This is a genomic window from Paraburkholderia sp. BL18I3N2, assembly GCF_003001875.1.
Lineage (GTDB): Bacteria > Pseudomonadota > Gammaproteobacteria > Burkholderiales > Burkholderiaceae > Paraburkholderia > Paraburkholderia phytofirmans.
In genome coordinates this window covers 227961-343303 of the sequence record NZ_PVNC01000001.1, presented here as the reverse complement: position 1 = coordinate 343303, position 115343 = coordinate 227961, and the positions used below count along the sequence as shown (strand labels likewise).

Sequence of the window (115343 nt, the reverse complement as noted above, 5' to 3'; positions counted from 1 at the left end):
GGTGCCCTCGAGTTTTTCGACATCGGCGAGTTGAACTGCCATCCGCTGCCGGTGACGTTCGACGACCGAAGGTTTCGTCTCGCTCTCTTCGCTTTCGTAGATCGCGGTCGCGATGCCCGCCATCGACGGCAGGTAGTAGCTGCGATGTTTGCAAACGACGTTGGAAGACAGCGCACCCCGCATCGTCAGCCACATGATCACTTCCGCGCCTTCGAAGCCGCCCAGCTCCGCATATTCGGCAAGCGTCATCTCGGCCAGTTGCTCGGGATCGTTTTCGAAAAGATCGAGAAAACGCTGGTCCCATTCGGTATTGTTGAAACCCGCACGTTCTCCGTGCACCTGATGCGACAGGCCGCCCGTCGCGACGATCGCGACTTTGAGATCTTCGGGGTAGCTCTCGATTGCACGCCTCAATGCTTGCCCAAGCTTGTAGAAGCGCCGCGCGCTCGGGACCGGTAGTTGCAACACACCCATCTGCAGCGGCACGAGTTTCACCGGCCATTCGGGCTTGTGCGGGCAAAGCATCGACAGCGGCGAAAAGCAGCCGTGATCGAGCGCCTTGTTCTGAAAGAACGACATGTCGAATTCATCGGTCATCAACGAGGTACCGATGTGCGCGGCCAACGCTGGATGGCCTTTGATCGGCGGCAAATCGCGCGCGCCACCCCCTTCGTCGGCGACGTTCCACTCGGGCCCCACGCCTAGCGTGAACGCGGAATAGTGGTCGAAGAAAAACGAAGTGACGTGGTCGTTGTAGATGACCAGCAATACGTCGGGGCGCTTGTCGGCCAGCCAGCCGGCCAGCGGGGCGAAGTTTTCGAAGATGGGTGCCCACACGGGATCGTCACGCTTGTTCTTATCCAAAGCAAAACCGATGGTTGGTGTGTGTGAGGCAGCGATGCCTCCAATGATCCGTGCCATGCATGTACTCCTTCAAAACTCATTTGGACCGCCGGCGCAACCAACTCAGACAGCGGGCGTCTCGGGATACCAAGGTATGAATTCCATGACCTAGCAGAAAGCGCGGGTAAACCCTTGGCTAGGCACGTGGATGTGCCGTTAAGCTTTGTCTGGCGTGATCTGACGATACCGGCGGCCCGCGCTCCGTAAAGCGCTTTCGGGATCCCGCGTGTGCTCCAGTCGGAGAATCGCTTTTGATGGCGTTTCAGATTGCGATAAACAAAACAGATGGGTCTGGATTGAAATCGCAAACTGCCGGCCATACGGCGCGGGCGCCAAGAGAACACAGAGGCGGGAGTAAATGGGAAACGGGCGCGCGGAGGACTTGATAAAAAAACATGTCCAGCGCGATGGGATAAGCGGGCCGCTCCAAGGGAGTAAGCTTGCCGTCGATTTGCAAGTTTGAGCCGTGCAACGCGTGCGGGTTTTTCCTGGTCTCAACCTGCGTCGATACCGGCGTCACCGGATCGTCGTGGGAGTATGTCCAACTTCTGTAATGAAAGGAGCACACACAATGGCTACCGGAACGATCCACCTCCACCGCGTCTTGCGTGCCACGCCCGAACGCATCTATCGCGCCTTCCTTGAACCGGATGCGATAGTGCGGTGGCTTCCGCCGTACGGTTTCACCTGTCAGGTCCACCACATGGATGCCAAGGTCGGCGGCACCCACAAGATGTCCTTTCGTAACTTCGGCACCGGCCACAGCCACTCGTTCGGCGGCGAGTATCTCGAACTGGTGCCGTTCGAGAAGATCCGCTACTCGGACCGATTCGACGACCCCAATCTGCCGGGCGAGATGCAGGCCACCATTTCATTGCGGCAGGTTTCGTGCGGAACCGAACTCACTGTTTTGCAGGAGGGCGTGCCCGAGGTCATTCCTGTGGAGATGTGCTACCTCGGTTGGCAGGAATCGCTTGTTCAGTTGGCGAGGCTCGTCGAGCCAGTGATTCCTGATTGACGGCGCATACGCACCGGCGTGCACGCTGGCGTTCCAGATGCCTGCGAACGCGATCAGTCGAACTCGACCTCTGCCTCGCATTCCACAGGCACGTTGAGGGGGAGCGCCACGCCGACTGCCGACCGGGCATGCGTTCCGATGTCCGGCCCGAACAGCTCAAGGATCAAATCCGAGAAGCCATTGGCGATTCGTGGCATCTGGTCGAAAGTTGGTGCTGCGTTGATCATTGCAAAGACACGCACCCACGCCGTGATTCGATCGAGGTTGCCGAGCGCTTTCTGAAGACTAGCCAATTGTGCGAGCGCTACAAGGCGTGCTGCTGCGTAGCCTTCGTCCGGTGAAACTTCGGCGCCAACTTTGCCGACGGGTTGTGCGATCGTCCCGTCCGCATTGAGCGGCACATGGCCCGAGACAAATGCTCGCGTGCCGCTCACGCGCACCCAGGCGAAGGGCAACGACATGCACACGTTTGCCGGCATCTGCAATGGCTGTGGCAAGGTCAATCCCATTTCTGCCAGCTTTGCCTCGATTCTTGCCATCGCCGTCTCCTCGAAAGCTACGAAAAACGTTAGATGCCGGCAATCCACTTCTCAAGTCGTAACATGCGGATTGCCAATCAAGCGCCCCCTACCCGAGTTCGATCGGCTGTCCATGCGGCGTGCGGCGCGCCGCCGCGTCCCACGCGCTGCGGCGGCGGAGAAGCAAGTCGCCGGTCACGAGTCCCTTGATCGTGCTGATGCGCTCCAGTGCTGTCAGCCAATGCGCGTAGTAAGTGTCGCCGTGGTCCGCGTCTCCGGCGGCCTGCGCGTCGCGAATTGCCTCGTTCAGGCACGCAGCCCACTCGCTCCAGGTGAACATGCCGCGCTCGTGCAACGCCAACGTCATCGCAAACGCCTGCGCTTCCCACGGTGCGTTGAAAACCGGCCCTGCGTCGTCGCATGGCAGTGCTGGCAGCGCAGCGCGCAGTTCGGGCAGCTTCGTTTGAGCGTCAGTCATCGTGGGCAGACGATGGCTCGAGATAGGGTTCCCAACAGTCGACGCACACCGATGCCGCAGTCGTATCACCTCCCCACAGCTCCGCGCCGTCGAAGCGCACCGTATAGAGCCATCGCGGCTGCTCGCCCAGACCGATTGCGTTGGCGTCGGGAAAAACGTGCGCGCCGTGCACGGCAACAATGCGCCCGCGTTTGCCGCGACAATAACGCGGCAAACGAGTGTGCGAGGAAGGATTCATTTCCCGGGCCCGCACCCAATCGCCGATGGCAAACTTCGCTTCGGCGCCTGCGGGCCGATCGACGGGACTGCCCCGGAACAGCGCCGCCGATACGTCTTTGGCCATCAAGACGCGCGGAACCGGCGCCGCTTGTGTTCTCGACTCGCCTGACTCGATTTCGTCGGCCGTAGCGAGACCCGTGCTCAGGATGAGTTTCTTCAAACCCTCGAACCAGATCTGGTAGTAGCTGCTGGATAGATATTGCGCCGGCGGCAAACTCTCCCGCGCCGCACGCGACATGTCGATGTTCCACTTGCCGGTTGCGCCCATCGCGATCGTGGTCGCGTGCACCCGGCGTTCCCAGTCGGCGTGAAACGGCGAGACGTCATCGTCAGGGCATATCGGACCGAACGACTGCATGCCACCCATGTCCTGCGCGCCGTTCATGGTGTCCCCCGTGTCGATTGCGGAGTCTTCGGCAATCCCGTGCCGATCATCGAATCACGCGTGACCAGTTCGGCTAGCGCCTCTTCGGAGAAACCGTCAGTTCCTGGCGGCTGCATAGGCAACACGAGGTATCGAACTTCAGCGGTCGAATCCCACACACGAAACTCGACGTCAGCGCCTAATTCGAAGCCGAACTCCTTCAGTACACCACGGGGATCGATGACGGCACGCGAGCGATAAGGCGCCGATTTGTACCACACCGGCGGTAGTCCAAGCACGGGCCACGGGTAGCACGAGCACAATGTGCAGACCACCATGTTGTGCGTCGCGGGCGTGTTCTCCAGCACGATCATGTGCTCACCCTGCCGGCCCGCGTAGCCGAGTGACGCGATTGCCGCGGTGGCGTCGTCGAGCAGCCATTGCTTGTACGCCGGATCACGCCACGCCTTTGCAATCACACGGGCACCGTTGCGCGGCCCGACTTTGTGCTCATAGGTTTCGACGAGTACGTCTAGCGCCTGCGGATCGACATACCCTTTTTCGACCAGCAGGGACTCCAGAGCACGGACACGCAGATCCATTTCCGACAAAGCACTACCGTGATGGTCGTGCGTGTCGGTGTGCGAGTGCGCGTGGTGGTCGCCATCGGGATCGTTACCGTTCATCGCCGTTCACCGCGAGCAATAAAGGAGAAAACAAGTATGGTTCGCACAGAGCGCAAATGCAATCTCGGTTAAGTCGAGCGTGCATCGCAGGGTCATCCTGCGGGGATAAAACCGATCAGCGCCCGCAAAATCCCAATGGAAAGGAAAGCACCTTCATGATCTGCTTCAGTCGCGATGCTCCCGGCGTCATTTCAACAATACTTGAAATATGAAAGCGAAGGGCGTATCCGCGTTTGCAAAAGAGGACGGCGAACAGGTGGTAGATAGTGCGGGATGGAAGGTAAGTTGATGCCGGAGTGGCAGTTCCGGCATTACTGACCCGACGCGTGTGACCTGAGAAACGCCACATAGCCGTTCTGAGTCTTCAGGATCTTCTCGGCGCACTCGTCGTAGTCCGAACCCTTCGCATTCTCCGGCCCATACATACCGCGGCACTGCGCAAAGAGCGTCAAGGTCGCGCCCGAACCCTTTGCCGCGCGAGTCGCCGAAAAGGCGACCTTGCCTGAACCACTCGGCACATCGGTGTCGATTGCCACTGCGTCCGCGCGCGTTACGGCCGTATCGGAATGCTGCTCGATATAGCGTTTCGTCAGCGCCCAGGCGGCGTCGCAGTTCGCCGGTTGGCAGTCGACCGCCGCATTGCGTTGAGCGGCGGCAAGATTGGTTTCGTTGTGGAGGAATTTCTGCTCTTGCTGCTCCTGCTTTTCGGCAGACGAGCAAGCGGTCAAAACAAGCGCAACGAGCACGAATGCGGCGGTCTTTTTCACGAGTAACTTCCCCTGGCCATGTTCGAGCGCGATTATAGCTGCGCGCCGGAAGCGTTCGCAGATTCGCTCGAACGGCATGCACCCACGATTGCCGCTTCTCACTTTCGCCAAGTAGCCGCGGCGCAGCGATGATTTGTTCGTCCGCCAGGTTTCGCGACTACAACGATGAATCGCGAACCGCGTGACTCACTCGCCTTGCAGTTCCTTGGCCCGCTTCCGGTGAGCGGCCACTTTTGCGCGGTTCCCGCAAATTGCCATGCTGCACCAGCGGCGCGCGTGACCCCGAGTGTGATCCGCGAACATCAACGTGCAGCGCGGACCTTCACACGCCTTGACGTGCGTGAAGTCCTCGTCACACACCAGGTTCGCCAGCGCTTCGGCGATCGGCATCAACAATGACTCCGGCGACTTCCAACGCCGATTCGTCCGGAATTCAAAAGGCGACGCCTCGCCCGCCGCAGCGGCGACAATTTCTCCATATCTGTCGTCGCGTTCGAGCAGTTGATTCAGCGGCGCGAGTTCACGCAAATCTCTCGCGGTCAATGGCCGCCCCTTCCTCTTCTGCGCAAACACCCTGAACCGTTCGCGCAGCGCACGGGCCTGCGCCGCGACGGCGTCTAGTTCGGCCGGCGTGGACTGCGACCGCAGTGCCGCAAGCGCGGCGCGCGGGACCATTTCAGCCTGCTCGAGCCAGTCCAGCAATCCGCCTCCATCGCTGAGCCAGTCGACCTGTTCATCCACCGGCGTCGCGATCGAGTTCAGAAAATCGAGGCCCGGCGCGTCGGCGACGAATATCGCGGGAATCTGGCGGTAGTCCATCTTGTAATCAATCCGCAATGACGATGACAGCATCGTAACCGCTAAAAATGCACTTGACAAGTTACAGCCGAGATAAGTAACCTTTAAAACATCATCAAACAGGTTACGCATATATGACGAATCTGGCTGCATTTCGCAAGCAGCATTCACCATCTTCAAAGGAGCGGGACATGTCTTCTGGCAATGTGAGCGCGGTGCTGGTACACGGCGCATGGGCGGACGGATCGAGCTGGAGCAAGGTGATCGACGGTCTGAAGAAACAAGGAATTGATGCCGTCGCGGCTCCGCTGCCGCTCACCTCGCTGAGTGAAGACGTGGCCGCGCTCGACCGGGCGCTCGAACGGATCGAAGGCCCAGTGGTGCTCGCTGGCCATGCGTATGCCGGCGCTGTGATCGGATCGAGCCGGTCCGACAAAATCAGGGCATTGGTCTACGTCGCCGCACTGGCACCCGATGAAGGTGAAACGGTCGGCGACGTGTTCTATCGCGGCGAAATGCATCCACTGGCGCCGACGCTCGCGCCGGATCGACACGGATTGATATGGCTGCCGCTAGAGGCATTCGCCCAGGCATTTGCGCAAGACGCAACTCAACAAGAGTTGGCGGTGCTTGCCGCGGTGCAGCGTCCGATTTCCGTGTCGTGCATCGGCGAAGCAGTCGGGCGTCCACTGTGGAAAGACCGCCCAAGCTGGTTCCTGATCGCCGAACAGGACCGGATGATCAACCCTGAAACCCAGCATTTCATGGCAGTTCGCATGAATGCGCACGTGCGGTCGTATCAGGCCGACCACACGCCGATCGTGACTGCGCCCGAGGCCGTCACGCATGTCATCGTCGAAGCCGCCCAGGCGGTTTCTGCTCGCTAAGGTTATCCGAGAGTTTCGCGCGAGTTGCGATACCCAACATCGCACAGCGCCTTCGTGAGCCGTTCAACTTTGCTCCCCTCAGGAGAAAAATCATGACTTCAATCGCTTATCGTCACGCCGACGTCGACGGCTTCAAGGTCTTCTATCGCGAAGCTGGGCGCCAGGGCGCGCCAAAGCTGCTGCTCCTGCACGGCTTTCCGAGTTCGAGCCATATGTTTCGCGACCTGATTCCGAAGCTCGCCGACCGTTTCCATATCGTCGCGCCGGATCTGCCCGGCTTCGGTCAGTCCGACATGCCAAGCCGCGACGATTTTGCTTACACGTTCGACAATATCGCCAACGTCATCGAGCACTTCACCGAGGCGATCGGCTTCGACCGTTTTGCCGTCTACGTATTCGACTACGGCGCGCCGACCGGTTTCCGCCTTGCGATCCGACATCCCGAGCGGATCACCGCGATCATTTCGCAGAACGGCAACGCCTACGAAGAAGGATTGAGCGACGGGTGGAATCCTATCCGTGCCTACTGGCAAGACGCTTCGCCGTCGAATCGTGATGCGCTTCGCGCTCTGCTGACGCACGAGACGACCGTCTGGCAGTACACGCACGGTGTGTCCGATACGGCGTCCGTGTCGCCTGACGGTTACTCGCTCGACGACTTCTATCTGAGCCGGCCGGGTGCGCACGAGGTACAACTCGATCTGTTCCGCGACTATCAAAGCAACGTCGCGCTGTACCCGGCATTCCAGCAATACTTCCGCGCGCAACAGCCGCCGCTGCTCGCCGTGTGGGGAAAAAACGATCCCTTCTTTCTGCCCGCCGGTGCCGAAGCATTCAGGCGCGACGTTCCGGGCGCCGTGGTGCGCTTTTTCGATACCGGCCACTTCGCGCTGGAGACGCACGTCACGGAAATCGCCGCGGCCATTTCGGACTTCCTCGACCACTGACCGATCTCAAGCAAGGGAACGTCCTTCATTCAATCAATCAATCGGGAGAAGCAACATGTCCAGCAAAGTCGCCATCGTGACGGGAGCAAGCCAGGGTATCGGTCGTTCGACGGCCATCAGACTGGCGCGGGATTTTTATTCGATCGTGCTCGTGGCCCGCAACCGCGCGAACCTTGAAGAGACCGCCGTCGAGGTGAAGAAGGCCGGCGCCGAGACGCTCGTTATCGACGCCGATCTCTCCGAACCCGACGCCGCGCAGCAAGTCGTCGAGCGAACGCTGGCGACGTTCGGGCGGATCGACGCCTTGCTCAACATTGCCGGCGCGGTGCCGCAGATCGATGTGCTGGAGATGACCGATGAGCAATGGGACCACGGTCTCGCGCTCAAGCTGCACGGCGCGCGTCGATTGACGATCGCGGCGTGGCCGGCACTGAAGGAGAGCTCAGGATCGGTCGTGCTGATGTCCGGGAATTCAGCGCTGTTCCCCAAGGCGCCCTATGCCGCCGTGGGCACGATCAACGCGGCGATCGTGGCGCTCGCGAAAGCGTTCTCGGATCGCGGCATTGCCGATGGCGTGCAGGTCAACAGCGTGCTGCCAGGGCCCGTGATGACCGGCCGGCGACGCTCGTATCTGGAGCATTGGGCTCCGCTGCACAACATGTCCGTCGAAGAAGCGACGGCAAAGTTTCCGGTTGAAGCCGGTATCGCGCGTTACGGCACGCCGGAAGAGATTGCCTCGCTGATGGCGTTCGTCGTGTCACCCGAGGCGCGCTGGATGACAGGATCGAGCTTGCGGATGGACGGTGGCGAAGTAAAGTCGATTTGAGAGGCGGGCTGCGGTGCTCGCGTATCGCAGCTCTATGTCCAGGCAGGACGTACAACGTTGGGTGTGCGGTTCGCCCGTGTCATCACGACTTCTCGCCCGCCCGCCGATGTCCACTGACATGCGCGCCGGCATCGGGCGACAGCGAAATGACATCGACTATTGCGATCGCGCTCAATGCCGCCATTATCAGAAACGCGACGGTGAAATCGGCCGGCGCCAATGTTTGTCCATCATGTCCATGCCACCATGCGGCGATCCGTAACGCGATCGCGCCGGCCGCGACGCCCATGCCCATCGTCATCTGGCCCAAGGTGCTCGATAAGGTCGACGCGCCGCTCATCTGCTGCTTCGGAACATCCGCGAAACCGAGCGTATTGATCGCCGTGAATTGCAACGACCGCGCGACGCCGCTGACGAATAGTGCGAAGAGGATCCATCCATATGGCGTGGAAGCCGTGAGCAGACTCATGCTCGCCAGCGTCACCGCGGCGAACGCGCCGTTGTAGAGAAGCACGGAGCGAAAGCCGAAGCGCCGCAAGATCCGCGTCGTGACGAGCTTCGTCGACAGATTGCCGGCGAATACGCCAAGCGTCAGCAAGCCCGACTGAAACGGATTCATGCCGAAGCCGACCTGAAACATCAGCGGCAGTAGAAACGGCACCGAGCCGATCGCAATCCGGAACAGCGAGCCGCCGCCGATCGCCACCATGAACGTCTTGATGCGGAACGCCGACAGATCGACCATCGGGTGCGCGCAGCGCCGCAGATGGAACCACGCTCCCGCGCAAGCCGCGAGACCGATTGCCAGAAACACCAGCGCCGTACGCCACGACGAGCCCGAGCGGCCGATTGCTTCCATCGCGTACATCACCGAGGTACCCGCGACGCCGGTCAGCACAAAACCCAGCATGTCGAACGGACGACGATCCGTGTCGCGTTCCGCGCTGATGAAGCGCCACGCCAACACCACGCCCGCGAGTCCGAGCGGCACGTTCAGATAGAAGATCCAGCGCCACGACGAGTACGTCGTAATGAAGCCGCCGAGCGGCGGTCCGAGCACAGGTGCGACCAGCCCAGGCCACGTGATGATGGAGATCGCACGCATCAGGCCTTCTTTCGGCGTGGCGCGCAGCACGGCGAGCCGTCCGACCGGCACCATCATCGCGCCGCCAATGCCTTGCAGAATCCGCGCGCCGGTGAATTCGACGAGGTTGTCGGTCAATCCGCATAGCACCGATGCCACGGTGAAGATTGCAAGCGCCGCAGTGAACACCGTGCGCACGCCGACGCGGTCGGCGATCCAGCCGCTGATCGGGATGAATACCGCGAGAGTCAACAGATACGAGGTGATGCCGACGCTCAGCTCGACAGGTGTGACATGGAACGAATGCGCCATTTGCGGCAGCGCGGTTGCGATGATCGAGCCGTCGAGGTTTTCCATGAACAGCGCGGCAGCGACCAGCGAGGTGATCAGCGAGGACGCGCCGGCGTGTGCGGTGGCGGATGACGAAGCCGACATCGGCTGACACTCCTGAATGCGGGTGAGGCTGCGGGAAAGGCTCGCTGGGTTAGTCTTTGTACTCGGAGTACTTTCGCGAGTCGCCGCGGACTTTGTCGACGGGATATTTTTGCCGATTAAGCGCCATCTTTTCCATCACGGCCTGAAACAGGTCGACATCCATCTTGTCGGCGAGGCGAACGAGGTACACCAGAACGTCGGCCATTTCGTGCCGTATAGCGGTTTCCTTCGCTTCGTCGAGTTCGCTTTTGTCGCCGGAAACAAGCCATTGAAAAGGCTCGAGCAGCTCACTTGCCTCGACACTGAGCGCCGTTGCCAGATTCTTCGGAGTGTGGAATTTGTCCCAGTCGCGCTCGCTGACAAACTCGCGAACGAGTTCGCGCAATTCCAGAAAGTCGTTTCGCAACTCAGTCTTTTTCACGTTGCTCCCGTGGTGCTTGCGTGGATCGATTACCGAGTCCGATAGCATACTGGCCGGGACCGGTCTCCGCCATAATGATACGCAACACCGCCGGTACCAGGCCGCGGGTTCGAGGTCAATGTTCTTCGTGGTTTTCGTCGTCTTCGTGACGAGCCTCGGTTCGGTCTACGGCGTTCGCTAGTCGAGTCTCGGATGGATTCGCGCTTGCTTGCAATGGCGCTTTCGTGCGGGGAGCAAGGCCCGAGGTTGCGCGCAGGTTTGGCTCTATCATCCCTGCGTACCGTGCCGCGGAGGTCTGGGCTCGGGTCGCCAGCACCCCATCTATTGCGCGGCGATCAGTTGACCAGGCGCACCGGCGGCGGTGCCCACGAGCCGTCGATGATCGAGCTCTTCGGCCAATAAGCGCGCAGATAAAGCGTGAACACTGCCCCTGCCGGCGCAGGCAGCCAGTTCGACTCATTCGCGGCGCCGGGTGACTCGGCCTGCACGTAGAGGGTCAGTGAGCCATCGCTGTTGAATTTCAGGTCGCGATTCTTGGTGCCGAGCGAATAGCGCTTCAGGCGGTTCGGCACGAAGAAATGGTTGCTGTCATACAGGGTCAGCGACCAGAAGCCGTCGACCGGTGGCGTCTGGCCTTTCGGGAAGGTCACGGTGTACCGGTTCGCGCCTGAGAGTCGCTGCCCGGTCGCGTCGAGATCCTGGTAAAGGTATTTCGTTTCAGTCGGCGCATTGACCAGTATGTTCGATTTGGCTACGGCGGTTCGAGTGAAATAGTCCGTGCCGAACGCCGCGTTATTCTGTGTCGTGGTCCAGTGATTACCGACCGGCAGCCCCCAGTTGCGAAATTGCAGCAGCGGGTCGATCAGTTCCTTTTCCGTCTTCGTCGCTTCGTCGATCATCGCGCGCTTGAGCGCCGGGTCGTTGCTCGCGGCACTCAGCACGGCATTGATCTGCGCATATCGGGCTTCCTCTCCCGGCAACGGCGGTGCATCCTTCAACACCAGCGGCAGTTCATCGAAGAACTTCTCCGGAATGACCCATTTCGTCTCGCCGGCGCTACTATCGTCGGTGGGCGATGTGAGCGTGGGCAGACGGGACCAGTCGTGGCGCTTTGGCGTGCCATCGAACTCGGCCAACGGATAGACATCGATGCCGGCCAGTACGGGCTGAATGGCGGCGCGGTCCTGCGCCGTGTCGTCCATGAACACGCGCGGCACCACGAAGGCCGTGCCGGTCCCGGCGCGAAACACCCTGGTGATGCCCGCGGGGACTTTGCCGTTCCAGTTAGGACCGACCAGCAGATAGAAGCCGGGGCGCGTGCCGTACATGGCTCCCAGCTGCGCAAAGCTATCGGTACGCAGATCGACGATCTGATAAACCCAGAAGCGGCTGCCAAAGTCCGGCACCTGCACGACTACCGGAGTCTCATCAAGTGCCGCGATGCCCGCACCGTACGCGACATCCTGATTAGGGCAAGCAACCCAGCGTTGCTCCGGCTGGATGTAATCGTGCAACATGGCGAGCCGGTTCAGTGGCGCGTAAGGAAGCGTGCCGTTCATTAGCCCTACTTTGGGCGCCTGCTTGAATGCGAGTCGGCGATTGTAGATATTGACCATCGGCCACGCCCAGAAATATGCATCGCGCGCGACCATCCGAACATATGACTCCGTCATCGAAACGCGTGCATCGGGTCCGGGCGGCATCGCGCTGCTCCATCCGGGTGACGGCGATAGCGATTCCGCACGGCCGTTGCCTGTGGCGACCAGCATCGCCGTAATGGCTATTAGAGCCAATTTTTTATGCAAACTCACTGTGGCCTCTCATGGACAGCAATTAGCTCCGACATGCTTCTGCTTACTGGACTCTTGTCATTGGGGGCGGGTAGTACGTGCCATTGGCCACACCGTCAAGTGGACCGTAATACCGGAACGTCAGCCGGTATTGCGTACCGCGCGGCGTCGGCAGCCAGTTGCCCGCTGGCGCATCCACTGGTTTTTCTGCCGCAAAATACAGGGTCAGCGAGCCATCCGCACCGTACGTCAGACCCTGCGCGTCGTTGAGCAGATATTTCTGTTGCGGGTTATTCAGCACGCGGAACCGCTTGTCGTCGACCGCGATAACCGACCAGAAATATCGTGCGAAGCGCGTCGGCAAAGCGTCTTTCGGGAAGGTCAGTTTGTAGACGTGATCGCCGCTCAACGGTGCGCCGTTCGCATCGATGGAACAGCGGTAATAGAGCACCTCCGGCTTGATGTTTGCCCAGATGCCGCCATAGTCGACCAACGTTCGAGCGAGATAATCGAGTCCGTACTCACCGACCACGTCCGGGCGCGCCCAGCCGTCGTGTATCGTTCCGTGCCCGATGATCGCGCCCGCCTTGCCGAACTCCTCCATGGCGCGCGTGCGCACGACACGATCAATGCGCGCTCGCTCGGCGGGTTGAGTTGCCGCTTCGGCCACGCGACGGGTCAACTGCTGCATCGACTGGAAACCGGGATTCAGATCAGGCTCGCTCTCGAGCGCGGTCTTCGCTGAATCAAAAGCCTCAACGCCAGGAAGCTTCTCTGGCTCGAACATCAAAGTCTTCGGAACGACGGGCAGCTTTGGAGAACCGGTCGCTGCCAATCTGAATTCGTGCTGCAGCGCGACTGCACCATCCCTGTCAGTGCCCAGCGCCACGCGCGCCAACACCCGAGCGGACTTGACCGGCAGGTCGATCCGGAGGGCACCTTCCGGGATCGACACGTTGGCTCCACGCAGGCACACCGCAAAGTCGCCGTATGGCCTTTGCGGAAACACACGCTCATTAATGTTGGCCAGGGTTTCGCCCCAACCATTCAAAAACTGCACAGTGAAGTAGCGACCCTTGATCTGCGGCACGCTTACGATAGTGCAGCTATTCTCGTCGACAGCCACCCACGCTTCGGAGTACGCCACGTCCAGGTTGGGATTGGGCCAGTCCACTGCCCCGGGCTTACGGTGGACCAGTTCGTTCCATCGGAAGCCTTCCTTAAAGTCGAGTTGCTCCTGGCGCGTGACCAGCAGCCGGCTGAGCAGGTAGAGATAGGACTGACTGATGTCCTCATCGGAGATCGTGTTGGCAGTAATGGCTGGCGACTTGCTGTTTTGCTGAGCGAAGGTCGAAATGGGAAATACAGTGAGTGCCGCTATAGCGAGAACGAAGGCGTGGAGTCGTTTCACGAGACGGAATTTCCTTTGCTGCATGGACGCATCGCGACTGACTCTTGGCCAGTCGTAGCGGGATGCGAGGGTCCGCTGTTAGATATGAATAATGTAAATACAGTTCGCCAACAATGAATATTGACTATGGAACCGATCTGACCATAGCGCTGCGGTAATTTTCGACTCAGGCGCAGTGCCGCAGCGGGAGTCTCCACTGATTGCAAAAAATGCTCGATGGGGAGAGCCCTTGCTAAGCGCTCATGCTGGTATTCGCCCAGCACATGTATATCGGCTCGCGTCGAAAGCGAGTAGTCCGCAGCTACCGTCTCTTCAGGTATTTCAAAAATTTTTATTATTAGGCATCCTTATATGAACTGACGCCACTTTCGCAATAAAGCTCTTGAAAACACCCATGTGTGAATTGGTACCTGCTTAAGAACCTACAGGGAAGCGCCGCCACACATCACAATCTGCTGTCCTGTTATAGAACTGGCCCCTTCGCTCAACAAAAAACTCGTCAGGGCTGCTACTTCCTCGGGCGCGATAAATCGTCCAATCGGAGGGAGCTTCGGTGGTGTCGCAGCTCGCGCCGGGTCACGAAGAAACGGAGTATCCGTCGCCCCAGGCGCCACGACATTTACGGTGATGCCTCTCGGGGCCAACTCGGCTGCCCAGGACCTCGACAGTCCGACTAATGCCGACTTTGTGGCGGCATACTGGCTCCGAGTCGCCGCGCCATTGGCCGTCCGGCTACCGACCAGCACAATTCTCCCGCCCGCCCGCATCGCCGGTACGAGGCGGTCAGCGAGGAACGCCGCTGATTCAACGTGCAGGCGCCACATCGCGGCTCCGTCTTCGTGCGAAAGTTGACCGAGCGGCGCAGTCCGCATGAAGCCGGCCGCATGTATCACTGCATCCACTGGGTCGAGTTCATCACAGACATGTCCCAGCGCATCGAAGTCAGTAACATCAACTCGGACAACCTTAAGCAGATCGTTCGTCACTGTAAGATCTGAGCGGCACAGACCGGTGACCCGCCAGCCATCGGAGAGCAGGCGGTCGACAACTGCTCGTCCGATTCCTGAAGATGCGCCGGTGACCACTGCATGACGCAAGCCTGGCTTTGACTGCTCCCATGTATCCACGATGTCTCCGACTGCTATTGGACCTGCGAAGTCCCATTAGCTGTAGTGGCGGCCTCTACGCTTGCCGTCCGGACAGTAATCTTTTCCTGCGCATCAAAAGGCTCGAGTTGGTCCTGCTGGGCGCCATCGTCGGTGATAAGCGTCCAGGCGCGCTCGAGCGGAGCCCAGTGCTGCTGGCTGGCGTGTCCCAGCTTGTCCGCAGTGACAAGCACGAATACATGAGCTGCCTGACGCATCACGCACTCCTTGAGGTACGACTGGTCGGCGCTCGCTTCGCACAATCCAAGCTCGGCCACTACACCGTCAGCGCCCAGAAAGGCCTTGTCGACGCTCAGGCGATTCAGGGCAATTTGCGCGAGCGGGCCAAGTGTGCTCATGCTCGTCGACCTGACATCGCCGCCGAGAACCGTCACCTGAACTCCTGAAGATACGAGCCCGCTTACGACCAGCAGATTGTTGGTGACAACGTGCACCAATGTTCGCCCTGAGAGGAGCCGGGCGAGCGCCGCAGTGGTCGTCCCACCGTCCAAAAATATTGTGTCGCCGTCTTCGATGAACGTGTTTGCCAGGTGTGCTATGGCCTCTTTCTGCTCTCGTGAGCTGATTCGCCGTTCTTCAAGCGATGGCTCAGGCTCATGGGAACCCACCGCCGCGGCCCCGCCGTACGTCCGGAGTACCCGGTTGTCGCGCGCGAGGGCACGCAAGTCCCGGCGAACCGTTGCTTCCGACATGCCGAAGTGCTCGCACAGCGTCGCGACATCGGTCATCCCGCCGAGTACCGCCTGCAGCATCGCCTCACGGCGTCTGGTTACTTTCATGTGCGTAATTTCTTGGTCCAGTAGAGTTCGCGCCTTTTTCCGCGCGTCCAGGACACCAAGTTTATCCAATTGCCGCACTGACCGGCCATTTGTCGGGACCGGAGTCATCGCCCGCGCACCCAGGATTCGTCGACGCACACGTATTTGATTTTCTGGCGGAACCACGTGAAAGCGATATGCAACGTGCCATCCGCTGACTGCACGATAGACGGATAGGAATATTCCCGATTCCGTTGGTCGGCCGAGTTGTTCGTCATACAGTAGCCGTCGCCGATTTCCAGATTGCGACGCCGGTTCCATGTTTTCCCGTCGTCCTCGGAAATCGCCAGAGACATGGGTGAGCGCGGCGCGCCCCAGAACGCGGTGCCGCGCGGCGACGCCTTCTGGTCGCGTAGCTCGCCGCTGTCTTCCGAATCCTCGATGTCATCGTAAAGCGATGCGCGACGTTCCTTGCTATGCGAAGCGTCGCTTTCGTTGAACACCATCGCGAGATGTCCGTTCTTCAACACCGTGAACTGAATCGACGAATTGTTGTTCGGGACGTCGGTCGCCTGCGGCGCGCTCCACTCACGACCATCCCGCGAGCGACTCGAATACACGAAGTCGGCCCAGCGGCTGCGGTAGAGAGCGAGCAGTGAACCATCCTTGAGAACATGGACGTTCATATGCACACAGCCAACGCTATCCGGGACCTCGTGCTGCGTCCACGATGCGCCTTGGTCGTCAGACACCATGACCGCGCTGATGTCATTGTTGCCAACCCATCGCTCGCCCGCTTCGGTGCGGCACAGGAACACCGGGCAAATCCATGCTCCGCTTTGCAGAACGATAATCGGCTGGCGAACAAACGTCCCTGGCCGGTCGAATAGCGTCTCGACGGCTCCCCACGTCTTTCCGTTGTCCGTCGAAATCCGTCGACGAACGATCGCAGTGTTCTGGTGACCGGAAAGCTGTGCGGTGTAAATCAGCCAGAGCTGACCGTTCGGTGCCGTGAAAAGTACGGGATTTTGCTCTGAGCGTGTCGGGTCGTCCGAGAGTTTCTCTGGTGCGGACCATTCGCCGGTTCCTGCGGGGAGGCGTGACATGTAGATGGAAACGTCAGGAATGCCTTCCTGGGTTCCACCAAACCAGACGCACAAGAGGTCGCCGTTCTGAAGGACGTGAAGATTTGCGGCATGGTTCTGAACGCACGAGGTGGGAAGGAAGGCCTCCTTCCGTTCGGCATCTGCGTAGGCAGTGCGGACGCAGTTATCCAGGGTGGCGCCGGCCGCTTCAACGAAGTTCGTGTTCATGAAAATCTCTCTCTGATGGTCGGACAGGTCAGTGGGACTCGCGGTGAGTCAGCCCCTTGTCCTGAAGGTCCGAAGCCGTGCCATGGAACAGCAGCTTGCTGACGACGAGGACAATCGCCGGCGTGACGAGCGCAACGTACATGTTGTCGATACCGAACGGGTTGCCGAGCAGATACCACACCGTGGTTGCAAGTGTGGCGATAACCAGGCCCGAGACCGCCCCGCGCTTGCCACTGAAGAACGGGACATAGATGCCAATCAGCGCAATGACGGAAACGGAGAGGCGCAGCGCGCGGGTGAAGAAAGACAGAGCGAGAATCTGCGGTACGAACAGGACGAAAACAAGCGGAAGAAAGCCAACCACCAGAGAAATCCAACGCGTCATTCGCAGCTCGACCTCCGGCGTGGGGTGAAAGCGCGGCACATAAAAGTCTTTCACAACCAGCGAGGCGATAGCCAGAGCGACCGTGCAGACGCTTACAAAGATCGAGGCCACGAGCGATGTCGTCACAACGCCTGCAAGGATGGGGTTCATGTGCTGCAGGAACACCGGCAGTGCATACAGGCTTTTGATGCCCGGATAAAGGTACTTCGCGGATACCCCGATGAAGCCCAGCGCCAGGCCAATCGGTAGGCACAGGAATGCCGCAATCAACGACGAAGCGCGCGCAGCCTCAGCGCTCCTGGTGGCCGAGATAGCCTGGATGATGAACTGCGTCGAAAAAATCGCACCAGCCGTACCGATAATCCACGCGCCAATCGTACCGCCGGACAGGGCACCCGACCACGTGAAGAAATGCTGGGGCATGCTTGCCGCCATCGGCTTGATGCCGCCCGTGAGCTTCCAGGCCATCAAAACAAGGATGCCAATTCCGATGAGCTTAACGGCACTGTGAACAATGGTCAGATAGGCGACGCTTTTCAGACCACCCCAGACGAAGTAGACGGTGCTCACGATTGCGGTGATGACGGCTGCCGTCGGCAGGTCGATTCGCATCACCGTTGAGATGGCCGCGGCGCCACTCACGTAGTTGCCCACGTTCACGAGGAACAGCGCGTAAATCATGATGGCCGACACGACAAGCTTGGCACCCTTTCCGTATCTCTTGGCGATGAAGCCCGAGATGGTGAACTCGCCCGATGCATAGAGTCGTTTCGCCATGAAAAGGCCAAAGAAGAGAAATCCGATTGCTGCGGCCACTACTGACCATGCAGCGGCCATTCCCGCGGTAAACGCTTCTTGCGACGTACCAACGGTCGACTTTGCGCCGATAAACTCGGACATCAGCAGGATCGCGACTACGACGGCAGGCATCGAACGCCCAGCCACCATGAACTGTTCAGAATTTTTGCTGCGCAGGCGAATGCTGAGCAGACTGGTAACGATGATATAGGCTACGACCATCCCAATGATGATGGCAGTGTCCCAATAACTGAAGGTGGCCATAACGTTGTCTCCTGATGACCTTTGGTTGATGCGCGTCGAGCTGCATTAAGGTGCGTCGAGCCACCCGGCATGTACCTGCCGGTATCGCTCTTTACTCAGTTTGTTGCTGCCAGCCCGAATGCTTAAACGGCGTTGGTAGCGGGCGAGTGCTCGTTGCGGCGCGTCGCGAGCTCCAGTGCCTGCCGGAACGCCTCGAGCATGCTGCGTTCGTCAGCGATGCCTTTGCCCGCGATGTCGAAGGCCGTACCGTGGTCTACTGAAGTACGGATAACGGGCAAGCCGACGGTAACGTTCACTCCGGCTTCAAGACCCATGACCTTCACGGGACCGTGACCCTGGTCGTGATACATCGCGACCACCACGTCGAAGTCGCCTCGGCCTGCGCGGAAGAACAGCGTGTCCGCCGGCAGGGGACCTTCGACATCCCAACCCCGCTCCTGCAGAAGCTTGACGGCGGGAACAATTTTTTCTTCCTCTTCCCCATAACCGAAGAGTCCGTTCTCGCCGGCGTGCGGGTTGATTCCGCAGACGCCGATGCATGGATTGGCGATGCCGGCACGAACCAGTGTGTCATGGGCACGTTCGATGGTGCGCTGAACGAGTCCCGGTTCAATCTTGCGAATCGCGTCGATAATACCGATGTGGGTGGTGACGTGAATCACGCGCAGGTTGGGCGCTACCAGCATCATCGACACCTCTTCGATGCCCGTCAGATGCGCAAGCATTTCGGTGTGGCCCGGGAAGATATGGCCGCCGGCGTGCAATGCTTCCTTGTTGAGCGGCGCGGTGCAGATGGCGTCGAGTTCACCCGCGGTCGTCAACTCCACTGTGCGGGCGATGTACTGATACGCAGCATCTCCTGCAATAGCGGAAAGCTTTCCATAGGGCAGGTCTTCGGGAATCAGCTTGAGGTCGATGCAATCGACTACACCCTGACGAAACTCTCCGTCCGCAGGCTTGCCGATGGTGCGAACTTCGAGACTGACACCGGCTCTGCGGCCCGCATCGCGCAAACGCGCCGCGTCGCCAATGACAACCGGCCGGCACTGGTCGTAGACCGAGGCGTGCGCAAGGCTTTTCATGATGATTTCGGGGCCAACACCGGCGGCATCGCCCATGGTGATGCCAATAACGGGACGATAAGTCATAGCTTCCTCTTCGCTCGGTTGACGCGGCGCTTGCGCGTCCGCTGGCTGCATGGCGACAAGTCGTTGCCACGCGCGATACAGTGTTTCGGGCTGGCCAAAGCCGCCCGCCTTGGTTACGACTGGCAAAGTACGGCCGCCGTGTATGGCGGTAAGCAACGGCACACCACGTTCAATTTCTTCAACGACCTGGAGTGAGGCAATGCCCATCGTCGAAAGCAGCGCGCGGGCCGTCTCGCCTCCCGTTGCAATCAGGCCACCCGCATGTTCTGCCGCGGGCGCGAGTACTTCTGCGAGACGTCGCGCGAGCAACGCACTGTCGCTGACGGGAATGCGTTCAGACTGGTTAAGCGCGACGACTGCGTGACGCCCATTTCTCAGTGTCTCAGTCACGCCAGCCGCGAGCGCAAGCGCCGTAGAACTGACCGGGTTGAGCAATGATTGCGCGTTGGCTCCAAAAAAATCGACAGCGTCATGAGCATTCGACCGCAGTGTCGCGACCTGTTGATGCGAGACACTGGACATGCTCCCGACGACGGCGAGGACACCACCATGAATCGACAGTTCTTTCATCGAGGGACAGTCCGTTGCGGTCCGAGCGATGGAGGGCTGTGAGGCGGATTCAGCCAGTACCTTGACTAGCGGCGATGCGAGCCCGGCGGAGCCAACCCAGAACACGCCGCTCAGAGTGGCCGACGCAGCGGCCAGCGCGGCGAGGTCATCGTCCGTTTCGCTATCGCAAACCACAGCCTGGAACTGCTCTCGCTGGCAGTCGACGAGTTTCGGAAGCAGCGTGGCCGCGCCAGCGCGCACCGTTTCCAATGTCACATGAGCGACGCGCAGACCTGCCTGTGTCAGCATCGCGCACAGGTTGGCGGTACCTGTGATGTGTTCGTTCTTCCAGACCTCCGATGCTTCAACCCGTACGCCGAAAATGAGCTGTTGTCCGTTGCGCGTCGTCCGCCCGGCTTGAGGAAACGCCGGCGCAACTATGGCCATTCCCGCAACGGGCACGAGGGCGGCGACTTCGGCCGCGACGTTTCCGCGCAACGTCGAGTCAATCTTCTTGTAGACGCGACGTCCCGCCGCGAAGACACGCCATGCCTCTACGTTCGCCAGCATGGCTTCTGCAGGGGCGTGCCGACGCGTGTCGGTATCGACGGCCATCACATCCACGTCACCCGCTGCGTTGGCTGCCCCGGTGCCAAGCGTGACGACGCTGCGAAGTCCATGATGGGTGCAGGTGACGGCGCAGTCAGCGGTGCCTGACAGGTCGTCACCGATGATAAGAAGCCGCGCGTCGCCGCGGTTGGAGGCGTTCATGGCAGAAGACGGCTGTAAATCGCCTTGATGTCGTCGAGACTCAAAGGCTTGGGATTGTTGCCGAGCAAGCGCTTTACCTTGGAAGCTGCAACAGCGAGCGCGTCGAGATGATCTACCGATACGCCGAAGATGCGCAGGTCCTGAGGGATGGCGATGGCCGCCGTCCATTCGTGAATGCGTGCGAGCAACTTGTCCGCAGCCGACTCGTCGCTGTCGTCGTGCTGGGCAATATCGAGGGCGCGTGCGACATTGGCAAGGCGGTCGACAATTGCATCCAGGTTGAAGGCCATGACATGTGGCAACAGCATGGAATTCGCGACTCCGTGCGTGATGTTGAACATGCCACCGAGCGGATAGGCCAGGGCATGCACGGCGGCAGTACCCGCTGCCGTCAGGGCCAGGCCGCCATACATCGAGCCGAGCAGCATCGCTTCGCGGGCCTTGAGCGACTGTCCGTTCTCGTAAGCTTCAACGAGGTTTGCACCAATCAGCCGCATTGATTCCATCGCGAACATGTCGCTGATGGGATTTGCCTTGGTCGAGATGTACGACTCGAGCGAGTGGATAAAAGCATCCATACCTGTCGCCGCCGTAATCGACTTCGGCAGGTTGAGTGTCAGGGTCGCGTCCAGGATGATGAGTTGCGGCAGCAGGTGGCGACTTACGATGCCAACCTTCAACTCTTCGTCGGGGAGCGTAACGATGGCGTTCGGGGTGACTTCTGAACCCGTACCCGCCGTCGTCGGCACCAGAACGAGTGGAACGCCCGGTGCCGGAATAAGGTCAATGCCCAGCCATTCTCGCAACGGTTGCTGGTTAGTAAGCCGGACAGCGAAAAGCTTTGCGGCGTCGAGCACGCTGCCCCCGCCAATGGAGAGCACGGCGTCGGGCGCAAACGGCTCAATCTGGTCGCGATAGACCGACTCGACATTTTCGATGGTCGGCTCCGGTTGCACGTCCCGGACAATCAGCGCTTCGATGTCTTTAGCCTTCAGGGCTGCAACGACACGACCCACCACGCCGTTTTCCTCCATGACCGGCTGCGTGATGAATGCAATGCGGCGGACCGGACGGTCGAGCAGGGCAAGCTTTTCCGGCAACTGGTCCAGGCTGTTCGGCCCATGCACGATGTGCTTGACGCCCTGGAAGTGGTAAGTGGTGTTCATCTCAGCTCTCTATGTCTGTGAATCTGTGAATTGGTCAGTCAATTCAGTCTGGCGCTCAATCAATGCGTGGATAAATCGCGATGGCTTTCGTGAGCCGCTCGCGTGCCGCATCGTCCAGTGGCTGCGCCGGGGAGCGTGCAGGACCCGCGGGCATGCCGAGCATCATCGCGGCAGTTTTCAGAACGACGGGCATCGTACCGAGCGCGAATGCATCGCGCAGCGCGCGCAGCGATTCCTGCGCCCGACGCGCGGATTCAATATCGCCTGCTTGAAAGCTGTTCCAGATAGACATCACGACGCTCGGGACAGCGTTTGTCGTCGCCGCTACTGCACCGTCGCCGCCGGCAATCAGCGTCCAGAGAATCATCGAATCGGTGCCGGTAAATACGGCGAAGTCGGCGCGGCGCAGGTTAATCAGTTGCAGCAGGCGGTCGAAGTCGCCGCCACTGTCCTTGATGCCGCGGATATTCGGAATCTCCGAGAGCCGGCGCACTGTGTCGACGTTCAGCGTGATCCCCGCCTTGGCTGGAATCGTGTAAAGCATCACAGGCAGCGATGTGCCCCGTGCGATGCGCTCATAATGTGCGAACAGTTCCTGCTGCGTCGCGCCGTTGAAATACGGCGTGATGACGGACACGGCATCGATACCTGTGTCCTGCATCTTCGCGTTCAGTTCGATGACGTCGCGCGTCGCGTAAGCACCCGTCCCTGCGATAACGGGAACGCGGCCGCGCGCCTGGTCGACAGCAATGGTGGCGATGCGAAGCTTTTCCGCTTCGGACAGCCCGATGAACTCGCCGTTTGTGCCTAGAACAAAAAGGGCATGCACGCCTGCGCCAATCAGACGTTCGATGAGCGTACGCAGACCGGCTTCGTCGACCTCTTCAGCCGGGGTCATCGGAGTGATGAGGGCGGGAACGATTCCCTTGAAAGTGACTGACATGCTCGAAATCTCCACTCTGCTTCGGGCAGCGTTTGCTACCCGCATATCACCGGCCACGCAAGCTGCGCAGTCGTTTCGATTAGAACCTGTGGCGCAAGCCTAGCGCCCCAACAATCTGGTGCGAATTGCTCGATGCCGTGACCGGCCACAGTGCAGCGACAGCCTGCTTGCCCGTAGAGTCGACACCGCTCGCTTTCTGGTAGGCCACGGTCAGATAGACGTCGGTGCGCTTCGACAGGAAATAGTCGCCTCCGATGTTCCCTTGGTCGTAGTGCGCGTTGCCGGCGCCGCGCGTATGGGTGTAGTCGTAGGCTACGCCAAGCAGCAGAGCTGGCGTTACCTGATAGTTGAAGTTCGCTTCATAGTTGTCGAACACAACTGTTGCACCCTTGTACTTCGCAATGGGCGCGGACGCGGCTGCCGAACCAAGGTCGCTGAAGTTTGTGTTTGAATACGCCAGGCCAAACTTCGCGGGCCCGAGTGTGTAGTTCGCTGCGACGGAAGCGACGCTCAACGTGCGCGCTGACGCATATCCCGAGTAGATCGGCGTGTTGTTCGGAGAAATGGCTGCGGCGCCCGCCGTGCCGTCCCACAGAGCCGTGTTCGGTTGAGCAGTTTTGATGTAGGAAGCGCCAAGAGCGAGTGGTCCACGGTTGTAGCCAGCGGCGACACTCCAGATACGGTTATTGCTGAAGTTGCCTGCGGTACCGCCCAGGCTGAACAGGCCGCCGACGCGGAACCCACCAAAATCCTGACTGAGATATTTGATGCTGTTGCTCATCCGGGAGTTGACGTAGAGATTATCTGTGTCGCCTGGATGCGCACCGATACCTCCCGCCCACTGATTCGATGCAACGAGCGGTCCCACGAAATCGGCAGACGGCTCGTTTTGCCGGCCGGCCGTGAAACTTCCAAAGGTCTGGGAAGTGATTCCGACGAACGCTGCGCGTCCGAACATGCGGCCGTTCTGCCCAAGCGTGCCTACCGTGCTGCTAAAACCGTTCTCAAGCTGGAAAATAGCTTTCAAGCCGCCGCCCAGGTCTTCCGCGCCTTTCATGCCCCAGCGGCTTCCCGACTCGACGCCGCTTGACATCTGATAGTTCGTACCGCCTTTCTGGTTGTTCGTGTAGACCAGCGAGGTGTCTATCAAACCGTAGAGCGTTACGTTGCTTTGTGCATGCGCAGTCGCTGTGACGCCGAGGATGCCAAGTAGCGCGAAAGACCGTTTCATCGATTTGTCTCCAATTTTAGATTTTTTGACCGATTCGGTCACAAAGCGGTGTTGGGTGACTTTTAGTCCGTTGATGGCGCGCCGAAGTGACCGTTCTGCGCATTCTAGGTAATCGAATCGCTCAAAAACATGTGGGCAAACCCGATGTTTTGATTGACTCGGGCATTTCAAAAATGAATGGGAGGTGTGGAGGGCAACAAATTGATCGATTCGATCAAAATGCGTCGGCGGGCGCAGTGGGCGGCGGACCACACATGCGCGAAACCGAGGACGCGACAAAACCGGGCGGAGTGACACCCTGGGACGCGAGGTACATGCGTCATAGGTTCAAAGATGGAAAACGGCTGGCGACAAGAGAATTGGGCGAGAGCCCTCCCAAACTGCAGAAGAGACGTGATGCGCGCGTTTCACTCTGGGCGAGGTCACGCCTATCGATTCGCCCACATGCTTGTTCATCCGCGTGGCCGAAGAGCTACGAAACCGCTTGAACTCTCAAGTCAGCCGAAGCGGACAGCTAGCCCAGCAGTCGTAGCGCGCAGCCGGAGCGGTTAATCTGACTTGCTGACCGTCAGATCCTCCCTACCGTCTATATTTTTTTCGATCGACCGACTACATTTCCTCCGATCAATACGGCCGCGCCCACCAACCTCGCACACCCACATTTACTTGACATCTAAACTATCGAAGCCTAAATTACCCCCATCAGCAGCGTTCACACATGGGGAACAAGCATGCGCATCGTTTGCATCGGTGGCGGTCCGGCCGGCCTGTATTTCGGGCTCTTGATGAAAAGCCGGAACCCGGCCTACGATGTCACGGTCGTCGAGCGCAACCGTCCGTACGACACCTTCGGCTGGGGGGTCGTGTTCTCCGACCAGACGCTCGGCAATCTGCGCGCCGCCGACGCCCCCAGTGCCGACGCCATCCTCGACGCCTTCAACCACTGGGACGACATCGAGATCAATTTTCGCGGCCGGCAAATCCGTTCGTCGGGTCACGGCTTCTGCGGCATCGGCCGCAAGCGTCTGCTGAACATCCTGCAGGCGCGCTGCGAAGAACTCGGCGTCAAGCTGGTTTTCGAAACCCAGGTCACGGACGACAGCGTCTACGAAGCCGACCTGATCATCGCCTGCGACGGCGCGAACAGCGCGGTCCGTCAAAAGTACGCGGCCACCTATCGGCCCGACATCGACATGCGCGATTGCCGCTTCGTCTGGCTCGGCACTAAAAAACTCTTCGACGCCTTCACCTTCGCTTTCGAAGAAACCGAATTCGGCTGGTTCCAGGCGCACGCTTATCGGTTCGACGATCAGACCTCCACGTTTATCGTCGAGACGCCGGAGCGCGTATGGCGCGCCGCCGGTCTCGACGAAATGAGCAAGGAAGACAGCATCGCCTTCTGCGAAAAGCTGTTCGCGAAGTATCTGGATGGCAACGCTTTGTTGTCGAACGCGGCGCATTTGCGCGGCTCGTCGCAATGGATTCGTTTTCCGCGTGTCGTCAACGACGAATGGGTGCACTGGCGCAATAACGCCGACGGTACGCAGACGCCGATCGTCCTCATGGGCGACGCCGCGCATACCGCTCACTTCTCGATCGGCTCGGGCACCAAGCTCGCGCTCGAAGATTCGATCGAACTCGCCAACAGCATGGGCGCGCATCCGGGTGACCTTGCAGCCGCGCTGAAGCATTACACCGACGTGCGCAGCATCGACGTATTGCGCATTCAGAACGCGGCGCGTAATTCGACGGAATGGTTCGAGCATGTCGACCGCTATACGTCGTTCGAGCCGGAACAGTTCGCGTATTCGCTGCTCACGCGCTCGCAGCGCATCTCGCACGAAAATCTGCGTGAACGCGACGCGCAGTATCTGTCCGGTTTCGAAGACTGGCTCGCCCAGCGCTCCGGCATAAATCGCGCGCCCGAGAAGCACTCCGTGCCGCCCATGTTCACACCCTTCACGCTGCGAAGCGTCACGCTGAAAAACCGCGTAGTAGTGTCGCCGATGGCGCAATACTCCGCCGTCGACGGCATTGCGGGCGACTATCACCTGATGCATCTCGGCGCGCGCGCCATGGGCGGCGCAGGGCTGGTCATGACCGAAATGACCTGCGTCTCGCCCGAAGCGCGCATCACGCCCGCGTGTCCCGGCATGTATGCGCCGGAGCATCTCACTGCATGGAAGCGCATCGTCGACCTGGTGCATCGTCAGTCGGATGCGAAGATCGGCATTCAGCTCGGCCATTCCGGCGCAAAAGGCTCGACACGCGTCTCGTGGGAAGGCATCGATCAGCCGCTCGCGGAAGGCAACTGGCCGCTCCTCTCAGCGTCACCGCAACAATATCTGCGTGGCATCAGCCAGCATTCGCGCGAAGCCACACAAGACGAGTTACGCGAAATCGAAGCGCAGTTCGTCCGCGCCACGCAAATGTCGGCCGAAGCAGGTTTCGACTGGCTCGAATTGCATTGCGCGCACGGCTATTTCCTGTCGAGCTTTCTGTCGCCCCTCACCAATCATCGCACGGATGAATACGGCGGCTCGCTGGAAAATCGTCTGCGCTATCCGTTGCAGGTTTTCAAGGCGATCCGCGCGGTCTGGCCACAAGACAAGCCGATTTCCGTGCGCATCTCCGCGAACGATTGGGTCGAAGGCGGCACGACACCCGACGACGCAGTCAAGATCGCCCAAGCATTCAAAGCAGCCGGCGCCGATATGATCGACGTGTCGTCGGGCCAGGTCAGCAAAGAAGAAAAACCGGTATTCGGCCGCATGTTCCAGACACCCTTCGCCGACCGCGTGCGCAACGAAGCAGGCATCGCCACGATCGCGGTCGGCGCGATCTCCGAAGCGGATCACGTGAATAGCATCATCGCTGCGGGCCGCGCGGATCTGTGCGCGATTGCGCGCCCGCATCTGGCGAATCCTTCGTGGACATTGAACGAAGCGGCCAAGATTGGCTATTTCGACGTGATGTGGCCGAAGCCCTACATCGCGGCAAAGTCTCAACTCGAACGCAACCTCGAACGCGAGCGCGCTCAAGCCGCCGCGAACGCGGGGCTGTCGCCGCAAGAACGCGCACAACGCGCCAAAGGAACTGTGTGAACAGACTCAATTCGACACTCGCGGGACAGCACGCAGTCGTCACCGGCGGCGGCAGCGGCATCGGGGCCGCCGTCGCGGAAGCTCTGCTACGCGCCGGCGCCCGTGTCACGTTGATGGGCCGCAACGCGGAACGGCTCGACGTGCAGCGCGAGAAATGCCGGGCACTGGGCGACGTGGCTTGCATCAGCGTCGACGTCACGCAGGAAGACTCCGTCGCGAGTGCATTTACCGAGGCCGGCGCAATCGACATCCTCATCAACAACGCGGGCCAGGCGCAAGCCGCGCCGTTCACGCATACCGACATGGCGCTCTGGCAGCGCATGCTGGACGTGAACCTCACCGGCGTCTTTCTCGGCGCGCGCGCGGCGTTACCCGGCATGCTCGAACGCGGCCATGGACGCATCGTCAATGTGGCCAGCACGGCGGGGCAAATCGGCTACGCGTACGTCGCCGCCTATTGCGCCGCGAAACATGGCGTGATCGGTCTCACGCGATCGCTCGCATTGGAAGTCGCGACGAAAGGCGTCACCGTCAACGCCGTTTGCCCGGGCTACACCGAAACCGAACTGCTGCACGCATCGCTTGAACAGATCACCAGCAAGACCTCGCGCACCGAACAGCAGGCGCGCGAAACCTTGCTTCGCTCGAATCCGCAACATCGCTTCGTGAGTCCGGAACAGGTCGCCAACGCGGTGCTCTGGCTCTGCCAACCCGGCTCGGACGCCGTCACGGGGCAATCCATTTCCATCTCTGGTGGAGAAGTGATGTGACCAAGTCTTCGAACATCAAGAAGCCCGCGGCGGCGGCTGAAACGAAACCGCCGCGCAAGGGCGTCCCCAAACCCGCGGAGAACGTCGTGGACCTCGAAATGAGCACGGGCGCGGATAGCCACATGGGCCTGCGTCTGTGGCTGCGCATGCTGACGACGACCAACCTCGTGCAAGCCGAACTGCGCAAACGTCTGCGCAACGAATTCGACACGACGTTGCCGCGTTTCGATCTGATGGCGCAGCTGGAGCGTCATCCTGAAGGCCTGAAGATGACCGAACTGTCGCGCCGTTTGATGGTGACGGGCGGCAACATCACCGGCATTACGGATCAGCTCGAAAAAGAAGGCCTGGTGTCGCGCGACAACGATCCGAACGACCGACGCTCGATCAGCGTGTGCCTGACGCCGGCCGGACGCAAAACGTTCGACAAGATGGCGATCGCACACGAGCAATGGGTGGTCGAACTGTTCGGCGGTTTGAGCCTCGATGAAAAATCGCGCACTCATCAGCGCCTCGGCAAACTCAAGCAACATCTGCTCGACAGTCTCAAAGACTGATCGGCATCGAACCGCGGAGAGAGACTCATGACACGATCCAACGCCGACGCCCTGCTGGCCGGCAATCGCCTCACGCTGGCCGGCTACGAAGCGCGGCATTTCGGCTGGTCGGTCGCCGACAAGGTCGCGACGATCACGCTGAACCGCCCTGAGCGCAAGAACCCGCTGACCTTCGAGTCGTACGCGGAGTTGCGCGATCTGTTCCGGCAATTGTCCTATGCGACCGACGTCAAAGCAGTCGTAATACACGGCGCGGGCGACAACTTCTGCTCCGGCGGCGACGTGCACGACATCATCGCGCCGCTAATCGATCTGCCGATGCCGGAACTGCTGCTCTTCACGCGCATGACCGGCGATCTGGTGAAAGCCATGCGCCATTGCCCGCAGCCGGTGATTGCCGCGGTCGACGGCGTCTGCGCCGGCGCCGGCGCGATTCTCGCCATGTCGTCCGACATGCGGCTCGGCACCGCGCGCAGCAAGCTCGCTTTCCTGTTCTCGCGCGTCGGTCTCGCCGGTTGCGATATGGGCGCTTGTGCGATTTTGCCGCGCATCATCGGCCAGGGGCGCGCCGCCGAACTGCTCTTCACCGGACGCTCGGCAAGCGGCGAAGAAGGCCACGCATGGGGCTTCTACAACCGGCTATGCGAACCGGCAGCGCTGCTTGAAGAAGCGCACAAGCTCGCCGCCGATCTCGTCGCCGGCCCGACTTTCGCGCACGGCATCACCAAGAAGATGCTGCACCAGGAATGGAGCATGAGTATCGACGAAGCGATCGAGTCGGAGGCGCAAGCCCAGGCCATCTGCATGAGCACACGCGATTTCGAGCGCGCCTACAGCGCGTTTGCCGCGAAGTCGCGTCCCGTGTTCGAAGGAGATTGAGTTGAGCGCCAACACCGAACAGGATCTGCATAGCGCGCTGGCGTGGCCGTTCTTCGAGCCGCGTCATCGCGAACTGGCCGCAGGTATCGAAGCATGGTGTCGCGAGAAGCTGAAGCACGAAGACCACAAGGATGTCGATGCAACCTGCCGTCATCTTGTGCGTGAACTCGGCGCCGCGGGCTGGCTGAAATATGGCGTGGGCGGCGTCGCGTACGGCGGCCACGGCGACACGATCGACACGCGCGCCGTTTGCCTGCTGCGCGAAACGCTTGCCAAGCATTCCGGGCTCGCGGACTTCGCTTTAGCGATGCAGGGACTCGGTTCGGGCGCCATTTCGCTCGGCGGCACGCACGAACAGAAGACCCGCTATCTGCCGCGTGTCGCTAACGGCACGGCGCTCGCAGCGTTTGCGCTATCCGAACCCGAAGCCGGCTCCGATGTCGCCGCCATGGCGCTCTCCGCCCGCGAGGACGGCGACGCCTATGTGCTCGACGGCGACAAGACGTGGATCTCCAACGGCGGCATCGCCGATTTCTACGTGGTGTTCGCAAGAACCGGCGAAGCGCCGGGCGCACGCGGCATCAGCGCATTCATTGTCGATGCGGATACACCGGGACTGGAGATCGCTGAACGCATCGACGTGATCGCGCCGCATCCGCTCGCGCGTTTGCACTTTGCCGGCGCGCGCGTACCACGCAGCCAGATGCTCGGCGCGCCCGGCGAAGGTTTCAAGCTCGCCATGCGCACGCTGGATATTTTCCGCACGTCCGTGGCGGCCGCATCGCTCGGCTTCGCGCGTCACGCGATGGCCGAAGGTATCTCGCGCGCCGCATCGCGCAAGATGTTCGGGCAGACGCTCGGCGATTTTCAACTGACGCAAGCCAAACTCGCGCAAATGGCGTTGATCATCGACAGCAGCGCGTTGCTGGTCTATCGCGCCGCGTGGCTGCGCGATCAAGGCGAAAGCGTCACGCGCGAAGCCGCGATGGCAAAGTGGCACGCGAGCGAAGGCGCGCAACAGGTGATCGACGCCGCCGTGCAACTCTTCGGCGGCATGGGCGTGCAAAGCGGCATGGCTGTCGAGATGCTGTATCGCGAGATTCGCGCGCTGCGCATTTACGAAGGCGCGACCGAAGTGCAGCAACTGATTATCGGACGCGATCTGTTGAAAGCGCACGCTGCCGCGACTGCCGGAGACAACGCCCAATGAGCGCGTCTTTCGAACGGCCCGTACGCATCCGCTTCTCGCACTGCGATCCGGCGGGCATCGTGTTCTTTCCGCAATATCTCGTGATGACCAACGCGCTGGTCGAAGACTGGTTCAACGAAGGCCTGAATATCGACTATGCACACATGATCTCGCAACGCCGTGTCGGCTTGCCGATCGTCAAACTCGATTGCGAGTTTTCGCGGCCGAGCCAGATGGCCGAAACGATCACGCTGACGCTTAGCGTTGCGGCAATCGGCCGACGCTCGATCAGCATCGATATCGTCGGACATTGCAACGGCGAAACCCGGTTTCGCGCGAAACAGGTGCTCGTCACGACGTCGCTCGAGCGCGGCACCTCCATCGACATTCCCGCCGACATCGCGAGCGCGCTCGCGACGTTTGCCCCACAGCCGGACTCCACTGAGACGCATCGCTCATGAAAAAAGCTCTTCTCCCCGCCGGCTGGGTCAAGCCGCGTGGTTACGCTAACGGCGTCGCGGCAACGGGCACGCAGGTATTCATTGCCGGTCAGATCGGCTGGGACGACCAGGCGCGCTTCCACACGACGGACTTCGCCGCGCAAGCCATTCAGGCGCTAAAGAACGTGCTCGCCGTGTTGCATGAAGCGGGCGGCAAGCCTGGGCATCTGGTGCGATTGACGTGGTACGTCACCGACAAACGCGAGTATCTCGCGTCGTTGAAAGACATCGGCCGTGCGTTTCGCGAGTTGATCGGCGACTACGACATCGCGATGAGCGCGGTTCAAGTCGTCGCGCTGATCGAAGACGAAGCGAAAGTTGAAATTGAAGGCACCGCCGTGATTCCGCAGTAGCGCGGCACATTCAAAAAAGCCACCAAGCTAACCGAAGCGCATCTAGCCGGCTCAACGCCCGGGAGACCATGATGGAACCGTCAGCACACGTCGATACCTTCGCGCGCGACAATCTTCCGCCGCAGGATCAATGGCCTGTCTTTCTGCTCGACAACCCGGACGTCGCGTACCCGGCGCGCTTGAACTGCGCGACGGAGTTGCTCGACAGAACCATCGATGCGGGCCACCGTGATGATCCAGCGATCTGGTCCGATGTCGACGGGACACCGCGCGCTACCACTTACGGCGAGTTGCTGGCGCTCGTGAATCGCAGTGCGCACGTGCTGGTCGACGAAATGGGACTGCAGCCAGGCAACCGCGTTTTACTGCGCGGCCCGAACACGCTGCATATGGCCGTGACCGCACTCGCCGCGCTGAAGGTTGGGCTCGTCGTGGTGCCGACCATGCCGCTCCTGCGAGCCAAGGAACTGAAGCAGATCATCGAGAAAGCGCAAGTTGGCGCGGCGTTGTGCGACGCGCGCCTGACCGCCGAACTCGCGCGCTGCAACGATCCGGAAGACGAGTTTTATTGCGCGGGCCTGAAGCAAACCCGCCTCTTCCACGACGACGCCCCTGATTCCCTCGACACGCTCGCGATCAACAAGCCCGACCACTTCACCGCGTGCGACACCGCCGCCGACGACGTCTGCCTGATCGCCTTCACCAGCGGCACGACCGGCGCACCGAAAGGCTGCATGCACTTTCATCGGGATGTCGTGGCCATGTGCGATCTGTTTCCGCGGCACGTGCTCAAACCTACGTCGAGCGATATCTTTTGCGGCACGCCACCGCTCGCATTTACGTTCGGGCTTGGCGGCTTGCTGTGTTTTCCATTGCGAGTGGGCGCGTCCACCGTGCTGATCGAGAAGCTCACGCCCGAGACTTTGCTGCAGACTGTCGAGCGTTTTCATGCGACCGTCATGTTCACCGCGCCGACCTTCTATCGGCAAATGGCGCCACTGGTTGCACACCACGACCTCTCTTCGTTGAAGAAAACCGTGTCGGCGGGCGAGGCGTTGCCGGATTCGACGCGGCGTTTATGGCGCGACGCGACCGGCATCGACATGATCGACGGTATTGGCGGCACCGAGTTGATCCACATTTTCATTTCGGCGCAGGGCGACGAGATTCGCCCGAACGCCATCGGCCGCGCGGTGCCGGGTTACGCCGTGCAGGCGGTGGACGACGACATGCAACCGGTCGCGCCGGGCACGATCGGCAAACTGGCGGTGCGCGGCCCGACCGGCTGCCGCTATCTCGCCGACGAGCGGCAAAAGAAGTTCGTGCGCGACGGCTGGAACTTGCCAGGCGATTCCGTCTATCTCGACGAAGACGGCTACGTGTTCTATCAGGCGCGCGCCGACGACATGATCGTCTCCGCCGGTTACAACATCTCCGGGCCCGAAGTGGAGAGCGTCCTGTTGCAACACGACGCGGTGTCCGAATGCGGCGTGATCGGCGTGCCGGACGAAACCCGCGGGCAGATCGTCAAGGCATTCGTCGTGGTGAATCCCGGTTACGAGCGCGACGACAAACTTGTCGCGCGACTGCAGGAATTCGTGAAAAATAGCGTGGCACCGTATAAATATCCACGCGTCATCGTTTTTGTCGATTCATTGCCGCGCACCGAAACCGGCAAGCTCAAACGTTTCGAGTTGCGTACCATGGCATAGCCCAAACTATCTGCATGGAGACACACCGCATGGCCGCCTCTTTCATCGAAGTCGTCGCCCAGGATGGCGGCCGTTTCAATGCCTACGTTGCGCGCCCCGCGCAAGGGTCGGGTCCGGGACTCGTGCTCCTGCAGGAAATTTTCGGCATCAACGACACGATGAAGGCGTTGGCCGATCGCTTTGCCGAAGAAGGGTATGTGGTGCTGGTGCCCGATCTGTTCTGGCGGATCAAACCGGGCATCGTGCTCGGTTATGGCGAAGCCGACATGAAACAGGCGCTCGACTATCTCGGCCAGTTCGACACGGATCTGGCCATCGACGATATCGCGGCCACGCTCGCCGCATTGCGCGCCATGCCCGAACAGGCCGGCAAAGTCGGCACCGTGGGCTACTGCCTCGGCGGCAAGCTCGCGTTCGTGAGCGCCGCGCGAACCGATGTCGACTGCGCGGTCAGCTACTACGGCGTCGGCCTCGAAGCATATCTGGATGAAGTACCGGCAATTCGTTGCCCGATGGTGTTCCACTTCCCCGAAAACGACTCGCACTGTCCGGCGGAAACCCGCGAACGGATCAGCTCCGCCTTGCGCACGCGGCCGCAAATTGAGCAATACGTGTACCCGGGTTGCGATCATGCGTTCGCCGCGCCGTCGCGCCCGCAATACGACAAGCCCGCTGCGATGATGGCGTATTCGCGCACGCTCGCGCTACTGCGCAAGGTGCTCGGCCCGGTCTACGATCTCAACGCGCTGTGGGAAGCGCATTGCTACTACGAGTTCGCCACGCGCGACGTGGATGCCGTCATGCCGACCATGGTCGCGCAACCCTACGTCAATCACGTTCCGACCATGACTGGTGGAGTCGGCCACGACAATCTGAAGCGTTTCTATACGCATCACTTCGTCAACTCGAATCCCGTCGATACGAAGCTGATTCCGATTTCGCGCACCATCGGCGCGGATCGCATCGTCGACGAATTCATTTTTAGCTGCACGCATAGCTGCGAAATCGACTGGTTGCTGCCCGGCGTTGCGCCGACCGGTAAGTATTTCGAAGTGCCCATGCTCGCGGTCGTTTGTTTCCGAGGCGACAAGCTCTATAACGAGCACATCTATTGGGATCAGGCTTCCGTGCTGGTGCAGGTGGGCTTGCTGAACCCCGAGGGACTGCCGGTGGCCGGCATCGAAAGTGCGCGTAAGCTGCTCGACGAAACGCTTCCGTCGAATGAGTTAATGGGCAGCAAATCACGCGTGTGAGGTGCGACTAGAGGCCCGCCTCTGCGCAACGTCCTTATGATGTGACACTCTACTGGCCACCGTCACTCGACCCATGCTGATCGTCCATCATCTGAACAACTCCCGCTCGCAGCGTGTGCTGTGGCTGCTCGAAGAACTCGGCGTTCCTTACGAAATCAAGCGTTACCAGCGCGATCCGAAGACGATGCTCGCGCCGCCCGAGTTGCGCGCGGTGCATCCGCTCGGCAAGTCGCCCGTGATTACCGACGACGGCCAGACGATCGCCGAGTCGGGCGCGATCATCGAGTATCTGATCGGCAGATACGGGCAGGGACGTTTTGCGCCGGCACCGCGTACGCCGGAGCGGCTGCGCTATACGTACTGGTTGCACTATGCTGAAGGTTCGGCGATGCCGCCGCTGCTGCTCAAGCTCGTGGCGCTGCGCATTGCCAGCGCGCCGATGCCGTTTTTCGCGAAGCCGATTGCGCGCAAGATCGCCGGCACGCTGCAATCGAGTTTCATCGATCCGCAATTGAAGCTGCACCTCGGTTATATCAATCAGGAGTTGAGCAAGACCGGCTGGTTCGTCGGCAACGACTTCACTGCGGCGGACGTGCAGATGAGTTTCCCGCTCGAAGCCGGCACGGCGCGCGGCGGCATGGAAGGCCAGATTCCGGCGGTGGCCGATTTCCTGAAGCGTATTCATGCGAGGCCGGCGTATCAGCGCGCGCTAGAGCGTGGCGGCAAGTACGAATTGCTCGGCGGCGATTGAGGTTCGCGCCGACCTGGAACTCGTAGTTGTGGGTCGAAATTCGCGGGTGCTAGACTGACAAATCCCATTGTCGTCAACGAGTTGCCAAACGGTTGGTCTGGACTGCGCCGGCAATTTTTTGGCGCGGCATCTGTTTCAGCCGCGGCATGTTCGGCATCCAATCGACCATGCCTAAGGAGTCGCCTGCATGACCCATTCCATCCACGGCAACAAGCGCTGGCTCGCACTGATCGTGCTGTGCCTCGGCGTGCTCATGATCGTGCTCGATACGACGATCGTGAACGTCGCGCTGCCGTCCATCGCTGCGGATCTTGGATTCACCGAGACGTCGCTCGTGTGGGTGGTGAATGCGTATATGCTGACATTTGGCGGTTGCCTGCTGCTGGGTGGGCGGCTCGGCGATCTGTATGGGCATCGCAAGCTGTTTCTGATCGGCATCACATTGTTTACGCTGGCGTCGCTTGCTTGCGGGATTTCGAACTCACAAGGGCTGCTGGTGTGTGCGCGTGCGGTTCAAGGTGTAGCGGGCGCCATCGTCTCGGCGGTTTCGCTGTCGCTCATCATGAATCTGTTCACCGAATCCGGCGAGCGCGCGAAAGCCATGGGCGTGTATGGGTTTGTGTGTGCGGGCGGCGGCAGTATCGGCGTGTTGCTCGGCGGGCTGCTCACTAATCTGCTGAGCTGGCATTGGATCTTTCTCGTCAATCTGCCCATTGGTATTGCGGTGTACGCGCTCTGTGTCGCGCTGTTGCCGTCCGCGCGCGGTCATGCGCACGGCGAGCGGCTCGATGTGTCCGGCGCGGTGTCCGTCACCGTTTCGCTGATGCTGGCCGTGTATGCGGTGGTGAATGGAAATGAGGCCGGTTGGACTTCGGCGCAGACGCTTGGTTTGCTGTTTGCGGCGCTGGCACTGCTGGCCGTGTTCCTAGTGATTGAGTCGCGCGTGCAGCATCCGTTGATGCCGCTGGCTCTGTTCCGCTTGCGCAATGTGGCGACGGCGAATGTGGTCGGCGTGCTGTGGGCGGCGGCGATGTTTGCCTGGTTCTTTATCTCTGCGCTGTATTTGCAGCGTGTGCTCGGCTATCGGCCGCTGCAGGTCGGACTTGCGTTCCTACCCGCCAATCTGATCATGGGGTTCTTCTCACTCGGGCTGTCGGCGCGGGTGGTAATGCGCTTTGGGCTGCGCGTTCCGCTGGCCGTGGGGCTGCTAGTTGCGGCTTGCGGTCTTGCGTTATTCGCTCGCGCGCCGGTTGGCGGCAGTTTTGTGCTCGATGTCATGCCGGGGATGATTCTGCTCGGTTTCGGCGCGGGTATTGCGTTTAATCCGATGCTGCTCGCCGCCATGAGCGACGTCGATCCTGGCGATTCCGGGCTCGCGTCGGGTATTGTCAATACGTCGTTCATGATGGGTGGCGCGCTTGGGCTTGCGGTGTTGGCGAGTCTTGCCGCGGCGCGGAGCGAGGCGGTGCAGGCGTCGTCTGGAGATGCCGTGGCCGCACTGAATAGCGGGTATCACGTCGCGTTTTTGTTTGGGGCGATTTTTGCGGCGGTGGCGGGAATTCTAGGTGGCTTGTTGTTGCGCACTGGGCACGCGGGTAGTGCGGGTCGTGCCGGTGCGCATGAAGACGCTCACGGTCACAACACGACGGCAGCGGATGAACATTCCACCGCCACGGGCAACAAAGCGGCGACAGAAAACTACTGAACACCTTACCGCAAAACCGCAATCCCGATCAAACACCCCGCACCGGCGCTCGCTATGCTGGTTCCATGCTGACATGAGAGCCCATATGAATCCGGTTGGAAAAGCGCTGTGGTTTATCGAAAGCCACTTTGCCCACGAGTTGACGCTCGACGACATCGCCAACTGCGGATGCGTGTCGCGTTTTCACCTGGCGCGCGCCTTCGAAGCGGCCACGGGGTTTTCGGTGATGCGCTATGTGCGCGGGCGTCGCTTGAGCGAAGCGGCGCGTCGGCTGGCGGGCGGCGCACCGGATATCCTCGCGGTCGCCATCGACGCCGGCTACGGTTCTCACGAGGCATTCACGCGCGCGTTTCGCGAGCAATTCGGACTCACGCCCGACGCGCTGCGCGCGCGTGGCCATCTCGACAATCTCGCCCTCGTGGAGCCGATCAAAATGGACGAAACCCTGCTTACCCATCTCGAACCGCCGCGCTTTGAAGACGGCAAAGCGTTTCTCGTCGCGGGCCTGAGCGAGCGCTACACCAGCGAAACCTGTGCCGCGATTCCGTCGCAGTGGCAGCGCTTCGGCGACTACTTCGGCAAAGTGCCGGGGCAGGTCGGCAATGTGGCGTATGGCGTTTGCTATAACGCGGACGACAGCGGCAACATCGACTATCTGTGCGGCGTAGAAGTCAGCGACTTCTCGGCATTGCCTGCTGAGCTGAGCCGTTTGCGTATTTCGCCGCAGCGCTATGCGGTGTTTAGTCATCGCGAGCATATTTCAACTATCCGGCGCACCTGGAATACGATCTGGAATCAGTGGCTGCCGGCATCGGGACATATTCCTGCCGATGCGCCGAATTTTGAGCGGTATGACGAGAAGTTCGATCCCGTCAGCGGGATGGGTGGACTTGAGATCTGGTTGCCGTTGAAGAGTTGAGGAGCCCGCACGCTCGTCCCGGCGATGCATGTGGCGGGTAAATCGCCGGTAAGCCCGCTATCTGCTGGAGGATCGGCGCAATGCGACCGACGCGTCCCGCTGATACACCTGCTCGTTTCTCCGCGCCTGCTTTGCCCAATTCGGTTTGAGTGACGACAATGACGCAAACCGCCGTGAGATTGCTGGCCGTTGTCACCTTGCTTCTGGGTCTGGTGGTCACGCCCGTCTTCGCGGCCAACGTCGGGTTTGAGGAGGTCAAGATACCGAATGGCGTTGAGCCGCCGCTCATTGCCGGCATCTGGTATCCGACCGATGCGCCGGCGACGTCATACGCCTTAGGCAATTTCACCCAGACGGTGGCAGCGGACGCGCCCATCGCTGGCAATCACCTGCCACTCGTGGTGATGTCGCACGGCGGCGGAAGCTGGTACGGCGGGCATTACGATACGGCGCTTGCGTTGGCTCACGCGGGCTTCGTCGTGGCAGCGGTCAGTCACGCCGGTGACACTTTCGATGATCAGAGCCGCGTCCTACAACCCTGGCGCCGTCCTGCCCATCTTCACGCGCTGGTTGATTACACGCTCGACAAGTGGCGCGGGCACGCACAATTGGACGCGGCGCGCGTCGGCGCGTTTGGCTTTTCTAACGGTGGCTTCACCGTGCTCGTGGCAGCAGGTGGTGTCCCGGATCTTTCGACAATCGCCCCGTTTTGCGAGGCTCATCCGGATCACGATCTGTGTGAAGCCCTCAAGCATGCCGGCGTCGACCTCCATATCGGCGCGAGTGTCCCCGCCGGCGTCTGGGTCCACGATCCGAGCATCAAGGCCGTTGTCGTCGCCGCACCCGCGTTCGGATTTGCATTCGGCCCCGCAAGACTGCGCGGCGTTCGCGCTCCGGTCCAGCTCTGGAGCGCTGCCGACGATCGCCATCAGCCGCATCCCTACTATGACGAGGCCGTGCGCGACGACTTGCCCCACGCGCCCGAATATCACGTCGTTGCCAACGCAGGCCACTACGACTTCCTGCCACCCTGCGACGCGCGTCTTTCCAGGCTACGGCCGGAAATTTGCAACAGCCTGCCGGGGTTCGACCGCGAGGCGTTTCATGAGCAATTCAACGCCGACGTTGTGCGGTTTTTTGAGGCTACGCTGCGATAGGAAACTTATCGTCGTGCGTACGCCGGCCTGTACGTCGGGAAATCGGCCGAGACGCTTCAGTTCAATCTCGCAAGCGCCTCATTGCGTTACCGCTTGAAAATCCGGTGAGGTCGCACGTTGTGCGCCCTCACCGGAAATAGATTGCCCTCGGATTACCAGGCACGCGCTACTCAGGCTGCGAGCACCTCACTGATTTCCCAGCTATCTATCCCCAACGCGTCGCCGACCGGTTTGCAGGTGAGCCGCCCTTCATGCACATTCAGGCCGGGGCGCAGGTGCACATCGTCGAGCAATGCCTGCTTCCAGCCCTTGTTCGCGATGTCGACCACGAACGGCAGCGTGGCGTTGTTCAAGGCGAATGTCGACGTTCTCGCGACCGCGCCCGGCATATTTGCCACGCAATAGTGCACCACGCCGTCGACGACGTACGTAGGCGCGTCGTGCGTTGTCGGCCGCGAGGTCTCGCAGCAGCCGCCTTGATCGATCGCGACATCGACAATCACCGAACCCGGCTTCATGCGCGACAACATTTCCCGCTTGATCAACTTCGGCGCCGCCGCGCCGGGCAGCAGCACGCATCCGATCACGAGATCGGCCCGTTCAAGCAGCTCCTCGACTTGAGCCTGCACCGAGAAGACGGTCTGGATGGCGCTGCCGAACTGCACTGTCAGACGCTTCAGAACGTCGGCGGACCGGTCGACCACGGTCACCCTCGCGCCCATGCCGAGCGCAATCGTCGCCGCGTGCGTGCCGGACACGCCACCACCCAGAATCAGCACCTCTCCCGGCGGCACACCGGGCACACCGCCGAGCAGCACACCGCGGCCACCCATCGATTTTTCGAGGCAACGGGCGCCCGCCTGTGGCGCCAGCCGGCCCGCCACCTCCGACATGGGCGTTAGCAAAGGCAAACCGCCTGAACGCGAGGTCACTGTTTCGTATGCGATGCAGGTCGCACCGCTCCTGATCAGATCGGCTGTCTGATCGGCGTCGGCCGCGAGGTGCAGATACGTGAACAGGATCTGGCCGCGGGACAAACGTGCGCGCTCTATCGCCTGCGGTTCCTTGACCTTGACGATCAACTCCGCCTCCTTCCACAGACGCTCGACCGAATCCTGAATGCTTGCACCCGCTTTGACGTAATCGCTGTCAGCGATGCCTGATCCTTCGCCCGCGCTTTTTTCGACCGCGACGCTATGGCCATGTCGAACCAACTCGGCGACCGACACCGGCGTCAGACCAACCCGGTACTCCTGCGTTTTGATTTCCTTTGGTACGGCGATTTTCATTTTATGTCTCCTCGGAGTGGATCAGGCGCTTGCTTGTGGCAAGTGCGTTTGTGATCGCGTCGATTGCGCTTGATGGTGCATCGACGGTCCCGTTCGCCTCCACGTGGGTTAAATAAAGTGGAGGCGTGGAGTCCAGAATATCGCTTTGAAGGCTGGCCCGTCTAATGATGTCGTTGTCAAGAAGCGGCGCAGCAATGGGTGGGCTGAGTGCGAGCGTTGGGTTGAAGAAGATGCGGTCGATACGATTGGCGATCTGCTCCACGGCGGTCGGCATTCCCCTCACCGCGCATACCGCCCATGGTCGGGACTTCCGTCAGCGCATCGCGTAATGAGTTACTCGAATGACGGCGCGCGTTCAGCGTGTTTCCGACGCGGTGTAGTGAATCGATCAGCTTCAGCTTTGCCATACCTGCTGCTTTGCACAACGGGGGTGACGATCGGTTCACTCGTGCCTGGTTGGTCCGTTCTGTTCCGCGCCCTGCTCCGGCGCCCGTTAGATCTTGTCGCTGACAATGACGCCCGAGAGCGGCGCGCAGCTGGCCTTAGCCTCCTGGCGATTGTGATCAGGCCGGCGTATAGCCCTTTTCAGTCTGCCGTCATTTCTCGCTGGCATTACTCACCCCGCCTGATCCGGCTTAGCGTTTGCCGCGGCCGCCAGCGGGTTTGTCAGCCGGCTTACGTGAGCTCGCAGCTGGCTTGCTCGCGGGTTTGCCGCGCGGCTTTTGCACGCTGAATGGGCTATTGCTGGACAAGCGTGTGCCTTTGCCCGCGGCCACAGCGCGTTGCGCCGCAGGCTTGCGTTTGTTTTCGCCAATTTGCGGGCGCGGTTTCTTGCTGAGCACCTGCACGGCGCCCGGCGCAGCTTGCGGCGCTTTGGGCTTCTTAGGCTTCTTGGGTTTCTTGATGATCTGACCCGTCGCGCTAGTTTGCGGCACGCGGTGTTCGGCTTCGAAGCCCGGCTCTTCTTCACGACGCAGAGTTTGCCGAATCAGCGCTTCAATCGCGGCTAGTTGCGGCGCTTCATCGGCACACACAAGGGACACCGCCACGCCGCTGGCGCCCGCTCGGCCGGTACGGCCAATACGGTGCACATAGTCTTGCGCCACGATCGGCAGATCAACGTTGATCACCAGCGGCAGGTTGTCGATATCAAGCCCGCGCGCAGCCACATCGGTGGCTACCAGCATATTTACTTCGCCCGTCTTGAAGCGCTCCAGCGCACGCAGGCGCGCGGGTTGCGGTTTGTCGCCGTGGATGGTGTCGACCGAATAGCCCGCTTCATCCAGCATGGCCGCCAGGTAATCCACGCCGTTGCGGGTTTTGACGAACACCAGCGCGTGCTCCCAGTTGTTCTCGGCCACAAGGTGCATGAAGAGCTCAGGCTTGTTCTTTTTATCCACCGGCACCACCCACTGTTTGATCTTGCTGGCCGTGGCATTGGGCGGGCTGACGCTGATATTGACCGGGCCGCGCAAAATGCCCGCCGCCATGGTGCGGATATCATCGGTAAACGTGGCTGAAAACAGCAGGGTCTGGCGCTGAGCGGGCAATGCGGCAAACACGGCGTTGAGTTCACGCTCAAAGCCCAGGTCCAGCATGCGGTCGGCTTCATCCAGCACCAGCGTTTGTACTTCATCAAACTGCACTGCGTTCTGGCGATTGAGATCCAGCAAACGACCCGGCGTGGCAACGAGCACATCCACGCCTTTGCGCAACTTCATCATCTGCGGGTTGATACTTACACCGCCGTAGGCGGCCAGAAATCGTAAGTCGAGACCTTTGCCGTAAGCGATAAAGCTTTGCAGCACTTGTTCGGCCAATTCACGCGTGGGCACCAGCACCAGAACACGCGCGCGGTTGCTGGAGACCGCCGGGCCGTGTTGCACCAGCCGTTGCAACAGCGGCAGCGCAAAACCCGCCGTTTTGCCAGTGCCGGTCTGTGCCGCAGCCATGACGTCATTGCCATTGAGCACAGCAGGAATCGCCTTGGCCTGCACCGGCGTAGGTGTCTGGTAATTGAGGTCCTGCAAATTACGCAGCAAGGGATCGATCAGGCCAAGCGAGGCAAAAGACATTGGCGTATTCCGGGCTAAAGCTGCAATTCTAGCGGTTGCCGCGCGCAAGCCAACTCATCCTTTGTCGCTGATATCCACAAACCGTCGTACCCGCGGTCGCAAAGCGCTTGTCCTGTCAGATAGTTTGAATATATGATCCATATATGTTTCGTATATAAGGAGGTGACGTGGGCATTGTCAATATCGACGACGACTTGCACGATCAGATACGTAAGGCAAGCGCAGTGTCATGCAGGTCGATCAACGCGCAAGCGGCCTTCTGGATCAAGGTCGGCATGTTGTGCGAAATGAATCCAACGCTGAGTTTCAACGAGATAGCTACCCGTGAACTGAGAGCCGCAGGCGTTGTGGCACAAGCCGTCAAGGTGGCTTTGACATGACCAAGCGACCCGAAGAAATCGCATTGATGGCGGAGTCAGGCCAGTTGCTGGCGGATGTATTTGGCTATCTGGATCAAATGAGCCTGATCGGCATGTCTACCATGCAGGTCAACGATCTGGTCGATAGCCTCATCGTCAACGAACTCAAGGCGCGCCCGGCAAGCAAAGGGCAGTACGGCTACGCCTACGCGCTTAACGCGTCACGCAACAATGTTGTTTGTCACGGTGTTCCGTCCACGACAGACATCCTGCAAAGCGGGGACATCGTTAATTTCGACATTACGCTAGAGAAGAATGGCTACATTGCTGATTCCAGTAAGACCTATCTTGTCGGAGAGGTGTCTCTGCTGGCTAAACGGCTCGTGCAAGTGACCTACGAAGCGATGTGGAGAGGGATCAAGGCCGTTCGCCCCGGCGCGAGACTTGGGGATGTAGGTCATGCTATTGAACGGCACGCTCGCAGAAATGGCTATTCGGTCGTACGAGAATATTGCGGACATGGCATCGGGCGTGAAATGCACGAGGAGCCGCAAGTGCTGCATTGGGGTAAGCCGGGGACCGGTTTGTTGTTGCGGGAAGGCATGGTGTTCACCATCGAACCCATGATCAACCAAGGGCGACAATCTGTTCGAACCGAAGAAGACGGCTGGACGGTGGTCACGTGCGATGGGCAACTGTCGGCGCAGTTTGAACACACCGTGGCCGTGACGCAAAAGGGCGTACAGGTCTTAACACTACGATCCGAGGAAAGGGTGCCCAACTGATAGCTTGACGGCCGTGGGCCACGCATTTGGTAGAACAGTCCGTTCAATGTTCGATCGCTGATCGTCAACGCACATTCATTTGTCTATCATGAAGACCGACGTTGGCCGGAAGCACGCATTCGCCCCGGCCGCCGGAATGCCGCCGTTAATGAGTCCAACGTCCGCTCTAGAGCGCGTTCGCCGAGCCGGTGCTATCGGCCAGGACCCGTCGCTCACCGTCCGTTCGCTGGTCCCGCAGCCCGAACGCCCGGTGCGCCACTGCCCGCCTCGCTTTGCGGCCGAAGGGCGCCGCAAAGCGCAAGCCGTTCCTCACCCATCCGGCCAGAAAAGAACAGCCCTGTACGTCCGGTGGGCTATCATGCCTATCCTCTCCGAAGTAGCTCCTTATGATTTCCGTCCGTAATGTCACGCTGCGCCGTGGCATCAATGTCGTACTCGATAGCGCGTCTGTCACCTTCACTCCCGGCGAAAAGATTGGCCTTGTCGGCCGCAATGGCGCCGGCAAATCGTCCTTCTTCGGGCTTCTCAACGGCACGCTGCACGAAGACGGTGGCGAGTTCTCGATTCCCGCTGCATGGAAGATGGGCCAGGTCGCGCAGGAGATGCCGGAGACCGAGCAGAGTGCGACCGACTTCGTTATCGACGGCGACACCGTACTGCTGGCCGCGCAGGCCGAAGTAGCCGCCGCTGAAGCCAGCGACGACGGCATGCGCATGGCGCACGCCTACATGGCCCTGCACGACGCCGGTGCGCATGACGCCCCCGCGCGTGCCCAGGCGCTGATCCTGGGCCTTGGCTTCAGTGCCGCGCAGCTCAGCCAGCCGGTCAACAGTTTCTCCGGCGGCTGGCGCATGCGACTGCAACTGGCGCGCGCGCTCATGTGTCCGTCCGACTTGCTGTTGCTCGACGAGCCGACCAATCACCTCGACCTCGACGCGCTGGTCTGGCTGGAAGCCTGGCTCAAGCGCTATCAAGGAACCTTGGTCGTGATCAGCCACGATCGCGAGTTCCTCGATGCGGTGACGCAGGTGACGGTGCACGTCGACAACGCCAAGCTCGTGCGTTATGGCGGCAACTACAGCAAGTTCGAAGACATGCGCGCCGAGCAACTGCTGTTGCAGCAGGCCGCAATGGCCAGGCAGGCGGACAAGATCGCCCACCTGCAGAAATTCATCGACCGTTTCAAGGCCAAGGCCTCGAAGGCGAAGCAGGCGCAGAGCCGGGTCAAGGCGCTCGAACGCATGGAGAAGATCGCACCGGTGCTTGCCGATGCGGAGTTCACCTTCGAGTTCAAGGAGCCGCTCAACGTCCCGAACCCATTGTTGTCGATGCTGGACGCGAGCTTCGGCTACGCGGCGCCCACCGACGCACCGCCGGACACGCCGCCGACGGTCATCGTGCGGGGCATCAACCGGTCCGTGCTGGCCGGGCAGCGCATCGGCATTCTCGGTGCCAACGGCCAGGGCAAGTCGACTCTGGTGAAGACGGTGGCGCACGAGTTGGCGCCGATCGCCGGCGAAATCAGCGAAGGCAAAGGCCTGAACATCGGTTACTTCGCACAGCAGGAACTCGACGTGCTGCGTCCCCTCGACACGCCGATGGAACACATGATCCGCCTTGCCAAGGACACGCCTGCGCACATGCGTGCCCCCGGCCAGAGTGGCACCGAACAATCGCTTCGCACCTTCCTCGGCACTTTCAACTTCAGTGGCGACATGGTCCATCAGGCGGTCAGCACGATGAGCGGCGGCGAAAAGGCGCGGCTCGTGTTGTGCATGATCGTGTGGCAGCGCCCCAATCTGCTGCTGCTCGACGAGCCGACCAACCACCTCGACCTGGCCACACGCGAAGCGCTAGGCATGGCACTCAACGAATTCGAAGGCACAGTGATGCTGGTCAGTCACGACCGGTCGCTGCTGCGCGCGGTATGTGATGAGTTCTGGCTTGTCACCAAGGGTGGGGTCGAGCCCTTCGACGGCGATCTGGACGATTACCAGCAGTTCCTGCGCGACGAAGCCCGTCGCATGCGCGAGCAGGCTGCGGGAGAGTAGAAGGTTATCGCCTGAGTCAAACCTCTGGCAGTTCCAGTTTGGAAGCGGCTATAGCTCGTATCGAGTCGAAGGGGCACTTAGGGCCAGCCGCGGTCCTTTGCGCAGTGCGCAGTGCGCAGTGCGCGGGTTCGAGGATTCGGGGGGACGGTGGTGTCGGGCAGAAGTCCGGCAGAAATGGAAGTTCGACAACACTCCGCAGATCGTTGACAACTGTGGGCCAATCAACGCTTTGTATGGGTTTGGAGAAATGTAAAGGCTCGTTGCTAACTAAACTGAGCTAACTTCTGGGGCGCTAGGATCGACAACAGTCTCAGCATCGTTGTTAAACCGCCGCAATTACTACAACTGCTCAGAATAAAAAAACTCACTAAACTCGCCGCTAGCATAGCCTTCGGTTTTGGCTTTGCAGGAGCTGCTCTAGCTGACCCCGCTGACGACCGGTTACTGGCAAGCCACCTTCTATCAAGAGGCTACTGGCGCCACCTATGTCTCGCAGGTCTTTGTTTTTGAGACTGACTAGCCGCAATAACCAAGCGGCGCTTCTTGTCAACAACTGGTGCCGTAGCGCTATAGGGTCTTTCGGGTAGCCGGACACAAATCGACGGTTAGTGTCTGCGCTATCCGACCGACTGCGCCTGCTGCATTTTCGCCCTTGGCCTAGAACGTCCGTTTCCGGGAAGCGCAAAGGGCCGAAGTGGGCCGAAAATACGCATTCGTCGAAGTTATAGCGGCCGTTCGCGATTGCCGCTGCCGAACGACCGCTGTGCTGCAGTGAGCGGGCATGCCGACTTGCGCACACCAAGATAGCGGTCGCGTTACGCAATGTATCGCCCCTTGGAACACCCCCACGTGACCGCCCGGCCACATCCTCACGCCTTCGCTTTCCCGCCCATGTCCACCAACTCAAAAGGCGTCTCCCTCATCCGCTTCCCAGTAAGTCTAAAAACCGCATTCCCCACCGCCGGCGCCACCGAAGGACTAGACAACTCCCCCACACCGCCGAGTTTAGAGGTATCACCCTCCACAATCAAAATATCAACCTCCGGCAAATCACTCATCCGCATAACCCGATAACTATCAAAGTTCTTCTGCTGGATCTGCCCATGCCGAATATCAACCCGATCCGCCGTTGCATGCCCTAGGCCCCACATCAGCCCACCATAAAGCTGCTCCTCGACCCCACCTGGCGAAACCGCCAACCCACAATCCGCCACACAGGTCAGCTTCTCAATCACAACGCCATCCCCCTTCCGAGCCACCCGCGCCACCACGGCGACATAACTGCTATACGCCTGATTAGTCGCCACGCCCAAAGCAGTCCCAGCAGGCAGCGCCTTACCCCACCCGGCCCGCTTCGCCGCCTCCCGCAAAACAGCCTGATGTCTCGGATCCTTCATATGGGCGAGCCGAAACTCAACAGGATCTCGACGCCCCGCATGCGCGGCCTCATCCATGAACGACTCAACCGCAAACACATTCGGGATATAGCTCACCGCCCGATACCACCCAGTCGGCACACCCGTCTCATGCCGCACCCAACCAATATCCACATGCGGCGCCCCATAAGCGAATTCATACTTACTGATCGCTTCAGTGGTGCTGTAATCCATCCGGTCCGGCCGATCGAAGTACCCAGGCTCCCATTGTTCGGGCGAAGCAGGCATTACCGCGCGCAATTGCAACGTCGCCAAATTCCCGCGCGAATCAAGCACCGCCTTCGCCCGATGAAAACTCGCCGAGTGGTAGTAAAGCGCGCGCATTTCATCTTCACGGCTATTCATCAACTTGACCGGCTTTCCAACTTTCAACGCGAGCCACGTCACTTCAAAAAGCCAGTACTTCGACTCACGCGACCCAAAGCTGCCACCTGAAACAAGCTCATGCAGCACAACACGATTCGCAGGAATACCGCCGATCACCTCAGCCGCCTCCTGCGCCGTCGACGGCACTTGCAGCCCACCCCAATACTCAACTGAACCGTCCTTCCTGGCCCACGCGGTCACGTTAATCGGCTCGAGTGGACACTGCGCCTTATAAGGCATCGAATAAGAAGCCTCAATCACCCGCGACCCATGCGGAAACGCCGTCTTCAAATCGCCACTCTGAATAGTCGGCACCACCCGTGCCGCAGGATCGTCGAGCCACGCTGCCTGATGAGCGGCAAGCGTGCTGCTATCGAAAGTCTCAAGCGGACTGTCTTCCCACTCCACATGCAACGCCGCCTGCCCCTTATGCGCGGACCAATAATCATCGGCCAATACAGCAACACCCGCCTGATTGCCGCCGAGAATGTCGGGCCGACCAGGAATCTGCAACACCTGCCGCACACCCGGCACGGCCAACGCGGCTTTAGCATCCACACTGCGCACGCGCGCATCGATCACCGGTGCTCGCGTAACGACCGCGACCAGCATGCCCGGCAACGACACGTCGATGCTGTACGGAAACGCGCCCCTCGCCTTCTCCGCGGCGCCGCGTTTCTTCCTCAATTTGCCGATGTATTTGAACTGCGACGGGTCTTTCAGCACGACGTCTTTCGGCGCGGACATTTGCGCAGCGACCCGCGCAAGCGACCCATAGTTCGCGCGCTCGCCGTTGGCTTGATTGACCACGAAACCGTTTTCCGTCGAACACGTCGACGGCGCCACATTCCATTGTTTTGCCGCAGCAGCAATCAACATGGCGCGCGCGGTCGCACCCGCACGTCGCAAGCGCTCGTATTCCAACGAGACGCTCGTACTCCCGCCCGTCGAAAACACCTTCCACAACGGATGAATGTAGTCGCCGTAAAACGGATCCTCCGGCGTGATCACGTCGACGCGAAACAGATCGACGTCAAGCTCTTCCGCGACCATCGCAGCGAGCGCGGTACGCGTGCCCGTGCCGGAATCGTGTTTATGGACGACGAGCTTGATCGTATCGTCCGGCAGCACGCGCACCCACGCATTCGGTTCGAATTCACCGGCTTGCGGTTTGGGGTCACCGCTTTTGTCGTCGCCCTTGGCGAAGGCTTCGGGCAACTGGAAGCCGATCGCGAGACCCGAGGCCAACAACGCTGAACTCTGTTTGATAAACCGACGACGCGCAGCGCCGCGAGCGCTGGTGAACACCTCTTTGTCGTTGTACATTCAGGCCTCCTCTTTCTTGACATAGGACGAGCAGGCCGCCGCACATTCATGCACATCCACAGCCGCCAACGCAGGATCGCCCGACGCCGCGCGCTTGATCGCCTTTCGAATCCGCGAGTAGGTTCCGCATCGACAGATGTTGCCCGACATCGCCGTCGTGATGGTTTCGTCGTTGACGGTCGGTTTGTCCTTAAGAAACGCAGCCGCCTGCATCAACTGGCCGGACTGGCAGTAGCCGCATTGCGGCACATCCTCCGCGACCCATGCGAGTTGCAGCGGATGCCGTCCATCGTTCGACAACCCTTCTATCGTCGTAATGCGTTTGCCGGCCACGGCCACAGCGGGCAGCAAACAGGAGCGCACCGCCTCGCCTTCCAGATGCACCGTGCACGCGCCGCAAAAGCCGCCGCCGCAGCCGAATTTCGTACCGGTCAATTTGAGGCGGTCGCGCAACACCCACAATAGGGGCATGTCTTCCGGTACATTGTCGAGCGAGTGCCGCGTGTCGTTGACCACGATCTCGATCATGCGCTGTCTCCTGAATGTCGTTGTGCGGCGCGGCGCGTGCATGAGTGGATGCGTGACAAGGGCCGCGTGCTTGCGGCCATTATTGAAAGCCGTTAAGCGCGACGCCAGCGACCATTTCTTCCACCGTCTGTAAGTCCGGCTAACACCATGTTGAAGCGCTATCCGTCCATTCAGTCGATGCAGGCCTTCCTGCAGGCCGCGCGTGTCGGCAGCTTTTCGAGCGCGGCGCGGCAGTTGTCGCTTACACATAGCGCGATCAGCCAGCAGATCCGCACGCTCGAAGAGTTCGTCGGCCAGCCGCTCTTCGTGCGTGAAAGCGGCCGTGTGGTGCTGACGGACGCAGGCGTGCTGTTTGCGAATCAGTTGGGGGACGGCTTCGAGCAGATCGATCGTGCGTTGTCGTCGGTGAAAGAGCGCACGGTCAAGCAATCCATTACGCTGGACGTCGATCCCGAACTAGCGCAGAGCTGGCTGGTGGCGCGTTTGCCCGCATTGCTCGGCGCGCTGACCGGCACGTCGCTCACGGTGTTGTCAACGCCGCGTCATGACCGCAGCGCGTTTGAGCGCGTCGATATTGCGTTGCGGTACGGGTATGGCGAATGGGACGGCTTCGACAACGCACTCATTTGCGGCGACCGTCTGACGGCGGTGGGTTCGCCTTCGCTATTGCAGGCACGCGGCCTCAGCGTGCCACTCACGCCTGAGCAGCTATTGGATTTGCCGCTGCTCGGCTATACGAAGCGTTCGTGGATTCCCTGGCTTGCCGCAGCGGGCCTGTCCGAGGTCGAGCCCGACGCAGTAGCGGTTTTCGACAACGCAGCCGGCTTGATCGCAGCTGCGAGCGCGGGCGTAGGCGCGGGTTTGGCGCGCGGCCTGCTCGCCGCCGACGCGCAACGAAACGGCAGTCTGGTCGAACTCACGCAAGTGGAAATTCCAACGCACTATAACCTTTACGCCGTGTGGCCGCGTGAGAAAACCGAACGCGTGGCGCCGCTAATCGACGTGATCCGCGACCTGGTCGCGCAAACCAAAAGCACGCGTTAGATCGTACTAGACGCCACTTCCCGCACGGTATCGAGAAACAGCGACAACACCGGCGAAGGCGTCTCGGCACGATAGCGCGCGTGCAGAGACACTTCGGGACGCGGCGCGGCCACCGGCACAAACGCAACGCCACCCGTCGACAACTGCCGCGCGGAAGAAGGCAGCAGTGCCACACCCAACCCTTCCCGCACGAGGCACAACAGCGTATGCACCTCGACCACTTCCTGTTCGATCCGCGGTGTAAATCCTGCCTCGACGCAACAGTCCTGTAGAAAGCGCGCCAGTTGCGACTGCCGCAAACCGAACGACACAAAGCGCTCGGCCTCCAACTCCCGCAACGCAATCTCCCCACGCGACGCCAGCGCATGCCCCAACGGCAACGCCACCACCGCCGACTCGCGCATCACTACTTCGCTGCGAATCTCGGGGTCTTCATGCGAAACGCGGAAGAAACACACATCGAGCCGCCGTTCCTTCAACGCGAGAATCTGCGCGGCCGGTGTCATTTCATGCAGCGTCCACCGCACTTGCGGATGCTTCTCCGCGAATATCCGCAGCGCGCGCGGAATCGGCTCGACCATCGCCGAACTGATGATGTCAATCTCGAGACTCCCCACCTCGCCACGTCCCGCGCAACGCGTCAGATCGATCGCGCGTTCGAACTGAGCGAAGATCAACGGCACTTGTTCTTTAAGTGTTTTCCCTGCCTCGGTGAGTTCGACACGGTGCTGCGAGCGTGTGAACAACGCGGTGCCCATCTCTTCTTCGAGGATGCGAATCTGCTGACTCAGCGGCGGCTGGGAAATGTGCAGCCGCGCGGCTGCCCGGCCGAAATGCAGTTCGTCGGCAAGCACCGCGAAGTAACGCAACAGCCGGATGTCCATATCGCAAACGTATCAAGATTGTGGTTAAAAAATATTGTACAGAGCGTTTTTATCTTGTGAGACTGCATCGCAAGCAGCAGTGCACATCAGTGTGACACTCGATGCCGGCGAGGGGAAGGCACTCAAAAACAGCGCCTTGCAAAGGGCCGCATGGGCAAGCCCAACGGGCTGTGTTCCATCGATGCGCCTGCCCGCGATCCGGCAACTGGATACACCAGTTCCTCTCAAGGAGATCGAGTACATGATCATCGACACCAGCTGTTATCCGACCAACCTGGTCGACCTCGCGTGGCGCCATGACGGCGAGCCATTTTCCGGCGAGCGTCTGATCGAGGTGATGGACGACCCCTACATCATCAACGGTAAGCCTCGCCGCATCGACAAGGCCTTTATTCAACCGCCGCAAGGCAACACCATCTATACGTGGACGGACGGCGAACGCTCAGGCCGCGAGTCGATCGACGACTACATGGCGTACACCGTGGAATGTGTTCAGAAGTATCCGGACCGTCTGCTCGGCTGTTTCGTCTACAACCCGCGTTGCGGTCCGGAGAACGGCGCCGACGCGATCGAGTTCTATGCGAAGGAACACGGCTTCAAGATGGTGCAGTTGCAGGCCAACATGCATGCATACCGTCCCGACCGCGCGCTCGACTGGTTGCGCCCCGCGCTGCGCAAATGCGCGGACCTCGGCCTGCTGGTGAAGCTGCACACAGGCGACGGCCCGTACAGCATTCCGAGCGAGTGGTATCCGCTGATCCGTGAATTCCCGTCAGTGAATTTCATCATGGCGCATTTCGGCGTACAGACTGGTGGCGTGTATTGCTTCGAGCCGTATCAGATGGCGCTCGATACGCCGAACGTGTATTGCGAATCGAGCTGGTGCCTGCAATCGCGGATCGTCGAATTCGCGAAGGTACTGCCCACGCACAAGATTCTCTACGGTTCCGACACGCCGCCGAACGAGCCGGGCATGTGGCTGCGTTTGCTCGAAGTGTTGTGTCACGAACCGCCGCAAGGCCTGAATCTCGACGAAGACACGCTCGAAGATTATCTCGGCAACAACCTCGCTCGCATGATCGGCATCGAGCCAAGCGCGCCGCCGAGGAGCGTGGAAGAAGCGCAAGCCTATCTGAAACACCACGCCGGCGCCGCGAAGAAACACGCGGGCCAGGCCGACTACGCAGGAGCCCGTTGATGATCATCGATACCCATCTGCACCCTACGAATCTCGTCGACGAAGCGTGGCGCCACACCGGCGAACCGTTCACCGGCGAACGTCTGCTGAAGATGATGGACGGCCCGTACATCATCAACGGCAAGCCGCGCCGTATCGACATGGGCTTCATTCAGCCGCCGCCGGGCAACACCGGCTATCGCGACGGCAATCGACGCGGCCGTGAAGGCATTCGCGACTACATGTCGTATATCGCTGAACTGACGCAGAAGTACCCGGACCGTTTTATCGGCAACTTCACCTACAACCCGCGTTGGGGTCCGGAGAATGGCGCGGCGGAGCTCGAATTCCACGTGAAGGAATACGGCTTCAAGATGCTCAAGCTGCACGCGAACATGCACGGCTACCGGCCGGATCGCGCGCTCGACTGGTTGCGTCCCGCCATGAAGAAATGCGCGGAGCTTGGCGTGGTCGTGCTGATTCACACCGGCGATGGGCCGTACACGATTCCGACGCAGTTCTATCCGATCATCCGCGAATTCCCGATGGTGAATTTCATTATCGGTCACTTCGGGATTCAAACGGGCGGCAACTATTCGTTCGAAGCGTTCTGGATGGCGATGGACACGCCGAACGTGTATTGCGAATCCGGCTGGTGCTATCAGTCGCGCATTGTCGAATTCGCTCGCGAACTGCCGCGCAACAAGATCGTGTTCGGCACGGATTCGCCGCCGAACGAGCCGGGCATGTGGCTGCGCGAACTGGAAATGCTGTGCGGTCCCGCACCGCAAGGCATGAATCTGGATGAGGACGGTCTCGAGGACTATATGGGCAACAACATCGCCCGTCTTGTGGGTATCGAGCCGACCAAGCCGCCGAAGGATCTCGCCGAAGCGGAGAAGCGGTTGAAGGCGACTTATGTGAATGACGTCACGCAGCCGGCTTAACGCTGACTGATTGACGGTTCAAAGCAGGCGCGGTTAGCGCCGTGCCTGCCTCGGTTGTCTCACACGGAGTTCACTATGGCGGATAACCTCTTCCGCGCCACGCAGGATTTTCATCGCTTGGCGCTTGCGTATCGCGAGCACTATCCAGATGATGTCTTGACGCTCTCGCAGCCACTGTCCGCTGATCAGGATGTCACGGCTGTCGTCGCCGAACTCGCGGCGCGCGGGCAGCATCCCATGCTGATTTGCGAAAAAGTCGATGGGATCGCAACGCCTCTCGTCACGAATTTCTTTGCTTCGCGTACACGTATTGGGCGTCTTCTCGATGTCGACGCATCCGGCCTGTTCGACGCATATCAACACCGCGCGAATGCGCCTATCGCACCCGTGTTCGTATCGAATGGCCCCGTACTGGATCAGGTCATTGAAGGCGATGCCGTCGATCTCGCGCAATTGCCGATGATCCGCCACTTCGATACCGACCGCGGCCCGTACGTCACGAACGCGGTGATCGTCGCCGAAGATCCGGTCACCGGCGTGGCGAACTTGAGCTATCACCGCTCGATGCGGCACGCAAAAAACGCGCTGGCCACCAGCCTGCATTCGCGCGGACACCTCTGGCGCATGCTGCAAACCGCCCAGGCACGCGGCGACACGTTGAAAGTCGCAATGGTGATCGGCGCGCATCCGCTGTTCATGCTGGCCGCCGCCGCGCGCGTACCGTTCGGCACCGACGAACGCGCAATCGCAGGCGGTCTGTTCGGTGCGCCGCTGGAACTGGTGCGCACGCCGCGCTACGGCATCGGCGTGCCCGCTTCCGCCGAGTTCGTGCTGGAAGGCACGATCGATCCTTCAGTTCACGCCGAAGAAGGCCCGTTCGGTGAATTCACCGGCTATTCATCGGACCGCTCGACGAACAACGTGCTGCGCGTCGATACGATGATGCGTCGTCACGATGCGTGGCTCGTCGATGTAGTCGGCGGTCCCTACGCAGAACATTTGACGTTAGCGCGCTTGCCGCGTGAAGCGGAGATGAGCGAGAAACTGAAGGCGCGCTTCCCATCCGTCACAGCATTGCACTATCCCAACTCCGGCACACACTTTCACTGCTACGTCGCCCTGAATCAAACGCGCGACGGCGAAGCGCGCCAGATCATGCTCGCGCTGCTCGGCTGGGATCCGTATCTGAAGAACGTTGTGGCGGTGGATAACGACATCGACATCACCAACGACTCGCAGGTGCTGTGGGCTATCGCCACGCATTTTCAGCCGCACCAGGACATATTTATCGTCGATGGTTTGCCGGGCAGTCCGCTCGATCCATCGTCGTCCGCAGCGGGCACCACGTCGCGCATGGGCATCGACGCGACGCGCGGCTCGCATTTCGACGGCATTCGCGCGCGGATCAGCGAACGTGCCTCGCAAGAGGCCGTCGACATTCTGTCCCGCGCCGCCGGAGTACCGCAATGAGCACGCGGCGACTCGTAGTCGGCATCAGCGGCGCATCCGGCTTCACGTATGGCGTGCGCCTGCTGCAATTGCTGCGTCAACTCGATATCGAAACGCATCTGACCGTCTCGCGCAGCGCACTGCTCACGATGACGCACGAGACCGACTACAAGTTCGCCGACGTCAGCGCGCTCACGAGCGCCACCTACCGTTGCGACGACATGGCCGCGGCCATTTCCAGCGGCTCGTTCCGTTCGCTGGGCATGATCGTCGCGCCGTGTTCGATGAAGACGCTCGCCGAAATCGCCAGCGGCATGTCGTCGAGCCTGATCTCACGCGCCGCCGACGTCACGTTGAAAGAACGCCGCCCGCTAGTACTGCTCGCGCGCGAAACACCATACACGCTGGCGCATCTGCGCAACATGATTGCCGTAACCGAAATGGGCGCGATCGTCGCGCCACCCGTGCCGGCGTTTTACGCGCGCCCCGCTTCACTCGACCAGATGATCGATCACACGCTTGGCCGCGTGCTCGATCTGTTCGGTCTCGAAGCGGGCACCGTCAAACGCTGGCGAGAAGTTGAAGCACAAGCACCGTATATCGCCTGATAGCCGAACCGCAGTACGAACGAAGAAACGGAGATGAGCCATGAATCACATTCACACCACCCACAACGAAATCGAGAAAATCCCCGTCACGGTGCTGACCGGCTTTCTCGGCGCCGGCAAAACGACACTGCTCAACTACATCCTGCGCGAGAAGCACGGCCGCAAGATCGCGGTGATCGAAAACGAGTTCGGCGAAATCGGCATTGACGGTGGCCTCGTGCTCGAATCGACCGAAGAGATCTATGAAATGACGAATGGCTGCGTGTGCTGCGTCGGCGCGGTGCGCGAGGATCTGGTGCGGATCGTGCGCATGCTGGTGGAACGGCCGGACCGGCTCGATCACATCATCGTCGAAACCAGCGGGCTCGCCGATCCGTATCCGGTCGCGCAGACGTTCTTTCTCGACGACCCGATTGCTAAACATGTCACTCTCGACGCCGTCGTCACGATGGTGGATGCGAAGCATATCGCCGCGCATCTGGACGATCTCGTGCTCGACGGCAGCGACAACCAGGCCGTCGACCAAATCGTGTGCGCGGACCGTATCGTCATCAACAAGGTCGATCTGGTGGGGCCGGACGAGATCGCCTCGCTTACGCAACGTATTCGCGGACTCAATGCCACGGCGGAAATCGTCGAGTCGAGCTATGCGCAGATCGACCTCGGCAAGATTCTCGGCGTAGGTGCAAACGAGTTCTCGCAGATTCTCGTCGAGACCGACGGCTTGCATGAAGAAGAACATGCGCATGGCCATGAAGAACATGAACACGAGCATGCCCATCACGACGACGATCACGACGACCACCAGCACGACGAAAGCGTGGCCTCTGTCGGGATCGAAGTCGACGCGGATATCGACCTCGACGCGCTGCAAGCGTGGCTCGCCGAACTGCGCGACTCGGATGCCACGAACCTGTTCCGTATGAAAGGCATTCTCGCGGTGCAAGGCCAGTCGCATCGCTACGTGCTGCAAGGCGTGCACAACGTCATCGAACTGCGCGCGGCGCAAGTGTGGGGCAGCGAGCCGCGTTCGTGCCGCATCGTTTTCATCGGACGCGATCTCGATCGCGCCGCGCTGACCGACCGCTTCCATACCTGTCTTGCCGTGCCGGTTGCGGCCTGACGGGAGATCCGGTCGGCGCGCTCCGATCGATAACCATAGTGCAACTACCTTGCATGGGACCGGAGTAAGCGCTGAAGCGCTCACTCCGGTCGACACTGGAGACACGTCATGAACACCGCCATACACCCCGTCGATCGCATTTTGCCGAGGCGCCAGATGATCACGCTCGGTTTGCAGCACATGCTAGTGGCTTACATTGGCGCCATTGCGGTGCCGCTGATCGTCGCGTCGGCACTGAAGATGTCGCCGGCCGACACCACCGTGCTCATCAGCACGGCGCTGTTTTGCTCCGGCATCTCGACGATTCTGCAAACCGTCGGCGTCTGGAAGTTCGGCGTGCGTCTGCCGATTCTGCAAGGAGTCGCATTCAGCAGCGTCGGGCCGGTGATCGCGATCGGCACGAGTCCGGGTGTCGGCTTTGCCGGCGTGTGCGGCGCCGTGATTGGCGCGGGTCTGTTCACGATGTTCGCCGCGCCGTTGGTCGGGCGCTTACGAAGGTTCTTTCCACCTGTAGTGACCGGCTGCATCGTGACCGTGATCGGCTTGCAGTTGTTTCCCGTCGCGTATCAATGGGCCGGTGGCGGCGAGGCGGCGCAGCAGCAGTTCGGCGCGCTGCCCTTCCTGAGCGTCACGTTGTTCGTCGCGCTGGTGATTCTCGCGATCAACCGTTTTGCCAATGCGTTTCTGCGCAATCTGTCAGTGCTCATCGGTTTGGTTGCCGGCGGCATTCTGGCGTGTTCGCTCGGCATGGGCAACTTCGCGAGCGTGGCGCAGGCGCCGTGGTTCACCATGCCGCTGCCGTTTCACTTCGGCACGCCCGTGTTTTCGCTGGTGCCGGTGCTGACGATGATCGTCGTGATGGTGGTGCAGATGGTCGAATCCATGGGCCTGTTCGTCGCGATCGGCGACATCGTCGATAAGGACGTGAGCGAGGAGGACGTGGTGCGCGGCATGCGTGCCAACGGTCTCGCGAGCGCAATTGCCGGCATGTTCGCGGCGTTTCCTTTCATCGCGTTCATGGAGAACGTCGGCCTCGTCATTCTGACCGGGGTGCGCAGCCGCTGGGTGGTGGCGATCAGCGGCGTGCTGATGTGCGTGGTGGCGCTGGTGCCGAAGATCGGCGCGGTGGTCGCGTCGACGCCTTCCGCCGCGCTCGGCGGCGCAGGTATCGCCATGTTCGGCGTAGTGGTCGCGGCCGGTGTGCAGACGTTGGCCAAGGTGGACTTCGAGCGCAATCGCTACAACGTGCTGATCGTCGGCTTTACGATCGCCACCGCGTTGATTCCGGTGATGGCGCCGCAGGTCTTCAAACACATGCCCGACTGGACGCAACCGTTCCTGCATAGCGGCGTGGTGCTGGCGTGCCTCGTTTCCGTGGTGCTGAACGCGGTGCTCAACGGCGCGCATGAAGAGGACGTGGTGCCGGCGCACAACATGGTCCGCGAATAAGCGGATGTTGCATGACGAGCGCGGCTGACTTTGCAAAGGCGGCCGCTTCGCAGTAACTGAAAGGATATCGAATCGTGAGCATGCAAACTGAAGCGTTGCTGATCAAGAACCCTGTCGCGGTGATGAGCGGAATGAGCGGCGAGCGCGCAAGGCTCGGCCAGGTCGATCTGCGGATTCGCAATGGCCTTATCGAAACCATCGCGCCGAATCTCGAACCGCGCGCCGATGAACGCGTAATCGACGCGCGTTCCTGCGTGGTGTATCCGGGCTGGGTAAACACGCACCATCATCTGTTCCAGAATCTGTTGAAGGCCGTGCCGTCCGGTATCAATGCGGATTTGCAGGAATGGCTCGCCGCTGTACCGTATCCGCGTCTTGCGCGTTTTACGCCGGATCTGGCTCGCGTTGCCGCTCGTCTGGGTCTCGCCGAATTGCTGCTCTCCGGCGTGACGACCTGCGCCGATCATCACTATCTCTATCACGCGGACGGCACCACCGAAACCGGCGATCTGCTGTTCGACGAAGCGGCTTCGTTCGGCATGCGCTTCGTGTTGTGCCGCGGCGGCGCATTGCAGGCGGCGGGAGATCATCCGGGTTTTTCCAAAGTCGCGCTCAAGCCCGAGACGCTCGATCAGATGCTCGCGGATATCGAACGATTAAAGTCGCGCTATCACGACGGTGGCGATGCCTCGATGCGTCGTGTCGTAGTCGCGCCGACCACGCCGACGTTTTCCTTGCCGCCCGAACTGTTGCCCGAAGTCGCGCGCGCGGCCCGGCGGATGGGTTTGAGGTTGCATACGCATCTGTCCGAGACGACCCGTTATGTCGATTTCTGCAAGGAGCGCTTCAACAAGCTACCGGTCGAGTTCGTTGCCGATCATGAGTGGCTTGGGCCCGATGTGTGGTTCGCGCATCTCGTGCACCTGCAAGCGAGCGAGATCGCGATGCTCGCTGAATCCGGCAGTGGATGCTCGCATTGCCCGGTCAGCAATGCGCGCTTGGGCAGCGGTATCGCGCCCGCGCCGCAGATGGCGGCCGCGGGTGTGCCAATGTCGCTGGCCGTGGATGGCGTGGCGTCGAACGAATCCGGCAGCATGACCAACGAAGCGCATTTCGCGTGGCTCGTGCATCGCGCGGCGCAGGGCGCGTCGGCGACTACCGTCGAAGAGACGATTCATTGGGGCAGCGCGGGTGGCGCGGGCGTGCTCGGACTCGATGCGGTCGGCACGCTTGAAGTCGGCAAGGCCGCGGACTTCGTGCTGTATGACGTCAGCGATCTGCGCTTCAACGGCTTTCACGATGTTGCCGTTGCGCCGGTGACGGCAGGCGAGCCGGCACGCGTTCGTTATAACGTGGTGAACGGTCGCGTGGTGGTCGATAACGGCGTGATTCCGGGTCTCGATCTCGACGCGCTGCGTTACGAAGCGGCTGAGGGCGTGAAGCTGTTGCTCGCCGATTAAAGGAAAGGAGACGCTGCAAAATGCAAAGCAAACGAATCCGGCTCGGTATTCTGACGCCTTCGTCGAACACCGCGCTCGAGCCGTTGACGGCGGCCATGCTGAGCGAACTGCCGCACGTCAGCGCGCATTTTGCCCGCTTCACGGTGACGGAGATCGCGTTGTCCGAGCAGGCGCTCGGACAGTTCGACGTGAGCCGGATTCTGGCGGCCGCGCGTCAACTGGCCGATGCGCGGGTAGACGTGATCGGCTGGAGCGGCACGTCGTCAGGCTGGCTGGGATTCGAGCGCGATCAGGCGCTGTGTCGACAGATTACGGAGGCGACGGGCATTCCCGCGACGACTTCGGTGCTGGCGCTTAACGAGATCTTCGAGAATACGGGTGTGCGGCGATTGGGTCTCGTATCGCCTTACACCGATGATGTCCAGCAGCGGATCGTGCGTAACTACGAGAAGCTCGAGATTGAATGCGTCGCGGAACGGCATTTGGGTCTGCGGGATAATTTCAGCTTTGCTGAAGTGCCCGATACACAACTCGCGATCATGATGCACGAGGCCGCGTTCGCGAGACCGGATGCAGTGACGACCTTCTGCACGAATCTGCACGCGGCGCATCTGGTGCGTGCGTTCGAGATGGCGACGGATATTCCTGCTTATGACACGGTGGCGACGGTGATCTGGAAGGCGTTGAGGTTGGTGGGAGTGGATATGAGGCCGTTGGCGAAATGGGGGCGGCTGTTTGCGTTTGGGTGTGACGCCATGCACGCGACCTGAAGTTGAAAAATTGATACGCGCGATCGCGAACCGCTTAAAGATGTTCCTCACGGTGTCGTCCGTGCATCGAGCCAACGCATAGGAGATTCGTTTCACGGTTCCATAGCACGCAACAACGCACAGAAGTGCCCGACTTCCACCTCGATCACCGGCAACTCGCGATAAGACCGCACGCGCTGATTGAATACCTGCACATGACAGGGACAACTCATCGGCTTCAGACACAGCGCGCGGCCTTCTTCCGCATCGGCTAACGAATACATCGCCGCGCCGAACTTCTCCCAGTGCCCGCTCTTCTCCCACAGCGAGCGCGCCAGCAATTGCGGCGTGCGAATCTCGCGAAAGCCCGCGCGACGCATGCGTGCACGCACATAGTCTTCGAGCACGCGATACAGCTCCCAGCCGCGCGGGTGCCAGAAAACCATGCCGGCGCCTTCTTCCTGTTGATGGAAGAGGTCGAGTTTATTGCCGATTACACGATGGTCGATATCGTTCACAGTCTTGCTCCATTTGATCGGTTACCGCGAATGGATGCCGCAAACGGAGGTCCAGAAATGCCAAAGGCCCCGTCCGTTTCCGGCGAGGCCTTTGGTGGTTTGCCACAGCGTCCTGCTTCTAGCGCGTGCAACCTCCAGACGACCCGCCTTTGAAGGTGGTCGTCGTGGTGGTGACGGCAGCGAAGGGAATCGAGTGGAAGTCCATGGATCGACAGTAAACGATTTTGTGACGGGACGTCAATCGCATTCTCGCCGCGCTCTGGTCAGAACGGCACATTAAACGCTACGATGTATGTCTGATCCGAAGCCCGTGCGTCTGCGCGAAACTTCGGTCTGCAACTCAACGATCCATCGAGCCTCTGACCTTGACTATCCATATCCGTCCCGCTCGCGCCGCCGACGCAGCGTTGATTCTTCGCTTCATCACCGAACTCGCGGTGTACGAAAAAGCGGAGCACGAAGTCGTCGCGACCATCCACGACATCGAAGCGAGCCTGTTTTCCGCCGCTTCCAGCGCGAAGGCGCTGATCTGCGAGATGAACGACGAGCCCATCGGCTTTTGCGTCTACTTTCTTTCGTATTCCACCTGGCTCGGCAAGCAAGGGCTTTATCTGGAAGACCTGTACGTGTCGCCGGCATCGCGTGGCAGCGGCGCGGGCAAGCAGATGCTGCGTCACCTCGCGCGCATTGCCTGCGACACCGGTTGCGGCCGCTTCGAATGGAGCGTGCTCGACTGGAACGAGCCGGCCATCGGCTTTTATGAATCGATCGGCGCAAGCGCGCAGAGCGAATGGGTACGGTATCGGTTAGCGGGTGACGCGCTGAAGAAGTTTGCCGAGGGCGACGCGTGAGTGGTGCGCGTGTTCGCGCACCCACTGGCACTCACTGCGCCCCGCCATTCGCCACAGCGTCCACTTCGAACGCATCGCCCGTGGCAAAGAATGTCCCGCCGGCCACATAGTGACAGGTGCGCAGATCAGGATCGTCGCCGAAATGCCAGCGGTTGTTCGAGTACACGCGGCTATCCGCATACGCCGCGACGACTTCGCCAATGATCAGATCGTGGCGCTGGCTATCGTCCGGAATGACCTTGCACTCCATCCAGGTGATGCAGCCCGCGAGCATGGGCACGTCGATCTGTTGCGCGGGGAACGTCTCCAGATCGAAGGCGGAGAACTTGTCGAGTTCCGTGCCCGCGTTCGTACCCACCGCCAGCGTTTGCGCAGCGAATCCACGGCTCGGCAGCTGCAGTCCGAACACGCCGCTTGCCTCGATCAGTTGTCGCGTGAGCGTGCGGCTATCCACCACCACGACCACCTTCGGCGGGTTGAAGTCGAGCGGCATCGCCCACGACGCCGCCATCACGTTCGAGCGGCCACCATGCGCGCTGGTGATGATCGTGACCGGCCCATGATTGAGCAGTTGCGTGGCCCGCGGCAAGGCCACAGGTTCTCGGGTGATTTTCATACGTAGATTCCGCGTCCAATGAATGAGATCGATTGTAGCGTTGGGCCTCGATACGCGTTGTGCACGCCATTTCGGCTCGATTCAGGCGAGAATGCAAGACCGTCGAACTTGTTGGAGGAACCGTGCACATCGTCTGCCCGCATACCGCTGACAGTAACGTCGTAGCACTCGCGAACTGAAGCGCGCATGTTCACCGAGTACATCGTCAAATGGGATCTGCAGCAGGACGGCGCGCCGATTCGCACGCACAGTAGCCGGCTGCTGCCGGTGCGCCACCACGGCATTCCCGCGATGCTGAAAGTCGCGCAGGAACCCGAAGAGAAATTCGGCGCGCGGTTAATGGTGTGGTGGGACGGCGAAGGCGCGGCCCGCGTGCTCGCGCACGATGCCGACGCCCTGCTGCTCGAGCGCGCGCAAAGCAGTCACGCGCTGGCGGACCTGGCACGCACCGGCGATAGCGACGCCGACGACCGCGCCACCGACATTCTCTGCGCCACCGCCGCGCAGCTCCACGCGCCGCGAAACAAACCGCCGCCTGAATTGATCGATTTGCCGCGCTGGTTCGCAAGTCTCTGGCCCGCCGCGCAAGAATACGGCAGCTGGTTGCAGGACAGCGCCGCCGTCGCGCAGGTCCTGCTCGCCGCGCCGCAAGACCCGGTGGTGTTGCACGGCGACATTCATCACGGCAATGTGCTCGATTTCGGCCCGCGCGGCTGGCTGGCCATCGACCCGAAAGGCCTGTACGGCGAGCGCGGATTCGACTACGCGAACATTTTCTGCAATCCGGACGAGGCGTCGGCGTTGCGGCCGGGATGGTTCGAGCGTCGCGTCGAACGGGTCGCGCGGATGGCGGGACTCGATCGGCGCCGTCTGCTGCAGTGGATTCAGGCGTGGTCCGGTTTGTCCGCGGCGTGGATTCTCGAGACGGGCGAGGCGCCCGACATCGATATGGAGATCGGCAGACTGGCTGCCGAGGCGCTCAAACGCTAAAGCGCAAGTAAGGTCAGGCAAATCAGGGCGGCAACTCGCGAGCCGCCGCCCCGCTGCGCATCAGTGCGGCGCTTTACCGTTGGGTACAGCGTCCAGCGGCTTGTGCTGTTCCTCGCCAAGTCCTGGGAAGAACGCGTTCCAGGCGGCGCGCACGCCTTGGGCCGCGGTGGCCTCGGCGGCGATCGACTCGGCTTCGGCTTCGCCGGCTGTCGATGGATCGGCGGACAAGCCGCGCCAGTGTGTGAACACGAGCAACGGTTTCTCGGTCCATACGCCGTCGCCAAACTTCGCAAAGGCCGTGTCCCCGCTCGTCAACTGCACCTCATACCAGCCTTCACGGACGGGCGTGTGGGCCTCAAGCTCAAACCACGGGGTCGGTTCGATTTCCTTCATGTCGTCTCCGGTCGGATAAATCATCATAGATAACCGCAACAAAGGCTTTCTTCATGCCGGGGCCGGCGACGGCCCGGCAAGCGCGCTTGCGGCACCACGTGTCACGCGATGTTGCAGTGCGGCGCGTGCGGCATGAGCTGCGGGCGATCCGTCGATGTCGCACACTCCGAAATCGCCGCGCATAAGCGACACGATAGCGCGACATGGGCCGCGCGGACAAACGCAAAAAGTTACGCGCGCATCTTCGTGCCCGGCGTGGCTGCCGAACGGCGCTTCGGCTTGCCGTCCAACCCGGCCGCAAGCCCGGCCAGCACACGGATTGCGGGCGCCAGTCGTTCGGCCGGCGTATTGCCGTAACCGATCACGAGCCCGTTCGTTTCGGCGCGCGGTTGCAATGCGAAGCCGGACAGCGCGCGCGGATTGAGCCCTTGCGCGAGCGCACGTTCGGCCAGCGTCCGATCGTCGATGCGTGGCGGCAAGCGCAGCGTCAGATGCATGCCGCAATTGCCGCCGAGAATTTGCGACGGCGCGAAATGCTCGGTCAGCGCATCGCGCAAAGCCTGCTGGCGCTCGCGATACAGACGCCGCATGCGTCCGAGATGCCGCCCGAACTCGCCGCTCTCGATGAAATGCGCGAGCGCCAGTTGTTCCAGCCGATGTCCGCCGCGCAGCATCTCCTGCACCGCGATGGCGGTGTGCGCCGCAATCGGCCGCGGCAACACCACGAAGCCGATGCGCAGCGCGGGAAACATCGTTTTGCTGAACGAGCCGACGTACAACACCGGCGCGTCCTCGACCAGCCCCTGCATGCTGGCGATCGGCTCGCCGGTGTGGCGGAACTCGCCGTCGTAATCGTCTTCGATCAGCCACGCGCCGCTGCGGCGGGCCCGGGCGATCAGCTCCAGACGACGCGCCACGGACAGCACCGAACCCGTCGGATATTGATGCGCTGGCGACGTGTAGATCAGCTTCGGCGGCTGCGAGCGCCATGCGTCGGATGGCACCGCCATGCCTTCGGCGTCGACGGGTATCGGCAGCGTGGTCAGGTCGCCCAGATTGAACGCGGCCTTCGCGCCGCGATAGCCGGGGTCCTCGACCCACGCGACATCGCCCGGATTGGTGAAGAGGCGCACGCACAGGTTCAGCGCCTCCTGCGCGCCCTCGGTGATCACCACCTGCGAGCCTTCGCAACGCACGCCGCGCGCGATGCGCAAATGTGCGGCGATGGCGTCGCGCAACGCCGGCTCGCCAACCGGCGTGCCGTAGCCCAGCGCGAGGGGCAATGCGCGCTCCATCGAGCGTTCGAGCGCGCGCCGCCACGCGGTCAGCGGGAAACGGTCCAGGGCGGGCGTGCCGGGCGTCAGAGGGAAAGTGTTGTCGGCATGGGTGCGCGTGGCCGCGAACTGCCCGACGCGTGACGCGTAGGTCACTTCGGGCGCGGCCGGCTGCGAGGGCGGCTCACCGCGCGCGGACGGGCTGGAGAGCGGGCTCACGCGCGTGCCCTTCTTGTCGGCGACCACGTAACCCACCGCAGCCAGGTGCTCGTACGCGATCACCACCGTGTTGCGCGACACGCCCATTTCCGCCGCAAGCAGGCGCGACGACGGCAGCAGCGACCCCGCCGGCAAGCGGCCCGCGAGAATCGCCTGCTGCAGGCGCTCGAGCAATTGTTTTTGCAGCGGCTCGGGCTTTGCGCCGCCGCCGGCGGCCGCCGACGCAGCCGGGCTGCTAAGCGGGCCAATGATCTCGATCATCGCGGCTGGACCTATCAAATGACGTTGGCGTGGATCTTTTTAACATACCACGTTTGCCGTATCGTTCTCTCATCATCGACGATCATTCGTAACCGACAGCAACCTTCCTGCATGGGACCAACGATATGGAATCCAGACGCAACGCATTCGACCAACCGATCGGCGCCCCCGTGCCGGATTGGAACGGCGCTCAGGCTCCTGGCCGCGAGCCGCTGGTAGGCCGCTATTGCCGGATCGAACCGGTAGACGTGGAACGTCACGCCGAGGACCTGTACGACGCGTACAGCTCGGCCACAGACGGCCGCGACTGGACCTATCTGAGCGTCGGTCCGTTCGAGAGTCTCGCCGCCTATCGCGAGCATCTGACGCGCGCCGCCGCGTCCGCCGATCCGCTGCACCATGCGGTGATCGATCTGGCGACCGGCAAGGCGGTCGGCACGCTGGCGCTGATGCGGATCGACCGCGCGAACGGCGTGATCGAAGTCGGCCACGTCACGTATTCGCCGCGCCTGAAGCGCACGCGCATCGCCACCGAAGCGATGTTTCTGCTCATGACACAGGTGTTCGACAAACTCGGCTATCGGCGCTTCGAATGGAAGTGCGATTCGTTGAACGAGCCGTCGCGCACGGCGGCCTTGCGCTATGGCTTCACGTTCGAGGGGATCTTCCGCCAGGCGATCGTGTATCGCGAACGCAATCGCAACACCGCGTGGTTTTCGATCATCGACAGTGAATGGCCCGCGCTGCGTTCGAGCTATACGCGATGGCTCGATACCGGCAATTTCGATGCGCAAGGCCAGCAGGTCGAGCGGCTGGCGGATCTGATCGTACGGCAGCGGGCAGTGAGCTGATTGTCGAGCCGGCCGGCGCGCATGGCTCGCTCCACCTGACCGGCAATCGCGGCGCTCGCCGCGCGCCGGCTCAAACCGCGTGGGCCTGCCGACGCAGCACGATGGTCGGCTTGCCTTTGTACGTGGTGCGATGCTGCTCACGATAGCCGCACTTATGAGCAACGCGCAGCGACGGCAGATTCTCCGGCGCAACGATGCAGGCCGTTTCGCCATCCGGCCACTGCTGGTCCGCCCACTCCAGCGCGGCACGCACGGCTTCGGTCGCGTAGCCGCGGCCATGCACGGCCGGGTCCAGCGCCCAGCCGACTTCGGGCACCATCAATGACGGTTCGATCTCGCGATGGTAGTCGGCAAAGCCGACTTCGCCGAGAAACCGGCCGCTCTCCTTTTCCCGCACGACCCAATAGCCATAGTTCAGCATCGCCCAATGCCCGGCGTAGCGCAGCAGACGCGCCCAGACTTCTTCGCGCGTGAAGGGCTTGCCGCCGATGTAGCGGATCACTTCGGGATCGGACCACATCGCGTAACTTTCGAGGAAATCGTCGCGGGTGTGGGGTCGCAGGGTGAGGCGGGCGGTGGTGAGGAGCGTGGGAACAATCGGCATTGCGTAGGAGCGGATAGTTGATGGAATGGCTCGGCAATCAGCGGCTCGATGATCGCAGATTTTTTGCGCGCCAGGGACGTGGACAAAATCCTGCGTGCGCGCGTGCGGCAAAGCTATGGCATGCGAAGAGACTTCGCCCTACACTCGCCGGGTACGGCCAACCATCGTTTCCACGCGCTCACTACCGCTCCGTCGATGAAAACTCGCCTGCGCTACCTCACCGCGCTGATCGTGAACGTCGCCTTGCCCGTGCTCGCCTACCGGCTCGCCTTCCCGCACTGTGGCCAGCTCGGCGCGCTGGCCGCGTCGGCGCTTCCGCTAATCGCGTGGATGAGTTGGGACCTTTTGCGCTATCGCCATTTCGACGCGCTCAGCGCACAAGTGCTGGTCGGCATCGTGCTGTCGCTGCTGGCACTCAGCATCGGCTTCGGCGGCAACACGCGAATGCGCGAGATCGCAGACCCGATGGTCTCCGGCATAATCGGCGTATCGTTCCTGCTGTCGCTCGCGCTGCCCAAACCACTGGTGTTTTACCTCGCTCGCTCGACCATGTCGCGTGAAGATCATCGCAGCGTCGAGAGCTTTGAAAAGCATTGGCGCGAACGTCCCTCGCTCGTCGCGTACATCCGCTTGATGACGCTCGTGTGGGGCATCGGCATGACGGGCGAGAACATCTTGCGCAGTCTGATCGTCTGGCAATGGCCCGACGATCCGCGCTCGGTCGTTGCCTCCAACGTGCTGAGATACGGCGTCTATGCCGGCCTGACCGCCTGGACCTTCTGGTGCCGCCGGCTCATCAAGCGAGATGCGCTGCGCTATCCGGACGACACCGTAGACGCGACAAAGACAAACCACCTCGCCAGTTCGTAAGCCTGAGCCTCACGCCAGATCGAGAAAGCGCGCCAGACACGGATTGCGATTCGCCGGCGACCACGCCAGCACCTGTTCGATCAGCGGCGCATCGACCAGCGGCCGGAACACCACGCCCGCGAGTTGCGCGCGGCGCATGGAAGCCGGCACCAGCGCTACGCCCACCCCTTCGTCGACGAGACTCAGCACCGTCTGTTGCAACTGCACTTCGAAACGTATGTCGGGTTCGAAGCCGCCCGAGCGGCAATGCTCGAGGATCGTCGCGCGCAATGTCGGTGCGACTTCCTCGAACGCGAGCACGAATGGCTCGCCAGCCAGTTGCGCGATCTTCAAACGCCGCGCGCGAGCCCGCGGATGACTGCGCGACAGCGCAACACATAGAGGTTCGCTGAGAATCGTGCGTGTGGCGAGCCCCTTGTCGGGCACGTTAGGGAACATGATGGCCGCGTCGATCTGCCCGGCCAGCACCTGCGCGGCGAGATCGTTCGAGACGACCTCGCGCAAATTCAACGCGACCTCGGGATACGCGGCGCCGAAAGCCCGCGCATAACCCGGCACGACGCTATATGCCGCACACATCGTAAAACCGATGGCAAGCTTGCCGGCGTCACCATGCGCGGCGGCTTGCGCATTGCTGACCGCCTGCTCAACGGAGGCGAGAATCGCTTTCGCGTCGGCGTAAAAACGCTCGCCCGCGGCGGTCAGGTTCACGCTGCGCGGGCTGCGCTCGACCAGCGTCACGCCGACGCTCGCCTCCAGCGCCGCCAGTTGACGGCTCAACGGCGGCTGCGACAGATTCAGACGCGCCGCCGCCCGGCCGAAATGGCGCGTCTCGGCAAGCGTCACGAAATAGCGCAGCGGCTTGATATCGATCACGACGCCCTCACGCAAAATGACAATGCAAAAAAGGTATTATTGAGCACAGAAAACGGTATTGGATTGTATCGCCGCTAACCTCTACGCTGGCGAATCGCCATGCTTCCCCCACATCTCTGCGCCGATGTTAGCCACGCTCGAAATCCTGCTTCCCGTCTTCGGTCTGATTTTCGCGGGTTTCGCCTGCCGCCGGCGCAACGTGCTCGGACCGAACTCGGCGTCGGAGCTGAACCGCTTCGTGGTCTGGCTGGCGCTGCCGGCGCTGCTGTTCGACATCATGGCGCACGCCACGTGGCAGCAGCTCTATCAACCGGCCTTCGTCGCCACCTTTTCGATTGCGTGCGTCAGCGTGTTCGTGCTGATTCTGGCGATGCGGTTAATGACCGGCCGGCATCTCGCGGATGCAAGCGTCGATGCGATTGCGGCCTCGTATCCGAACACCGGCTATATCGGCTTCCCGCTGGGCATGATCGCGTTCGGCTCGGCGAGCCTGACGCCGACTACGATTGCCACGATCCTTGTCGCGTGTGTGCTGTTCGCCGCTGCCATCGTGCTGATCGAAGTAGGTCTGCAGACCGAGCGCACGCCGCATAAGCTGGGTTTGAAAGTGCTGGGCTCGCTGGCTCGCAATCCGCTGATCGTGTCGCCGATTGCCGGCGTGCTGTTTGCCAGCCTCCATGTCGCGTTGCCGGCCAGCGCGGAGACCTTCCTGAAACTGCTGGGCGGCGCGGCGAGTCCATGCGCGCTGGTGAGCCTCGGCCTGTTCCTCGCCGAGAAGCGCCCGGCCGACGCCGGCGCACGAGGCATCTCCTGGCTGCTGACCGGCGTCAAGTTGCTCGTACAGCCGGCGCTGACGTGGTGGCTCGCGGCGCGCGTGTTCGGGCTCTCTTCCGTGCTGGTCGAAATGGCGGTCATCCTCGCCGCGTTGCCCACCGGCACCGGCCCGTTCATGCTCGCCGAGTTCTACGAGCGTGAAGCGCACATCACCTCGCGAACGATCTTGCTTTCGACCGTGGGCTCGATCGCGACCCTCTCGTTGCTGCTGCTGTTGATGGGCCATCGCGCGTAAGCGCACATAAGTACGCGCACATAAGCGAATCCACGCGCGCCCGAACGCGCCGACCGGCGCTCAAGCTGCACAGGCGCGCGCCTCGCGCTATGCTTCGCGAACGGATCGCCCCGGTCCGCGACCTTCGTCCGCAATGCGCGAAGCCTGAGCCAAGCCGCCGTGCCCAAAGCCCGCCCACCCGAACTCCACGACGACGCCAATGCCCGTTCGCTCGCGCGGCACTATCCGCGCGGACTGCGTATCGACCCGCACTCGCACACGTGGGCGCAGGTGCTGTACGCGGTATCGGGCGTGATGTGGGTCGAGGTCGGCCGCGAAGCGTTGGTCGTGCCGCCGCAGCGCGCGGTCTGGCTGCCGGCCGGCACGCTGCACTCCATCCACATGATGAGCGAGGTGGAGATGCGCAATCTCTATCTCCACGCGCGCAATGTCGGTCACCTGAGCCGCCGCAGCGACGTGTTCGAAGTGAACGGCTTGCTGCGCGAACTGATCACTTCGATCGCGGAGCATGAAGGCAGCGATTCGCGCGATCAAACCTATCTCGACGCCGCCTACCGACTCGCCATGCTGGAACTGGCACACGCGCCGCGCTCGTCGCTGCGCATCGCGCTGCCCGACGCATCGGACCGGCGGCTCAACGCGCTGTGCCGCGCGGTGATCGACAATCCGTCGATTGCGATCAGCTTCGAACAGCATGCGGCGTCCGTCGGGGCGAGCGTGCGGACGCTGGCGCGGCTCTTCACACGCGAACTGGGCGTCGGTTTTGCCGAATGGCGCCGCCAGGTGCAACTGGCAGTCGCCGTCTCCTGGCTCGCCGAAGGACGCCCGGTGAGCAGCATTGCGCGCTCGCTCGGTTTTCAGCCGAGCAGCTTCAGCGACATGTTCCGGCGCGAACTGGGCGCGCCCCCGACCGGTTTCGGTCCAAGCGGCACGTTGAGCGAGGTCGCATCCGCCGTCTCGCCCGAAGCCGCGAAAGGGCGCCCAAGCTGACCAGGTTCCCTGTGTTACGGGCGCAGGTCTCCAAACGTCTTGTCCGAATTTCGAAAGCCTTTGTCTCAACGCCTTTCTGCCCGCCACCTAGACTAACGTTCAATCTACTGCGCGACGCAGCCCGGAATCCAATTGGAGCCACAAACGATGAAAGCCATCCAGTTCAAATCTTTTGGCAGCCCCGAAGTGCTCGACTACGTCGATCTGCCGACCCCGCGAGCCGATGCGGACAACGTAGTCGTGCAGGTCAAGGCCGCCTCGGTGAACCCGAGCGACGTCAAGAACGTCTCCGGACATTTCGGACACACGATGCTGCCGCCACGCCGGGCCGCGACTTCAGCGGCGTGGTGGTAGACGGCCCGCAAGCCTGGCTAGGCGCCGAAGTGTGGGGCACGGGCGGCGACATCGGCTTCACGCGCGACGGCACGCACGCCGAATTCATCAAGGTGCCGCTCGCGGCACTCTCGCGCAAACCTAAAACGCTGAGCCACGCGCAAGCCTCCGCGATCGGCGTGAACTTCGTAGTTGCCTGGCTCGGCACGGTCGAGTACGCGCATCTGCAAGCGGGCGAAACCATCGCCGTGATGGGCGCGGGTGGCGGCGTGGGCGGGGCGGTGGTGCAGATCGCCAAGGCGCGCGGCGCTCGTGTGATCGCCGTGGACCGTCATCCGCTCGACGCGGACACGCCGGCAGGCCGCCTGATTGACGACTACGTGCCGTTCGATGAAAACGTCACGGACCGCTTGAGAGCGCTCACCGACGGCGCGGGCGCGGACGTGGTGTACGACACGGTCGGCGGCGTGGCGTTCGAGACCGCGTTGAGCCTGGTCAAACGTCGTGGCCGCGTGCTCGAAATCAGCGGCACGGGCAAGCGCCGCGTCGAATTCGATCTGATCGACTTCTATCACAACGAGACGCAATTGCTCGGCGTGGACAGCGCGAAGCTCGGCGTCGCGGAATCGGCGCCGTTGATGACGGCGCTAGTCGACGGCTTCGAAACCGGCAAGCTGAGCGGCCCGGCAATCGCACAGACATTCCCGCTCGAACGCGCTCGCGAAGCCTACGAGGCCGTGGCCGCCGGCACACGCGGCCGGGTCGTCATCGCAATGTGATCGCCATCGCGACCGGCGGGCGTGGCAGCCCGCCTCTCACCTGGATAGAACAGTCATGAAAGCGTATTTGATCTCGCTGGCCGCCGGTGTGCTGGTCGGCCTCCTCTACAGCGTGATGGACGTGAAGTCGCCCGCGCCGCCGACCGTCGCGCTGGTCGGGCTGCTCGGCATGCTCGGCGGCGAACATATGATTCCGTTGGTGCGGACGTGGCTGGCGTCGGGCATTCATTGACTCACATCTTGCGGCCGCGCCCCGCTCGCGTTGAGTTGCGCGTGGTTTTCGAATAAAACGCCGCCGCGGCCGCGTCTCCCAGAGGCAACTTCTCCGTCCCCCTGCGTCACACGCTAAGATTGAGCCCGACGGCCTCGTGCGTCGCCCGCGCACGACAAGAAAAGCTTTGCCTCGGAGAATCAGATGCCTGAAGAATATGAAGTGCATGGTCCGCACGACCATGCCGTGGAACATGCCGGTCATCACGACGCGGATCCCTTTGCGAGCCGCATGGCCGTGATCACGGCCATTCTCGCGACGATCGGCGCGCTGTGCGCGTACCAGAGCGGCAACAGCGAAAATCTCGCGCTGTACTACAAGAACGAAGCCGCCATCAAAAAGACCGAAGCGTCGAACCAGTGGAACTACTACCAGGCGAAGGGCGAGAAGCAAAATCTCGCCGAACTCGGCGCGGCGCTGTCCGCCGGCAACACGGACGCGCATGCGAAATTTCTCGCCGACGTCGACAAATACAAGCAGCAGAAAGAGCCGATCCGCGCGAAGGCCGAAGCGATCGAAAAGGAAGTCGTCGATAACGACGCCCGCAGCGAAGCGTTGCTGCACGGCCATCATCGCTGGGCACAGGCCACCACGCTGATTCAGGTGGCGATCGCTCTGTGCGCGATCACGTTGCTGACGCGCAAGAAATGGCTGCGCAATCTCTCGTTCGTCGTGGCTGGCGCGGGCGTGATCACCGGCGCGCTGGCGCTCTTCTCGGCTTGATGAGCGAAGCGGCGTGCGCCGGGTAGTGCGCCGCACGCCGCGAATGAAGGAGTACAGCGTGGTTGACGGATCCGCGGTTCTTGGCGTTTTTTCTGTGTATGTGGCCGGCGTGGTGATTCCCGGGCCGAACTTCGTTGCGGTCGCGCACAAGGCTGCGTCGGCGACGCGCGTCGAAGCACTCGCGATGGTCGGCGGCATCGTGCTGGTCAATCTGTTCTGGGCAAGCTGCGCGATTCTCGGCGTCGGCATCGTGTTCACGGCTTTTCCATGGCTCGCATTGGCGGTGAAGCTGGCCGGCGCCGGCTATCTCATCTGGTTCGGCGGACGCCTGATCGTCAACGCGTCGGCGGGCAAACCGGCCGCCAGCGTGAATGCCACGGCGGGCGGTTTCCGGCAAGCGTTCGCGCAAGGCTTCGCGACCAACATCGCGAATCCAAAGTCGATGGCGTTTTTCGCCGCCGTGTTCTCGTCCGCCGCGCCGGCGCATGTCAGCGTCGGCACGTTTGTGGCGATGCTCGGCATGGTGTGCGTGGTCGCGAGCAGTTGGTACGGATTCGTCGCGCTGACCTTGTCGCATGAGCGTATTGCGATCGCGTACCGGAGCTGGAAGGCGTGGATCGACCGCGTATGCGGCGGGTTGATCGTCGCGCTAGGCGTGCGTCAGTTGATCCGGTAGCGGTTATAACGTTTAACGCGCTGCGCTCAATGCGCCATACCGTGCGCGCGTTCGAGCAGCAACTCGCGCTCGCGCGCATTGCGCGTCATCCCAGCGGCCCGTTCAAATTCGGCGCGTGCTTCTTCCACGCGTCCGAGCTTCGCCAGTAGATCGCCGCGTACGCTCGGCAGCCAGTGATAGTTCGCCAGCGCGGCGTCGCTAGCCAGTGCATCGACGATCTCCAAACCGGCCGCCGGACCGAACGCCATGCCGACCGCCACCGCGCGGTTCAACTCGACCACCGGCGACGGCGCCACTTGCGACAGCGCGTCATATAACGCGACGATCTGCGCCCAGTCGGTATCTTCTGCGCGACGCGCACGGGCGTGACATGCGGCGAGCGCTGCCTGCAACGCGTACGGGCCGCTCGCGCCGCCCAGCGCATGCGCGCTGTTGAGCGCAGCCAGTCCGCGACGGATCAGAAGCGGATCCCAGCGGCTGCGATCCTGATCGAGCAGAAGCACCGGACGGCCTTGCGCATCCGTGCGCGCATGCGTGCGCGAGGCCTGAATCTCCATCAGCGCGACGAGCCCATGCACTTCGCTTTCGTCGGGCACGAGACCGCTCAGCACGCGGCCAAGCCGCAGCGCTTCCTCGCAGAGCGCCGGGCGCATCCAGTCGTCTCCGGCCGTGGCCGAATAGCCTTCGTTGAAAATCAGATAGATGACCTGCAGCACCGAAGCGAGCCGCGGCGCGCGTGCGTCCGCTTGCGGCACCTCGAACGGCACCTTGGCCGCCGACAGCGTGCGCTTGGCCCGCACGATGCGCTGTGCGACGGTCGGCTCCGGCACCAGAAACGCGCGCGCGATTTCGTCCGTGGTGAGGCCGCCGAGCAGGCGCAGCGTGAGCGCGACGCGCGCATCGGTCGACAACACCGGGTGGCACGCGGTGAATACGAGCCGCAGCAGATCGTCGCCGATATCGTCGGCGCGGGCGGCATCGAGGGCATCGACGAAATCGGGCACGAGATGCGCCTCCATCGCGTCGAGATCGTGACCTAGCTCCTGACGCTTGCGGGCATGCAGCGCTTCCTGCCGCAGGCGGTCGAGGGCACGGTTCTTTGCGGTCGCCATCAGCCATGCTCCCGGGTTGTCGGGCACGCCCGCGTCGGGCCAATGTTCGAGCGCGGACACCAGCGCGTCTTGCGCCAGTTCCTCGGCGAGCCCGACGTCGCGCACGATCCGCGCGACGTGGGCGATGACCTTGGCGGATTCGATCCGCCAGACTGCCTCGATGGCACGGTGGGTGGCTGCCGTGGTCACAGCTTCAGCCCGCCGCCTTGCCGTTCGGGTCCATGTAAATGAGCTCCCAGATGTGGCCGTCGATATCCTCGAAGCCGTGCCCATACATGAAGCCGTAGTCCTGCGGCGCTCGCGGTACGGTGCCGCCGGCGGCGAGCGCTTTGGCGACCAGCGCATCCACCTCCGCCCGGCTTTCGCACGACAGGCCCACCAGCGCTTCCGTGCTTTCCTTCGGATCGCACAGCGACTTGCGCGTGAACGACTTGAACAGGTCCTTGACCAGCAGCATCGCGTAGATGTTATCGCCGAGGATCAGACACGCCGCCTGTTCGTTTGTGAATTGTGGTTCAAAGCTCAAACCGATCGCGCTGAAGAAGGCTTTCGATCGTTCGAGATTATCGACCGCGAGATTGACGTAGATCTGCTTATGCATGACGAAGTCCAATGATCGGTTGTGGACAGGGCGCGGCGGGAACGCCCTGCGCCGTGTTCAACTCGCCTCGGCGAGCGTTTTCAGATTGTTCAGGCCGTCCTCGAAATCCTTGCCGACCATTTTGTCCATGCTGAAGAAAACCTGAATCAGCTTCGACATGAACGGCGCGGGTCCATGCATCGCCCAGGTCACTTCAGTCGCGCCCGCTTCAGGCTTCAACGTGAATTCGGCCATGTTGTGCGCTTCGAACGGCTTCAAAAAATCGAGGTTGAGCGTCACGCTCGAGGGCACGGCCGTATCGACGATCTCCATTTGCCCCACGCCGACCTTTTCGCTTTGCCACGCGTAACGCGCGCCCTTGCCGCTCGGCGTGCCGCTATACGTGCCTTGGGTCGCGGGGTCTTTACGCAAGAACGGATTCCACAAATTGAATTGATGGAGATTGTCGATCAGCGAGTAAATCCGCTCCGGCGGCGCCTGGATGCGCACGCTGCGTTCGATGCGAAAGCTGCCGGGCCGGGTCGCCGCGTAGGCCAGCAACAGGCCCACGGCCGCGACCACGGCGATCAGTATGGTCTTGAGCATGATGAATCCCTTCGATAGAGCCGGAGCGGCGCGCGCTTTGCGTTTGCGCTTCAGCGTTTGCCGGCGTCCAGTTCGCGGAACCGCTCCAACTCCGCGCCGGGTTCGAAGTCGTCGAATTCGAACAGTTGACGCACCTCGATTTCGCCGTCCGCCTGGTCACCGAAGGGCGGCGGAAAGCGCCGCGCCCATTCCATGGCTTCTTCACGCGAGCGCACCTGGATCAGCGTGTAGCCGGCAATCAGTTCTTTGGTTTCTGGAAACGGCCCGTCGACCACCGAGCGCTTGCCGCCGCTGTAGCGAATGCGCCAGCCTTTCGAACTCGGTTGCAGGCCGGTGGCGTCGAGCAGCACGCCGGCTTTGGCCAATTCTTCGTGATACGCGCCCATCGCGGCCATCAGGGACGCGTCCGGCATCTCGCCGGCTTCGCTGGCAGCGGTCGCTTTTACGAGGATCATGAATCGCATCGCCGTGAATCCTTATCGTTGTATGAGGGAGAGCCGCGCCCGTGGCTGGCTTCTTTACTCACACGACGAACAACGCGCGGCCGGATCGACACACTTGCCGATCCGCCAGGGAAAACCCCGAAACCACATGCCGTCGATGCGCGAATCGGCTAGAGGAAACAGGGGCCGAGCTTGCGGACCTCGACCGTGCACCACGTTGCGGCCGGGCAGGCTTCGGCAATCGCCACGGCTTCTTCACGCGTCTCGACATTGAGAAGGAAGAACCCGCCGACCATTTCCTTGGCTTCGGCGAACGGGCCGTCGAGCAATTTCGGCTGACCGTCGCGCACCTGTACGCGCACGGCGTCGTTCAAGGACGTGAGCGATTCGACCGCGACCAGTTTGCCGCGCGCTTTGAGATCGGCGGAGAAGCGGACCATCTGATCGTAGACTTCGCGGCCCGCGGCTTCGCCGCGTTCAATGCGTTGATTCGGGGGTTCGACGATAAGCAGCATATAAGACATGGCGTCTCCGATTTTGATCGCGCCGCGGATGTGAACGCCCTGGAGGCGTATCAAGGCAAAAACGCGCGTGCGGTGGGCTGGCGAGAGGCAGTCTAACAAGCATGAAAGCCTCCGGCAAACCTGATCCGGCATTGGCGCGGCGGCCCATTGGACGTTTTACGGAGACTCGTAATATCCGCGCGTATGGGGAGATTTTTTATTGGGCGGTACTGTAGCGCTGCCTTAAAGCATTTCGACGGCACACGACGATTAGCGCCGTTCTCTTGCTACGTCGCCGCGGTTGAATGAAAAAAACGCCCCACGGGGCGTTTCATTTGCGCGTATGAAAAAGGAGAAACGCGTGCGGTCGGCTTAGACCGTAGCTTCCGCAATCGCCTGCACCTGCGCGGACCTCATCAATCCTTCGATCATTCGCGCTTCCGCGCTCGCGATCTCGCTCAGCGATGCCACGGACAGTTGTCCGTCGAGAATCGCCAACGCCGTGCACAAACGGGCGTATTCGCCGTCTTGCAATACCCACGCGCCTTCGTCGTGTTCACGCATATCGAGCTGCACCATCGCGGCGTGTGCGTTTTCGATGTCGGACAGAACGTCTTCGCCGAGGCCAAGGCGCGCAAGTTCCTGCGACACCAGCAAATGCCGGCTCAACGTCATATGCAGATTCCGCGAGCCGTGGCCGTGCCGGAATGCATCGAGGGCGGTATAGCACTGCAGGAGCATCGCCGACGTAACCGGCTCATGAGCGGTGCGGCTATAGGTCAGCGCGCGCAACAACGGGGACATGGCCGACTGGTTGTGCTTGCGGACTCGCGATTTACTGGACATATCGGTTGAACCTCCTTCTCTAACTCTCGGCTTCGCCACCGAATTCTTTTGCTCCGGTGGCAAACGCCGCCGATACGCCGGCGGCTTGACAGGCCCTGATGTGAGTCTGTGCAGCCATCATGGCAAGCAACTATTAAGACAGACTTAAACGGACTTCAAGTCCGGTTTGTACGCAGCATCTCACACTACGCAACCCGCCGGTTGTTCGATTCCGCCAAAAGCGTGGCGCGCAGCGCGACGTTGGGATATCGGTTCGAACTTGCCGATTACAAGTCGCGTCGCGTGTCACGACGAAAAAAAACCCTGTTCCCGCGAGGGAACAGGGCCTGACAGGATGAAACAGTCGAACTCGCGCGTGGATGCTCGCCGACATATAACCACCGCAAACTCGCAAAGCTGTTGTTACTTGAACTACACCTGCTGAAGCTGTGTTGCCTGGACTGCCACTGCAAATAAAACCGTGCTGCGTGAAATACCACGACAAATAAAAAGGTGCTGCCGATACTGCTGCTGCAAAATCATTCGTTTCAGAACTGCACACTGCAATCACAGTCGGGTCCTTCGCCTTCAACATCGCCTGACTGCAACCCCCTGCTGATTCACGCGCAAATTACGTGGATCGCGCGCCGTTTGCATTGCTTCTACTACCTACTGCTTTACTGCCCTGCCGCGTTCGACAACCACGGCAAACTGCCATCAACGGTACGGTTCAAAACAACGCGGGGGGAAGACCGCGTCGATGGGGCTCGGTGATTTGTCGCTCCATGGAAAACAGTGTATTCCGGCACGTGCGAATGCAATTGGGCGAAGCGAAGGGATTTGGCAGGCCAGTTTGGCGGATCGGTGTAACAGGCCGGTTTCGGCAGAGGTGAGCGGCGGACAGCCTGCGCCGTCGCTGCAAAACATGCGGTTATCGAGCGGGCCGGATCGTCGTCGACGACCTCGGCTGCACAGCCGAGAAATGCGCGGATCGGAATGGCAACGACGCGAGCGACGGCACCGTCACCGTCGCTCGCCGATCTTTGCGCATGTGAGCTTGCACGACGCGCAGCGTGATCTCTTCAACCGCGTGCAACGAAATCGCTGATCGTCAGCAGCACTTTTTCGCCCGGACGCGCCAGCAGTTTTCTTTCCGCTACAGCGGTGATGCGTTTGCGGCCGTCGGCAAACGTCTTCAGGACACGTTCCTCGCCCGCGCCGCGTTGCAGCCAGAAGTGCTGCTCCAGGGCCTCACGCGTGACGGCGCACTCGAGGTCCCGGCCTCGCGTCGAAAGCTGGAAAATCACCGTGCGTCCGTCTGCCGAGACGCTTGGTTCAAATTCGATAATCTCCATGGCCCACCTCGCAAAGTTCGTTAAACCGCTCGCCGTGTTGAACGAACGACACCGAAAAAAACTGAATACAGATGCGAAACACGCGTCGAGTTCTTTCGACTGATCAATGCACGCTATCGCGCCACGGCCAGGCTCACTGTGCGCTGGACCACTGTCGGTTGGCGGAAGCATGCGCGCCGGACCAGCGCGGACGTTTCGCGCGGAACTCGTGCAGCAGCGCATTCAACCCTTCCGTCATGGCTTGCGTACCGCGCCGCACGCCTCGCGACGCGGACGACAGCGCGAACCAGGAATGCGGCGGCCGAAGCTCGTGGCACATGCCGCGCGCATCGGCAAAGCGCAGACAACCGGTGTCGGGATAAAAGACGAGCGTGATCGCGTCGCCGTCGACCCCGTGCGTGACCGTAAGTGGTTTCGTATTCAGCATTTTCGTTGTTCTGCCAGGTTGGCGTCGTTCATCGGCGGTTCGACCTTCAAACCCGCACGCGCCAGCAATTCGCGAGTGAGGCAAAAGCAAAGCGCATGCCAATGAACGAAAAACGTGTCGTGCGAATAGCGGCGAACACAACGCGAATAGTCCGCACCAGGCCGCCAGCACACCGCAAACGCCGAGCGCGCCTGAAGCAACGCACGCGGTAACGCACCAATCCGTCGCAGCACAGACCCTATGACGACGGCATCGGCACGACCGGCGACTGGCAAATTCGAGAGCCACAAACATAACCGCGTGGTAAAAAAGCGCTGCTGGCGCGACAATTCACGACCATTCTTACTGGCCGCCGGCACGCCGAAAACGCTACCAACATGTCCGTTCAAGAACCTGTCTTCACCCTGCGCCCGGCATTGGACACGGACGAGGCCTTTCTATTCGAGCTGCGCAAGGCGACCATGACGGAGCACCTGGCGCGCGTCGGCGAACCGTCGGACGATACCGAGCATCGCGCGCGTCTGCTGCATCGTTATGACACAGCCCGCGTGATTTGCATCGACGGCGCGCCCGCCGGTTTGCTCAAAGCGCATCGCACCGACGCCGAGTGGGTCGTCGTGCAATTGCAGATCGCGCCTGCGCTGCAAGGGCGCGGTATCGGCGAACGCGCGCTGCACACGGTGTTGCGCGCCGCGCAGGCCGACGCACTGCCGGTGACCCTCAAGGTACTCAAAGGCAATCCCGCGCAGCGCCTTTACGAGCGCCTCGGCTTCGAGATCGTCGGCGAAGATGAGAGACAGTTTCACATGAGGCGCACGCCGCGCGCGTCGGCGGAAATTGAAGCAGAATGAATGTCGGATAAAGACAGATACGCAACGGACTTGATATGACCTTTCGCGACATCTCCGCCATCACGAGCTGGCACGCCCACGTGTATTTCGACGCGGGCAGCCGCGACGCCGCATGGACTTTCCGCGAGCAGATCGACGCGCACTGGGGCGACGCACTGCAACTGGGCCGCTTTCACGAGCGCGCGGTCGGACCGCATCCCATGTGGTCGTATCAGCTCGCGTTCACGCAATCGCAGTTCGCCGACGTGGTCGGCTGGCTCACGCTCAATCACGGCGCGCTGGATATCTTCCTGCACCCCAATACCGGCGATGCGTTACGCGATCATCGCGACGCAGCCGTATGGATCGGCCATTCGTACGAACTGGTGCTGAGCGCGTTAAGTTGACCGCATGTAAGTGCGGCGCGCGACAAACCGGAGCGCGCGCCGCCTCTTGCCATTCACATATTCGAGTACGAACTGCACCAGCCGCGGGCGGCGACTTGCTTGTCGCCGAACAGCGTGCATCCGCCGTATGCGTCGTTGGCTTTGCCCTGGAACAGCGAGCAGTTGGCACAGCTTTGTCCGGCGGCGTAGCCCGGAAACTTCGCTTTGTCGACCTTGGACGCGTCCTCTTTATAGCCGACGGCTTGGGCCTTCGGATCGGATTCGCTGAGTGTATTTGCCGTGTCGGCGAAGGCGCCACGGGTGAGCATGAGCGCGGAGCCCGCGCTCACGCCCAGCAGCAGAAAATGGCGACGCGATGTTTTCATATGGGTCCGATGGAAAGTGGGGACTTGCCTCGATTGCGATCAAGCGCCGTCAATCGAGAAATCGCGTGAACCGTTCGACTGGTTCGCGCTCGGTGCGCAACGTGTTGACCAAAGCGTTTTCGTCGGCGAAACCGAGTGACATGCCGCACACCAGTTGCTCTTCAGGCGACAAGCCGAGCTGCTCAGCAATCACCCGATGAAACGGCGTAAACGCGACTTGCGGACACGTATCGAGACCCCGCCCGCGCGCGGCCGTCATGATCGCCTGCAGGAACATGCCGTAGTCGAGCCAACTGCCGCGCTCCATCACCCGGTCGATGGTGAAGAACAAGCCCACCGGCGCGCCGAAGAAGCGATAGTTTTGCGCGTGCTGCTCGTGCATGCGCGCCTTGTCGCCCTTTTCGATGCCGAGCAAACCATACAGATCCCAGCCGATTTTGCGGCGCCGGTCGATGTACGGCGACACCCATCGATGCGGATAGTACGGATACTCCTCCTGGTACAGCGCGTCGCGTTGCGGGTGGTCGTAAGCGTCGAGCAAGGCCTGCGAGAGACGCGCCAGCGACTTGCCCGTCACCACGCAGACCTTCCACGGCTGCGTATTGGTGCCCGACGGCGCGCGGCTGGCGGCTTCAAGAATGGCTTCGATATCGGCGCGCGGCACCGGCGTGGGCAGAAAGGCGCGAATCGAACGCCGCGTGAGGAGCGCGGCGTCGACGTTGTTGACGGGTGTGGTCATCGGCGAATTCCGGTGGAACCAGCAGTTGTGGCGGTCTCCGGGAATTCTAGCGCGAGCGCGCACTTTCCCGCTGGCGCGCCGGCAACGCCGGCCGCGCGCAGCGCGGTTTAGCGCAGTGGCGTTTTCAGCGCATCGATGAGATCGAGCGGATCGTAGGGCTTGCGCAGCAGCATCGCGTGCGGCAAGACCGCGCGCTGCGCCGGCGTCAGCACGAGGTCGTAGCCGGTCAGAAAGATCACGCGCAGATCAGGCCGCTCGCGACATACGTCGAGCGCCAGATCGATGCCCGACTTACCCGCCAGCCCCACGTCGGTCAACATCACGCTGATCGCGTGTTCGCTGAGAATCTGCTTGGCATCATGCTCGCCTTCGGCCTCCAGAATGTCGAAGTCGAACGTGCGCAGCAATTCGGCAGTGCTCACACGAATCAGTTCGTCGTCTTCCACCAGCAGAATCCGCGGCCGCGTTTGAGTGACGAAACTATCGGCGCCATCCGGCGTCATGGGTGGATCGATCTCGAGAAGATGCTGCTCGGCCGCGGCGATTTCGGCTGCCTGCGGATTCTGCGCTTGCAGTACGTAGCGCACCTTGCGCGCCAACGCTTCGTGCGTATAGGGCTTGCTGAGCAATTCGATGCCTTCATCGAGCCGCCCTGAATGCACGATCGCGTTGTCCGTGTAGCCCGACGTGAACAGCACCGCGATCGCCGGCAACCGCTCGCGCGCCTTGCGGGCGAGTTCGGTGCTGCGCAACGGGCCGGGCATCACCACATCGGTAAACAGCATGTCGATCGGCACGCCACTTTCGACGATCGCCAGCGCGCTTTGCGCGTCTTTCGCTTTCAGCACGCGGTAGCCGAGATCGGAGAGCATTTCGACCACGGTCGTGCGCACTTCCTCGTCGTCTTCGACCGCGAGAATCGTTTCCGTGCCGCCCTTGGCGGGACCGGCTTCGATATTCGTTTCGAGGTCTTCTTCCTGACGCACCCGCGGCAGATAGATGCGGATCGTGGTGCCGTGGCCTTCTTCGCTGTAGATCTTCACATGGCCGCCGGATTGCTTGACGAAGCCATACACCATGCTCAAGCCGAGGCCCGTGCCCTGGCCTTCGGCCTTGGTCGTGAAGAACGGTTCGAACACGCGCTCGCGCACTTCCGGCGACATGCCGGCGCCCGTGTCGGTGACCGCCAGCATCACGTACTGGCCCGGCGTGACCTCCGCGTTGCGTTTGGCATAGGCGTCATCGAGCGCGGCGTTGCCGGCTTCGATCGTGAGCTTGCCGTGGCCGTTCATGGCGTCGCGCGCGTTGATTGCCAGATTCAGCAGCGCGTTCTCGACCTGGAACGGATCGACCAGCGTATTCCACAAGCCGCCCGACACGATCGTTTCGATTTCGACGCCGTCGCCGAGCGCGCGTCTCAGCATGTCGTCGAGACCGCGCACGAAGCGGCCGAGATTGACGACCTTCGGCGCGAGCGGCTGACGCCGCCCGAACGCGAGCAGTTGCGAGGCGAGGTTCGCGCCGCGCGCGACGCCCGCCAGCGCATTGCGCACGCGCTGCTCGGGCTTCTCCGAACCCGCGACGTCTTTCGCCAGCAGCTGCAGATTGCCGCCGATCACTTGCAGCAGGTTGTTGAAGTCGTGCGCGACGCCGCCCGTGAGCTTGCCGATCGCTTCCATCTTTTGCGCCATGCGCAGCGCTTCTTCGGCGTGCCGCAGCGCTTCGGTGGTTTCCTTATCAGCGGTGACGTCGCGGCCCACGCCGTGAATGCGCGCCGTGTCGGGATCGAGCGCGAGTGTCCACGCGACCCAGCGCCACGTGCCGTCGATCCGCTTGAAGCGGTTTTCGTAACGCACCGGCACGCCCGTTCTGCGCAGTTCGGCCAGGTGCGTGCGGACCGTCTCTAGGTCATCGGGATGAACCAGATCGACATAGGAACGCGACATGAGCCAATGCACGTTATGACCGAGCGCCGTACTCCACGATGGACTCACACGCTGCAAGCGGCCCTCGATATCGGCCACGACCAGCAGATCCTCGCTCAGCTCCCACAGACGGTCGCGGTCCGCCACCGTTTCGATCACGCGGCGCTCCAGCGTTTCGTTCAGATCGCGCAATGCGCTTTGCGCCTTGGTGCGCTCGGCGATTTCGGTTTGCGCCGCCTGATACAGGCGCGCGTTGTCGATGGCGATCGCCGCCTGCGCCGCGATGCCGGCCACGATCCGCTCGGCGCGCTCGGTGAACACGCCGGGCTCCGGGTGACCGAAGAACAGGCCGCCGACCACTTCGCCGCCGCGCGATTGCACCGGCGCGGCCAGATAGCTGCGCACCTTCAGATGACCGTCCGGCATGCCACGATGCGGCGCGTTGTGGCCATAGCGCGGATCCTGCGTGATGTCGTCGACGCGCACGATGCCTTCGCCCTCGAACGTCGGCGCGAACACCGCCGTGTTGCGCGGCATGGGAAACCGCTCGAACGCTTCCTTCGGCACGCCGGAAAGCGTGTACAGCATGTAGCTGCCGCCCTTCTGGTCGAGCACGTTGTAGAAGAACGAGCCGAACGCGGCGCCTGTCAATTCGGTAGCCGCGTCAGTCACGATCTGCACCGCGCGCTTCAGATCGAGTTCGGCCGCCACCGTGGAACCGACGCGGTTGAGGATCTCCAGCGTGCGCGATTCCTCGCGCAGCTTCATCTCGGTCTCGCGACGCAAGCGCGCGAGTTGCAGGTTGCCCGACACGCGGGCCAGCAGTTCGCGCGCGGAGAAGGGCTTGGTCAGATAGTCGTCGGCGCCATGCTCGATCCCGTCGACGCGCGCTTCCTCACCCGCGCGGGCCGACAGCATCAGCACCGGCGTGTCGCGCAAATCCGGATCGGCGCGCAGTGCGCGCAGCAGGCCGAAGCCGTCGAGGCGCGGCATCATCACGTCGGAGAGCACCAGATCGGGCGGCTCCGCGCGCGCGGCTTCGAGCGCCGCCTGACCGTCGCTCGCGAGCCGCACGTCGTGGCCCGCCGCCCGCAATATGCGGCTCATGTACTCACGCAAGTCCGCATTGTCGTCGACGACCAGCAGCCGCGCGGCGGCGGCCGGCGCAGCCTCGGGCGACGTCTCGCCGGCCGAGGCCGTTTCGATCGACGCGCCGTCCACGATCTCGTTCTCCGGACTCCAGCGCAACGCGGCATCGACATAGCTGCGCGCGTGCTTGCTCATGGTGGCATGCACGCCTGTGTCCTCGCGCTGGGACGGCACGGCACCGCGCGGCAGCGAAACGGTAAAGCACGCGCCTTCGCCGAGCACACTGTCGACCCGCACGGTACCGCCGTGCAGCTTCACCAGTTCCTGCACCATCGCGAGCCCGATGCCGCTGCCTTCGACCGAGCGCCCCGGTGCGCCCGCCACGCGATGAAAGCGCTCAAAGAGACGCGGCACTTCTTCTTCCGCGACACCGATGCCGCTATCCGTCACGCTGACCTCGACGCCGCCTGTGACCGCGCGCACCGCGACCCGGATCGTGCCGAAGAACGTGAACTTGTACGCGTTCGACAGCAGGTTCATCACGACCTTTTCCCACATGTCGCGGTCAAGCTGCACGACCACGGGCGTAGCCGGAATCTCCACGTCGAGGCGCAGGCCGGCCGCCTCGATCGCGGACTGGAACAGCGACGCGAGTTCGGCCGTGAAGGACGCGATGTCGGTGGGCTGCGTGTGAATCTCGATGCGCCCCGCCTCGATCCGCGAGAAATCCAGCAACGCGTTGACGAGTTTGAGCAGGCGCAAGCCATTGCGATGCGTGATTTCGATCAGCGCGCGGTCGTCGATATCGCTGCGTGTCTGCGCGTTATCACCGTTCGCGGCTGGCTGCGGCCTGGCGAGCAGTTCTTCGAGCGGGCCGAGCATCAGCGTCAACGGCGTGCGGAATTCATGGCTGATGTTGGAGAAGAACGTGGTCTTCGCCCGATCGATTTCGGCCAGCGCCTCCGCACGCCGCCGCTCTTCTTCATACGCCTGCGCGTAGCCGATCGCCGCGCCGATCTGGCCGGCAACCAGGTTCAGGAAGCTGCGGTAGGCGTCGTCGAGAAGGCGGCAAGGATTCAGGCCGGCGATCAGCAGCACTGTTTGCGTCGACTCGCTGCCGGCCGACACCGGCAGGATGACCGCCTGCTCCGGCGCGAGATGCCACGGACCGCTCGGCAATGCGGTGCCGAAACGCCGCGTCAAGTCGCGCACGATCTGCGGCGCCTGGATATCGAGGACGTCGGCGATCGGCCAGAGCGATTCACCGACGCGCATCGTCTGCGGCGCCGCCGGATGGCCCGGCTCGATACCGCACGCGCCGACCAGTGTGACCGTGTCGCTGCCGGGTTCGGCTGCGTAAAGCAAGGCGAAGGGCAGGTCTTGCGGATTCGCCTGCAACGCACGCGCGCTGAGTTCGCAGGCCTCGCACCAGTCGCGGCCGTCCGGACTCACCGCCGCCAGTTCCTTCAATAACGCCAGTTGCCGTTCGCCGACCACCTGCGCCGTGTCGTCGCTGTTGGCGCAGATGATCCCGCCCGGTTCGCCGTCCTCGCCGGGAATGGGGCTGTACGAGAAGGTGTAATACGTCTCCTCCGGAAAGCCGTTGCGCTCCATGATGAGCAGCTTCTGTTCGACGAAGATGCCCTCGGCGCCCGCCAGCGCCGTATCCAGAAGTGGCTCGATGTCAGTCCAGATTTCTCGCCACACGACGCGGGTCGGTTGACCAAGCGCGACCGGATGCTTGCCGCCGATGATCGATTTATACGGGTCGTTGTAAAAATAGAGCAGCTCGTCGCCCCAGCCGATCCAAAGCGGCTGACGCGACGTGAGCATGATGCGGATCGCGATCTTCAGGCCTTGTGGCCAGGTGTCGGGAGCGCCGAGCGCTGTCTGCGTCCAGTCGTAGGCGCGGATCAGCGCGCCCAGTTCGCCGCCGCCGGCAAGGAAGGACGGCGCGGCCGAGCCGGCGGGCGATGCATCCGACATGAAGCGGTCCGGCTCTTTCAACGCGATCTCCTCGACGCGGCGGGTCATATTCGTGCGGACCGCTATTGCAAATGCGGTGCCTGATACGACGGATGGCTAACGATCACCACGCAATTAATGTAGCGCGATTCTCGCACGTAGCGGTGTGCCGGCGGAAGGTGAGACGACGCGCCGAAAGCCCAAGCAGCAGGCTTTTCGCGGCGTGAGACTGGATGTTACGCGGAGGCTTGGGCAGAGTCGACGAGACGCCGCGAAATGAAACCGAACCGCAGGTAAAACGTACCTTGACGCAATGGGTGCGGAGAGGCAATTTTCCCGATCGCCACGCCTTTGGCGCGCGACCGGATTTCTTCGATCACTGCGGGTTTGCAATGTATTACAGCAGACCCACGCAGACCGCGGCGACGATCGAGCCCAGCACCAACACCGCGCCGATGGTTTTGCGTTTGTTCAACTCGGTCCAGAGCAGAACGCCGGTGAGCGACAGCAAGATGATGCTGCCTGCGAGCGTATCGATCAGCAGCACCCAGCCGACGCTCAGGCCCACGCCCTTGTGCAGGTTCGTCAGCATGGCGAGAAACGTGTTCTCGCTGCGCTTGACCGTCACATAGCCGTTGCCCACCCAGTACTCGGCGGACGTGTTCTCATGCGGTGACGCGAAATTGAGCTGCCAGTGCTCCGGCTGGACGACACTACGCTCGCCCCACGCCACCGGGTGAGCCGGCTCTTTCTGCACGCGCCCGGGCATGCCCGCCAGTTTCAGTTCGTGCTTGAGCCACATGCCCAACTCACGCGGCGTTTCCGGCGCGGGTTGCGGCAACGGCACCTGCAGCATTGCCACTTGCGGCTCGCCGGTCGACACTTTGAGCGGTCCGCCGCGATGGTTCAGCAGGAACCCCGTGGTGCCGAACAACAAACCCAACGCCGCGCCCCACAAGCCGACCCAGCCATGCACCTTGCGCAGCCATTTGACGAAGGTGGCGCGGCGCGAACGCTGCTGCCGCGCTTTCAATTCGTCGTTGTCGAGCCGCTGCGGCTCGCGCGTCGTTCGGTCGATGCCCGCGGGCGCTTGAATATCGATTGCCTCGGGTACGCTCACGTATCACTCCAGGTTCGCAACAGATTGTGATAGATGCCGACAAGGCTGCGGCGCGCGGTATCGTCGGCGTTACTGGCGTTCAGCCGTTGAATCGCGGTGTCCATGTCGAACAGCATCGCGCGCTGTGTATCGCTGCGCACGAGGCTTTGCACCCAGAAGAAACTTGCGATCCGCGCGCCGCGCGTGACCGGCGTGACCTGATGCAAACTCGTTGCCGGATAGACGATCATGTCGCCGGCCGGCAGTTTGACCTGCTGCACGCCGTACGTGTCTTCGATCACGAGTTCGCCACCGTCGTAGTCGGCGGGATCGGAAATGAACAGCGTCACCGAGACGTCGGTGCGCAGCTTCACGCCATTGGGCAGCACGCGCACGGCTCCGTCGACGTGACTGCCGAACTGCATGCCGCCTTCGTACCGGTTGAACAGCGGCGGATACACCTGGTTCGGCAACACCGCGCTGATGAACAGCGGGTTGCGTTCGATCGAGGCGAGAATCACGTCGCCGAGTTCACGCGCAACCGGCGTGTGCTCGGCGATCTGCTGATTGCGTTTGACGGGCGCACCCTGATAACCGGCGGTCGCGCGGCCGTCGACCCAGGCGTCGCCGGCCTGGTCGAGCCGCTCGCGCACGAGCCGCAACTGCTCGGCGTTCAGTACGTTCGGTATGTGCAGCAACATGGTGTTTCCTCTTTGCGTCGGCTTGCCGTCTTGGAAAACGGCAAGCCTAACGCATCCGTTCAACGCGTATCAAAAGCGGTAGTCGAACGTCGCCAGCAAAGTGCGGCCGATACCCGGCACGGAACGGCCGCCGTCGGACGGGATCAGCGCGTCGTAGTAGTACTTGTTGGTCATGTTCAACAGGTTCAGGCGCACGTCGTATTTCTTCGCGTGATACGCAGCGGTCGCATCCCAGCGCGTGTAGCCCGGCACTTGCACGTAGTTCGTATTCGATGCATAGCGCGGCGACATATACGTCGGACCGCCGCCGATTTCCCAGTGAGGCGTGATCGCGTAGGTGGTCCAGAACGTCAGCGTGTTGCGCGGCGTGTTGGCCGGCACATGCCCTTGCGTACCGTCGCGCGCCTTCAGGATGATGGCGTCCATGTAGGTGTAGCCGCCGAATACTTGCCACTTGTCGGTAATGTGGCCCGTCACGCCGGCCTGGAATCCGTCGACGCGAACGTCGCCGTCGAGCTCGTATTCGGTCGGCGAGACTTGCGTGCGCGCGTTGGTCTTTTCTTCGCGGAAGAACGACGACGTCACCGAGAGATTGCCGCCGAGCAGATCCCATTTGCCGCCGACTTCGTACGACTTGGTCGACTCGGGCGCGAGGTTCTGCGTGAGGTTGGTGACCGTCAGCGCTTCGAGCGACGGGTTGAACGACGTGCCATACGACACGTAGTACGACTGCCAGTCGGTCGGCTGATAGATCACGCCAGCGCGCACGCTGGTGAAGAAGTTGGTTTGCGTCGCATAGCCCGGCTGGCTGATCGTGTTGTGGATCTGCGCCTGGAAGCGATCCCAACGCAATCCGCCGATCACCTTCCACTGCTGGCCGATCGACACGGTATCGTTCACGTACGCGCCGATTTCGTTCGAGCCGGAATCGGCGTAGTTGCCGACCGTGGTGGTCACACCGGCAGGGTTAGAAAGATACGCCGGGTTCACCATCGACACGACCGGCAAGTTGTTGCGGGTTTGCGCCTGGTTCGAATAGCTGTCGTGACCGAGGTCGACGCCGGCAATCAGGTCGTGCTTGATCGGGCCGGTGACGAACTTGTATTGCAGCATCGTGTCGTTGTACAGCGAGTGGTTCTCGATCACACGGTCGTGGCTTTGCAACTTGATGAACAGCTGCGACGGCGACAGCGTCGTGAAATTGCCGTTGCTCAACGCGGGGCTGGTGGCGCGCGGCCCCGTCAACACAGCTTGCGGCGCGGTTTCGCGCGCGTCGGTCATCGAGTGCGAGAACTGCGTCTGGTTCGTCAGGATCAGGTTGTCCGAGAACTTGTGCTTGATCCCGGCCGTGACGGTCTGGATGTCCTGGATCGTGCGGTCGGTGGTCAAGCCGTAGAAGGTGTTCTTCGGCACCGGCGACGGGCGGCCGTTCAACGCCTGCACGCCGTAGTCCGGCATGTCGTAGTTGTGCTGGATCAGCGCGGAGATCGTCACTTCGGTAGGCGTGCCGATGCCGAAGCGCACTTCCGGCGCGATACCGTAGTCCTTGTTCTTCATCTCGTCGCGCGTCGAACCGAGACTTTGGCCGAATGCGTTCAGGCGAATCGCCGAGGTATCCGTCAGCTTGTGGTTCACGTCGACGGTGCTGCGATATTTGGCGTCCGTGCCGATCATGCCCGTGACTTCCGCCGAGTCGTGCAGGTTCGCTTTCTTGCTGACCTGGTTGATCACGCCGCCCGTCGAGCCGCGGCCGAACAGCATCGACGACGGGCCGTACAGCACTTCGAGTTCTTCGAGGTCGAAGGTATCGCGATAGTACTGGTTGCGATCGCGGAAGCCGTCCAGGTAGATGTCGTTCTGTGCGGTGAAACCACGCAGGTTGATGTTGTTGCCGATCTGGCCGCCCTCGGCCGCGCCGATCGTCACGCCCGGTGCATTGCGCAACGCGTCCTGGAACGAAGTGGCGCCTTGCGACTGCAGCACGGCCTTATTGATGACGGTGACGGTCTGCGGAATGTCGCGCAGCGCCGTGGGCGTCTTTGCACCCACCGTCGCACGCTCCGCCTGGAAGTCCTGTTGTTCTGCTTGCGCCGCCACGCCGATGGTGGGCAAGCTGCCGGTGTCGGCTGCGGTGGTTATCGTCGCGTTTGCATTCGCGGCCGGCTGCTGCGAAGTGGTTTGCGGAGCAGTCTGCGCGACCGCCGGAGTCGCAAAAGGAACGGCAAAAGCTAACGCTAACGCAGTCGCAAGCGGCGTGTGGTTGAACATGGGAATTCCCGTCGGAGATGCGTTTGCCGGATTCGCATGTCTGAGACGGAATCGACGGCAAAGTCGCAATTGGCTGGCTGCCGGTCTCGTGCGCACGGCACCGACGACGGGATGGCTGGCTACTGGTTAAATGAGAATCGATATCATTCCATACGCATAAAGGTGCATCAATCGCGACATCGCTTACCCCTAGTAACAGAATTGTTTCTGTTTTTTACGGATGTAGGCTTTTTGTAATTTATATGCGCATCGCCTCGCTCGATCCTTACGTGTTTGTAATATTAAGAGCATTGAAAGGAAAGACTTTCACCGTCGAAAGTAAAAACGACGCCGCCGACAGGCTTTCAACTAAGTAACAATCGGTCGCGCCTGCAGCCCACACTCGATCCCGACTCGGTTTATCCTTTTTGCAACACTGCTTATCGAACTGTTCCGTTCATCCCGGAGTTGACCATGCAATACCGCAAATTCGGCCGTACCGGCCTGACCGTGTCGCGCCTATGTCTCGGCACGATGACTTTCGGCCTGCAGACTGAAGAAGATGTCTCGCATCGCATTCTCGACACGGCGGCGGATGCCGGCGTGAACTTCATCGACACGGCCAACGTGTATCCGCTCGGCGGCACGGAAAACCTTGCCGGCCGCACGGAAGAGATCGTCGGGCGTTGGCTGAAGGGCAAACGCGAGCGCTTCATTCTGGCGACCAAAGCGGTGGGCAAGATGGGGCCGTCGGCGTGGGATCAAGGCGCGTCGCGCAAACATCTGCTGGATGCGATCGACGCCTCGCTGCAACGCCTCGGCACGGATTACGTGGACCTCTACCAGCTCCACTCCGACGACACGAATACACCGCTCGACGAAACGCTCGAGGCGCTCGACGTGGTCGTTCGCTCAGGCAAGGCGCGCTATATCGGCGTGTCGAACTTTCTCGCGTATCGGCTGGCGCGCGCGTTGGGTCGCGCCGATGTGCTGCGCGTGGCGCGCTTCGTCTCCGTGCAGCCTCGCTATAACTTGCTGTTCCGTCAGATCGAGCGTGAATTGTTGCCGCTCGCCGCCGAAGAGCAATTAGCCGTGATGCCGTACAACCCGCTCGCGGGCGGCCTGCTCACGGGCAAGCATCAACTGGATGCCGCGCCCACGTCCGGCCGATTCACCGAAACCGTCGGTAAGGCCGGCGCGATGTATCAGCAACGGTACTGGCACAAACGCGAGTTCGAGACGATCGAGCAATTGAAGGCGATCGTTGCGCCGACCGGCGAATCGTTGACGCGGGTTTCGCTCGCCTGGGTGCTGGCCAATCCGCTCGTCACGTCGGCGATTATCGGCGCGAGCCGCGTCGAGCAATTGAGCGACACGCTCGCGGCGTCCGAACTCGTGCTCGACGAGCAGATCAAGACGCAGCTCGACGAAGCGAGTGTGGAATATCGCTGGGGCGACGCGGCGCGATGAGCTTGTTCAAACGGGCGGCGAAGGCCGCGGCGTTCATCGCCCGTAACGCAGCACCGTGCTCGTCGCCGCAATCACGTGATCCTTGATTGCGGCGAACAACGCGTCCCGCGTCAAACCGGGCGGCAGTGCATCCGGCGGCAGATCGAGCGCATAGACTTGCGCGACGTAGTGATGCGGATTGTCGCCCACAGGCGGGCAGGGTCCCCGATAGCCGGTGGCGCCCGTCTGATTCGTTCCGGCGACGCTGCCGGGCGGCTGGCTGGCGCCGGCGTCGAGCGACGTCGTCGAGGGCGCGACGCCATATAGCACCCAGTGCACGATTCCCAGACCCTTCGCGCCGTCGGGATCGAAAAGGGTCACCGCATAACTCTTCGTGCCGGCGGGCGCGTTGCGCCATTGCAGGGCCGGCGATACATTGCCGCCGCCGCAATTGTTCGCGCTCGCCGCGTGGCTCGAATCCAGCGTGCCGCCGTCGGCCAGTCCCGGCGACGACACCACGAAAACTTCTGCCGCCACGACATGCACCGCGGCAAGCGCCAGCGCGGCGGACACGCCGACCGGTAACAGGCGTCGTGCGACGCCGAAGCGATTGCTGCCAATCATCGTTTCTGACTCCGGCCAAGGTTTAGCGGTGGTTCGACATTACTTGAAGCGGCCCGTCCGCTCATTCGCTTCCGGCAGTTGCCGCGTCTCGCGCACGGAACTCGGATGCCATAGACGCGCGCCGCCTTCGATACCTGCATCGTTCGAAACGGTGGCGACGTTCGCCGGCAGATCGAACGCGAGGCGTGCCGCGTTGCCGCCGCCGATCCACAGCTTGTCGTAGTTCACGAGCGTACTCAGAATCCCGATCACCTTCTCAACGCGCCGGTTCCACCGTTTATTCCCGGCTTTTTGACGCGCCGCGTCGCCGATGTATTCGTCGTACGCCACGCCCTTCTTGCTGACGGGGTGATGCGCCAGCTCCAGATGAGGCATCAACTCGCCGTCGCGGAACATCGCCGTGCCCGCGCCCGTGCCGAGCGTCAGCACGAATTCGAGGCCCTGGCCTTCGATCGCGGCGAAGCCCTGCATCTCGGCGTCGTTGATCATGCGCACCGGCAGGCCGCCCAGGCGCTGCGCCAGCGAATCGGCGAGCGGAATGTCATGCCAGCCTTCCACGCCGAAGTGCGGCGCGGTCAGAATGCGGTTGTTGCGCACCACGCCCGGAAAGCCGATCGACATCAGCGTAGGCGGCTCCTGTTCGACGAGCGGTGCAACCAGCTTTGCCAGCGCGTCCACGAGTTGATCCGGCGTGCACGGATGCGGCGTCGCTACCCGCAGGCGCTCGGTTTTCATGTTGCCGTCCGCGTCGATGATCGCGGCTTTCAAACCCGTGCCGCCGACGTCGATCGCCAGAATCCGCTCAGTGCTGCTTGTCACCTTCGGCTTAGTTGACGGCTTAGTTGACGGCTTACTTGACCGTTTAAGCGCCGCCTTCGCTGGCGCTTTGCTTGCCGTCTTGCCCGGCGTCTTCGTCGCCGTCTTACGTGTCGTCTTGCGTGTCACCACGGTGTCCCCCGATTGTGTTGGTGCGACTCGTCGTTGAATTACTTCTTCTGCAAAGCCTCCCGCTTCAACGGCCGCCACGCGTGACCGTCGCGCGCCAATAGCGCGTCTGCTTCCGCGGGGCCTTCGCTGCCGGCCGCATAGCCATGCACCGGTACAGCGCCACCGGTTTTCGGATGCAGCACGTCGTCCACCGCGCACCAGCTCGTTTCGATGCTGTCGGCGCGCTGAAACAGCGTCTCGTCGCCGAGCATGCAATCGTAGAGCAAGGTTTCATAACCGACGTTGGCGCGTTCCGCGAAGAAGTCGCCATAGTCGAACGACGACTGCACCGCACCGATCTGCATGACCGGCCCCGGTGTTTTCACGTTGAAGTCGAAGCTCGTGCCATGCGCCGGATCGATGCGCAAGGTCAGCACGTTCGGCGTGAGCGCGTCGACGGGTGTGTCGCGGAATAAGCGAAACGGCACCGGCTTCAGTTGCACCGAGATTTCCGTGCGACGCGCGGCCAATCGTTTGCCAGTGCGCAAATAAAACGGCACGCCGGCCCAGCGCCAGTTCTCGACGAACACGCGCGCCGCGGCATAGGTTTCCGTCGTGCTGTTCGGTGCGACGTCCGGCTCTTCGAGGTAGCCGATGCCGGCCGGGCCCTTTTCGTATTGACCGAACACGACGTCGTCCGGCGTCAACGGCTTGATCGCGTCGAAGATTTCGGCCTTCTTGTCGCGCACGGCTTCGGCGTCGAACGAATTGGGTGGTTCCATGGCGACCATGCCGAGCAACTGGAACAGGTGGTTAGGGAGCATGTCGCGGAACGCGCCGGTCTGTTCGTAGAACTTGCCGCGCCCTTCCACACCGATGGTTTCCGCCGCCGTGATCTGCACACTGTCGATATATTCGCGCCGCCACATCGGTTCGAACAGCGCGTTGGCGAAGCGCACCGCGAGAATGCTCTGCACGGTGTCTTTGCCGAGAAAGTGATCGATGCGATACACCTGCTCTTCTTTTGCATACGACAGGATGTGCGCGTTCAGATCTTTCGCGGAAGCGAGATCGGTGCCAAACGGTTTCTCGATCACGATCCGGCGGAAGCCGCCGCCGTCGCCCTCTTTCAGCAGACCCGCTTTGCCGAGATGCTCGACGATCGGTTTGAAGAAGCGCGAGCTGACCGCGAGATAGAAGATCACGTTGCCGCCCGGCGTCTGTTCAAGCTTTTGCTTGAGCTTCGTGAAAGTATCGTCGGTTTCGAATTCGCCGGACATGTATTCGAGGCGTTGCGCGACCCAGTCCCACGCCTTGTCGTCGAGCTTGCCGGCGTGGAAGGTGCTGGCCTTGTCGGCAGCGAACTGTTCGAGCGACTTGTGCAGATCTTCACGCCACGCGTTCGTCTCGCGCTCGCCGTGATTCACGCCGATGATTTTCATTCCATCATCGAGCAGGCCATCCACCGCGAGGTTGTACAGCGCCGGCATCAGCAGCCGCTTGGTCAGGTCGCCGCCGGCGCCGAAGATCACCAGCGTGCACGGTGGCGCGGGCCGCTTGCCGGGCGGCGAGGCCGGCGCTTCCTGCGGACTCGCGCTGACTTTGCAGCTCGGTGGTTGACTGGCGGCGGGACGATCGGCTGCTGGGGTATTCGGTGTAGTCGACATGGGATTCACTTTTGGAAACCAATAGAACGGACGTGGTGGTTCATGAAAGACCACGCTAGAACCCACACAGTTCAAAATCGGCCACGCAACCTGGTCAGCCTGCGACGTTGTATGGCTTGTGTAACCTCATCTCACTCGTTCGCGCCGCCGCTACGCACTACTTCGCCGACGCATGCGCCGGTTCGGCAGCCGGCGCCGCCTCGGCGGGGCATGCCGGCGCCGTGGCTTGCGCCGGAGGTGACGTCGGAATCGGCGCCCGATCCGTTTCGCCCGCCAGCGGCACGTTGCCCGACGCGCTCATCGCGCGCGGCTGCAACAGCAATGCAACCAACCCGGTCCAGCCGGTCTGATGCGAGGCGCCCACGCCGCGCCCGTTGTCGCCATGGAAATACTCATGGAACAGGATCAGGTCGCGTGAACGCGGATCGGCCTGCAATTGCGGATAAGCGCCCATTACCGGACGCTCGCCGTCCCTGTTCTTGAGAAACAGCGTGGTGCAGCGGCGCGCCAATTCGTCCGCAATCTGGCTTAGCGAGAACTTCTCGCCCGAACCGGTCGGATACTCGACTTTGAAATCGTCGCCGTAATAACGGTGAAATTCGTATAGCGATTCGATCAGCAGATAGTTCACCGGCATCCATACCGGACCGCGCCAGTTCGAATTGCCGCCGAACACACGGGTATCGGATTCGGCCGGCAAGTACTTGACGCTGAAACTGTCGCCGTTGTGGTTGAACACGAACGGATGATCGCGATGGTATTGCGACAGCGCCCGCACGCCATGATCGGACAGGAATTCGCTTTCGTCGAGCGCGCGGCGCAACAACGCTTTCATGCGATGCCCGCGCAATAGCGAGAGCAGTAGCGCATTGCCCTTGCCCGGCTCGTTCCAGCGCGAGACCAGCTTCGCCAGATCGGGGCGATGTTCGAGGAACCAGACCAGCCGTTCGCGCAAGCCCGGCAAGCCGCCGTGCAGACGCTCTTCGAGCACGTGCACCGCGAATAGCGGAATCAGACCCACGATCGAGCGCAGCCGCATGGGAATGCTGCTGCCGTCCGGCAGGTGCAGTTTGTCGTAGAAGAACTCGTCCTCACTGTCCCAGAGGCCCGTTTCGCAGCCGTCGTCGCAACTCACGGCCTCGGCGATATACAGGAAGTGCTCGAAGAACTTCACGCCGATGTCGACGAACACATGATTGGCGTACGCGAGTTCCAGCGCGATACGCATCAGGTCGAGCGCATATGCGGCCATCCACGCCGTACCGTCGGACTGATCGATGTGCCCGCCAGTAGGCAACGGCGATGAGCGGTCGAAGATCCCGACGTTATCCAGCCCAAGAAAGCCGCCCTGAAAAATATTGTGGCCGTCGGCGTCCTTGCGGTTCACCCACCACGAGAAATTCAGCAGTAGCTTATGGAAGACAAGTTCCAGAAAATCGCGATCCGCCTTGCCGGTGAGCGCGCGGTCGATTTCATACACGCGCCACGCGGCCCACGCATGCACGGGCGGGTTGGCGTCGCCGAGCGCCCATTCATAGGCGGGAATCTGACCGTTCGGATGCTGATAACGGTCTTTCACCAGCAACAGCAGTTGCCGTTTCGCGAAAGCCGGGTCGATCAGCGCGAATGCCGCCGCGTGAAACGCCAGATCCCACGACGCGTACCACGGGTATTCCCACTTGTCGGGCATCGACACGATGTCCGCGTTGCACAGATGCCGCCAGTCCCGATTGCGACCTTGTTTGCGGCTGGCGGGCGGCGTCGGCTGAAGCGGATCGCCTTCGAGCCAGCGCTGCACGTCGTACTGGTAGTACTGCTTCGACCACAGCATGCCGGCGAGCGCCTGACGCTGCACGAGCCGCGCGTCGGGGTCGGTGATTTCGTGTTGCAGCGCGCCATAAAATTCGTCGGCCTCGGCGATGCGGCGCGCAAAGATCGCATCGGCATCGAGTTGCACGTCGTCGGGACTCGACTGCGGACGCCAGCGCATGTACACCACGGCGCGTCCATACGGTTCGAGCGCGATCGCGGCGTGCGCGCCGGCCTTGGTGCCGGTGTCGCGGCGGATCGCCTGTTCATCGCCATGCACGAGGTAGTCGTTGAAGCCGTCTTTGAACGGACCCGCGCCGTCCATGTTGAAGAGGCGCTTGACGTTGGTGTCGTTCTCGCAGAAGAGCCACGTCACCTGCGGCGCGTCTTTCGACCAGGCCGTCACGACAATCGGCTCATGCCCATGCTGATGCCCGACAACCTGCGCCGCGCCGTTATGATCCATGCCGGCGACGAGCGAGGGTTTGTCCTTGTCCTCCTTCCACGACCACGAATTGCGCGCCCAGATTTGCGGCAGTACATCGAGCGAGGCCGCCTGATCCGCGCGATTCTCGATGGTCACGCGCATGAGGATGTCGTCGGGCGCGTGTTTGGCGTATTCCACCTGCACGTCGAAGTAGCGCAAGTCGTCGAACACGCCCGTGTCGAGAATTTCGTACTCCGGCATGTCGCCGCCACGGCGCGCGTTTTCCTGAACGAGGTCGTCGTACGGATAGGCGGCGTGCGGATACTTGTAGAGCATGCGCATGTACGAATGCGTCGGCGTGCCGTCGACGTAGAAGTACAGTTCCTTCACGTCCTCGCCATGATTGCCCTGAGCATTCGTAACGCCGAACAGGCGCTCCTTCAGGATTGCGTCTTTGCGATTCCATAGCGCCAGTGAGACGCACCAGCTGAGCTTGTCGTCGCCGAAACCGGCAATGCCGTCCTCGCCCCAGCGATACGCACGGCTGCGCGCATGGTCGTGCGGAAAATAGTCCCAGGCGGTGCCGTCCGGACTGTAATCCTCGCGCACCGTGCCCCATTGCCGCTCGCTGAGATATGGTCCCCAGCGCTGCCAATGCGCGCAGTCGGCCGAATGCAGCCGTGAACCTTCAATGGTGGCGAGCAGATTGGCAGCGCGCAGCGGTGGCATGACTACATCCTTACATCGGGCTTGGCGGTGGGACACACATCGTAGCGCGGTTTAGGCGCCGGCGGTCGGCAACCGGGCAAGCAGGTGTTCAATGCGCAGCAACTCTCCGAGCGACCACGCCTGAAACGGGGTGCCGGCGGGCGCGTGCGGCGCATCGCCGTCGGCGATTTCGGAGAGATGGTCGAGACCGGCGTGGTCGAGATGCGCGTAAAGCGGGTCGAGAAAACGCGTTTTCGCCTGCATGCGGGCATCCGCCGCGCCGCCGTTGACTCGCAGCCACGCTTCGACGAACGGACCGAGCAGCCACGGCCACACGGTTCCTTGATGATAGGCGCCATCGCGCTCGAGTAGAGATGCGCCGTAATGTCCGCGATAGGCAGGATCGGACGGCGCGAGCGTCCTCAGTCCCAGCGGCGTGAGCAATTGCGCTTCGACCTGATCGAGCACCGCGCGCGCCGCCGCGCCGCCGAGCAATGGAAACGGCAGGCCGCCGAGCGCAAAAATCTGATTGGGCCGGATCGCCCGATCTATCGCGCCTTTAACGTGGTCGACGTCCACGTTGTCGAACAGCGCTTGTGTGGACGGATCGACAAAGCGTTCATGAAACGCTTGCAGGGCCCGCTCCGCGACGGGCTGCCATTGCGGATTCCAGGTTGCTGCAATGCGCAATGCGTTGATCCAGAGTGCTTGCACCTCGACCGGCTTGCCGATGCGCGGCGTGACCACCCAGTCGCCAACCTTCGCGTCCATCCACGTGAGCTGCACGCCAGGCATGCCGGCGCTCAGCAGGCCATCGTCGGCCGACGCCTGGATGTTGAAACGCGTGCCTTTCGTATAACCCGCGAGGATGGCTTCGCATGTTTGTTGCAGGCGCTGCTGCGTTGCAGCGCTCGCGTGACGCGTGACCAGATAATCGTGCACGGCGACGATGAACCACAACGATGCGTCGACGGAGTTGTATTCCGGTGTATCGCCATAGTCGGGAAAGCGATTCGGCAACATGCCCTCCGACAACTCACCCGACCATTCGAGCAGGATCGCTTCGGCGTCGTCGAGGCGGCCCGAGGCGATCAGCAAGCCGCGCATCGCGATGAAGGTGTCGCGGCCCCAGTCGGTGAACCACGGAAAGCCCGCGAGGATCGTGCGGCCTTCGTTGCGCGTCACGACGTACGCGTCGGCGGAGCGCTGCAACCGCGAGCCGAGCGCGTCGCGGCGCTGTTGTTCGATGCGCGCGAGTTCTGTTGCGCGGATGGCCGCCGCTTTTGCTGTTGCCGGTTGCGTCACGCCGGTAGCACCTGACGCGCTGAAAATCATCACCGCTTCACCATCGGCGAGATTGAAGCTGAACACGCCGGGCGTCGCGAGATCCTCGCTGCAGTCGAGGCCACGTTCCCGCTCGCGGACGTAGCAGAAGTTGCGATACCAGTCGGGCGCGTGCGTGTAGACGCCGTTGGTCGCGGCGTGGATCACCGGCAGGTCGCCGTATGGCTGCCAATTTACGCTGGCCTGGTCGTCGCTTGTCTGCGCGTTGAAGTCGAACGCGGCGTTCTCATGGTGCAGCGCGTGGTAGTCGCGGCCCGACAGCAGTGGCCTGACTTTCAACGTGAACGCGTTCGTTTCCGAACCGGCTCCCACACCCTTCCCCAGGCGCCAACGCAAAACCGTTTCGCGAGTCGCTTTGCTGACGAACACGTCAGCAGTCAACACGGCACCAGCACCGATCTGAACGCGCCATGTTGGCCACGGCTGCGTATCGAACGAGACAAGACTCGTGGTCAGGTCCGGATAGACGACGTCCGGCACGTATCGCTGCATGCTCAACGGATAACGCGCGCCGTTGTTCGCTTCGAGCCACGCCTCCACGCCGTTCACCAGCACCACGCGACCGCCCGGCGCACTCGTCGCGGTAAGCAGAAGCGCGTGATAGCGGCGCGTGCGCAGCGTGCCCACGGTAGCTGACGCGAATCCGCCAAAGCCGTCCGCTTCCAGCCATTCGTCTTCGAGACGCGTGATGTCGAAAGGTCGTTCGATGTGTGTCATGAACTCACCGGTTAGGCAAAGCCATTCATCTTTCAGTGCGCCTGAATGTCAGGCATGGGGCGCTGCGGTGACCATTCTCCTACTTATCACTTTCCGCTTCCTTTCGAAAAACCGACTTGTCGACGCAAGTTTTACCACTCGCAAACGTTTCACAATTATTTCTTGAAAGGGTTGGAGACTGCACCCGCTTTCACGAAACTGGATGCAGACATGAGTAGAAACAAACGCCTCGCGAGTGCGGCTTTGGTTGCACTTGCAACTTTAGCGTTGAGCGGTTGCGGTGCGGATGATTCCGCGCCGTCGGCAGCCTCTTCAACCCCGGCCGTTGCGAACAACGACGCCGCGCCGAATGCGGCTACCTCTCCCGCGACGCCAATCCTCAACGCATCTTCGCCGCTCGCAGCAGACCCCACAGCGGCCTCCGATCCGATCACGCAGAACATGCAAGCCAGTCTCGCCGCGGACAACCAGCAAGTGGCGCCTGTCATGCATTACGCGCCCGGCGACAGCGCCAATAGCAACTAACCCGACTCCACCGGCGCGCGTGGCGCGCTATTCTTCCTCCCCGCAGAAGGTGATATTCGATGACATCAAATAGCCGTCGCCGTTTCCTGCAGACCGTGGCTTCATCCGCCGGCGCTGCTGCCGCGCTGACCGCGCTGCCCGAGTCGATTCGCAATGCGCTCGCCGTTCCCGCGTTTTCGCGCACCGGCACGATCCGCGATGTCGAGCACATCGTCGTGTTCATGCAGGAGAACCGCTCGTTCGACCACTACTTCGGCCACATGCGCGGCGTGCGTGGCTACAACGACCGCTTTCCGATTCCGCTGCCGAACGGCAAGCCGGTGTGGTATCAACCGTCGAAGGAAGATCCGACCCAGCCGGTCCTGCCGTTCCATCTGAATACGGCGACCACCAGTGCGCAATGCGTCGGCGATCTGGATCACTCCTGGTACAAGACTCATGCCGCTATCGACGGCGGCCGCTACGACCAGTGGCCCGCCAACAAGACCGACATGACGATGGGCTATCACCTGCGCAGCGACATTCCGTTCCACTACGCGCTGGCTGATGCGTTCACGATTTGCGACGCGTACTTCTGCTCGCTGCCGGGACCGACGCACCCGAACCGCTCGTATCTGATGACCGGCATGGTCGATCCGAGCGGCACGCTGGGCGGTCCGCTGCTCGACAACAACGATTTCGTCGACGGCGACGGTCCGCCGAATTATCAGTTGCTCTCGTGGACCACCTACCCGGAGCGTCTGCAATCCGCGGGCATTTCGTGGCAGGTGTACCAGCAGGGCCTGACCGGCGCCGATCCGTTGAACGGCAACTACGGCACCAACATCCTGCAGAACTTCACGAACTTCATCAACGCGCAGCCGGGTTCGCCGCTGTATGAGCGCGCGCAAACCGTGCGCACCATCGACGACCTGAAGGCCGATGTGCTGGCCAACAAGCTGCCGCAAGTGTCGTGGCTGTGCCCGCCGGCCGCGTACTCGGAACACCCGAGCTATACGCCCGCATACGGCGCGGAGTACACCTCGCAGATTCTGGATGCGTTGACGTCGAATCCCGAAGTGTGGAGCAAGACCGTGCTGTTCATCATGTACGACGAGAACGACGGCTTCTTCGATCACCTCGTACCGCCGCAACCGGCGACGACCGGCGCACAAGGCAAGTCGACGGTCAGCACCGAAGGCGAAATTCACAACGTGGTGAATCCGGCGCGCGGCGGCAGCTACACCGCCGACGGCCTGCCGTACGGCCTCGGCCCGCGCGTGCCGATGACGATCGTGTCGCCGTGGAGCAAGGGCGGCTTTGTCTGCTCGCAGGTGTTCGATCACACGTCGGTGATTCGCTTCATCGAAGCCCGCTTTGGCGTGTACGAGCCGAACATCACGGCATGGCGCCGCGCGGTGTGCGGCGACCTGACCACGGCTTTCGACTTCCGCACGCCGGATTCGAAAGTGCCACCGCTGCCGGACACGAGCAACTACAAGAGCATCGCCGACAACCAGTGCGCAACGCAGCCGAAGCCGACCGTTCCCGCGACGCCGGGCGCCATCGATCCGCAGGAAAGCGGCATTCGTTTCGCGCGTGCGCTGCCGTATGAGTTGCATGTGAACGGCCAGGCCAACGAGAAGAAAAATACGTTCGAGATCGCGATCGGCAACACGGGCGACCAAGGCGCACATTTCTACATGTACGCGACGAATCGCACGGACGGCCCGTGGCGTTACACCGTCGAAGCGGGCAAGTCGATCAACGAGACTTTCGATCTCACGGTAACCAACGGCGTGTACAGCTTCGAAGTGTTCGGGCCGAACGGTTTCGTGCGCAAGTTCGCCGGCAACACGCAGCAGGCGACAGCGCAGAACGCGCAGATCGCAGCGAGCCACGGCAAGAACAAACCGTCCGAGCCGGAAGTGAAGGTGCAATACGACGCCGCGAACGGCAACGTGTTCCTGAAGTTCAGCAACAAGGGCAGCGGCATTGCACGCTTGACGGTGACGGACAACGCGTACGGTGCGCGCCCGCGTCCGGTGCTGGTGCCGGCCGGCGCGCATATCGAAGAAGCGTGGGTGTTGGCGTCGAGCCATCACTGGTACGACTTGACGGTGACGAGTAATGACGATGCAAGCTTCTCGCGCCGTGTTGCGGGTCACGTCGAGAATGGGCGGCCGAGCATTAGCGATCCGGCGGCGGTGGCGCCGGTGTTGGTGGTGAATTAAGGCGCTCAACGGTGAGCGGGCTTCGGTCAAGGCGGCATGCTTGATCGAAGCCCAGTACCGCTATGTGATCACGCTAGACGTCCTGCACGAAACGGCGGATAGCGTTACAGTCAGTGCTCCCCACTTCCTACCTATGGGCACATCATGGACCGTAACGCATTCACCGAAAGCCTGACGAAAGAAGGCTTCCCCGACGCCGTGGTCGTCACGCGCGAGGCGAACGTCGAGATGGACGTTCACGAGCATCCATTCGAAGCCCGGGCCCTGATCCTGGAAGGCGAACTGAGCATCCGCGTGGACGACGAAGAGCGTGCATATCGTGTCGGCGACGTCTTCCATGTGCCGGCGAACAAACCGCATTCGGAGCGTTATGGTCCGAACGGCGTAACGTATCTGGTGGGAAGAAAGCAGTAAGGCGTAGCCTGAATGAAAGACAGCGCGCGGCCGGCCTGCATAAGAAACGTCAAGCCCCCAGCAAAACCCCGGTTCTGAAAGCCCGCGTACCCGTCACGCGACCGAGCGGCGCGCCGGCCGTTACGAAGCGAATCGCGCGCCGCATGTAAAACACGCCTTCGGTTTTGCTGGCGATCGAGGTCGTCTCGTCGGTGAGCGGATCGACGATATCGAACAGCGCTTGTCCGGCGCGAATCGTGTCGCCGATCTTCGCACGGTGAATCAGAATCCCGCTTACAGGTGCATAAAACTGCTCACTGCCGGCGAGCGGCGTGGCTGGCGACAGTAGCTCCGGCAACGGCTTGGTATCGAGCTTGATCGCCTTGCGCCACACAAGATAATCGACGAGCGCGTCCGCATCGTGCTGCGCGACTTCATAGGATACGTCGCGCTGTCCGCGGCATTCCACGGTCACCGCAATCGCACCGTTCGGCACCGGCTTGTCGGCCGGCAGCTCCTGCTGCAATTTCCGCCACAACAGGCTGTGCGTTTCATCGAACGATTCGCCGCCTGAATTGGTGGCAAGCAACGACGCCTGCGCGCCGAGATAGCGCGACAACGGTTCGAACTCCGGCCACGCAGCCTCGCTGGTGTAGAGATGCATGGCCGCTTCGAGCGAACAATGCAGATCGATAATCACGTCCGCATCGAACGAGAGCTTCAGCAACGCCAGTTGCAGCGATTCGAACTCGGTCAACGGTTTCTGGTTGGCCAATTCTTCGGCAATCAATTGCCGCACTAGTCGCACGTTTTCGGTTGCATCTGAGCCCAACGTTTCTTTCGCGCGCGCGACCAGCTTCGAGAACTGCAGAAAGTGACGATTGAAATTCTTCCCACTACCCAGATCGAAACGGCCGAGAAACTGGCCGAGCACGTATTGCCCGAGCCCGACCGGATTCGCCACCGGCACCAGCACGATTTCCGCGTTCAGCGCGCCCTGTTTTTCCAGTTCGAGCAATCGACGTTTGAGCAAAACGGTCGTCAACATCGCAGGGGTTTCATCGGCATGCAGCGACGACTGGATATAAATCTTCTGCCCGCTATTCGCCGGGCCGAAATGAAACGACACCAGTTCGCGGTGCGTGCCGATAGCCGGCGAGAGAAGCGGAATCGATTGCCTGTTCATGAGCGGGAGTCTGTAAAGAGAATTCGGAAAATCAATTGCCGTACGGATCGAAGTCGAAGTACTTCTTCGCGATCTGAGCGTACGTGCCGTCCTTGAGCATCGAGGCAATTGCCGCGTTGATGGAGGCCTGCACCGCAGTCTCATCCTTGCGCAAGCCGATGCCCACGCCGCGATCGCCCATTGAAAGCGGTTCGCCGACGAACGCAAAACCCTTCCCAGCCGGCGTGCGCAGGAAACCGATGTCCGCTTCCACCGAGCCGAGCAATGCGCCGTCCAGGCGCCCGTTCTGCAAGTCGGCGAACACTTCGTCCTGACTCTTGTACGCCACCACATGCGCGCCGAGCGGCGCCCAGTTCTTCAGCGCATAGCCCTCGAACTGCGTGCCCGACTGCACGCCGATCTGCTTGCCGGCCAGTGCATTCGTGCCGCCCGCGAGCGCCGAACCTTGCCGCGCGATCAGCCGCGATTTGAACTGGAAGAGTTTCGACGAAAACAGAATCTGCTGCTCGCGCTTCTCCGTGATCGCCATCGACGAAAGGATCGCGTCGATCTTGCGCGCCTGCAGCGCCGGAATCATTCCCGAAAATTCGAGTTCGACCCACTGGCAGCGCGCCTGAATGCGCTTGCAGATCTCGTTGCCGAGATCGACGTCGAAACCTTTGAAGCTGCCGTCGGGCGCCTTGGCGTCCATCGGCGGATAGCTCGGGTCGATACCGAGGCGCAGCGTAGTGGGCTCAACGGCGAACGCGCCACTGCTGAAAGCCAGCGCGGCGCTCAACGCGGTGCTCAACGCAGCGCCCAAGATTGTCAGCGGAATTTTCATGGGAGAACGGAATGTGGGTGGGCGGATAACGACGGAGCTATCCTATGCCGCGTGCGTGCCTCAAAGAAGTCCCATTCGGACTATCATGATCACTTTTACCGATCACTAAACTGGCAATTTCTCATGGCGTTGACGATCTCCCAACTCCGCGCGTTCACGGCCGTCGCCGAGCATGGCAGCATCCGCGCGGCTTCGCGGGCGCTCGGCATCGCGCAGAGCGGCATCACGCAGCAGTTGCAGAATCTCGAATCGATGCTCGGCGCGACCCTGTTCACTCGCACGAACCGCGGCATCGCGCTGACGGCCCTTGGCCAGCGGTTGTTGCAGCGCGCGGGCGCGATCATCGGCGAATGCGAACGCGCAGAGCAGGAAGTGCAGCAGCTACGCGGCGACTACGTCGGCGAGGTCACCTTCGGCATGACGACCGAACCGCTGATCGATGCCTTTGCACCGGTGCTGATGGAATTTCGCACGCGCTTCGAGCGGGTCACCGTGCATCTGCGCACCGGCACCTCGCGCATGATGATTTCGTGGATTCGCGAAGGCACGCTGGATTTCGCGGTGGCGCTGGTATCGAAGCACACGGACACCGCCGATCTCTCGGTCACGCCGCTGTATCCGTCCGACCCGGTGATCGTCTGCCGCGAGGGGCATCCGAAGGCCGGTGCGACCTCGCTGGCCGATCTGGTCGATTGCACGTGGGTCGCCACGCGCTCGCCGAATCTCACGGACGATCCGCAAACCAGCCGCCTGAACCATCTGTTCGAAAGCCATGGCTTGCCGCCGCCGAAAATCGTCGCGACGGTGGAAGGCCTGTACGAAGCGCTGCATCTGGTAAGCGCGACGGATTGCCTGTCGCTGGAAGCGTCGATCGTGGTGAAGCGCGGACCGTTTGCGAGCACGCTCACCGCTATTCCGGTGCGCGAGCGCGCGCTCGAACAGAACGTTTGCCTGCTGCAGCGCGCGGCCATTCCGCTTACGCCCGCCGCGCAGGAACTCGCGACCATGATCGCTTCGTACACGCGCACGGTGCGGGCGCGTTGAAGCGGTGCTGCTGCGGCGCTGAAATCAGGCCGCCGTTTCTTCGAGCGCGAGCAACTCGTCGATAGTCTGGCGCCGGCGGATCAGTCGCGGCTTGCCATGATCGAGCAACACCTCGGGCGCAAGCGGCCGGCTGTTGTAGTTCGAGGACATCGACGCGCCATACGCACCTGCATCGTGGAACACGATGAAGTCGCCCACTTCAGGCGTGTGTATTGAGCGGTTCGTGACGACGCCGCCTTCGGCTTGCGTGAAGACATCGCCGGCTTCGCAGAGCGGCCCGGCCACCGCGAACGAATCGACCGGCGCTTCGCTCGGCAAGCCGTCACGCTTTAACACCGTCATCTCATGATGACTGCCGTAAAAAGACGGTCGCACGAGATCGTTGAATCCAGCATCAACCAAAGCAAACTGCTGCGCGGGGCGCCGATTCAACGCGTGAACTTCCGCGACGAGCACGCCCGATTGTGCAACCAGAAAACGCCCCGGTTCGATTTCCAGCCTCACGCGATGCCCGACATGCGTTTCGATCTGCTGGCGCGCCGCGTCCCAGAGCCGGAAGTAATGCGCGACATCGATATCGGACTCGCCCTCGCAATATGGCACCGACAAGCCACCGCCGGCGGAAATCGCTTCGATATCGTGGCCTAGGCCCTTCACGGCTTCGACCATCGCCTCGCAGACACGCGACAGATGTCCATAGTCGACGCCCGAACCGATATGCATGTGCAACCCGACCAGCTTGAGGCGATAACGCCGGACCAGCTCGACCGCTCGCGGCACATCGTCGAGCCAGATGCCGTGCTTGCTGTGCTCGCCGCCCGTGTTGGTCTTGTTGCTATGCCCATGGCCGAAGCCCGGATTGATCCGCAGCCACACGCGATGACCTTCGGGCGCATGCCGTCCTATCCGTTCGAGCATATCGAGCGAGCCCGCGTTGACCGTGATGCGATGCTCGATCACGGTGGCGAGCGTCGCGTGATCGATCAGATCGGCGGTGAACACGACGCCTTCGGGATCGCCGTCCGCCGTGAAGCCCGCCGCGAGACTGCGTTTGATTTCGCCCAACGAGACCGCGTCGACCATCGCCCCTTCCTCGCGCATCAGTTTGAGAATATGCAGATTCGAACACGCCTTCTGCGCAAAGCGGATCACGTCGAAGCTGCGCAATTGGGCAATGCGCCTGCGGATTGCGTGAGCGTCGTAGACCCACAGCGGCGTGCCGTGCTCGAGGGCGAGTTCGACGAGTTGTTGCGGATTGAATGGCGTCACGGTCCCGTCTCTCTTTTCATGTCGAAGCGTTGGTGTGAGCGACATGATGCTAAAAACACACCATTCAGTAAAATACCAATTCTTCGCAAGTCCATTCACTTCTGATATACCAGACACATGGCGCTCACACATCGGCATATCGAAGTCTTCCGCGCGCTGATGACTGCGGGCAGCGTCACCAAAGCGGCTGAGATGCTGTTCACTTCGCAGCCCACGGTGAGCCGTGAACTGGCGCGCATGGAGCAGAGCATCGGCTTTGCCCTGTTCGAACGCACGAATGGCCGGCTGCGTCCCACGCTGTCCGCGCTCACCTTGTTCGACGAGATCAAGCGCGCGTATGTCGGGCTCGAACGCGTGGCGTCCACCGCCGCGAGCTTGCGAGAATTTCAGGGCGGCCAGCTTTCCGTCATCGCGTTGCCCGCGTTTTCACATTCGATCTTGCCAGGCGCGGCGAAGCGCTTTCACGACGCGCAACCGGGCGCGAGTCTGTCGATCGCGACGCAGGAGTCGCCGTTTCTGGAGGAATGGCTGACCGCCCAGCGCTACGATCTCGGCCTCACCGAACACGGCGCGCCGCCGGCCGGCACGCGTCTGACGCCTTTGCTCGAAGTGGATGAAGTGTGCGTGCTGCCCGACGGCCATCCGTTGCTCGGCAAGCGAGTGATCGCACTGAAGGACTTCGCCAATCAGCCGTTCATCAGCCTGTCGTCGAATGATCCATACCGGATTCAGATCGACGAGGCCTTCGCACAAGCGGGAATCGCGCGCCGCCAGATCGTCGAGACGCCTACCGCGGTGTCCGTGTGCAGCTTCGTTCGGCAAGGGCTTGGCCTCGCGATCGTCAATCCGCTAACAGCCCTCGATTTCGTGGGACGCCATCTGCATATCCGGCCGCTCGCCGTGTCGCTGCCGTTTCGCGTGAGTGTGATTCAACCGGAGCATCGTCCGGGTCACCCGCTGGCTGGCGAGTTCGTTGGAGCGCTGCAAAGCGAAGCCGCGGCGCTGCGGCTACAATTGAAATCCCACACCGGACGCAAGCAGCAGTGACGGCTTTTGTTCGCGAATCAGCGCGCGCCAGCCATTGCCGACATCCACCACCGAAAAGTCCGGGCACGCTTCAAGCTAAGCACAGCAGCACACCGATTGCGAACGCGAAAGGCGCACAGCGCCTTCGCGCCGCATGAGTTTTCACATGTCGTAGACCATCAACAGGAGTTTCCCAAATGATGAATCGAGACAATCCCGTCTGGCTGATCACAGGATGTTCCACCGGCTTTGGCCGCGAATTGGCAAAGCTGGTGCTGGAGCGCGGCTGGCGCGCGGTGGTCACCGCACGCGACCCGTCGAAAGTGAAAGATATCGCCGAAGCGCACGGCGATCGCGCGCTGGTTCTGCCACTCGACGTGACGAACCCCAAGCAGATCGACGACGTGGTGGCGCAAGCGAAGCAGCGTTTCGGCCGCATCGACGCGCTCGTCAACAACGCGGGTTATGGCTATCTGGCGGCGATCGAGGAAGGCGAGGACAACGAAGTCCGCGCCATGTTCGAAACCAACGTGTTCGGTCTGATCGATATCACGAAGGCGGTCTTGCCGATCATGCGCGAGCAGCATAGCGGTTTGATCGTCAACGTGTCGTCGATCGGCGGCATTACGAGTTTCGCGGCAACCGGCTATTACCACGCCACGAAATACGCGGTGGAGGGTCTATCCGAATCGCTGGCAGCGGAGGTGAAACCGCTCGGCATCGACGTGCTGATCGTCGAACCAGGACCGTTCCGCACGAACTGGGCGGGTCCGTCGATCAAACAATCAGCCACGGTAATCGACGACTACACGGCCACGGCCGGTGAGCGCCGCAAGCAGACCGAGGCGCGCAGCGGCAAGCAGGCGGGCGACCCGGTGCGCGCCGCGCAGGCCATTATCGACGCCGCGCTGTCGGACACACCGCCATTGCGCTTGCTGCTCGGCAAGATGGCGCTTGAACTGGCGCGCAAGAAGCTGGACTTCATGCGCGGCGATTTCGACGCGTGGGAAGCCACCACGGTGGGCGCGGATTTTCCCGAAGGAGCGGGTTGAGCTTTAGGCGTATGTGGTGTGTTGGCCGGGCTCAGAACTCGACCAACGCGAAATCTTCCTTGCCCACGTCGCAAAGCGGACAGCGCCAGTCGGCCGGCACGTCCGCCCAGCGGGTGCCTGGCGCGATGCCTTCTTCCGGCAAACCTGCGGCTTCGTCGTAGACCCAGCCGCAGATCACGCAGACCCACTGCTTGAAGTCATCCGCAGAAGCCGCGGACTCAGCCTCCTGCGGCGCATCGGCCGCGTGCGACGCAGGTGTTTCATCGAGGCTCACCACTAACGGCGCGGCCGTGCCCACGCCGGTCTCCGCGAGACGCGCCTGCAGGCTCTCCAGCAATCGCTGCGCTTCGGCCTGCGTCAGATCGATCCAGTAGGGATCGCCCGCGCCGTCGTTGAGCCGCTCAGAGGAAAACTGGATTTCTACGGCTACGCCCTTCTTGTACATGGCAAATCGGAATTTCGATGAAGCCAGCAACGCGCCCCGCAAGAAGTCTCCCTTGGGGGCGTGCCGGCATGGGACGCAAGCGTCGCGCAGAGCCTTCGCGCGGAGATCAGACGAACTGGTTCAGCACGATCGCGGCGATCAGGCCGGCGGCACCGATGAGGCCCAGCAATTGCAGCAGCGTGAGGGATTTACGGGGAGCGGTAGGGATTTGTTGCGTAGTCACAGGCTATTCTTGAAGATCGGAAAAAGCGAAATGGTACACGTGTCCGCGGCCGGCGCATGTCGAATAGCGCAAACCGCCGTGCATTAGCTGCCATTATCGCTGCTCGATCCTGCTGGATTCCCTACCGTCCGGAGATGGATTAATTCCCCTCGAAAGGGAAAAAATCAGCTCTTTGCCAACGGGCTGCCGTGGCGCGAGTCCCAGAAGCGAATCACAGCCGTGTCGCCCGTGCCGGCGCCCACTACCTGGTCCGGCGCGCCGTTTTCGCGCAGCAACGCGCGCAGATCGTTGATGACCGGAAACACCTCGTGATTCCAGTCCGCGCCTTGCGAATCGTGCGCGCGCTGTTCGGCTTCGACGATCTCGCGGTCTTCCTTGAAAATGCGCTCGGTGAACCACACCAGCAGCGGCCACGCGAGGTTCAACACGCCGGGAATGCCCGGTTTGCGAATCGACAGCAGCCCGAACGTGCGGTTGGTGCGCTGCTCGCGATCGAGCGGCACGTAGATGATCCATAGATTCATCACCAGCGTCTGCTCGGACGTGCGGATCTGCAGCGTCTGATACGGATACTCGGTGCGGATCGTCATCACGTCCTTGTCGTTGTCGCCGCCGGTTTTACGGCTCTGGCCGAACACGATCGCTTCGCCGATCGGCTGCTGGCCGGCCATGCGCGCGAACGTGTAATCGACTTCGACCCAGCCCTCGCCACGCCGCCGGCCGAGCGAACGCGCCCGCATCTGCCCCATCTGCTTGCGATGCAGAAACTGATGGTTCATGTCCATCAGGTTCTCGTGCATGAACGAGTAATGGCAGTTCACCGCGCGGCCGAAGCGGCGCGTCTTGTACTTCGGGTCCGAGACCGACGCGAGATCGGGCAGCGGCCGTTGTTCGGCCAACGCGGCGTCGCCGGGGAAAACGAAAATCAGGCCTTCGATCTCGCGGCACGGATAGGAGCGCACGCCGTTCGGCAGACGCTCGCGGCCCAGGTACGGCACGTCGATGCACTTGCCCGAGCAGTCGTAAGTCCAGCCGTGATAGCCGCAGCGGATCGATTCGCCATCCACCACGCCCTGATGCAACGGCACCTGCCGGTGCGCGCAGCGGTCCTCCAGCGCGAACACCTTGCCGGACTCCGTGCGCGCCAGCACGATCGGGTCGCCCGCGAACGTCACACCATGCGTCTTGCCCCGCTTCACCTCGTGCGACCACGCCAGCGGATACCAGTAATCAGGGTGAATACCGACGCGGCGCAGATCGCGCACCGGTGCGTCGTTGGCGGCCTGGCCCGGCGCGTGAGCCGGTTTCTGCGATGCGGCCTGGGCAGGCGACGCATCGACGGTTACATCGACGGTGTCTTGTTCTAGCGGGGGAACAGCATGCATAGGTGGGTCTCCGTGCACGGGCGGATAGAAGGTTGCGCCCTGCAAATTGCGGGCGGCATCGTCGCCAGTCTACTAGAACCCAACGCTGCATGGGTTCGGGGACCGTGCAACCACCCCCTGCGGCGCCTGCCCGGCCCACGCCCGCTTGGAGCGATGCGGCGCGCGTCAGCTCTCGTCGTGCACCACCAGTCCCGAGCGGCGCTGCACGCCCCACGACCGGCCGCCGCGCAGGAAATGCAGCCAGCCGAGCGCGGCGCCCACGTGCCGCACCAGCTGAAACGTGAACGGCTCGGCGACCGCCGCGAGCATCGCCATCCACAAACTGGAGCCTGTGCGCTCGCCGGTCCAGCGCCGGTACAGATGGATGCTCCACAAATAGAACGCGAGGTCGATCGCCGTTTTGATCCCGATCACACTGAAGATCGACACGACGATCGCGCCATGTCCGCCGAACACGAAGGCGAGCAGCAGCGCAAACGCGGTGAGGCCGTAGATCGGCTGCATGGTGTCGATCGCCTTGACCGGCAGCATCAGCATGCCGAGCGTGCCGTAGCGCGGATTGCCGGTCATGTCGCGGTTCCAGTACTGCGTCTGCAGGAAGCCCGCGAACCAGCGGCGGCGTTGACGCAGAAAGCTGGCGAGGTTATCCGGCGCATCGGTGCGGGCATGTGCCTCGCCGACCACGCGCACGTCCCAGCCGAGGTCGTGGTCGACCGAATACCGGCGCAGCCGGTGAATCAGCTCGTAGTCTTCGACGAGACACTGCGGATCGAAGCCGCCCACGTCGACCAGCGCGTCACGCTTGAACGACGCGAAGGCGCCCGAGATCAGCAGCAGACTGTCCGCACGCATCCACGCGAAACGGGCGATGAAGTTGCGCATGTACTCGTAAGTCTGGAACCACTGGAACACGCGGCCCGACACCGACTTGCCGCACACCGGCACCAGAATGCCCGCTGTGGCGACCAGCTTCGGCTCGCTCGCGAAAGCGGAGCGCATGGCGTAGGTGGCGTCGTCGTCGAGCAGGGTGTCGGCGTCGACCGTCATGACGGTCTCCGTGGTCATCACGGTGATTGCCGCATTCAGCGCGCGGGCCTTGCCGCCGTGCGGCACGCGCAGCCAGAACAGGTTCGGATACAAGGCGCTCGGCGCGCTCAGCACGCCGTCGGCGGCCGCGGTGAGGCCGAAGCGTTCGGTGAGCAGTTCGCGCGTCGCGTCGGTGGAACCGTCGTCGGCAATCACGATTTGCGTCGGCCCGTGCGCTTGCCGCAGCAGCGCGGCAAGCGTCACCGGCAGCACCGTCGCTTCGTTATGCGACGCGACGATCACGCCCATGCTCGGCAAGCTGCGCCGCTCGAAGTCCGGCTCGAGCGGCGGCGCACGCCGCATCAACGGCAGTGTTTTCCACGTGACGAACGCCAGCAGCAAAGTGTCGTACACCACGTACGCAATACCCGTCGACCATGCCAGCGCGCCCTGCAGAAAGAAGGCGCGCGCGAACAGCAGCAGCCACAGTACGACCACACTCAGATGAATCAGCGTGCTCAACGGCGTCGTGCGACGCGGCACAATGCGCGGCGAAGCGAGAGCGAGAGCCTGTTCCAGGGTTTTCTTCAAAATGACTGCCGGGTTTGTCGATGTTACGGTTGATAGGTGAAAGCGGCGCTCACGGCACCATGCGCTTCAGAACCGACTTGCGATCGATCCACTGATGCTTCAACACGCCGCCTATATGCATTGCCAGCAGCGCATAGAGCGCGTAGCCGAGCCAGGTATGCAAAGCGCCGAAGCGGTCGTGCAAGGTCTCCTTGAGCGCCGGATCGAGGTTCATCACATAGCTGATACGCGGCCACGGAAACAGATTGAACAGATGCATGGGATGCGTGGCCGCGTCTTTCCATGCGGAATCGTGCAGCCAGCCGGACAGCGGCAGCGCAATCATCAGCAAATAGAGCAGAAAATGCGCGACGTGCGCGGCAATCTTTTCCCACTTCGGAAATTCGCGCGGCAAGGGCGGCGCCCTGTGCGACACGCGCCACAAGATGCGCATGAGCGCGAGACCGAGCACCGTGATGCCGATCGACTTGTGGGTGTCGACCACCGGGCGCACCCAGTCGTCCGGCAACGAATCCGCGCTCAGGCCGAGCACGACGTTGCCGATCATCAGCAGCGCGATGAGCCAGTGCAGCACCATGGCTGTGCGGGTGTAGCGCGACGGCACGGGCGTGCCGGTCGAATCGGTCAAAGGGTCGGCGTGCGTGTTCATGTTTATTCCATCCGCAGCGGCATGGCTGCGAAAGCTGTTTGAAAATCCGGCGAGGCAGTAGCACATCCAGATGCGCCGCAGTATAGGCAAACGCCCCAGTGTGACGCTTTATTCCGCCGGGCGCTTAAAACTATGTTTCAGATTATTTCTGCACGCGGGTTGAGCGAGGCCGTTGCATCTTGAACGTGCGCCGACTCATGCGCCACTCCGCGAGATCAGTGCGGCCTACTTGAGTTATTCGTCGAGCCGGTCGTTGGTTGCATGCGCATCAAGTCAGTGCCGATGCCAGGCGGGGCGGTTGCGGCCATAGGCGAACGACGAGCGGAACGCCATTGTCGTTGTTGCGGCATACCTCGGGATGCGTCCAAGGTTTGATGCGAGGATGACTGCGCAGTTTCCTGCCGACGCGATAAATCGTCGCGCGGCAACCGGGAGACGGCCGCACAACAGCGGGACAAGCGTGAAAACACCGTGAAAGGCGGCCGGCGCATCGCGTCACGGCTCGCGCATCAGTGATGCCAGCGGGCCGCCGTCTAGCGCTTGACGAACCGATAATGCCCGATGCCCCATTCGTTCCCATGCGCGTAGCCGAACAGCTCGGCCACGGCCATATAGAACATGCGCCACCGTTGCAGCCATACTGCGGCATCGCGCGCGCCGTAGGTGTCGGTGAGCATCGGCATCACCCGGTCACGCGCCGCATCGAGCGCGGCGAGCCAATGATTCGCCGTGCGCTCGTAATGTGTGCCGCTCACCCACCACTGCCGCTCCACTCGCAGATCGTCCTGGAAATTGAGCAGCAGCGCCTCCGACGGCATCGTACCGCCGGTGAAGAAGTACTTCGACATCCAGTCGCTACCGTCCTCCACCTGGAAGTGGTATGCAAACGTGCGATGCGCGAAGATATGCACGAACAGCTTCGCGTCGTCGCGCATCCAGCGTGCGATTTTCGCGAGCAGCAGGCCGTAGTTCTTCATATGCTCGAACATCTCAATCGACACTATGCGGTCGAGGCCTGGGCCAAGCTGTGCCTCGTCGAATTCGAAATCGACGATGTTGCCCGTCACCACCGAGAGGTTGTGCAAACCCGCCTGCGCCGCGCGCGATTCGATAAACGCGCGCTGCCCATGCGAGTTCGATAGCGCGACGATCCGCGCATTCGGATAACGCGCCGCCAGCCACAACGACAGCGAACCCCAGCCGCAACCGAGGTCGAGAATCTGCTGACCGTCGGCGAGTTCCGCGCGTTCGGCATAGCGTTCGAGCATCGCCGCTTCGGCTTGTGCAAGCGTCTCCCCACCGGTCGGATACAGGCAGCACGAGTACTTCAGATGCGGCCCGAGATGCGCGTGGAAGAACGACGCCGCCACTTCGTAATGCT

The 115343-nt window shown here is 61.8% G+C and carries 105 protein-coding genes and 1 pseudogene (2 of these 106 cut by a window edge); 48 read left to right on the top strand and 58 right to left on the bottom strand.

Annotated features, from left to right (window positions below):
• Positions 1–921, bottom strand: partial view of a gallate dioxygenase gene (locus tag B0G75_RS01570; RefSeq protein WP_106299999.1) — the 5' portion only. 381 nt of this gene lie to the left of the window's left edge; the window shows 921 of its 1302 coding nt (coding positions 1–921); its start codon is at positions 919–921; its stop codon lies beyond the left edge, outside the window.
• Between the two features lie 553 nt (positions 922–1474).
• Between B0G75_RS01570 and B0G75_RS01565 the strand changes: the two genes are divergently transcribed.
• Positions 1475–1921, top strand: coding sequence for an SRPBCC family protein (locus B0G75_RS01565; RefSeq protein ID WP_106299997.1), 447 nt, complete (start codon positions 1475–1477; stop codon positions 1919–1921).
• A 53-nt stretch (positions 1922–1974) separates the two neighbouring features.
• Here the strand turns inward: B0G75_RS01565 and B0G75_RS01560 are convergent, their stop codons facing one another.
• The 6 genes from B0G75_RS01560 to B0G75_RS01535 all read right to left on the bottom strand — a co-directional run bounded on the left by B0G75_RS01560 (position 1975) and on the right by B0G75_RS01535 (position 5832).
• Positions 1975–2460 (bottom strand): RidA family protein, encoded by a 486-nt coding sequence (locus B0G75_RS01560; protein WP_106299995.1) that lies wholly within the window; start codon positions 2458–2460, stop codon positions 1975–1977.
• An 88-nt stretch (positions 2461–2548) separates the two neighbouring features.
• Positions 2549–2917, bottom strand: coding sequence for a nitrile hydratase accessory protein (locus B0G75_RS01555; protein ID WP_106299993.1), 369 nt, complete (start codon positions 2915–2917; stop codon positions 2549–2551).
• Complete coding sequence (gene nthB, locus B0G75_RS01550; RefSeq protein ID WP_106299991.1) at positions 2910–3581, bottom strand: nitrile hydratase subunit beta; 672 nt, start codon at positions 3579–3581, stop codon at positions 2910–2912. The genes B0G75_RS01555 and nthB overlap by 8 nt, the downstream gene beginning before the upstream one ends.
• A complete protein-coding gene (gene nthA, locus B0G75_RS01545) occupies positions 3578–4246 on the bottom strand; it encodes a nitrile hydratase subunit alpha (RefSeq protein ID WP_106299989.1) in 669 nt (222 codons plus the stop codon). The genes nthB and nthA overlap by 4 nt, the downstream gene beginning before the upstream one ends.
• A 311-nt stretch (positions 4247–4557) precedes the next feature.
• A complete protein-coding gene (locus tag B0G75_RS01540; protein ID WP_106301753.1) occupies positions 4558–5013 on the bottom strand; it encodes a hypothetical protein in 456 nt (151 codons plus the stop codon).
• 186 nt (positions 5014–5199) lie between these two features.
• A complete protein-coding gene (locus B0G75_RS01535) occupies positions 5200–5832 on the bottom strand; it encodes a CGNR zinc finger domain-containing protein (RefSeq protein ID WP_106299987.1) in 633 nt (210 codons plus the stop codon).
• 113 nt (positions 5833–5945) lie between these two features.
• Between B0G75_RS01535 and B0G75_RS01530 the strand changes: the two genes are divergently transcribed.
• From B0G75_RS01530 to B0G75_RS01520, 3 genes are all read left to right on the top strand, one after another.
• Positions 5946–6698: an alpha/beta hydrolase gene (locus B0G75_RS01530; RefSeq protein WP_308705654.1), complete on the top strand. Its 753-nt coding sequence runs from the start codon at positions 5946–5948 to the stop codon at positions 6696–6698.
• A 92-nt stretch (positions 6699–6790) separates the two neighbouring features.
• Positions 6791–7645, top strand: coding sequence for an alpha/beta fold hydrolase (locus B0G75_RS01525; RefSeq protein ID WP_106299983.1), 855 nt, complete (start codon positions 6791–6793; stop codon positions 7643–7645).
• 55 nt (positions 7646–7700) lie between these two features.
• Positions 7701–8471, top strand: coding sequence for an SDR family oxidoreductase (locus tag B0G75_RS01520; protein ID WP_106299981.1), 771 nt, complete (start codon positions 7701–7703; stop codon positions 8469–8471).
• An 82-nt stretch (positions 8472–8553) separates the two neighbouring features.
• Here the strand turns inward: B0G75_RS01520 and B0G75_RS01515 are convergent, their stop codons facing one another.
• The 12 genes from B0G75_RS01515 to B0G75_RS01460 form a co-directional block, all read right to left on the bottom strand.
• Entirely contained in the window at positions 8554–9990 is a 1437-nt protein-coding gene (locus B0G75_RS01515; RefSeq protein ID WP_106299979.1) for a DHA2 family efflux MFS transporter permease subunit, read from the bottom strand.
• 49 nt (positions 9991–10039) lie between these two features.
• Positions 10040–10411 carry a nucleotide pyrophosphohydrolase gene (locus B0G75_RS01510; protein WP_106301750.1) on the bottom strand — a complete coding sequence of 124 codons (372 nt, stop codon included), beginning with the start codon at positions 10409–10411 and terminating at the stop codon, positions 10040–10042.
• A 335-nt stretch (positions 10412–10746) separates the two neighbouring features.
• Positions 10747–12114: a DUF1254 domain-containing protein gene (locus B0G75_RS01505; protein WP_258194201.1), complete on the bottom strand. Its 1368-nt coding sequence runs from the start codon at positions 12112–12114 to the stop codon at positions 10747–10749.
• Between the two features lie 151 nt (positions 12115–12265).
• Positions 12266–13612 carry a DUF1214 domain-containing protein gene (locus B0G75_RS01500; protein WP_258194200.1) on the bottom strand — a complete coding sequence of 449 codons (1347 nt, stop codon included), beginning with the start codon at positions 13610–13612 and terminating at the stop codon, positions 12266–12268.
• 422 nt (positions 13613–14034) lie between these two features.
• Positions 14035–14739, bottom strand: coding sequence for an SDR family NAD(P)-dependent oxidoreductase (locus B0G75_RS01495; RefSeq protein WP_106299973.1), 705 nt, complete (start codon positions 14737–14739; stop codon positions 14035–14037).
• A gap of 14 nt (positions 14740–14753) precedes the next feature.
• Positions 14754–15557 carry a DeoR/GlpR family DNA-binding transcription regulator gene (locus B0G75_RS01490; RefSeq protein WP_106299971.1) on the bottom strand — a complete coding sequence of 268 codons (804 nt, stop codon included), beginning with the start codon at positions 15555–15557 and terminating at the stop codon, positions 14754–14756.
• Between the two features lie 104 nt (positions 15558–15661).
• On the bottom strand, positions 15662–16849 hold the full coding sequence (locus B0G75_RS01485) for an exo-alpha-sialidase (protein WP_106299968.1): 1188 nt from the start codon (positions 16847–16849) through the stop codon (positions 15662–15664).
• Between the two features lie 28 nt (positions 16850–16877).
• Positions 16878–18296 carry a sodium:solute symporter family protein gene (locus tag B0G75_RS01480; protein ID WP_106299966.1) on the bottom strand — a complete coding sequence of 473 codons (1419 nt, stop codon included), beginning with the start codon at positions 18294–18296 and terminating at the stop codon, positions 16878–16880.
• A gap of 122 nt (positions 18297–18418) precedes the next feature.
• Positions 18419–20764 carry a 4-hydroxythreonine-4-phosphate dehydrogenase PdxA gene (gene pdxA, locus B0G75_RS01475; RefSeq protein ID WP_106299964.1) on the bottom strand — a complete coding sequence of 782 codons (2346 nt, stop codon included), beginning with the start codon at positions 20762–20764 and terminating at the stop codon, positions 18419–18421.
• The gene (locus B0G75_RS01470) at positions 20761–21930 is read right to left on the bottom strand and encodes an iron-containing alcohol dehydrogenase (protein ID WP_106299962.1); all 1170 of its coding nucleotides are present in this window, start codon (positions 21928–21930) and stop codon (positions 20761–20763) included. The genes pdxA and B0G75_RS01470 overlap by 4 nt, the downstream gene beginning before the upstream one ends.
• A gap of 55 nt (positions 21931–21985) precedes the next feature.
• A complete protein-coding gene (dapA, locus tag B0G75_RS01465; RefSeq protein WP_106299960.1) occupies positions 21986–22873 on the bottom strand; it encodes a 4-hydroxy-tetrahydrodipicolinate synthase in 888 nt (295 codons plus the stop codon).
• A gap of 79 nt (positions 22874–22952) precedes the next feature.
• The gene (locus tag B0G75_RS01460; RefSeq protein ID WP_106299958.1) at positions 22953–24104 is read right to left on the bottom strand and encodes a porin; all 1152 of its coding nucleotides are present in this window, start codon (positions 24102–24104) and stop codon (positions 22953–22955) included.
• 731 nt (positions 24105–24835) lie between these two features.
• Between B0G75_RS01460 and B0G75_RS01455 the strand changes: the two genes are divergently transcribed.
• The 13 genes from B0G75_RS01455 to B0G75_RS01395 all read left to right on the top strand — a co-directional run bounded on the left by B0G75_RS01455 (position 24836) and on the right by B0G75_RS01395 (position 38953).
• Positions 24836–27208: a bifunctional salicylyl-CoA 5-hydroxylase/oxidoreductase gene (locus tag B0G75_RS01455; RefSeq protein ID WP_106299956.1), complete on the top strand. Its 2373-nt coding sequence runs from the start codon at positions 24836–24838 to the stop codon at positions 27206–27208.
• Positions 27205–27978 (top strand): SDR family NAD(P)-dependent oxidoreductase, encoded by a 774-nt coding sequence (locus B0G75_RS01450; protein ID WP_106299954.1) that lies wholly within the window; start codon positions 27205–27207, stop codon positions 27976–27978. The genes B0G75_RS01455 and B0G75_RS01450 overlap by 4 nt, the downstream gene beginning before the upstream one ends.
• Positions 27975–28535 (top strand): MarR family winged helix-turn-helix transcriptional regulator, encoded by a 561-nt coding sequence (locus B0G75_RS01445; protein WP_106299952.1) that lies wholly within the window; start codon positions 27975–27977, stop codon positions 28533–28535. The genes B0G75_RS01450 and B0G75_RS01445 overlap by 4 nt, the downstream gene beginning before the upstream one ends.
• 27 nt (positions 28536–28562) lie before the next feature.
• The gene (locus B0G75_RS01440) at positions 28563–29414 is read left to right on the top strand and encodes an enoyl-CoA hydratase family protein (protein ID WP_106299950.1); all 852 of its coding nucleotides are present in this window, start codon (positions 28563–28565) and stop codon (positions 29412–29414) included.
• 1 nt (position 29415) lies between these two features.
• The gene (locus tag B0G75_RS01435; protein WP_106299948.1) at positions 29416–30624 is read left to right on the top strand and encodes an acyl-CoA dehydrogenase family protein; all 1209 of its coding nucleotides are present in this window, start codon (positions 29416–29418) and stop codon (positions 30622–30624) included.
• Positions 30621–31064 carry a thioesterase family protein gene (locus B0G75_RS01430; RefSeq protein WP_106299946.1) on the top strand — a complete coding sequence of 148 codons (444 nt, stop codon included), beginning with the start codon at positions 30621–30623 and terminating at the stop codon, positions 31062–31064. The genes B0G75_RS01435 and B0G75_RS01430 overlap by 4 nt, the downstream gene beginning before the upstream one ends.
• The gene (locus B0G75_RS01425) at positions 31061–31456 is read left to right on the top strand and encodes a RidA family protein (protein WP_106299944.1); all 396 of its coding nucleotides are present in this window, start codon (positions 31061–31063) and stop codon (positions 31454–31456) included. Before B0G75_RS01430 ends, B0G75_RS01425 begins: the two co-directional genes overlap by 4 nt.
• A 71-nt stretch (positions 31457–31527) precedes the next feature.
• Entirely contained in the window at positions 31528–33168 is a 1641-nt protein-coding gene (locus B0G75_RS01420; RefSeq protein WP_106299942.1) for an AMP-binding protein, read from the top strand.
• A gap of 29 nt (positions 33169–33197) precedes the next feature.
• Complete coding sequence (locus B0G75_RS01415; protein ID WP_106299940.1) at positions 33198–34421, top strand: dienelactone hydrolase family protein; 1224 nt, start codon at positions 33198–33200, stop codon at positions 34419–34421.
• Positions 34422–34494: 73 nt separating this feature from the next.
• Complete coding sequence (locus B0G75_RS01410; RefSeq protein WP_106299938.1) at positions 34495–35172, top strand: glutathione S-transferase; 678 nt, start codon at positions 34495–34497, stop codon at positions 35170–35172.
• Positions 35173–35359: 187 nt separating this feature from the next.
• The gene (locus tag B0G75_RS01405; protein WP_106299936.1) at positions 35360–36877 is read left to right on the top strand and encodes a DHA2 family efflux MFS transporter permease subunit; all 1518 of its coding nucleotides are present in this window, start codon (positions 35360–35362) and stop codon (positions 36875–36877) included.
• Between the two features lie 85 nt (positions 36878–36962).
• Positions 36963–37796, top strand: a complete 834-nt coding sequence (locus B0G75_RS01400; RefSeq protein WP_106299934.1) for an AraC family transcriptional regulator — start codon at positions 36963–36965, stop codon at positions 37794–37796.
• Positions 37797–37954: 158 nt separating this feature from the next.
• Positions 37955–38953, top strand: coding sequence for a dienelactone hydrolase (locus tag B0G75_RS01395; protein WP_106299932.1), 999 nt, complete (start codon positions 37955–37957; stop codon positions 38951–38953).
• Between the two features lie 170 nt (positions 38954–39123).
• On the opposite strand, the gene ald is transcribed toward B0G75_RS01395, so the two are convergent.
• From ald to B0G75_RS01380, 3 genes are all read right to left on the bottom strand, one after another.
• Positions 39124–40242, bottom strand: a complete 1119-nt coding sequence (ald, locus tag B0G75_RS01390) for an alanine dehydrogenase (protein WP_106299930.1) — start codon at positions 40240–40242, stop codon at positions 39124–39126.
• A 1-nt stretch (position 40243) separates the two neighbouring features.
• Positions 40244–40516 carry a hypothetical protein gene (locus B0G75_RS01385; protein ID WP_106299928.1) on the bottom strand — a complete coding sequence of 91 codons (273 nt, stop codon included), beginning with the start codon at positions 40514–40516 and terminating at the stop codon, positions 40244–40246.
• A 361-nt stretch (positions 40517–40877) separates the two neighbouring features.
• On the bottom strand, positions 40878–42317 hold the full coding sequence (locus B0G75_RS01380) for a DEAD/DEAH box helicase (protein WP_106299926.1): 1440 nt from the start codon (positions 42315–42317) through the stop codon (positions 40878–40880).
• A gap of 167 nt (positions 42318–42484) precedes the next feature.
• Here B0G75_RS01380 and B0G75_RS01375 point away from each other — a divergent pair, with 167 nt between their 5' ends.
• The 3 genes from B0G75_RS01375 (at position 42485) to B0G75_RS01365 (ending at position 45512) form a co-directional block, all read left to right on the top strand.
• Positions 42485–42697 carry a ParD-like family protein gene (locus B0G75_RS01375; protein ID WP_095423399.1) on the top strand — a complete coding sequence of 71 codons (213 nt, stop codon included), beginning with the start codon at positions 42485–42487 and terminating at the stop codon, positions 42695–42697.
• A complete protein-coding gene (gene map, locus B0G75_RS01370) occupies positions 42694–43461 on the top strand; it encodes a type I methionyl aminopeptidase (protein WP_106299924.1) in 768 nt (255 codons plus the stop codon). Before B0G75_RS01375 ends, map begins: the two co-directional genes overlap by 4 nt.
• 386 nt (positions 43462–43847) lie before the next feature.
• Positions 43848–45512 carry an ABC-F family ATP-binding cassette domain-containing protein gene (locus B0G75_RS01365; RefSeq protein ID WP_106299922.1) on the top strand — a complete coding sequence of 555 codons (1665 nt, stop codon included), beginning with the start codon at positions 43848–43850 and terminating at the stop codon, positions 45510–45512.
• Positions 45513–46381: 869 nt separating this feature from the next.
• Here the strand turns inward: B0G75_RS01365 and B0G75_RS01360 are convergent.
• Together B0G75_RS01360 and B0G75_RS01355 are read right to left on the bottom strand one after the other, a co-directional pair.
• Positions 46382–48640: a xanthine dehydrogenase family protein molybdopterin-binding subunit gene (locus B0G75_RS01360; protein ID WP_106299920.1), complete on the bottom strand. Its 2259-nt coding sequence runs from the start codon at positions 48638–48640 to the stop codon at positions 46382–46384.
• Positions 48641–49168, bottom strand: a complete 528-nt coding sequence (locus B0G75_RS01355) for a (2Fe-2S)-binding protein (RefSeq protein ID WP_106299918.1) — start codon at positions 49166–49168, stop codon at positions 48641–48643.
• 147 nt (positions 49169–49315) lie between these two features.
• Between B0G75_RS01355 and B0G75_RS01350 the strand changes: the two genes are divergently transcribed.
• Positions 49316–50212, top strand: a complete 897-nt coding sequence (locus B0G75_RS01350) for a LysR substrate-binding domain-containing protein (protein WP_106299916.1) — start codon at positions 49316–49318, stop codon at positions 50210–50212.
• On the opposite strand, the gene B0G75_RS01345 is transcribed toward B0G75_RS01350, so the two are convergent.
• On the bottom strand, positions 50209–51096 hold the full coding sequence (locus B0G75_RS01345) for a LysR substrate-binding domain-containing protein (protein WP_106299914.1): 888 nt from the start codon (positions 51094–51096) through the stop codon (positions 50209–50211). The genes B0G75_RS01350 and B0G75_RS01345 overlap by 4 nt on opposite strands.
• Positions 51097–51337: 241 nt before the next feature.
• Here B0G75_RS01345 and B0G75_RS01340 point away from each other — a divergent pair, with 241 nt between their 5' ends.
• From B0G75_RS01340 to B0G75_RS01305, 8 genes are all read left to right on the top strand, one after another.
• A complete protein-coding gene (locus tag B0G75_RS01340) occupies positions 51338–52294 on the top strand; it encodes an amidohydrolase family protein (protein ID WP_106299912.1) in 957 nt (318 codons plus the stop codon).
• On the top strand, positions 52294–53220 hold the full coding sequence (locus B0G75_RS01335; RefSeq protein ID WP_012428924.1) for an amidohydrolase family protein: 927 nt from the start codon (positions 52294–52296) through the stop codon (positions 53218–53220). The genes B0G75_RS01340 and B0G75_RS01335 overlap by 1 nt, the downstream gene beginning before the upstream one ends.
• 75 nt (positions 53221–53295) lie before the next feature.
• Entirely contained in the window at positions 53296–54690 is a 1395-nt protein-coding gene (locus B0G75_RS01330) for a UbiD family decarboxylase (protein WP_106299910.1), read from the top strand.
• Positions 54687–55277, top strand: a complete 591-nt coding sequence (locus B0G75_RS01325) for a UbiX family flavin prenyltransferase (RefSeq protein ID WP_106299908.1) — start codon at positions 54687–54689, stop codon at positions 55275–55277. The genes B0G75_RS01330 and B0G75_RS01325 overlap by 4 nt, the downstream gene beginning before the upstream one ends.
• A gap of 40 nt (positions 55278–55317) precedes the next feature.
• Positions 55318–56400: a GTP-binding protein gene (locus B0G75_RS01320; RefSeq protein ID WP_106299906.1), complete on the top strand. Its 1083-nt coding sequence runs from the start codon at positions 55318–55320 to the stop codon at positions 56398–56400.
• 108 nt (positions 56401–56508) lie between these two features.
• The gene (locus B0G75_RS01315; protein WP_106299904.1) at positions 56509–57849 is read left to right on the top strand and encodes a nucleobase:cation symporter-2 family protein; all 1341 of its coding nucleotides are present in this window, start codon (positions 56509–56511) and stop codon (positions 57847–57849) included.
• A gap of 80 nt (positions 57850–57929) precedes the next feature.
• Positions 57930–59309, top strand: a complete 1380-nt coding sequence (locus tag B0G75_RS01310) for an amidohydrolase family protein (protein ID WP_374956871.1) — start codon at positions 57930–57932, stop codon at positions 59307–59309.
• Positions 59310–59329: 20 nt separating this feature from the next.
• Entirely contained in the window at positions 59330–60079 is a 750-nt protein-coding gene (locus B0G75_RS01305) for an Asp/Glu/hydantoin racemase (RefSeq protein ID WP_106299900.1), read from the top strand.
• Positions 60080–60171: 92 nt separating this feature from the next.
• Here B0G75_RS01305 and B0G75_RS01300 read toward each other — a convergent pair whose 3' ends face one another.
• Positions 60172–60576: a hypothetical protein gene (locus tag B0G75_RS01300; protein WP_181309139.1), complete on the bottom strand. Its 405-nt coding sequence runs from the start codon at positions 60574–60576 to the stop codon at positions 60172–60174.
• 365 nt (positions 60577–60941) lie between these two features.
• Between B0G75_RS01300 and B0G75_RS01295 the strand changes: the two genes are divergently transcribed.
• Positions 60942–61427, top strand: coding sequence for a GNAT family N-acetyltransferase (locus B0G75_RS01295; protein WP_106299898.1), 486 nt, complete (start codon positions 60942–60944; stop codon positions 61425–61427).
• Between the two features lie 31 nt (positions 61428–61458).
• On the opposite strand, the gene B0G75_RS01290 is transcribed toward B0G75_RS01295, so the two are convergent.
• Positions 61459–62043, bottom strand: coding sequence for a flavin reductase family protein (locus tag B0G75_RS01290; protein WP_106299896.1), 585 nt, complete (start codon positions 62041–62043; stop codon positions 61459–61461).
• A 186-nt stretch (positions 62044–62229) separates the two neighbouring features.
• On the opposite strand from B0G75_RS01290, the gene B0G75_RS01285 reads away from it, so the two are divergent.
• On the top strand, positions 62230–63033 hold the full coding sequence (locus B0G75_RS01285) for an aminoglycoside phosphotransferase family protein (RefSeq protein WP_106299894.1): 804 nt from the start codon (positions 62230–62232) through the stop codon (positions 63031–63033).
• Between the two features lie 60 nt (positions 63034–63093).
• Here B0G75_RS01285 and B0G75_RS01280 read toward each other — a convergent pair whose 3' ends face one another.
• Positions 63094–63426, bottom strand: a complete 333-nt coding sequence (locus B0G75_RS01280; RefSeq protein WP_106301747.1) for a hypothetical protein — start codon at positions 63424–63426, stop codon at positions 63094–63096.
• Between the two features lie 230 nt (positions 63427–63656).
• Positions 63657–65180, bottom strand: a complete 1524-nt coding sequence (locus B0G75_RS01275) for a PLP-dependent aminotransferase family protein (protein WP_106299892.1) — start codon at positions 65178–65180, stop codon at positions 63657–63659.
• Positions 65181–65305: 125 nt separating this feature from the next.
• Here B0G75_RS01275 and B0G75_RS01270 point away from each other — a divergent pair, with 125 nt between their 5' ends.
• Positions 65306–66031 (top strand): GNAT family N-acetyltransferase, encoded by a 726-nt coding sequence (locus B0G75_RS01270; protein WP_106299890.1) that lies wholly within the window; start codon positions 65306–65308, stop codon positions 66029–66031.
• A gap of 70 nt (positions 66032–66101) precedes the next feature.
• Here the strand turns inward: B0G75_RS01270 and B0G75_RS01265 are convergent, their stop codons facing one another.
• Positions 66102–66635, bottom strand: a complete 534-nt coding sequence (locus B0G75_RS01265; protein ID WP_106299888.1) for a GNAT family N-acetyltransferase — start codon at positions 66633–66635, stop codon at positions 66102–66104.
• A 195-nt stretch (positions 66636–66830) separates the two neighbouring features.
• Here B0G75_RS01265 and B0G75_RS01260 point away from each other — a divergent pair, with 195 nt between their 5' ends.
• Positions 66831–67505, top strand: a complete 675-nt coding sequence (locus B0G75_RS01260) for a VC0807 family protein (protein WP_106301744.1) — start codon at positions 66831–66833, stop codon at positions 67503–67505.
• A 9-nt stretch (positions 67506–67514) separates the two neighbouring features.
• Here B0G75_RS01260 and B0G75_RS01255 read toward each other — a convergent pair whose 3' ends face one another.
• On the bottom strand, positions 67515–68381 hold the full coding sequence (locus tag B0G75_RS01255) for a LysR family transcriptional regulator (RefSeq protein ID WP_106301741.1): 867 nt from the start codon (positions 68379–68381) through the stop codon (positions 67515–67517).
• A 124-nt stretch (positions 68382–68505) separates the two neighbouring features.
• Here B0G75_RS01255 and B0G75_RS01250 point away from each other — a divergent pair, with 124 nt between their 5' ends.
• From B0G75_RS01250 to B0G75_RS01225, 6 genes and pseudogenes are all read left to right on the top strand, one after another.
• Positions 68506–69450: an AEC family transporter gene (locus tag B0G75_RS01250; protein WP_106299886.1), complete on the top strand. Its 945-nt coding sequence runs from the start codon at positions 68506–68508 to the stop codon at positions 69448–69450.
• A gap of 159 nt (positions 69451–69609) precedes the next feature.
• A complete protein-coding gene (locus B0G75_RS01245) occupies positions 69610–70440 on the top strand; it encodes a helix-turn-helix domain-containing protein (protein WP_106299884.1) in 831 nt (276 codons plus the stop codon).
• 147 nt (positions 70441–70587) lie between these two features.
• Positions 70588–71552: pseudogene (locus B0G75_RS01240) on the top strand (zinc-binding alcohol dehydrogenase family protein).
• 55 nt (positions 71553–71607) lie between these two features.
• Positions 71608–71784: a DUF1427 family protein gene (locus B0G75_RS01235; protein WP_106299882.1), complete on the top strand. Its 177-nt coding sequence runs from the start codon at positions 71608–71610 to the stop codon at positions 71782–71784.
• Between the two features lie 183 nt (positions 71785–71967).
• Positions 71968–72546, top strand: coding sequence for a DUF4337 domain-containing protein (locus tag B0G75_RS01230; protein ID WP_106299880.1), 579 nt, complete (start codon positions 71968–71970; stop codon positions 72544–72546).
• A 58-nt stretch (positions 72547–72604) separates the two neighbouring features.
• Entirely contained in the window at positions 72605–73222 is a 618-nt protein-coding gene (locus B0G75_RS01225; protein WP_106299878.1) for a LysE family translocator, read from the top strand.
• Between the two features lie 26 nt (positions 73223–73248).
• Here B0G75_RS01225 and B0G75_RS01220 read toward each other — a convergent pair whose 3' ends face one another.
• The 8 genes from B0G75_RS01220 to B0G75_RS01185 form a co-directional block, all read right to left on the bottom strand.
• Positions 73249–74523, bottom strand: coding sequence for an RNA polymerase sigma factor (locus B0G75_RS01220; RefSeq protein WP_106299876.1), 1275 nt, complete (start codon positions 74521–74523; stop codon positions 73249–73251).
• 4 nt (positions 74524–74527) lie between these two features.
• Entirely contained in the window at positions 74528–74935 is a 408-nt protein-coding gene (locus tag B0G75_RS01215; RefSeq protein WP_106299874.1) for a VOC family protein, read from the bottom strand.
• Between the two features lie 57 nt (positions 74936–74992).
• The gene (locus B0G75_RS01210) at positions 74993–75520 is read right to left on the bottom strand and encodes an SRPBCC family protein (RefSeq protein ID WP_106299872.1); all 528 of its coding nucleotides are present in this window, start codon (positions 75518–75520) and stop codon (positions 74993–74995) included.
• A 50-nt stretch (positions 75521–75570) separates the two neighbouring features.
• Positions 75571–75984: a YciI family protein gene (locus B0G75_RS01205; protein ID WP_106299870.1), complete on the bottom strand. Its 414-nt coding sequence runs from the start codon at positions 75982–75984 to the stop codon at positions 75571–75573.
• Between the two features lie 149 nt (positions 75985–76133).
• Positions 76134–76487, bottom strand: coding sequence for a YciI family protein (locus B0G75_RS01200; protein WP_012428896.1), 354 nt, complete (start codon positions 76485–76487; stop codon positions 76134–76136).
• 351 nt (positions 76488–76838) lie between these two features.
• A complete protein-coding gene (locus B0G75_RS01195) occupies positions 76839–77312 on the bottom strand; it encodes a hypothetical protein (protein WP_106299868.1) in 474 nt (157 codons plus the stop codon).
• A gap of 1061 nt (positions 77313–78373) precedes the next feature.
• Positions 78374–78646: a DUF1488 domain-containing protein gene (locus B0G75_RS01190; protein WP_106299866.1), complete on the bottom strand. Its 273-nt coding sequence runs from the start codon at positions 78644–78646 to the stop codon at positions 78374–78376.
• A 133-nt stretch (positions 78647–78779) separates the two neighbouring features.
• Entirely contained in the window at positions 78780–79073 is a 294-nt protein-coding gene (locus B0G75_RS01185; protein ID WP_106299864.1) for a hypothetical protein, read from the bottom strand.
• A 377-nt stretch (positions 79074–79450) separates the two neighbouring features.
• Between B0G75_RS01185 and B0G75_RS01175 the strand changes: the two genes are divergently transcribed.
• Both B0G75_RS01175 and B0G75_RS01170 read left to right on the top strand, forming a co-directional pair.
• Complete coding sequence (locus B0G75_RS01175; RefSeq protein ID WP_106299860.1) at positions 79451–79924, top strand: GNAT family N-acetyltransferase; 474 nt, start codon at positions 79451–79453, stop codon at positions 79922–79924.
• A gap of 35 nt (positions 79925–79959) precedes the next feature.
• Entirely contained in the window at positions 79960–80310 is a 351-nt protein-coding gene (locus B0G75_RS01170) for a DOPA 4,5-dioxygenase family protein (protein ID WP_106299858.1), read from the top strand.
• Between the two features lie 53 nt (positions 80311–80363).
• Here the strand turns inward: B0G75_RS01170 and B0G75_RS01165 are convergent, their stop codons facing one another.
• The 6 genes from B0G75_RS01165 to B0G75_RS01140 all read right to left on the bottom strand — a co-directional run bounded on the left by B0G75_RS01165 (position 80364) and on the right by B0G75_RS01140 (position 90461).
• Positions 80364–80675: a high-potential iron-sulfur protein gene (locus tag B0G75_RS01165; RefSeq protein ID WP_106299856.1), complete on the bottom strand. Its 312-nt coding sequence runs from the start codon at positions 80673–80675 to the stop codon at positions 80364–80366.
• Between the two features lie 49 nt (positions 80676–80724).
• On the bottom strand, positions 80725–81414 hold the full coding sequence (locus tag B0G75_RS01160; RefSeq protein ID WP_106299854.1) for a nitroreductase: 690 nt from the start codon (positions 81412–81414) through the stop codon (positions 80725–80727).
• 107 nt (positions 81415–81521) lie between these two features.
• On the bottom strand, positions 81522–86462 hold the full coding sequence (locus B0G75_RS01155) for a response regulator (RefSeq protein WP_106299852.1): 4941 nt from the start codon (positions 86460–86462) through the stop codon (positions 81522–81524).
• 328 nt (positions 86463–86790) lie between these two features.
• Positions 86791–87513, bottom strand: a complete 723-nt coding sequence (locus B0G75_RS01150) for a PepSY-associated TM helix domain-containing protein (protein WP_106299850.1) — start codon at positions 87511–87513, stop codon at positions 86791–86793.
• Positions 87510–88193, bottom strand: coding sequence for a Fe2+-dependent dioxygenase (locus tag B0G75_RS01145; protein ID WP_106299848.1), 684 nt, complete (start codon positions 88191–88193; stop codon positions 87510–87512). Before B0G75_RS01145 ends, B0G75_RS01150 begins: the two co-directional genes overlap by 4 nt.
• A 69-nt stretch (positions 88194–88262) precedes the next feature.
• Positions 88263–90461: a TonB-dependent siderophore receptor gene (locus tag B0G75_RS01140; RefSeq protein ID WP_106299846.1), complete on the bottom strand. Its 2199-nt coding sequence runs from the start codon at positions 90459–90461 to the stop codon at positions 88263–88265.
• 453 nt (positions 90462–90914) lie between these two features.
• Between B0G75_RS01140 and B0G75_RS01135 the strand changes: the two genes are divergently transcribed.
• Positions 90915–91910: an aldo/keto reductase gene (locus tag B0G75_RS01135; RefSeq protein WP_106299844.1), complete on the top strand. Its 996-nt coding sequence runs from the start codon at positions 90915–90917 to the stop codon at positions 91908–91910.
• 33 nt (positions 91911–91943) lie between these two features.
• On the opposite strand, the gene B0G75_RS01130 is transcribed toward B0G75_RS01135, so the two are convergent.
• The 5 genes from B0G75_RS01130 to B0G75_RS01110 form a co-directional block, all read right to left on the bottom strand.
• Positions 91944–92513 carry a YbhB/YbcL family Raf kinase inhibitor-like protein gene (locus B0G75_RS01130; RefSeq protein ID WP_106299842.1) on the bottom strand — a complete coding sequence of 190 codons (570 nt, stop codon included), beginning with the start codon at positions 92511–92513 and terminating at the stop codon, positions 91944–91946.
• A 39-nt stretch (positions 92514–92552) separates the two neighbouring features.
• On the bottom strand, positions 92553–93332 hold the full coding sequence (locus B0G75_RS01125) for an ROK family protein (RefSeq protein ID WP_106299840.1): 780 nt from the start codon (positions 93330–93332) through the stop codon (positions 92553–92555).
• Positions 93333–93499: 167 nt separating this feature from the next.
• Positions 93500–95107 carry a glucose-6-phosphate dehydrogenase gene (gene zwf / locus B0G75_RS01120; protein ID WP_106299837.1) on the bottom strand — a complete coding sequence of 536 codons (1608 nt, stop codon included), beginning with the start codon at positions 95105–95107 and terminating at the stop codon, positions 93500–93502.
• A gap of 157 nt (positions 95108–95264) precedes the next feature.
• The gene (locus tag B0G75_RS01115; protein ID WP_106299835.1) at positions 95265–98072 is read right to left on the bottom strand and encodes a glucosidase; all 2808 of its coding nucleotides are present in this window, start codon (positions 98070–98072) and stop codon (positions 95265–95267) included.
• 51 nt (positions 98073–98123) lie between these two features.
• Positions 98124–100112, bottom strand: a complete 1989-nt coding sequence (locus tag B0G75_RS01110; RefSeq protein WP_106299833.1) for an amylo-alpha-1,6-glucosidase — start codon at positions 100110–100112, stop codon at positions 98124–98126.
• Positions 100113–100157: 45 nt separating this feature from the next.
• Here B0G75_RS01110 and B0G75_RS01105 point away from each other — a divergent pair, with 45 nt between their 5' ends.
• The 3 genes from B0G75_RS01105 to B0G75_RS01095 all read left to right on the top strand — a co-directional run bounded on the left by B0G75_RS01105 (position 100158) and on the right by B0G75_RS01095 (position 103264).
• Positions 100158–100637 (top strand): hypothetical protein, encoded by a 480-nt coding sequence (locus B0G75_RS01105; protein ID WP_258194199.1) that lies wholly within the window; start codon positions 100158–100160, stop codon positions 100635–100637.
• A gap of 59 nt (positions 100638–100696) precedes the next feature.
• The gene (locus B0G75_RS01100; RefSeq protein WP_106299829.1) at positions 100697–102850 is read left to right on the top strand and encodes a phosphocholine-specific phospholipase C; all 2154 of its coding nucleotides are present in this window, start codon (positions 100697–100699) and stop codon (positions 102848–102850) included.
• A 144-nt stretch (positions 102851–102994) separates the two neighbouring features.
• Positions 102995–103264: a cupin domain-containing protein gene (locus B0G75_RS01095; RefSeq protein ID WP_106299827.1), complete on the top strand. Its 270-nt coding sequence runs from the start codon at positions 102995–102997 to the stop codon at positions 103262–103264.
• A 49-nt stretch (positions 103265–103313) separates the two neighbouring features.
• Here B0G75_RS01095 and B0G75_RS01090 read toward each other — a convergent pair whose 3' ends face one another.
• Together B0G75_RS01090 and B0G75_RS01085 are read right to left on the bottom strand one after the other, a co-directional pair.
• Positions 103314–104429, bottom strand: coding sequence for a succinylglutamate desuccinylase/aspartoacylase family protein (locus tag B0G75_RS01090; protein ID WP_106299825.1), 1116 nt, complete (start codon positions 104427–104429; stop codon positions 103314–103316).
• A 31-nt stretch (positions 104430–104460) separates the two neighbouring features.
• Positions 104461–105252: a transporter substrate-binding domain-containing protein gene (locus B0G75_RS01085; RefSeq protein ID WP_106299823.1), complete on the bottom strand. Its 792-nt coding sequence runs from the start codon at positions 105250–105252 to the stop codon at positions 104461–104463.
• Positions 105253–105375: 123 nt separating this feature from the next.
• Between B0G75_RS01085 and B0G75_RS01080 the strand changes: the two genes are divergently transcribed.
• Positions 105376–106296, top strand: coding sequence for a LysR substrate-binding domain-containing protein (locus tag B0G75_RS01080; protein ID WP_106299821.1), 921 nt, complete (start codon positions 105376–105378; stop codon positions 106294–106296).
• Positions 106297–106320: 24 nt separating this feature from the next.
• Here B0G75_RS01080 and lysA read toward each other — a convergent pair whose 3' ends face one another.
• Entirely contained in the window at positions 106321–107610 is a 1290-nt protein-coding gene (lysA, locus tag B0G75_RS01075; protein ID WP_106299819.1) for a diaminopimelate decarboxylase, read from the bottom strand.
• 72 nt (positions 107611–107682) lie between these two features.
• Between lysA and B0G75_RS01070 the strand changes: the two genes are divergently transcribed.
• Both B0G75_RS01070 and B0G75_RS01065 read left to right on the top strand, forming a co-directional pair.
• Positions 107683–108612: a LysR family transcriptional regulator gene (locus tag B0G75_RS01070; protein ID WP_106299817.1), complete on the top strand. Its 930-nt coding sequence runs from the start codon at positions 107683–107685 to the stop codon at positions 108610–108612.
• Positions 108613–108788: 176 nt separating this feature from the next.
• Positions 108789–109643, top strand: a complete 855-nt coding sequence (locus tag B0G75_RS01065) for an oxidoreductase (protein ID WP_106299815.1) — start codon at positions 108789–108791, stop codon at positions 109641–109643.
• A 31-nt stretch (positions 109644–109674) separates the two neighbouring features.
• On the opposite strand, the gene B0G75_RS41840 is transcribed toward B0G75_RS01065, so the two are convergent.
• The 5 genes from B0G75_RS41840 to B0G75_RS01035 all read right to left on the bottom strand — a co-directional run.
• A complete protein-coding gene (locus B0G75_RS41840) occupies positions 109675–110088 on the bottom strand; it encodes a rubredoxin (RefSeq protein WP_106299813.1) in 414 nt (137 codons plus the stop codon).
• Positions 110089–110475: 387 nt separating this feature from the next.
• Entirely contained in the window at positions 110476–111696 is a 1221-nt protein-coding gene (locus B0G75_RS01050; RefSeq protein WP_106299811.1) for an aromatic ring-hydroxylating dioxygenase subunit alpha, read from the bottom strand.
• Between the two features lie 165 nt (positions 111697–111861).
• Positions 111862–113313, bottom strand: coding sequence for a glycosyltransferase family 2 protein (locus B0G75_RS01045; RefSeq protein ID WP_106299809.1), 1452 nt, complete (start codon positions 113311–113313; stop codon positions 111862–111864).
• A gap of 49 nt (positions 113314–113362) precedes the next feature.
• Positions 113363–113962 carry a cytochrome b gene (locus B0G75_RS01040; RefSeq protein WP_106299807.1) on the bottom strand — a complete coding sequence of 200 codons (600 nt, stop codon included), beginning with the start codon at positions 113960–113962 and terminating at the stop codon, positions 113363–113365.
• 533 nt (positions 113963–114495) lie between these two features.
• Positions 114496–115343, bottom strand: partial view of a cyclopropane-fatty-acyl-phospholipid synthase family protein gene (locus B0G75_RS01035; RefSeq protein WP_106299805.1) — the 3' portion only. 253 nt of this gene lie beyond the right edge of the window; 848 of the gene's 1101 nt are visible here — the last part of the coding sequence; its start codon lies beyond the right edge, outside the window; it ends in the stop codon at positions 114496–114498.

What these genes read in the sequence shown, in the direction of transcription:
- B0G75_RS01565 (WP_106299997.1), top strand. Translation starts at nt 1,475, where the DNA reads ATGGCTACCGGAACGATCCACCTCCACCGCGTCTTGCGTGCCACGCCC.
- B0G75_RS01560 (WP_106299995.1), bottom strand. Translation starts at nt 2,460, where the DNA reads ATGGCAAGAATCGAGGCAAAGCTGGCAGAAATGGGATTGACCTTGCCA.
- B0G75_RS01555 (WP_106299993.1), bottom strand. Translation starts at nt 2,917, where the DNA reads ATGACTGACGCTCAAACGAAGCTGCCCGAACTGCGCGCTGCGCTGCCA.
- nthB (WP_106299991.1), bottom strand. Translation starts at nt 3,581, where the DNA reads ATGAACGGCGCGCAGGACATGGGTGGCATGCAGTCGTTCGGTCCGATA.
- nthA (WP_106299989.1), bottom strand. Translation starts at nt 4,246, where the DNA reads ATGAACGGTAACGATCCCGATGGCGACCACCACGCGCACTCGCACACC.
- B0G75_RS01535 (WP_106299987.1), bottom strand. Translation starts at nt 5,832, where the DNA reads ATGGACTACCGCCAGATTCCCGCGATATTCGTCGCCGACGCGCCGGGC.
- B0G75_RS01530 (WP_308705654.1), top strand. Translation starts at nt 5,946, where the DNA reads ATGACGAATCTGGCTGCATTTCGCAAGCAGCATTCACCATCTTCAAAG.
- B0G75_RS01525 (WP_106299983.1), top strand. Translation starts at nt 6,791, where the DNA reads ATGACTTCAATCGCTTATCGTCACGCCGACGTCGACGGCTTCAAGGTC.
- B0G75_RS01520 (WP_106299981.1), top strand. Translation starts at nt 7,701, where the DNA reads ATGTCCAGCAAAGTCGCCATCGTGACGGGAGCAAGCCAGGGTATCGGT.
- B0G75_RS01515 (WP_106299979.1), bottom strand. Translation starts at nt 9,990, where the DNA reads ATGTCGGCTTCGTCATCCGCCACCGCACACGCCGGCGCGTCCTCGCTG.
- B0G75_RS01505 (WP_258194201.1), bottom strand. Translation starts at nt 12,114, where the DNA reads ATGCCGCCCGGACCCGATGCACGCGTTTCGATGACGGAGTCATATGTT.
- B0G75_RS01490 (WP_106299971.1), bottom strand. Translation starts at nt 15,557, where the DNA reads ATGAAAGTAACCAGACGCCGTGAGGCGATGCTGCAGGCGGTACTCGGC.
- B0G75_RS01485 (WP_106299968.1), bottom strand. Translation starts at nt 16,849, where the DNA reads ATGAACACGAACTTCGTTGAAGCGGCCGGCGCCACCCTGGATAACTGC.
- B0G75_RS01480 (WP_106299966.1), bottom strand. Translation starts at nt 18,296, where the DNA reads ATGGCCACCTTCAGTTATTGGGACACTGCCATCATCATTGGGATGGTC.
- pdxA (WP_106299964.1), bottom strand. Translation starts at nt 20,764, where the DNA reads ATGAACGCCTCCAACCGCGGCGACGCGCGGCTTCTTATCATCGGTGAC.
- B0G75_RS01470 (WP_106299962.1), bottom strand. Translation starts at nt 21,930, where the DNA reads ATGAACACCACTTACCACTTCCAGGGCGTCAAGCACATCGTGCATGGG.
- dapA (WP_106299960.1), bottom strand. Translation starts at nt 22,873, where the DNA reads ATGTCAGTCACTTTCAAGGGAATCGTTCCCGCCCTCATCACTCCGATG.
- B0G75_RS01460 (WP_106299958.1), bottom strand. Translation starts at nt 24,104, where the DNA reads ATGAAACGGTCTTTCGCGCTACTTGGCATCCTCGGCGTCACAGCGACT.
- B0G75_RS01455 (WP_106299956.1), top strand. Translation starts at nt 24,836, where the DNA reads ATGCGCATCGTTTGCATCGGTGGCGGTCCGGCCGGCCTGTATTTCGGG.
- B0G75_RS01440 (WP_106299950.1), top strand. Translation starts at nt 28,563, where the DNA reads ATGACACGATCCAACGCCGACGCCCTGCTGGCCGGCAATCGCCTCACG.
- B0G75_RS01430 (WP_106299946.1), top strand. Translation starts at nt 30,621, where the DNA reads ATGAGCGCGTCTTTCGAACGGCCCGTACGCATCCGCTTCTCGCACTGC.
- B0G75_RS01425 (WP_106299944.1), top strand. Translation starts at nt 31,061, where the DNA reads ATGAAAAAAGCTCTTCTCCCCGCCGGCTGGGTCAAGCCGCGTGGTTAC.
- B0G75_RS01420 (WP_106299942.1), top strand. Translation starts at nt 31,528, where the DNA reads ATGGAACCGTCAGCACACGTCGATACCTTCGCGCGCGACAATCTTCCG.
- B0G75_RS01415 (WP_106299940.1), top strand. Translation starts at nt 33,198, where the DNA reads ATGGCCGCCTCTTTCATCGAAGTCGTCGCCCAGGATGGCGGCCGTTTC.
- B0G75_RS01410 (WP_106299938.1), top strand. Translation starts at nt 34,495, where the DNA reads ATGCTGATCGTCCATCATCTGAACAACTCCCGCTCGCAGCGTGTGCTG.
- B0G75_RS01405 (WP_106299936.1), top strand. Translation starts at nt 35,360, where the DNA reads ATGACCCATTCCATCCACGGCAACAAGCGCTGGCTCGCACTGATCGTG.
- B0G75_RS01400 (WP_106299934.1), top strand. Translation starts at nt 36,963, where the DNA reads ATGAATCCGGTTGGAAAAGCGCTGTGGTTTATCGAAAGCCACTTTGCC.
- B0G75_RS01395 (WP_106299932.1), top strand. Translation starts at nt 37,955, where the DNA reads ATGACGCAAACCGCCGTGAGATTGCTGGCCGTTGTCACCTTGCTTCTG.
- ald (WP_106299930.1), bottom strand. Translation starts at nt 40,242, where the DNA reads ATGAAAATCGCCGTACCAAAGGAAATCAAAACGCAGGAGTACCGGGTT.
- B0G75_RS01385 (WP_106299928.1), bottom strand. Translation starts at nt 40,516, where the DNA reads ATGCCGACCGCCGTGGAGCAGATCGCCAATCGTATCGACCGCATCTTC.
- B0G75_RS01380 (WP_106299926.1), bottom strand. Translation starts at nt 42,317, where the DNA reads ATGTCTTTTGCCTCGCTTGGCCTGATCGATCCCTTGCTGCGTAATTTG.
- map (WP_106299924.1), top strand. Translation starts at nt 42,694, where the DNA reads ATGACCAAGCGACCCGAAGAAATCGCATTGATGGCGGAGTCAGGCCAG.
- B0G75_RS01365 (WP_106299922.1), top strand. Translation starts at nt 43,848, where the DNA reads ATGATTTCCGTCCGTAATGTCACGCTGCGCCGTGGCATCAATGTCGTA.
- B0G75_RS01360 (WP_106299920.1), bottom strand. Translation starts at nt 48,640, where the DNA reads ATGTACAACGACAAAGAGGTGTTCACCAGCGCTCGCGGCGCTGCGCGT.
- B0G75_RS01355 (WP_106299918.1), bottom strand. Translation starts at nt 49,168, where the DNA reads ATGATCGAGATCGTGGTCAACGACACGCGGCACTCGCTCGACAATGTA.
- B0G75_RS01350 (WP_106299916.1), top strand. Translation starts at nt 49,316, where the DNA reads ATGTTGAAGCGCTATCCGTCCATTCAGTCGATGCAGGCCTTCCTGCAG.
- B0G75_RS01345 (WP_106299914.1), bottom strand. Translation starts at nt 51,096, where the DNA reads ATGGACATCCGGCTGTTGCGTTACTTCGCGGTGCTTGCCGACGAACTG.
- B0G75_RS01340 (WP_106299912.1), top strand. Translation starts at nt 51,338, where the DNA reads ATGATCATCGACACCAGCTGTTATCCGACCAACCTGGTCGACCTCGCG.
- B0G75_RS01335 (WP_012428924.1), top strand. Translation starts at nt 52,294, where the DNA reads ATGATCATCGATACCCATCTGCACCCTACGAATCTCGTCGACGAAGCG.
- B0G75_RS01330 (WP_106299910.1), top strand. Translation starts at nt 53,296, where the DNA reads ATGGCGGATAACCTCTTCCGCGCCACGCAGGATTTTCATCGCTTGGCG.
- B0G75_RS01325 (WP_106299908.1), top strand. Translation starts at nt 54,687, where the DNA reads ATGAGCACGCGGCGACTCGTAGTCGGCATCAGCGGCGCATCCGGCTTC.
- B0G75_RS01320 (WP_106299906.1), top strand. Translation starts at nt 55,318, where the DNA reads ATGAATCACATTCACACCACCCACAACGAAATCGAGAAAATCCCCGTC.
- B0G75_RS01315 (WP_106299904.1), top strand. Translation starts at nt 56,509, where the DNA reads ATGAACACCGCCATACACCCCGTCGATCGCATTTTGCCGAGGCGCCAG.
- B0G75_RS01310 (WP_374956871.1), top strand. Translation starts at nt 57,930, where the DNA reads ATGCAAACTGAAGCGTTGCTGATCAAGAACCCTGTCGCGGTGATGAGC.
- B0G75_RS01305 (WP_106299900.1), top strand. Translation starts at nt 59,330, where the DNA reads ATGCAAAGCAAACGAATCCGGCTCGGTATTCTGACGCCTTCGTCGAAC.
- B0G75_RS01290 (WP_106299896.1), bottom strand. Translation starts at nt 62,043, where the DNA reads ATGAAAATCACCCGAGAACCTGTGGCCTTGCCGCGGGCCACGCAACTG.
- B0G75_RS01285 (WP_106299894.1), top strand. Translation starts at nt 62,230, where the DNA reads ATGTTCACCGAGTACATCGTCAAATGGGATCTGCAGCAGGACGGCGCG.
- B0G75_RS01280 (WP_106301747.1), bottom strand. Translation starts at nt 63,426, where the DNA reads ATGAAGGAAATCGAACCGACCCCGTGGTTTGAGCTTGAGGCCCACACG.
- B0G75_RS01275 (WP_106299892.1), bottom strand. Translation starts at nt 65,180, where the DNA reads ATGATCGAGATCATTGGCCCGCTTAGCAGCCCGGCTGCGTCGGCGGCC.
- B0G75_RS01270 (WP_106299890.1), top strand. Translation starts at nt 65,306, where the DNA reads ATGGAATCCAGACGCAACGCATTCGACCAACCGATCGGCGCCCCCGTG.
- B0G75_RS01265 (WP_106299888.1), bottom strand. Translation starts at nt 66,635, where the DNA reads ATGCCGATTGTTCCCACGCTCCTCACCACCGCCCGCCTCACCCTGCGA.
- B0G75_RS01260 (WP_106301744.1), top strand. Translation starts at nt 66,831, where the DNA reads ATGAAAACTCGCCTGCGCTACCTCACCGCGCTGATCGTGAACGTCGCC.
- B0G75_RS01250 (WP_106299886.1), top strand. Translation starts at nt 68,506, where the DNA reads ATGTTAGCCACGCTCGAAATCCTGCTTCCCGTCTTCGGTCTGATTTTC.
- B0G75_RS01235 (WP_106299882.1), top strand. Translation starts at nt 71,608, where the DNA reads ATGAAAGCGTATTTGATCTCGCTGGCCGCCGGTGTGCTGGTCGGCCTC.
- B0G75_RS01230 (WP_106299880.1), top strand. Translation starts at nt 71,968, where the DNA reads ATGCCTGAAGAATATGAAGTGCATGGTCCGCACGACCATGCCGTGGAA.
- B0G75_RS01215 (WP_106299874.1), bottom strand. Translation starts at nt 74,935, where the DNA reads ATGCATAAGCAGATCTACGTCAATCTCGCGGTCGATAATCTCGAACGA.
- B0G75_RS01210 (WP_106299872.1), bottom strand. Translation starts at nt 75,520, where the DNA reads ATGCTCAAGACCATACTGATCGCCGTGGTCGCGGCCGTGGGCCTGTTG.
- B0G75_RS01205 (WP_106299870.1), bottom strand. Translation starts at nt 75,984, where the DNA reads ATGCGATTCATGATCCTCGTAAAAGCGACCGCTGCCAGCGAAGCCGGC.
- B0G75_RS01200 (WP_012428896.1), bottom strand. Translation starts at nt 76,487, where the DNA reads ATGTCTTATATGCTGCTTATCGTCGAACCCCCGAATCAACGCATTGAA.
- B0G75_RS01195 (WP_106299868.1), bottom strand. Translation starts at nt 77,312, where the DNA reads ATGTCCAGTAAATCGCGAGTCCGCAAGCACAACCAGTCGGCCATGTCC.
- B0G75_RS01190 (WP_106299866.1), bottom strand. Translation starts at nt 78,646, where the DNA reads ATGGAGATTATCGAATTTGAACCAAGCGTCTCGGCAGACGGACGCACG.
- B0G75_RS01185 (WP_106299864.1), bottom strand. Translation starts at nt 79,073, where the DNA reads ATGCTGAATACGAAACCACTTACGGTCACGCACGGGGTCGACGGCGAC.
- B0G75_RS01175 (WP_106299860.1), top strand. Translation starts at nt 79,451, where the DNA reads ATGTCCGTTCAAGAACCTGTCTTCACCCTGCGCCCGGCATTGGACACG.
- B0G75_RS01170 (WP_106299858.1), top strand. Translation starts at nt 79,960, where the DNA reads ATGACCTTTCGCGACATCTCCGCCATCACGAGCTGGCACGCCCACGTG.
- B0G75_RS01165 (WP_106299856.1), bottom strand. Translation starts at nt 80,675, where the DNA reads ATGAAAACATCGCGTCGCCATTTTCTGCTGCTGGGCGTGAGCGCGGGC.
- B0G75_RS01160 (WP_106299854.1), bottom strand. Translation starts at nt 81,414, where the DNA reads ATGACCACACCCGTCAACAACGTCGACGCCGCGCTCCTCACGCGGCGT.
- B0G75_RS01155 (WP_106299852.1), bottom strand. Translation starts at nt 86,462, where the DNA reads ATGACCCGCCGCGTCGAGGAGATCGCGTTGAAAGAGCCGGACCGCTTC.
- B0G75_RS01145 (WP_106299848.1), bottom strand. Translation starts at nt 88,193, where the DNA reads ATGTTGCTGCACATACCGAACGTACTGAACGCCGAGCAGTTGCGGCTC.
- B0G75_RS01140 (WP_106299846.1), bottom strand. Translation starts at nt 90,461, where the DNA reads ATGTTCAACCACACGCCGCTTGCGACTGCGTTAGCGTTAGCTTTTGCC.
- B0G75_RS01135 (WP_106299844.1), top strand. Translation starts at nt 90,915, where the DNA reads ATGCAATACCGCAAATTCGGCCGTACCGGCCTGACCGTGTCGCGCCTA.
- B0G75_RS01130 (WP_106299842.1), bottom strand. Translation starts at nt 92,513, where the DNA reads ATGATTGGCAGCAATCGCTTCGGCGTCGCACGACGCCTGTTACCGGTC.
- zwf (WP_106299837.1), bottom strand. Translation starts at nt 95,107, where the DNA reads ATGTCGACTACACCGAATACCCCAGCAGCCGATCGTCCCGCCGCCAGT.
- B0G75_RS01115 (WP_106299835.1), bottom strand. Translation starts at nt 98,072, where the DNA reads ATGCCACCGCTGCGCGCTGCCAATCTGCTCGCCACCATTGAAGGTTCA.
- B0G75_RS01110 (WP_106299833.1), bottom strand. Translation starts at nt 100,112, where the DNA reads ATGACACACATCGAACGACCTTTCGACATCACGCGTCTCGAAGACGAA.
- B0G75_RS01105 (WP_258194199.1), top strand. Translation starts at nt 100,158, where the DNA reads ATGTCAGGCATGGGGCGCTGCGGTGACCATTCTCCTACTTATCACTTT.
- B0G75_RS01100 (WP_106299829.1), top strand. Translation starts at nt 100,697, where the DNA reads ATGACATCAAATAGCCGTCGCCGTTTCCTGCAGACCGTGGCTTCATCC.
- B0G75_RS01095 (WP_106299827.1), top strand. Translation starts at nt 102,995, where the DNA reads ATGGACCGTAACGCATTCACCGAAAGCCTGACGAAAGAAGGCTTCCCC.
- B0G75_RS01090 (WP_106299825.1), bottom strand. Translation starts at nt 104,429, where the DNA reads ATGAACAGGCAATCGATTCCGCTTCTCTCGCCGGCTATCGGCACGCAC.
- B0G75_RS01085 (WP_106299823.1), bottom strand. Translation starts at nt 105,252, where the DNA reads ATGAAAATTCCGCTGACAATCTTGGGCGCTGCGTTGAGCACCGCGTTG.
- B0G75_RS01080 (WP_106299821.1), top strand. Translation starts at nt 105,376, where the DNA reads ATGGCGTTGACGATCTCCCAACTCCGCGCGTTCACGGCCGTCGCCGAG.
- lysA (WP_106299819.1), bottom strand. Translation starts at nt 107,610, where the DNA reads ATGTCGCTCACACCAACGCTTCGACATGAAAAGAGAGACGGGACCGTG.
- B0G75_RS01070 (WP_106299817.1), top strand. Translation starts at nt 107,683, where the DNA reads ATGGCGCTCACACATCGGCATATCGAAGTCTTCCGCGCGCTGATGACT.
- B0G75_RS01065 (WP_106299815.1), top strand. Translation starts at nt 108,789, where the DNA reads ATGATGAATCGAGACAATCCCGTCTGGCTGATCACAGGATGTTCCACC.
- B0G75_RS41840 (WP_106299813.1), bottom strand. Translation starts at nt 110,088, where the DNA reads ATGTACAAGAAGGGCGTAGCCGTAGAAATCCAGTTTTCCTCTGAGCGG.
- B0G75_RS01050 (WP_106299811.1), bottom strand. Translation starts at nt 111,696, where the DNA reads ATGCATGCTGTTCCCCCGCTAGAACAAGACACCGTCGATGTAACCGTC.
- B0G75_RS01040 (WP_106299807.1), bottom strand. Translation starts at nt 113,962, where the DNA reads ATGAACACGCACGCCGACCCTTTGACCGATTCGACCGGCACGCCCGTG.